Raw genomic sequence first — 115,343 nt, forward strand, 5'->3', positions numbered from 1 at the left:
CGCCCACATCCCGCTGCGGGCGGGCGTCGTCGGCTTCGGGGACCGCGCGGCCGGCGGGGCCGAGCTGGACCGCATGTGCGGCCTGCTCGGCGAGGCCCTGGACGCGGGCGCCGCCGGCGCCTCCACCGGGCTCGTGTACGCGCCGCTCACCTTCGCGCGCGAGGAGGAGCTGACCGCGCTGGCACGGACGATCGCCGCGCGGGACCGGCTGTTCTCCTGGCACATCCGCGACTACGGCGACCACCTGCTGGACTCGGTACGCCAGGTCCTGCGCGTCGCCGAGACCACCGGCGCCCGTACCCAGATCTCCCACCTGATCGCCGTCGGACGCCGCAACTGGGGCAAGGTCGCGCGGGCGCTGGAGCTGATCGACGCCGCGCGCGCACGGGGCGCCGACGTCGCCGCGGACGTCTACCCCTACCTCGCCGGCAACGCGCCGCTGTCCCAGCTGCTGCCCGGCTGGGCCCAGACCGGCGGCGAGGCGGCCATGCGGACCCGGCTCGCCGAGGAGCCCGTACGCCGCCGGGTACGCGAAGAGTGGAGCGACCTGCCGACGTCATGGGCGGAGGTCACGGTCAGCCGGATCCCGGCGGACCGTCCCGGCGTCACCGGCCGGACCGTCGCCGCGCTGGCCGAGGCCGCCGGAGCCCATGGTGACCAAGTGGTGCTGGAGCTGGTCACCGAGTTCGGGAACGCCGCGATGATGGTGGCGGGCGGGCGCAGCGAGGAGGATCTGCTCGCCGCGCTACGGCATCCGGCCACGGTGATCGGCTCCGACGGCCAGTCGCTCGACCCGGACGGGCCGACCGGCCTCGGCACGCCGCACCCGCGCTCGTACGGCTGCTATCCACGCCTGTTCGGCGACTACGTACGGACCGGACGGCTTCCGCTGGCCGAGGCGGTCCGCAAGTGCACGGGTGCGGCGGCGGCGCGTGCCGGGCTGCGCGACCGGGGAGAACTGCGTCCGGGCAAGGCCGCGGACGTCGTCGTCTTCGCCCCCGGCCGGATCGCCGACCTGGCCACCTACGCCGAGCCCCAGCGCTACCCGGACGGCATCCGCGCCGTACTCGTCAACGGACAGGTCGTGGTCGAGGACGGATCCCACCTCGGCGAGCGCCCCGGCGAGGTCCTGCGCGCCGGCTGAGGAGTCCGCGCACGACCGCCTGTCCGGGGTGTACGTTCCGGTTGATCGTTCGAAGTCTCGTGCAGGGCCGGGGTCGTGGTGCCGGCCGGAAGGGCGCGCTCGCATGCTGGTCTCCGACCCGGCAGACTCCCCGGCCCCGGCCCCGACGCCGACGGCCGCCGAGGCGGACGTATGACCCGGCCGGCCGGCGGGGCACTGCACCACGTCGAGATCTGGGTTCCCGACCTCGGCCGGGCCGTGGCCTCGTTCGGGTGGCTGCTGGACGCTCTCGGCTACACGCTGTTCCAGAGCTGGGACAACGGGCGTGGCTGGCAGCTCGGGGACACCTATCTGGTCTTCGAACAGTCCCCGGCGCTCACCGCGGACCGCCACGAGCGGTGCCGTCCCGGGCTGAACCACCTGGCGTTCCACGTCGCGGACCGCGACACCGTCGAGTCGCTGGCCGCCGAGGCCGCAGAGCACGGCTGGCGCCTGATGTTCCCCGACCGTCATCCGCACGCGGGCGGCGAGCAGCACTATGCCGCCTACCTGGAGAACACCGACGGCTTCGAGGTCGAGCTCGTCGCCATCGAGGGCGAACCCGTTGAAAATTAGCCGCCACGCGGCTGTGACGCGAGGGGCCGCTCGTGAACGATGACACGGACTGGACGAGACCGGGGCCGTCGGCGATGCCGCGCGGCCGAGGTCTCCATCGACGGCGGCATGGCCCCTATCTAAGGCCGAAATACGGCCAGGGCTCACTTTCACCTGCACGTATACAATTCGGGCATGAGTTTCCGGCAGATGGAGTATCTGCTGGCAGTTGTCGAGGAAGGCTCGTTCACCCGCGCGGCGCAACGACTCTCCGTCTCCCAGCCCGCGCTCTCCCACCAGATACGCGCGCTGGAACGGACCGTCGGGCATCCCCTCCTCGAACGCCTGCCGGACGCCGTACGGCTGACGCCGATGGGACGCGCGTACCTGCCGCACGCGGTCGCCGCCCTGCACAGCGTCGAGGAGGCCAGGCACGTCGGCCGTCCCCGCAGTGACCTGGAGCGGATCGGCCTGCGGATCGCCGCCCTGTACTCCGTCGCGCTCGGCATCATCCCGCCGGCGGTGCTGGCCTGGCGGCGGCTCTACCCGGATGCGAACGTCGAGCTGCTGGAGTACGGCAACAGCGGAGACCTGGCCAACCTGATGGCGCTCGGCGGGGCCGACGTCGCCGTCAGCGCCGCGCCGCTGCACTGGGACGGCCCGGTACGGGTGCTGGGCAGCGAGGACCTCGTCGTCGTGCTGGCCGCGGACGATCCCGTGGCGGCCGGCGGACGGCAGAAGATCTCGCTGACCGAGCTCGCCGGCCGCCCGTGGGTGCTGTACGCGCCGGACAACGGCCTCGCGGCGGTCGTCGCCCAGGCGTGCTCGTCGGCCGGGTTCATCGCGCGGCCCGCGGTCCGCACCCACCACACCTCGACGGCGGTCCATCTCGCCGCCGCCGGGCTCGGCCCGGCGCTGGTGCCCAGGAACATGATCGAGACCGACTTCGGCGGCGTCCTGCTCGACCCGGACCCTCCCGTACGGCGCAAGCTCGTCGCCTTCACCACGACGGCCGAGGTCCCGCACATCTCGGCGTTCATCGACATCCTGGCCGAGAACGGCGCGGTCCGCTCACGCCGCCGCGGAGCCGCCGGACCCGCCGGAGCCGCGGAGGCGGCCCCTCAGTGAAGCCGGTAGAGGATCTCCCCGGCGTCGTGCACGACAAGGGTGCCGGGGTCCCGTGACCACTCGTCGATGTCGATCGAGGCCGGGTCGAGGTAGGACAGCGACAGGGCACGCGTGGTCTCGGCGTCGATGCCCGTGGCCAGCGTGACCTCGACGCGGCAGTGCTCCCCCTCGGCCTCGTCGTAGGTGCCGGCGCCGCGCAGGTGGGTGGAGTGGGCCAGCACGCCCCACGGCAGGTCCTTGTACCGGTCCCACTGCTTCACGAAGTAGTCGCGGCAGTGGTAGCCGACCTTGCGAATAACCTCTCCGTGGGTGCGGCTGACCTCGGTGACGTGCGGCGCGTACAGCACGACCTGGCCGCCGTCGGCGACGACCGGCTCGACCTTGTACATGCCCTTGGCCGCGGTCCAGATCTCGTCGTAGCGCCGCGAGACCAGGGAGAGCACGCGTTCGACCGGTGCGGACAGGTACTTGATGTCGACCTCCGCGGCGATGTCGGCGGCCGCCGCCCAGGCGTCCTCGGTGCCGCCGTAGGTGATCGCGTGCAGGTTCGTCGTGCCGGACTCCACCACGAGCGCGAGGCACCGCAGCTCGCTGGGCACCTTGGATGCGGCCTCGTTGATCATCGCGCGTACGGGCGTGATGCCGCGGGTGCCGATGATCTCCGAGCTGGTGATCAGTGCGCCGAGCCAGTGCGAGACGTCGATGACCTCCTGCCCCGACACCCCGGGGAACAGGTACTTGTTCCCGCCGGAGAAGCCCACCACCTCGTGCGGGAAGACCGGCCCGACCACGAGCGTGACGTCGCTGTCCACGACCGCGCGGTTGAGCCGCACGTCGACGGGCTCGGTCAGCCGTCCATCGGAAAGGGCGGCAAGCGCCGTCCCCTCGATCATGCCGACCGAGGTGAGCATGGCCGGGTCCCACCACTCGTGGTTGCGTACGGTGACGCCCGGATAGCGTTCCTCGCTGTGGCCGGGCCGGTAGCCGAGCAGGGCCCCGAGCTGTTCCTCGCTCATCGCCGGATGGGTGCCCAGCGCCACCATGAAGGTCAGCTCGGCGACCCGCCCGTGCAGCGCCGCGTGCACGCTGTCCAGGAGCGCCGGGAGCGGGCAGCTGCGGGTCGCGTCGGGCACCAGCACGCACACCTTCTTGCCGGTGTAGTCCGCGCCGTCCAGCGAGGCATGGATGAACCGCTCGATGTCGGCCGCGGCCAGGACCTCCCGCGGCGAACCGAGGACACGGGCCATGAGGGGCTCACTTCCTTCGGCGGGTGGGGCACCATCCAGTATGTCCCGGTCGGGGGGCGTCAGGTCTCCAGGACGGCCTGCCCGGCGGCGATCACCGTGCGGACGTCCAGCGTGCGGTCGCCCGGTCGCCACGCGAAGGTGATCAGGTCCGCGGGTGCCCCGGCCCGCAGGACGCCGCGGCCGCCCGTGAACCGTCCGGGGTTCGCCGAGGCCAGGCGCAGCCCGGTGGACAAGGTCAGGTCGGCCATCGAGATCGCGGTCGCCACCCCGTCCGCGAGCGAACGGGACGCGCCCGCCAGGAACGGGGTGCCGACGTGGGACAGGCGGCCCGTCGCCGACAGCTCCACCTCTCCCCCGACCGGCGTGCGGTAGCGTCCCGGCGGCATGCCTGCCAGCGACGTGGCGTCCGACACCAGGTGCGCGCGCTCGACGCCCTTGGCGCGGAGCATGGCGCGGAACGTCTCGGCGGGCAGATGATGCCCGTCCGCGATGAACCCGGCGTGCAGCCGGTCGTCGGCGAGCTGGCTCCACAGGTGGTTGGGGTGCCGGGGCAGCAGGGCGTACGTCGCGTTGCCCAGGTGGGTGGACAGGACGGCGCCGGCGTCGGCGGCGCGGGTGATCTGCTCGGGCGTGGCGTGGGTGTGGCCGATCGCGCAGCGCAGGCCCATGCGGGTCGCCTGCCCGATGAGGTCGATCGCCGCCTCGTCGTGCGGCGAGACGGTCACCATGCCGGCGAGGTCGCCCCAGCGGCGCAGCTCGCCGAGGTCGGCCGGCCGGACGTGGCGCCGGTCGTGGGCTCCGCGCGGACCGTCCTCCGCGGACAGGAACGGCCCCTCCAGATGGGCGTACGGGATGGCGTGGGCGACGAGCGGGTCCGCGGCGCGCGCCCGCGCGATCACCGACAGCGCCGCGACGATGCGCTCCTCGGGCGCGCTGATCACCGTCGGGACGACCGTGGTCACTCCGGCCCGGTGCAGCGAGCGCACCAGCGCCGTCACCGTCGCCTCGTCGACGTCGGGCGCGTTGACGTCGTGCCCGGCGAACCCGTTGACCTGGAGGTCGACCAGTCCCGGCGCGAGCCACAGCTCCGAGGGCTCATCCGTCGCGCGTATCTCGCCGATCCGCCCGTCCTCGACGGTGACCCGCAGCGTACGCCCGCTCGCCGGGTCGCGGCCGGTGAGCCTCACCGGTGGTCAGGGGACATCGGGCGCGGACTCCTCGTCGACGTAGACCGTGCAGTGCGGGTGGGTACGCAGCGCGCTGGCCGGCAGGAGGCCATCGACCGGACCGTGCAGCGCGGCCGTCACCGCCGCACGCTTGCGGGCGCCGGGCACCATGCAGAAGATCTCCTCCGCCGACAGCAGCGCCGGGATCGTGAGCGTGATCGCCCGGTAGGGCACGGCGGCCAGGGAGTCGAAGCAGCCGTCGTCCACCTGCTGCCTGCGGCTGACCTCGTCCAGCTCCACGATCTTCACCCGCGATGGGTCGTCCAGGTCGGCCGGCGGGTCGTTGAACGCCAGGTGCCCGTTGACCCCGATGCCCAGGCAGGTGATGTCGATCGGCGCGGTGGCCAGCAGCCGGGCGTACGTCTCGGCGGTCGCCCGTGGATCACCGCCGGGATCGATCAGGTGCGCCGTGCCGATGGGGACGCGGTCCAGCAGCACCTCACGCAGCCAGTTGCCGAACCGCTGGGGCGCGCCGGCGTCCAGGCCGAGATACTCGTCCATGTGGAAGGCGGTCACTCGCGGCCAGTCGATGCCCGGATGCGCGGCCAGCCGCCGGAGGGTCGCCTCCTGGCTGGGCGCCGACGCGAAGATCATCCGAACCTCCGGCCGGTCCTCCAGCCGACGCACCAGCGCGGCGGCGATGTCGTGCGCCGCGGCCTCCCCCAGCGATTCGGGGTCGGGCAGCCGGCGCAGCCGGACCTGCTGATGGGGCTCAGGCATGGTTCTCCCCGCTCGACCAGCGACGACACGGACAGATGCACCCTAGGGCCATCGTGTCCCGCGTGTGGTGGCGGGGGTGTGGAGGCGTATCCGGCTGTCCGGGCCGCGGCGGCGGGGGAGCCCGCCGCGGCCCGTACAACCACTTCGACCGTGGGGGGACGGCCAGCCGGATCATGAACCGGGGGGCCACCGGTGGAAAGCCTGGGGGACGGCTCTCGCTTGTTCCTCCGACTACGACAACCACCTTCGCCGTTTCGAGAGCCGAAGTCAGCGGCGCCAGCCCCCATCTTCGACGTCATGCCAGCCGTAGCCCTCTCTACCGGCTGGCCATGATGCGCGACCGGTTCCGCGCCCCCACGCGACACCACTCCGGTACCAGAACCCGTCCGTCGTCACACGCGTCACGGTGCCGTCAGCACCCGGTCACCCTCGGTGAGTACGGCCCAGGTTCGCCGCGGCCCAGCCGGCGAGGGCGCGTGAGCACTCCGCGATCGTCTCGCGCCAGGCCCGTGCGGCGCCGTCTCCCGCGTCGTCGCTGACGTGCTTGACGATGCGCAGCGGGACACCGGCCTGCTCGGCGGCCGCCGCCAGCGCATAGCCCTCCATGTCGACGAGGGGCGCGCGTGCGGCCAGGAGTTCGCGCGCGGCCTCGTCTGCGACGAAGGCGTCACCGGTCGCCAGAGTCGGCCCGTCCCCGTCGGACAGGGTCAGCGGTGATCCGTAGGTCTCACCCGTGAGGCTGCGCAGTACGTCGCTGTCCAGGTCGTGCTGGATGACCGTGCCGATGACGTGCGTGCCCGTCCATCCCGGGCGCAGCGCCCCGGCGGTGCCCAGGTTGACCACGCCGGAGGGGCGGGGGTGCCGGGCGAGGACGGTGGCCAGCGCGGTCGCGGCGTTGACCTTGCCCATGCCCGTGAGGAGTATCGGCAGGTCGTTCCCGAAGAACTGCGCCTCCTCCTGGACGGCCATCACGAGCAGGGGTCGGCCGGCGGAGATCTGCCCTAGGAGTTCCATCCGGCGCACGTTATAGCCCGTCCCCCGCGCGAGTCGCCGGGGGGTCCGCCGGACCGGCGCGCGATCCGGTGCGGCGGCCGGAGAATCCTCCCGTCGCCCGCACCGGCCGTCCTCCGGTCCACGGCCGGGCCGGTGCCGGTCAGGCCCGCGCGACGAGCCGCTTCAGCACGGCCTCGGCCGCGGCGACGCCCGAGGCGGGGTTCTGGCCCGTGACGAGGTTGCCGTCCACGACCACGAACGGCTCCCACGCCGGGCCCGACGTGAACTCCGCGCCCGCACCGCGCAGCCGCTCCTCGAGCAGCCACGGCGCGTTGGCGGCGAGGCCGACCTGCCGCTCCTCGTCGTCGGTGAAGGCGGTCACCTTGCGGCCCTTGAAAAGCCAGCCGCCGTCGGGGTCGCCGGCGGACATGAAGCCGGCCGGTCCGTGGCACAGGGACGCCACGACCTTGCTCTGGTCGGGCAGCATGGCCTGCAGGATCCGCGCGAGGTCCGGGTCGACCGCGAGGTCCTGCATGGGCCCGTGGCCGCCCGGGATCAGGACCCCGTCGAAGCCGGCCGGGTCGACGTCCTCAAGGCGCTGGGGCGACTCCAGCAACGGCGCGGCCTTCTCCAGGTAGTCACGCAGGTGCGCCACCTTGCCGGCGGCTGCACCCTCGTGCCGTCACAGACGGGAGTGCTCGGCGCGTTCGGCTCACTTCTGGCCGCGGTGGCGGACCTGGCCTCCCGCGGCGCGTGGCTACGGCTGAAGATGTGCAAGAACGACTCGTGCCACGCCGGATTCTTCGACAAGACCCGCAACTCCTCGGGGCTGTACTGCGGCACCGCCTGCGGCACGCAGATGTCCCAGCGGGCCTACCGCAGCCGCCTCAAGAACGCCTGATCCGCAGGGGTCAGTCCTCGACCCACTCATGCGTCGCGGCGAGCCTGATGATCCGCTCGCGGAGCGAGACGATCTGCGCGCCGGTCAGCTCCGGAGCCGCCTGGATGAACGCCTCGGTGAGCTCCTGGCGGAAGTCGGCCGTGGACAGGATCTCGCACGTGGGGTCCTCGTCGGACGGGCGGCCCTGCGTGGCGGGCTCGGCCTGCCGGGGAGCGGCGTCCTTACGTGCCTCGGGCAGCAACCGGACGTCGTACCCCTTGAGTCCCCGCCCGCTCTCCATGACCTGGAACTCCACGTTGACGCCCGGAGAGAAGACCCACTTGTCATCGAGGAGGTCGTTCACGTGGACGAACACGTCCTCGCCACCATCGTCAGGAGCGACGAAGCCGTACCCGCGCACCTCGTCGAACCTCACAACCCGTCCCCTGGCCACTGCGCGAATCCCCTCGGCTGTCAGTCGTGCGATCGACAAAGCATAATCAGGCCTTCGCTCTGGCCGCGTACACCTTGGTCTGGTCATGCCAGTACAGGGTGTCCCGGGACGCGACGAGGTCGTGCGCCAGCTCCGCAGGACGCCGGCGCAGCACCCGGCCGGTCCCGGGGTCGAGCGACACGACCGCCGACAGGCTCGCGAAATGCACCGCTCCGGCGGCGAGGACCGGCAGCTCGTACACCGTGTCGAGGTCACCCACCTGCCATCGCAGGGCGCCCGTCGCGCGGTCGAGCGCGTAGAGGACGTCATCGTTGAAGCAGAAGGCCGTCCCGCCGCCGATGACGGGGATCAGCGATGCCGCGTGGTGGTCCTTGCTGCTGAAGACGTGCTTCCAGCGGAGCTTCCCGTCGCTCGTGCCGAGCGCGTACAGACCGCCGACGTCGTCGGTCAGGAAGACCAGGTCCCCGGACACGGCCAGGGCCGGGCCACCGCCACCACCGGTGGTGTCCGCCGACGACTTCCATCGCCGGCGCCCGCTCGCCGCGTCGAGGGCGTACAGCGTCTTGTCCTGGGTGCCGACGAACAGCGTGTCTCCGCTAACGAACGGCGGGCTGTCCACCTGGACGGGGAAGCTCGACGACGGGTCGAGCTCGTGCCGCCACCGGGCCTGCCCGGTGGCCGTGTCGACCGCGAACACGGTGCCCTCACTGCTGGCGACGTAGACGGTCGTCCCGGCGACACAGGGGGCGGCCTGCACGGACCGCCCGGTGTTGAAGGCCCAGCGCCGCTGCCCGGTCAGGCCGTCGTAGGCGCACAGCCCCTCTTCGGACTGGGTTCCGGCGCTGAAGAGGAGGCCGCCGCCGACCACCGGGACCGGGTCGATGGTGATCAGGTCGGCCGGCACGGTCCACAGCGACGCGCCGGTCGCCTGGTTGATCGCCTTGAACGACTTGAAGCCGCCGTTGGTGTAGACGACCCGGCCGGTGGCGATGACGTGCAGCGGGTCGGCGGCGGTCGGCATCTGCACGTCGACCGTGCTCCACCGCGGCTTGCCCGTACGCGGGTCGAGCGCGACCAGTCCCTTGGCGTCGTAGTCCTCGGTGACGAACAGGAGGCCGCCGGAGAGGGCCGGGCCGCCGGTGAGCTCGCCGCTCTTCGGGACGAAGGTCCAGGTGCCCTCCTCGGGACGGTTCAACCGGTCGCGCACGAGCAGCCCGCCGCCGCCGAGGAGCGCCACGCCCGCCACGCCCGCGGCGCCGAAGAGGATCCCGCGCCGGCCCACGCCCGGCCGGGTGGGCGCGGGCAGCGGGATCGGAGCGGTGATGTGCGCCGCGAGGGGCGGCGGCAGCCAGGCGACGCCGTACGGGGCCACGGGGGCCTGGGCCGCGAGCCGCCGCAGCACCTCGTCGACGGGTGGCCGGCGCGCCGGGTCCTTGTTCAGGCAGGCCGTGATGAGCTCGCCCAGGTCCGGGTCGCCGATGCCGGCCAGCCAGGGCGGCTGGTGCACGACGCGGTAGAGCAGTTCGTGCATCGCGCCGTGCCCGAACGGTCCGTGGCCGGTGGCGGCGAAGGTCAGCACGGCGCCGAGTGAGAAGACGTCACCGGCCGGGCCGCTCTCGGCGCCGGTCGCCTGCTCGGGCGACAGGTAGCCGGGTGAGCCGACCGGAGTCCCGGTACGGGTCACCGTGCCGCCCTCGGCCGCACGTGCGATACCGAAATCGATCACCCGGGGCCCGTCGGGGGTGAGCAGGACGTTGGAGGGCTTGAGGTCGCGGTGCACGACTCCGGCCCGGTGGATGCTGGTCAGCGCCTCGGCCAGACCGGCGCCGAGCGCGGACACGGACCAGGCGGGCAGCGGGCCGCCGCCTTCCACGACCTGTTGCAGCGAGTATCCCGGCAGGTAGGCGGTGACCAGCCACGGGCTGGGCGCTTCCGTGTCGGCGTCGATCACGGGCGCGGTGAACGCCCCGCTGACGGCCCGCGCGGTCGCGACCTCGCGGGCGAACCTCGAGCGGAAGTCCGCGTCACCGGCGAGCGCGCTGTTGACGACCTTGATCGCGACGGAACGCCCGCCGGCCGAGCGCCCCAGGAAGACCTGCCCCATGCCACCGGACCCGAGCCGGGCCAGGACCTGGTAGCCGCCGACGTGCCTAGGATCCGCAGGACGCAACGGTTCCACTCATGCCCCTTTCACCGCGTAGGCGTAGACCCGCCCGTTGTCACATCCGACATAGGCGGCGCCGTTCGCGACGACCATGTCACCGCGGACCTCGCCCCCCACGGTCCCGCGCCACCGGACCCGCCCGGTGGCCGCCTCCAGGCCGATGACGTCCGACTTCGCGGTGAAGCACACCATGCCGTCACCGACCGCCGCCCGGCCCACGGCCTGCTCCCCCGTCTCGAACCGCCAGCGCACCGTTCCGGACGCGGCGTCCAGGGCGTTCATGTTCCCGCTGCCGTCGGCGACGTACACGACGCCGCCGCTCGCCCACGGCCTGCCGACGCTGGTGCCGCCGGTGAACTTCCACCGCTGCGTTCCGTCTTTCGCGCCGAACGCGAACAGCTCGCCCTGGGCATCGGAGCAGAACACCACGCCACCGGCGGCCATCGGCCCGACCGCGCCGCCCGGCATGGCGTGATGCCAGCGGGTCCGCCCGGTCGCCGCGTCGAGGGCGTACAGGTCGTTGGTGGTGTCGACGTACACGATGCCGCCCGCCGCGTACGGCTGGGAGTTGAACACCTTGCCGACAGAGCGCCGCCAGCGCACCGCACCGGTCGCCGTGTCCACGGCGTGCAGGACGTCATCCCCGTCGCCGACGCAGACCAGGCCGCCGGACACCGCCGGCGTACGCGCGTCCGAGGCGACCCGGTACCGCCAGCGCTCCTGCCCGGTCACGACGTCGTAGGAGTACAGGACGCCGTTCGTGTCGGGCCAGCCGACGTACAGGTCGCGGCCCGAGACCACCGGGGTGCGCCAGGTCGCGGCGCCCACGCCGCGGTCCCCCACCGTGTGCCGCCAGCGTTGCTTCCCGTTGGCCGCGTTCAGGCCGAAGAGCCTGCCCTGGTCGCCGCTGACACACAGCACGCCGTTCGCCACGGCGAGGCCGCCGTACGGGTCGGTACCCAGGTCACGGCTCCAGCGTTGCTTGGCCGGGGCGGGTGTGGGCGTCGGCGTGGGGCTCGGGATCGGCGGGAGAGAGGGCGCCGGCGCGCCCTCGGCACCGCCGCCGCGGGCGAGCGTGGTGATCACGACGGCGCCGGTCGCCACCGCCGCCACCGCGCCGCCGCCGATGAGAAGGAACCGGCGACGGTCCGGCGGCGGTGCCTGCGGCGGGCGCTCGGCCTCGGCGATGCCGCCGGCGACGGTGTCCGGCAGCCAGTCCGTGCCGTGCAGCACGTCCGCGCCGGGCGCGCGTACCGCCAGCCGCTGGAGCAGGTGTACGGGCGCGGGCCGGTTGCGCGGGTTCTTGTCCAGGCAGGCGGCGATCAGGGCGCGCAGCTCGGGATCGGCGACCCCGTCGAGCCGCGGGGCGTTGTGCACGACCCGGTAGATGAGCGCGGGTGCGCCGCCCCGCCCGAACGGGCTGTCGCCGGTCGCGGCGAAGGTGAGGACCGCGCCGAACGCGAAGACGTCACTGGCCGGGCCGGTCGCGCCTCCGACGGCCTGCTCGGGCGCGAGGAACCCCGGCGAGCCGATGAGGGACCCGGTACGGGTGAGCACCGCCGCGTCCGCCGCGTGCGCGATGCCGAAGTCGATCAGGCGGGGGCCGTCCGGGGCGAGCATCACGTTCGCGGGCTTGAGGTCACGGTGGACGACGCCGGCGCGGTGCACCGAGATGAGGGCCTCGGCCAGGCTCGCGCCGAGCGCGTACACCGCCGGCACGGGGAACGGCCCGTGCCTGGTGACGGCGTCGTGCAGTGTCATGCCGGGCAGGAACGCGGTGACGAGCCAGGGGCTGGGCGCGCCCGGGTCGGCGTCGATCACCGGCGCGGTGAACGCGCCGCTGACCGCCCGCGCCGCCGTCACCTCACGGGCGAACCTCCCGCGGAACGACGGGTCGTCGGCGAGCTCGGCGTGCACGACCTTGATCGCCACCGGGAGCCCGGCGGGCGAGCGTCCGATGTAGACGGTGCCCATGCCGCCGGCCCCGAGCCGCCCCAGCAGGTGGTAGGCGCCGATCCGCCGAGGATCTTCCGCCCGCAGCGGATCCATCGCGTTCCCTTTCCGGGCGCGTTCCCCACGCGTCGCGCCGTCAGAGAACCGAACCATGCCGGGGCGGGCAATAGGTCCGATTTGCGACGCTGCGTGGAAACTTTTTTCGCGGGGCTGTCGATTCCGGCCATCGCCGCTTGTCGTCCTTGTGAGCGACGATCTATGGAGGATGACGACATGGCCAGAGAGTTCGAGGTCACGTGGGAGGGCGAACTGCCCGCGAGCCCGCAGGAGGTCTGGGAGGCGTTCACGAAGCACACCCGCGGCTGGCTCTGGGAGATCGCGTACGAGCCCCGGGTGGGCGGGGCCGAGCGGGGGCTGACAGGTGGCGGCGGCAAGGTGACGGTCTGGGACCCGTACCGCCGCTTCGTCACCCGCGCCGAGGCCGGTACGGACTTCAACCAGCTCGACTACTCGCTCGAGCCGTCCTCACAGGGCACGCACCTGCGTTTCGCGCACCGCGGCATGATGGCCGGCGACTACGACCTCGAGCTGGACGCCTGCCGGCGGCACACGGCGTTCTACTACCACTCGCTCGGCGAGTACCTGCGCCACTTCTCCGGGCGTGACGCCGTCTACCTCAGCGTCGACGCGCCGGCCGAGTCCCGGCACGGCGGGTTCGCCCGGGTACGGGAGGCGCTGGGCGCCGGGAAGCCCGCCGTGGGCGACACCGTACGGTGGGAGCCCGCCGGTCTGCCGCCGATCGAGGGGGTCGTGGACTACGCGACGGACACGTTCCTCGGCGTTCGCGGCGCGGACACGCTTTACCGCTTCTATGGCCGCGACCGGTGGGAGTGGCCGGTCGGCGTGGCGCTCCACGTCTTCGAGGGCGACGCCGACGCGACCGCGTGGAGCGGATGGCTGAACGAGATCTTCCCGAGCGAGGTGGAGGCGTGATGGCGCAGTACGCGGTGCTCATCTTCGAACAGGAGACGCCCGGCGGTCCGTCGCCTGAGCTCCTGGAGGCGCACGGGCGGCTGCCCGAGCGGATCGCGGAGCAGGGCGGCCGGGTGCTCGCCGGGCTCGCGCTGGAGCCGAGCGGCACGGCGACGGCGATCCGCGGGGACCTGATCACCGACGGCCCGTTCGTCGAGACCAAGGAGGCGATGGCCGGGATCTTCGTGCTGGAGGCACGCGACCTCGACCACGCGCTGGCGCTGGCCGCGCTGACGCCGATCGCGAACGGCGGCGTCGAGGTCAGGCCGCTGACCGGCTTCGGGGTGATGTGAGCGCGGTCGAGGAGGCCATCGCCTCGGCGCACCGTCGCGAGTGGGCCTACGTGCTCGCCGCGACGGTACGGGTGACGCGCGACATCGACGCCGCCGAGGAGGCGGTGCAGGACGCGTACGTCCAGGCACTGAGCACGTGGGCGTCCACCGGCGTACCCGACCGGCCGGGCGCATGGCTGACGACGGTCGCGCGGCGGGTCGCGCTGAACGCGATGCGGCGCGGCCGGACGCTGGCGACCAGGCTTCCGCTGCTGCTGGGCCCGGAGGAGGCCGAGATGTCCGAAGCCGCTGAGCCGATCCCCGACGACCGGCTACGACTGATCTTCACCTGCTGCCATCCCGCCCTGGCACGTGAGGCGCAGATCGCGCTCACGCTGCGGCTGGTGTGCGGGGTGGCGACGCCGGACATCGCGCAGGCGTTCCTCGTCACGGAGCCGACGATGGCCGCGCGCGTCACGCGGGCGAAGAAGAAGATCGCCGCCGCGCGCATCCCGTACGCGGTGCCGGACGCGGCCGCCCTGCCCGCACGTCTGGACGCGGTGCTGACCGTGATCCACCTGCTCTACGCGACGGGCCACACCGCACACTCGGGCGCCTCTCTCGTCCGCGACGAACTGACCACCCGTGCCATGGACCTGGCCCGCATGCTGCGTCTTCTGCTGCCGGCCGACCGTGAGGTCGCGGGCCTCCTGGCCCTGCTCCTGGCCCACCACGCACGCCGCGCGACCCGCACGGACGACACGGGCCGCCTGCTGCGTCTGGAGGAGCAGGACCGCTCGGTGTGGGACCGCGCGATGATCGCCGAGGCCGACCGGCTGGTGGTGGCGGCGCTGAGCGCCGGGCCGCCGGGGCGGTTCTCCCTCCAGGCGGCGATCGCGGCCCTGCACGCCGAGGCGGCGACGTACGAGGCGACGGACTGGCCCCAGATCCTGACGCTGTACGACGCCCTGCTGCGCGTGTGGCCCTCACCGGTCGTGGCGCTGAACCGCGCGGTGGCCGTGTCGATGGTCGCGGGCCCGGAGGCGGCGCTGGCCGAGGTGAAGCGCCTTGAGGATGAGGGACGGCTGGCAGGCTACCGCTACCTGTACGCCACGAAGGCGGACCTGCTGAGCCGCCTGGACCGCGACGCGGAGGCCGCCGAGGCGTACCGCGCGGCGCTGGCCTTGAGCGACAACGTGGCCGAACAGGACTTCCTGACCGACCGTCTCAGGTCGTCCCGGCCCGCGTCCTGATGACCGGAGCGGCCGTATCTCCGCGTGGCACCTCCGCGGCTTCGGCCGCGGTGGACGGAGACCGTTGCTGATCCGCGTCCGTTCTCTCGGTGACCTTGGGACGGCTCGGGATCCGGTAGTGACCCCGTGATCCTCTTTCAACTGCCCGAACGTCGACGGGTTCCAGAACTGGAACCGATCATCATGCCCCCGCCTTTCCGGCGAGGTGCGGCCTTAGCCTGAAGATGCGATATGGCCTTATTCGGGTCAGGCGAAATGTACGCCCTGGTATCTCGATAAAAGCCGCGGACACGGCAGCGAGACGAAGGACGTGGCGAGCGGCAGACTCGCCCCGACCCCAACCCCGTGGGGGGCGGGTGCCCTCCCACATCGGGGGCTCCGGGGGTCGCCCCCCGGGCTAGCACAGCCTGGACGCGACCTCGGAAGGCTCGGTGCGGCGTCGCAGCAGGTCAAGGACGTCACGCTTGCGTGCCGCCAGTCGGCGGTGGGCCGCCACCCGCCGGTAGCGGCCGTGGTCGCCGCGGTCGAGCCTGGTGCCGCCGGAGACCTCGTAGCCATGCTCGCGCAGCAGATCCCCGGCGACCGTCTCGCACAGCGCGATCTCCGCGGCGGTCAGGCGCGTGCGCCAGGTGCCCGAGCGCGCCGTGGTGACCTCGTCGTGGGTGCGCAGGTGCCAGGTCTTCCGGCCGGGGACGGCGACGGCCGCGACCTCGCCGGGCTCGCACATGGCCGGGTCGAATTCCTCGCCGAGGAACGTACAGAGCCCGGAGAGCTCCTTCTCCGGATCGCTGATCAGTCGTTCGTAGTACATGCGGTGGTAGGAGTCCGGGCCGAGTGTCCGCGCCGCGCGCTCCCCAAGTTCGGTCGACTCCACCCAGGTGGACAGCGCGTGGAGGGAGTCCTGTTTGTACCAGTCCATCTCCTTCAGCGATGCCACGCAGTCGCGCCCGTCGCGGATGAGTTGCACCACCTGGGCGTCGGGGAACATGCGCAGGAGGGCCGGGATCCGCTGGAAGTAGCCCGGCCGCTTGTCGCCCCACCGCGGCTTGCCGAACCGGGCCGCGTACGCCCGCAGCACGATGCCCAGGGCCGAGCCGAGGGTCGGCGGGCCGGCGACGATCTCGTCGACCACCTGCTGCCCGTCCAGACCCAGGTCGGCGAAGCGCGTCTTCTTCCGGTCGACGATCCAGCGTGCCAGGGCGAGGCGGTTGGCCTCCTGGGCGAGGTCGCCGAAGTCGGACCGCGCGTCGTAGGCCGCCATGAGGAACCGCGTCTCGGGCGGGATCGCGATCCTCGGATGAGCGTGCAGCATCAGCTGCAGCATGGTCGTACCAGATCGCGGGCAACCGACGACAAAAATGGGGCGCTCCGGCTCCTTCATTTGCCCTACGTTAAAGAAGCCGCCTGAAAATTGGATGAGAATTTACAAAGAGTCTCTTGTTTTTGTGTTTCGACCTACGGAACAAGCCGACGAAATACCGAATTCCAGACTTGATATACCGGAAATGGCGCCTTCAGGGAATTCACGGCTTGAACAACCATCCGAGCCGGGGCTCCACCGCCCACCGGAACGCCACGCGTACCGGTCCGGTCATCAGCACCACGGCGAGCGCGACACAGCCGAGCGTCAGCGCCGGCACCTCCCACCCGGACACGCGGTAGTACCAGTCCTGGTAGGACAGGAAGAGCGTGACGAACCCGTGCAGCAGATAGGCGTACATCGACGCCGCGCCGAGATCGCTGAACCACGTACGCCGGGCGGGCACCACCGCGAGGAACGCCGTCGTCAGCACGGCCGCGGCGGCGAGCGCGAGGACACGGAAGCCGATCCCCGACGGCGTGCCCACACCTAGCTGGGCGAAGCTGCGCCGCCAGTGCACCCATTCGGGATCGACGCTGGTCTCGAGCACGTACGCGGCCGCTCCCCCGGCCGCGAGCACGACCACCCCGGCGACACGCGCGCCCCGGCGCCGCAGGTACGCGAAGTGCTGCGGGCTCAGGAGCAGACCGACCACGAAGAAGGGCAGGAACGACAGCACCTGCACGGCGTCCAGCATGCTCGGCAGGGTGATCAGCCCCGCGAACAGCCAGACGGCCACCGCCACGCCCACCGCCGCGGGGAACCGCAGTTGCTGCCACAGCGGTACGGACAGCCGCCAGGCGAGCAGGGCCGGCAGGAACCAGGTCAGGTAGTAGGGCTCCAGCGGGTCCCAGCGCATGTGCCGTCCCGCGAGGAATTCGGTGTACACGACGTACGCGAGGCTGAAGACCACGTACGGGACCACGATCGCGGCCACCAGTTTCCGCGTGCGGTTCCGCGATCGGCTGAAGCCGCGGGAGAAGTACCCGCACATGACGATGAACACCGGCAGGTGGAAGGCGTAGATGAACGACTGGCCCGCCCCCAGCAGCCGCCCGCCCACCGCCGCGCTCCGCAGGGGTTCCCACGCGTGACCGATCACCACCAGCGCGACGGCCAGGAACTTGGCGTTGTCGAAGTACGGGTCACGCTCCGTGGCGTCCGGGCGTTCTTCCGTGGAGTCCGAAGCGCCGGGTTCTCCCGCCGAGTCCGGGGCGGGCCGTCCGTTCGCGGGCGCCGGACCGTGTACGGGGGCGTGCCCGAAGCCCGATGCGGGAGCAGGACCGGGCCCGGACACTGATTCGTGTCCGGGCCCGGGTCGCGCGTCGCGGTCCGGACCGGGCTCGGGGCTCCGGTCGGGACCGCTCAGCTCATCTTCTGCCATAGAGCCCGGCGGCGATCGACACACCCACTCCGGCCACGACGACCTGGATCAGAATCTCGATCCAGTCGATTCCCTTGGTGTCGGACACGTCGAGCGCACCGGCGATGGCGGTGCCGATCAAGGCTGCCACGATACCGATGACGATGGTCAGCCAGATGGGGATGGACTGGCGACCCGGTACGACCAGGCGTCCGAGGACACCGATCACCAGACCGATGATGATCGCCATGACGATTCCGGTTACGTGCATATCGGGGGCTCTCCTTCGTTTCTCAAGATCCGCCCCCTTCGTGCCCTCGATCGCCGCATCTATGCAGACGAGCACGGCCGAATCCGGCGGCCGTGGCATTCTCGCCCTGATCAGCCGGAATCCCGGAGGGCTCCTCGTTTCCCCCACCAGGGCCGACCTCGGTCGCGGGATCTCGCGGCGATCATTGGTCACACGGGCACGGTGAGGACGGCCTTGCCGCGGATCTCGCGACGGGCCATCGCGGTGAAGGCGTCGGCGGTCCGCGTCCACTCGCCGGCCCAGCCGATACCGGGCCGCAGCCGGCCGTCGGCGACCAGGCCCGCGAGGATGGCCAGATCCTCGCCCTTGGTCTCCTCGGGGACGGTGCTGACGAAGCCCACCACCTTGGCGTTGTACGCGCCGGAACGGTAGAAGTCGCTGAGGGTGAGCTCGGTCGCTCCGGCCGCGCTGCTGTAGACGACGGCGGTCGCTCCGGGCGCCAGCAGGCCGATCGCCTGCCGCAGCGCCGGTCCCCCGACCCCGTCGAGCACCAGGTGGAAGGGGCCGGTCGCGTCATCGAGCGACGTGACGGCCCGGTACACCCCCAGCTCTCTCGCCTCGGCCTCGCGTTCGGGCCGGCTGACCTGGGCGGTGACCCTGGCCCCGGCCGCGACCGCCAGTTGCACGGCGAGCCGGCCGACGCCGCCCGTGGCACCCGTGACGAGAACGTCACGGCCGAGCACCGAGCCCCCGAGGCGCAGCGCCCGCAGGGCCGTGAGCCCCGAGACGGGAAGCGCCGCGGCCTCCTCGAAGGACACGCGATCATCGAGAACGGCCGTCCAGCGGGTCGGCACGGGGATGCGCTCCGCCCATCCCTCCCACTCGGGATAGGCCACGACGCGGGCTCCCACGGGCGGGCCGCCGCCGTCCGCCGCGGCACGCAGGACCACGCCGGCCACGTCCTGCCCGGGCCGCCAGCCGTCGGGCCGCTCCTCGATCAGCCTGACCTCACCGGGGTTGATGCCGAACGCCCGTACCTCCAGCACGCACTCGCCGGCGGCAGGTTCGGGCTCGGGCAGATCGTCGGCCAGGCGCAGTCCGCCCGGCGCCCGGGAGTCGGTGATGACACCACGCAAGGACGCTCTCCTCGTTCGACCGAAGTGATCAACGCCGATCCAGCCCACTGCGTTTCCAGCGGCGATCGCCGGACGGCCCGATCCGGCATTCGCCGCATCACGGCTGCCGGACCTGCTGCGCTCGCCGGGGCGCCGCTCACCGGAGTTCGATGAGGAGATCGCCGCCTTCGACCTGCTGGACCCGGCCGATGGCGAGGCGGCCGACCGTCCCGTCGCGCTGGGCGGTGATGGAGGCCTCCATCTTCATCGCCTCGATCGTGGCCACCGTCTGGCCCGCGGACACCTTCGCGTCCTCCTCCACCTGGAGCGTCACGACGCCCGCGAACGGTGCCGCGACGTGGCGGTCGTTGCCGCGTTCGGCCTTCTCCGCCGCCTTGACGTCCGTGACGATCGACTCGTCGCGGACGCGTACGGGGCGGAGCTGGCCGTTCAGCGTGGTCACCACGGACCGGAAGCCGCGTTCGTCGGCCTCGGAGATGGCCTCCAGCTCGATCAGCAGCGACACCCCGTGCTCCAGGGTGACCGTGTGCTCGGTGTCGGGCTCCAGACCGTAGAAGAAGTCCTTCGAGGAGAGCACCGACGTGTCGCCGTACGACTCGCGCCGGGCGGCGAACTCCTTGGCCGGGCCGGGGAACAGCAGGCGGTTCAACGTGGCGCGGCGGTCCTCGCGCAGGCCGCGCCGGTCCTCGTCGGTCAGTGACGGCGGCTCGGCCTGCGGCGAGCGGCCCTCCAGCGCGCGCGTACGGAACGGTTCCGGCCAGCCGCCCGGCGGGACGCCCAGCTCGCCGCGCAGGAAGCCGATGACGGAGTCGGGCACGTCGAACCTGCCCGGGTCGGACTCGAAGTCGGCGGCCGAGACGCCGGCGCCGACCAGATGCAGGGCCAGGTCCCCGACCACCTTGGAGGACGGGGTGACCTTCACCAGGCGGCCCAGCATGCGGTCCGCCGCCGCGTAGCAGTCCTCGATCAGTTCGAACCGGTCCCCCAGCCCGAGCGCGATGGCCTGCTGGCGCAGGTTCGAGAGCTGGCCGCCGGGGATCTCGTGGTGGTAGACGCGGCCGGTCGGCGATGCCAGGCCGGACTCGAACGGCGCGTAGACCTTCCGCACGGCCTCCCAGTACGGCTCCAGGTCACCGACCGACGTGAGCGAAAGGCCCGTCGCGCGTTCGGTGTGGTCCGTGGCGGCGACCAGCGCCGACAGGGAGGGCTGCGAGGTCGTCCCGGCCATCGACGCGACCGCGGCGTCCACGGCGTCCACCCCGGCGTCGATCGCGGCGGTCAGCGTGGCGAGCTGGCCGCCCGCGGTGTCGTGCGTGTGCAGGTGCACCGGCAGGTCGAAGCGCTCGCGCAGCGCGGTGACGAGCCTGCGGGCGGCCGGCGGGCGCAGCAGGCCGGCCATGTCCTTGATGGCGAGTACGTGGGCACCGGCCTCGACGATCTGCTCGGCGAGCCGCAGGTAGTAGTCGAGCGTGTAGAGCGTCTCGGACGGGTCGGACAGCTCCGCGGTGTAGCAGAGCGCGACCTCGGCGACCGCCGTGCCGGTCGCGCGTACGGCCTCGATCGCGGGCCGCATCTGCGAGACGTCGTTGAGCGCGTCGAAGATCCGGAAGATGTCCATCCCGGTCGCCGCCGCCTCCGCCACGAACGCGTCGGTGACCTCGGTCGGGTACGGCGTGTAGCCCACGGTGTTGCGGCCCCGCAGCAGCATCTGCGTGCAGATGTTGGGCACCGCCTCGCGCAGTGCCGCGAGGCGCTCCCACGGGTCCTCGGCCAGGAACCGCAGCGCCACGTCGTACGTCGCGCCGCCCCAGCACTCCAGGCTGAACAGCTCCGGCGCCGTACGGGCGACGTACGGGGCGACCGCGAGCAGGTCACGCGTGCGTACCCGGGTCGCCAGCAGGGACTGGTGCGCGTCGCGGAAGGTGGTGTCGGTGACCGCGACCGACGTACGTGCGCGGAGCTCGGCCGCGAACGCCTCCGGGCCGAGCGCGGCGAGGCGCTGCCGCGACCCCTCCGGCGGCGCGTCATCGAGGAGCACCGCCGGGAGCTTTTCGACCGGCTCGACGACGACCGGACGCGGGCCGTGCGGCCGGTTGACGGTCGTCTCGGCCAGGTAGCGCAGGACCCGGCTGCCCCGGTCCGCCGACGGCCGGGCGTGCACCAGCTCCGGGCGCTGGTCGATGAAGCCGGTCGTGATCCGGCCGGCGCGGAAGTCGGGGTCGTCGAGGACGGCGCCGAGGAAGGGCAGATTCGTGGCGACGCCGCGGATGCGGAACTCGGCGATCGCGCGGCGCGCACGCCGGGCGGCGTTGGCGAAGTCGTGCCCGTGGCAGGTGAGTTTGACCAGCATCGAGTCGAAGTGCGCCGAGACCTCGGCGCCGGTGTGCACGGTGCCGCCGTCGAGCCGTACGCCGGGCCCGCCGGGCGAGCGGTACGCGGAGATCGTGCCCTTGTCGGGCCGGAACCCGTTGGCCGGGTCCTCGGTGGTGATGCGGCACTGCAGGGCGGCGCCGGTCAGGGTGATGACGTCCTGGGTCAGGTGGAGCTCCGGCAGGGTCATCCCGGCCGCGATCCGCAGCTGCGCGATCACCAGGTCCCGGTCGGTGACCTGCTCGGTCACCGTGTGCTCCACCTGGATGCGGGGGTTCATCTCGATGAACACGTGGTTGCCGCGGCCGTCGACGAGGAACTCCACCGTGCCCGCGTTGACGTAGCCGATGTGGCGGGCGAACGCGACGGCGTCGGCGCAGATGCGCTCCCGCAGGTCCGGGTCCAGGTTCGGGGCCGGCGCGATCTCGATGACCTTCTGGTGCCGCCGCTGCATCGAGCAGTCCCGTTCGTACAGGTGGACGACGTTGCCCTCGGCGTCGGCGAGGATCTGCACCTCGATATGGCGGGGGTCGAGCACGGCCTGCTCGAGGAAGACGGTGGCGTCCCCGAACGCCGACTCCGCCTCCCGCATGGCCGCGTCGATCGACTCGCGCAGGTCGGCCGGCTTGGCCACCCGGCGCATGCCGCGTCCGCCGCCGCCGGCGACGGCCTTGACGAACACCGGGAAATCGATGTCCTCGGCGGCGGCGAGGAGCGTGTCCACGTCCGCCGACGGTTCGCAGGACTTCAGCACCGGAATGCCGGCCTCGCGGGCCGCCGCGACCGCCCGCGCCTTGTTCCCCGTCAGGTGCAGCACCTCGGCGGGCGGGCCGATGAAGGTGATCCCCGCCTCGGCGCAGGCGGCGGCCAGCCCGGGATTCTCCGACAGGAAGCCGTAGCCGGGGTAGATCGCGTCGGCGCCCGCCGTACGCGCGGCCTTGATCACCTCGTCGACGGACAGGTAGGCGCGTACGGGGCGGCCCGGCTCGCCGATCTGGTAGGACTCGTCCGCCTTGGCGCGGTGCAGCGAGTTGCGATCCTCATACGGGTAGACGGCGACGGTGGAGATTCCGAGCTCGAACGCGGCGCGAAAGGCGCGGATCGCGATCTCGCCGCGGTTGGCGACCAGGACCTTGCCGAACATCGAGCTCCTCAGGTGGTCGGATCCGCATGACGTCATGGCAGCGAGCCACCACGATTATCCACGGCCGCGAACCCCCACCACGAGGCGGACGAGGCCTGCGGTCCACCCCCGGCCCGTCCGCGTGGGCCGGCGGTGACACGGCGACAAGAAGCGCGCCCGTGGGGCGAGGTGATGCGCGGTTGGGTTCCGTTCCTGGGCGGCAGGCGGATCCCGGTCATGGCGGCGGTCGTCCCAGCCGCACTGGGAGCGTTCGCGGTCACCGCCGTCTGGACGTTCGCCGCGGTGAACTTCCCGAATCTGGCGGACGGGCCGGCCGGGCTCGGCGGGCTGAGCCTGTGGGCGGTCTACGTCTGCTACGCGCCGCTTCTCGCCTGGGGTCCGTTGCTCGCCGGAGTCACCGTCGCCTACCATCGCCGCCGCACCAGGCGCATTAGTAGCTTTTCGTGATGGTTCGCTCCAGGATGAGACGCTGTGACGGCGGATGAGCGGACCGAGGCGGAAAGTCTTCTCTGGCGGGTGTTCCCGTCGGGAGAATGGGCGGACCTGCGTACCGGCTCACCGGACGAGGACGACGTCGGCGGCGGAGACGCGTGGGGGCCGGAGCGTACGGTCCGCGCGGAGACGATCCAGGCGCTGCTGCTCGGAGCGGGTGACGCCGAGCCGGGGCGGTATCCGGCGGTCCGGCTCCGCGGAGCGCGGGTCACGGGGCGCCTGGACCTGATGGGGGCGACGGTCCGGTACGCCCTGGTGTGCGAGGAGTGCTGCTTCGACCGGCCGCCGCGCTTCGTCGAGTCGACCACCAAGACGGTACGGATCGTGGGCAGCCGGCTCCCGGGCTTCAACGGCGCGCGGATGCGGACGGACGGCATCCTCAACTTCCACAAGAGCCGGTTCGAGGGCGGCATCTGGCTCGAACGGGCGAAGGTCATCGGTGAGGTGACGCTTCGCGGAGCGGTCGTCGGAGGCGACCGCGACGGCGTTGCCGTGGCGGCCGACGGGCTCACCGTCGACGGCAACCTCGAGTGCAACCAGGGCTTCACCGCCGACGGTGTGGTCCGTATCCGCGGTGCGCGGATCACCGGCTCGATGAACCTGGACGACGCGCGCCTGAGCTGCTCGGCGGACCAGGCTCTGGACGCGAGGAACGTGACCGTCGACGGCTGGTTCATCGCGCGCCGCGCGATCGTGGACGGGGAGTTCGGCCTGACCAACGCAGTGATCTCGGGCTGGCTCGACGTGTCGGGCTCGCTGCTCCGCAACCCGGGCCGCACCGCGTTCGGCGGGGGCGGCCTGACGGTCGGCGGCGGCCTGTGGTGCCACCTGGGCTATGCGGTCGAGGGCGAGATGCGACTGGTCGGCGCCCGCCTGGGCGGCAATCTGACGCTGACGGACGCCGGCCTGACCAATCCCGGCGGAACGGCGCTGAACCTGGACCGCGCGACGCTCGGCGAACTCGACGCCGGCGGACTCACGGTGACCGGCGGCCAGGTCAGCCTGGTCGGCACCGAGGTCGCCGGCCGCCTGAGCCTCGCGCGCGCCCATCTCAACGACGGCGTGGACGGCATGGCCCTCACGGCCGACGGGCTGATCGTCGGCACGCTCCTGATGAACGACCTGCGGTCCCACGGCACTCTGATGATCCGCACCGCACGCGTCGCGGGGCGGGTCTCACTCGTGGGGGCGGAGCTGAACTCCTCCGGCACCGCCCTGCGGCTGTCACGCATCGAGGTCGGGGCCGATGTGTTCTGCGCGAACATGACGGCCACGGGCCAGGTGAAGCTGAGCGGCGCCCGGATCGACCGCCAGCTGAACCTCCGCGGAGCCCGCCTGTCCAACCCCGGCGGCGTGGGCCTGGACGCCCGCTCCCTCCGTGCCGGTGAGCTGATCCTGCACTGCGAGATCGACGGCTCGGTCGAACTCCACCACGCCCGCATCGGCGTCCTGCGCGACGACCCGGACCGGTGGCCGTCACCGCTCTGTCTGGACGGCCTGACCTACGAGACGCTGGAACCCCCGCTGTCCGCCAAGCGCCGCCTGACCTGGCTCTCCCGCGACCCGGACGGATGCCCGCCCCAGCCGTACGAGCAACTGGCCGCGTTCTACGCACAGATCGGCCAGCCGTCCGAGGCCCGCCAGGTGCTGTACGCCAGGGAACTCCACCGCCGCGACGCCAAGACGACGGTCGGCCGGATCTGGAGCGGCCTGCAGGACGTGACGGTGGGTTACGGCTACCGGTCCTGGCGCGCCATGCTGTGGCTGGCGCTCCTGCTGGTGCTGGGCAGCGTCCTGTACGGGTTCGCGCCCCCGGCGGCGCTGAAGGCCGGCGAGGCTCCGCACTTCAACCCGGTCATGTACACGCTCGACCTGCTGCTGCCGATCGTCGACCTGGGCCAGCAGAACGCCTTCAATCCGGCCGGCGCGGAGCAGTGGATCTCCTACCTCCTCGTGGCCGCCGGCTGGATCCTGGCCACCACGATCGCCGCCGGAATCGCCCGCGTCATCACCCGCCGGTAGCCGATCCGGCCCGGCAGGGCTCTTGGGTCACGCCGGACATCGTCACCGGTTACGGGATATTCTTTCGCCTGCGCCATCTTGTGCGGTTTCAGATGGGCTGTCACGATCTGTCGGTTCCGCTTGCCTGTGCGCCGGGTGATCGTGCGTACTCCGCTCCGAAGGGGATTGCACGTGCGCCGCTGGTTGACGCGTCCTGGCCTGGTGGTTCTTCTGCTGATCGCCGTTGTCGCCGTGGTCACCTCCGGATCCCACGCCGCCAACCGCCACGAGGCCACCTACTCCTACGGGACCCAGGTACGCCAGGGCATCGACGCCTACTGGTACGACGCGGACACGCCCCACCCCGCGCTCCTCATCCTGCACGGTGGCTACTACGACTCCGGCAGCAAGAGCGACTGGACTTCCACCGCCCGCTACTTCGCCGACCACGGCTTCGCCGTCTTCGCCGCCGACTACCGGTACGACACCGACGCCGAGTGGCCCGGCCCCCGTGACGACGCCATCGCCGCCGCCGGCTGGATCAAGGACCACGCGGAACAGTTCGACGCCGACCCCACCCACCTCGCCGTCCTCGGCTCCCAGGCCGGCGGCCAGCTCGCCACCGCCCTGGCCACCTACGGCGCCGGCCGTACCCGCGTCGACGCCGCGGTCGGCCTGTCCCCCATCAACTCGCCCTACCGCGCCTGGACCCAGGCACCCACCGGCAGCGCCACCGCCGCGCAACGCAAGATCCGCGATGAGACCGTCGTCCTGAACCGCTGCTACCCCGACAAGACGGACACCACCTGCTGGCGCCGCTGGACCGACTCCATCGCCGGGCAACACGCCTCCGGCGCCGACGACGCGCCCATGTACCTCATCCACTCCACCGGCGACACCATCCCGGCCGTCCACTCCACCGATCTGCGCGCCGCCGAACTCGCCAGGGGCATGGACCCCGCCGACATCACCGTCCAGACCCTCGGCGGCAGCGGATCCGGCGGACCCCTGCTGACGGCCGCCGTCAAGGCCCGGATCCTGATCTGGCTCAGGGACCGCGCCCAGGGCATCGCGCCTCCGGCTCCCCGTACGCCCCGCCGCGCACTCGGGACGGCGGCCCAGGCACCCGTCCACCACGACGACCACGTCCCGGTGCCCCCCGCCACCGAAGGACTGCGCGCCCTCACCGCCGGCACCCTCACCGCCGACACCTTTCCGTACGGCACCGACCCGAAGCAGCAGCTCGACGCCTACTACGCGCCCACGACCGCCCGGCGGCCGGCGCTCGTGATCATTCACGGCGGCTACTGGTACGAGGACGACAAGTCCAGCTGGGCCTCCACGGCCCTGTGGTACGCCGAACGCGGCTACGCCGTCTTCTCCATCAACTACCGCCTGAACACCACGGCCGTCTGGCCCGCGCAGCGCGACGACGCGCTCAGCGCCATCTCCTGGATCAAGGGTCACGCCACCACGTTCGACATCGACCCCGACCGCGTCATGCTCCTCGGATCCTCGGCCGGCGGCCAGATCGCCGCCTCGGTCGGCACCTACGGCACCGGCACCAGCCGCGTACGCGGCGTCGTCGCCCTCTCCCCCGTCGCCTCGCCCTATCGCTCCTACAAGGACGGCGACAAGGCGGGCGCGACCGCCTCGGAGCGCAAACTCCGCGACAACTCGACCCTGCTCGCCGGCTGCCACCCCACGACGGCCGACGCCGCCTGCTGGAGCCGCTGGACCGACAGCGTCGTCAAGAACCACGTCAGCCGCGGTGACGCACCCATGTTCCTGCTCCACTCGAAGGGCGACTTCGTCCCCTCGACGCACTCCGCCGACCTGTGCGCCGCGCTCAAGGACAAGAAGGTCGGCTGCACCCTCGACGTCGTCGGCGGCGACGGGCACGCGGGCGCCCTGCTCAAGACCGCCGGCGTTCACGCCAAGATCCTGACCTGGCTCCAGACCCACGACCGATGACACCGGCACGCTTCCTCGGCATCGACCTCGCCTGGCGCGAGGACGCTCCGGGGCGGCCTGCCAACGAGAGCGGCGTCGCCGCGATCGACGCGACCGGCCGGATCCTGGACGCCGGGTGGACTCGCGGGCTGGACGAGACCGTGGCGTGGGTCGGCGCGGCCTCGGGAGCGGGCCCGGCGCTGCTGTTCGTCGACGCGCCCCTGGTCGTCACCAACGAGCGGGGACAGCGGGAGTGTGAGACGCAGGTCGGCCGGAGGTACGGCCGGTGGAAGGTCAGCGCCAACACCACGAACGTCCACACCCCCCGCCTGGCGGGCGTCGGCCTGCGCCGCAGGCTCGAGGCGCGCGGGTGGGGGTACTCCGACGGCATCGACGGACCTCCGGAGCGAGGCCGCGCGATGTCGGAGTGCTATCCGTACACGACGCTGGTCGGTGCCTTCGAGCTCGGTTACGCGACCGAGCGCCCGCGCTACAAGCGCCGGCCCCCAAAGCTGACGGTGGCGCAGTGGCGGCCCGAACGCGCCACCAACTGCGACCGGCTCATCGGCCGGATCGAGCGGCTCGCCACCGCCGACCCGCCCCTCCTCCTCGACTCCCACCCGGTCTCCCGGCGGCTGGCCGACGAGCCGTCACCGCTCGCCGACGTCGCCTACAAACACCGGGAAGACCTCATCGACGCGCTGCTGTGCGCGTGGACCGCGGCGCTGTGGTCACGCCACGGGCACGCTCGCTGCCAGGTGCTCGGCCCGTCCGTACGGAGCGGTGACGACCCCCCGGCGACGATCATCGCTCCCGCGCGCGCCGAGCAGCGGTAGCCTCAGCGGCTCGCAGCCTGGAATTTGGTCTGCGGAACCTTCCCACCCGGGTTCTTCGCCCTGCTGGGGTCCTTTGACTCGTACGCCTGGACGATTTCCGCGGGAATACGGCCACGGTCGTTGATCGTGATCCCGTGCTGTTTCGCCCAGCCCCGGATGTCCGCGGCGCGTTCGCGGTTGTGCGCGGTACGGCCACCGCGTGCGGCGCCACGACCGGCGCGGCGTGCACCGGCCTTACGCGCCTTCTCAACATACGGAGCGAACACCTTGCGAAGCTTGTCCGCGTTTTTCGTTCTGAGATCGATTTCGTACGTGATCCCGTCAATCGAGAAACTCACCGTCTCGTCGGCCGGCTTGCCGTCGATGTCATCGAGTAGCCGAACGATCGTTTCTTGTGCCATGTCATTATCTCCTGCAGTGTCCAAGGAGCCAGTCAGTCATCAGGGTTCGCGTCCGGATGAGCGGCGATGAACTTCTCATAGACCTCATCACCGATCTTCCCACGGGAGCTGACCTCGATGCCTTCTTGCCTGGCCCATTCGCGCACGTCGCTGTTAGAGTATCCGCGCAGGCGAGGCGCGGTGTCGGATGTCGCCTTACGTGCCCGGCCCGCCTGCTTCACCCGTTTGGCCTTCTCGAGGTACGGAGTGAGCACCTCAATCGCCTCTTGCAGTTTCTTGAAGTTCTCATCACCGAGATCGATGGTGTATGTGGCATCGCCGATCTCGAAATCGCGCTTCTCGACGTCCACTCCATCATGACCGTCGAAATCATCCACCATGATGACCTTGGTTGCCACTAAGTGTTCCTTTCTCGGTGACGTTGCCTGAGCAAGGATAGTATGACGCCGCCTCGGGGCAGGAGCAGGCATCGGCCGCTGGCGTGCCCGCGGATGCTGATACGGGTGTTGCCACCCGAGTAAGACGTTTCAGCATTGCCGTTTCGCACTCGTAGCAGAATGCCTGATATAGGACTCCGAGTAGACCTCAGCTCGCGTTCGGCGGGTCGAGCACCGCCGGCAGCTCGAACGCCGTGAACGCCTCAGCATCCTGGAACACCACATTATGCGATATCGCGCCGCGCGTTACGGCGAACACCCGCACGGCGCGCCGTTCGCCGCCGCCGCCGTCGCCCCGGCGGTGCGCCGCGACGGACGGCTGTCCGTTCGCGAAAACCGGCACCATCCGTCAGTCGTCTCCGCGCGTGGCGCGGAGGTGGCCGGCCTTACGCGGCCTCTGCCCGGCGGGCGACCGCGCGCAGGAGCTCGAGCCGGATGAGGCCGGCCCCTCCTGCCTGGATGAGAAACCAGTAGGGGGCGAACGCGCGCCGGCCGGCCGGGTCGGTGGCCTGCACCCGAGTCTCGGCGGCCAGCAGGGTGCCGTCCGCGATCGGGGTGAGCTGGAAGCTCATGGCGCCCTTGGCCCAGCCGGGCTCGGCGAAGGCGGTGAAGGCGGCGGGGTCGTTCGTCTCTACCGGACCGGGCGTCGCGCGGAACCGCCAGTACTTGGCCACCTGGCCTTTCACGGCTTCGCGGCCTTCGTCACGGCCGAGCTCCGGCATGGACACGAGGTCCGCGAGCCGGCCGGACATCCGGCTCCGTCCGGCCGTCCGGATGCCCATGAGCAGCCGGGTGATCGGGATCTCCGCGGCCGTGACGGCGTGAAGCGCGTCCCACACGGCGTCCGGGGGCGCGGCGATCCGGCGCGTGTAGCGGGTGCGGAAGTCGTAGGTGGGGAGAAGCCGGTCCAGGATCCAGTCCATGAGACGCTCCGAGCATTCTGGACGGTGCCGTACAGAATGGTACTGTACGGCACCGTACAGAACCGGCCTCGACAGGGGTGCCGCATGCCGCGTACCGCCCGTCTCACCCGCGACGACTGGGCCGCCGCCGCGCTCGCCGCCCTGGCCGAAGGGGGGCCCGAGGCGGTCGCCGTCGAACCGGTCGCGGCACGTCTGGGCGCTTCCAAGTCGAGCTTCTACTGGCTGTTCGCCAACCGGCGGGCGCTGCTGGAGGCGGCTCTCGAACGCTGGGAACGCGTGCAGACCGACGAGGTCCTCCCCCGGCTCGCGGAGATCGCCGACCCGGCCGAGCGCCTGCGTCGCCTGGTGCACCACGCCTTCGCCGCCGCCGAGGGGAGCGACCTCACTCTGCGCCTGCTCACCGAGTCGGCAGACCCGGTCGTGCGGCCGGTGGCCGAACGGGTCACCCGCCGGCGGCTCGCCGTGATCGAGGCGGCCTTCTCCGAACTCGGCCACCCGCCGCGACTCGCCCGCCACTACGCGACGGCGAGCTACTCCGCGTACCTCGGCACGGCCGCGCTTCGGCAGGTCGGCGCCGCTCCGGGCGATCCGGCGGCCTACGTCGACGCCCTGCTCGCCGCCTTCGGCATCCCGCAGGCGGACTGATCGCCCGCCGCGATCCGTTCCCGGCCCACCGGGCCGCCTCCACCCGCTCTCACGTGGCGGGCGGCCCGGGGAGCCAGGATCTGGGGGCGGCCTCGTGCACCGGCTCGCGGAGTGTCTCGTACGCCGCGTCGAGGCTGGTCGTGTTGGGTATGCGCCGGGCCAGGCCGGTGACCGCGGCGATCCGGCAGACCGTGCCACTGGCCGGCAGGACGAGACAGACCCGTACGCCCAGGGAGCGGGCCCGCCGCCCGGCACTGACGATGGCGCCCACGCCCGTGCAGTCGCAGAACCGTGTCGCCGTCAGGTCGATGACCAACGGGTCGGCGCCGCGGTCGAGCAGATGTATCAACTGGTCGCGTATGACGTACGCGTTGCACACGTCGACTTCGGGGGGAAAAGCACTAACCGTTATTCCGGCCCTGTCAGTGACGGAGAGTGGGAACCGGATGATCGAGGGCATACCGCCGCCATCCCGCGGTGTCGAGAAGTGAGGGGGCCGCGTTACTGGACCCGTCCGCCCGATCCGGCGAGCAGACTCATTACAGGTTCTAACGGCTGACAATTCTCGTCAAGTCGATCAACACAACACGCGTCGCCCCGGGCATAGAACCCATGGATATACAGCGAAATTTACATTTACATGTCGAGTTAGCGCGGATCATGCGCGCCGAGCCCCGCCGCCACCGACGACGAGCGCGTCGAAGTGCGTGGGTCGCGTGGGAGTCCTCCCGGTCTCAGGCCGGTTCGAGGTCGGCCAGGCCGGTACGGGGGCTCGTGACGTCCTCCCCCGCCGCCGCCACCGCCTCGCGCAGGCTCACCCCGGACCGCACCCGTGCTCCGGGTAGCACGACCGAGCGCTCCACCTCCGCGCCGGGCTCCACGACGCAGCCGGGGAACAGCAGGCTGGACCGTACCGTCGCGCCGTCCGGCACGTCGACGTCGCCGCCGACCAGGCTGCCGAGCCGGGGGACGTACGTCGGCGGCGCACCGGTCAGCGTGCGGGGCAGGTGCCCGGCCGGCATCGGGCCCGGCCGGTCGAGCAGCTTCATCTGCTCCAGGTGGTAGCGCTCCACCGTGCCGATGTCGGCCCAGTAGCCGGAGATCGGGTACGCCAGCACGTGCCGCCCCTCCGCGATCATCCGGGGCAGCACGTCGCGGCTGATGTCGTGCCGCCAGCCGTCCTCCCCCAGCGCGGCGAGCTCGGTGAGCACCTCTTCCAGCACCTCGGTGCGGAACAGGCAGAACGCGGTGAACACCAGGTCCGACGTCGGGTCGGCCGGCTTCTCGACCAGCCGGCGCACCTTCAGGTCCGCGTCCACCTCCACCATGCCGAACAGGTGCACGAACCGCCGCTCGATGCGCTGCACGCCGATCGTCACGTCGGCGCCGGCCCGGCGGTGCGCCTCCACCATCGGCCCGTAGTCGAAGGTGTAGACGTGGTCGGCGTGCTGCACCAGCACGTCGCGCGCGCCCGGCGCGAACAGGTACTCGGCGTTGTTGAGCAACGCGTCGGCGGTGCCCGACTCGGGCGGCCGGGGCGGGAGAGGCGCACCCGGCGGGGCGCCGGCCGAGCGCACGAGGCCGTCGTGGGGGCCGAAGTTCACCCGGATGCCCGCGCCGTCCCAGTGCGCTGTGAGGTAGTCCACCAGGTCCCGCTCGCGGTGCATCGACAGCAGCACCACCTCCGGGATCCCGGAACGGACCGCGTTGGCCATGCTGAAGTCCAGGAGCCGGCAGGACGCCGCGTACGGCACGAGCGGCTTGCACGTGTCGTCGGTCAGCCGGCCCATCCGCTCGCCGAGGCCACCGGCGAGCAGTGCCGCGCGTACGTCCGCTGAGGTCATGTGCTCTCTCCCGACGAGATCACCAGGTACGTCCTTGCGGGTCGCCCTGCGGCAGAAGCTCGCGCAGGAGCCGTACGGAGGCGGCCACGCTCTGCTCCCGCGGCAGCAGCGCGTCCTCGTGCTCGACGTAGAGCACGCCGTGGAAGTCCTCGTCGAGCAGTGCCGAGACGATCGCCGGCCACGGAAGCTCGCCGGCGCCCAGGGCACGGAACCGGATCGGCGGCCCGGGACCGTACCGTGACCAGCCGGCGCCGGACGGTGGTTGCGGGGCGTTCCAGCGCTGCAGGTCCTTGGCGTGCGCCGCGCCCAGGCCGTCGCCCCAGCCGCGTACCGCGTCCACCGGATCGTGCCCGGTGGCGGCGAGGTTGGCCGGGTCCACGCACAACCGGACCGAGGCGGACGTGGACGTGCCCGCCACCGCGTCGAGCAGTTGCCGGGCGCTGGCCCGGTCGTAGACCACCTGCTTGGGGTGCGGCTCGACCAGCAGCGTCACGCCGTGCTCGGCGGCCAGGGACAGCACCGGCCGCGCCTCCTCACACCACGCGGCGATGTTGTCCGCCCAGCTCACCGAGCTGTGCCACCACGAGAGCCAGCGCGCCACGTCCGGCACGCCGAACATCAGCCGTACGCACGGGGCGCCCAGGTCGGCGGCCAGCCGCACCGTGTCCAGCGCACAGCGCAGCGCGTGGTCGCGCTTGGCCGCCGCCGGGCCGCCGAGCACCGGATCGGTGTGCGGACCGTGCGGGCCGAGCAGCAGCTGGGTGTCCCTGCTGTTGCTCACGCAGTCCACCGCGACGTCCCCGGCCGCCGCGCGCAGGTCCGCGCGGTAGTCCGCCTCCCGCGCCCAGCGCGTCAGGTCCACCAGGCCCGAGGTGGTGTCGGTGGGCAGGTCGACCGCGTCGGCCCCGACCTGTGCGGCGTACTCGAGAGCGGCCGGCAGCCCCGAGCCGCCCCAGGCCGCCAGGCAGAGCCCGACCGCCACCTGCCGGTCGTCCGCGCGGTGCCGCACGGGGGGCCGTGACCGGACCGGCGGCGGATCCAGGTCGAGCAGCCACGCGGCACTCGGCGCCCGTACCTCTCCGTCGTGCACGCGGCTCTCGAGCGCCGCGTGCACGGTCGCCACCGGTTCGTCCACCGCGACCACCTCGGTGACGGACAGTTCGGCGCCTAGCCGCCGTTCGAGCTCGGCGAACAGCGGCGGGCAGCCGCGCAGCACACCGCCCCCGGCGGCGACCGACCAGTCTCCGGTGAGCCCGGCCCGGTCGCTCGCGGCGCGCACGCCCAGTACGAGCTCGCCGACCGCCGCCGACACCAGCTCCGCCGCCGGGCCGTCGCCATCGAGCCAGGCATCGCAGACCACCGGCGCCAGCGCGGCCACCGCGGCCTTGGGGAACGCCTCCGCGGCCAGCTCACGCGCCAGCTCCGCCGGGGACCGGCCCGCGGCGAGAGAGGTCAGGCGTGCGCCGATCGCGGTCGCCGGTCCCCGGCCGTCCCCGGCACGGACCGCGGCGCGCAACCCGGCCAGCCCCAGGTCGAAGGCGCTGCCCTCGTCGCTGCCGAGGTATTCACAACCCCCCACCCGGCACACCTCGCCCCCGTCGCCGGCCGCGACGAACCCCGAACCGGTGCCGCAGACGACCACCACGCCGCGGCCCGCGAGCGGCGGGGCGGCCAGCCACGGCACGGAGTCGTTGGAGACGAGCAGCCGTCCGCGTACGCCCGCGGCGAGCGCCAGGTCGCGTAAGCGGGCCGCCTCTCCGTCGTCGCCGGTGAGGTCGACGGCGGCGGTGGCGACCCATCCCGCGCCCGGCCGTCCGCCTAGCGCGGCGGCGACGTCGCCGAAGACGGCGCGCAGGGTGCGCGTCGCCGGGCCGGTGCCGACCGAGGCGGGGTTGACCGAGCCGTAGGTCTTGCGGGCGGTGGAGCCGGCCGCGATCACGGTCGTCGTGCTGCCGCCCGCGTCCACCGCCCACAGTGGGATCATCGGCCGCCCACCGGGACGTCATCGGCGACGTTGCGCAGGAGCGCGGCCCGCACCTCGTCCTCGGTGACGTCATCGGCGATCAGTGTCGTGCCGAGCTCGACCGGGAGCACGAAGCGGAGACTGCCGTCCCGTATCTCCCGGATCTTGGACATCGCGGCCAGCACGTCATCCACCGCGGGTACGGAACGTAGCCGATCCAGGCGTACCGGCAGGCCCAGGTCGGTGATCAACCGGACGATCCGCCGCGCCAGGCCGGGATCGAGCAGGCCGCGTGCGCGAGAGATGTCCACCGCGATGGCCATGCCGACGGCGACGGCCTCGCCGTGCAGCACGGGGCCGTACCCGGTGGTCGTCTCGACGGCGTGGCCGACGGTGTGGCCGAAGTTCAGCGGACGGCGCAGGTCCACCTCATAGGGGTCGCGGCCGACGAGTTCGGTCTTGATCGCACTGGCCGCGCGCACGAGCGGCCCGACCGCCGACGAATGGCAGTGGACGAGTTCGTCGGTGTGCTGCTCGATATATTCGAAGAGTTCAGGAGAGGCTATTATCGCTTTTTTCAATGCCTCGGCGAGACCGGCACGCGCCTGCCGAACGTCGAGGGTCTGAAGGAACTCCAGGCACGAAATTACGGCCCGTGGCTGGTAGAACGCGCCGACGAGGTTCTTGGCGGCATTGTGGTCGACCGCCACTTTTCCGCCGATGCCGGCGTCGACCTGCGCGAGCAGGGTCGTGGGGACGTTGACGTAGGGCACGCCGCGCATGAAGGCGCTGGCGACCCAGCCGACCGTATCCATGATCATTCCGCCGCCGAGCGCCACGATCACGTCGCGGCGCGCCAGGCCGAGCTGGGCCAGCCAGTCGATGAGCCGGTAGGCGGTGTCCATGCTCTTGCTCTGTTCACCTGCGTCGACGACCATGCTGCCCAGCAGCAGCCCGCGTTCGCGGAGCGTCTCGGTGATCCCGTACGCCGGCAGTCCGGCGACGGTCCGCTCGGTGATCACGGCGGCGCACCGCCCGTCCAGCTCGGCGAGCAGCACCTCGGTCGCCGCCGACATATCCGGCACCACGTGGATGCGATAGGTGTCCTGTCGTTCGAGGCTGACCTCGATGGCCGACGAGGTCACTGACAACGGGATCCGATCGCGAACGACATAGCTTTCCTCGGCCATCCGTCTCCCTTACCAAGATCAACTGATCGGGTCAGGCCGCCACCCATACGGATGCGAGACTTATCTTCTCTGATAAATGTTTATCAAACACAATATTTGGCCAGAGATCGTGATGATGCATGCCACGGAAGGCGCGGATCGCGGCGCCGAACGGATGATCTCAGCGACTCCCGGAACATTCACCCTGCCAGGTCAATACAGATGTCGATCTAGGAATGACGGCCGTACGCCGGCCCGTCCCGAGGGCGGGACATGCTGACGATGGTGGTCGGCAGCGGCTACCTCGGCGGCCGTATCGGCGCCCGGATGACCGCGCTCGGCGGCCGGGCGGTGCTCTGCTCCCGGCGGCGGCCGGCCACCCGCTCCCCGGCCGGCACCGAATGGCGGGAGCTGGACGTCCGCGACCCCCGGTCGTGCGCGAACGCGGTCCGTAGCGTCGGGCCGGACGCCGTGGTGGTCGTGCACGGGCCCTCCGACATCACCTGGTGTGAGCGGCACGCCGAGGAGACGATGGCGGTGCACGGCACCGGGGCCGCGAACCTCGCGGCGGCCGCCGCCGGGCTGCCCATCCTGCTGGTCTCGACGGACAACGTCTTCGCCGGATCCCGGCACAGCTACGGCGAGTCCGACGAGGTCGCACCGGCCAACGCGTACGGCCGGGCGAAACTGGCGGGCGAGCGGACCCTGCTCGAGACCGGCACGGCGCTGGTGCTGCGGGTCAGCCTCGTCTACGGCTGGGATCCCGACGGGCACCGGCCCAACTACTTCACCACCTGCGTGCGCGGGCTGCGCGACGGGCGGCCGGTCGACGCACCCGTCGACCACTGGAACACCCCCGTTCTGGTGGACGACGTCGCCGCCTGGTCCGGCGCGCTGCTGCGAGCCGGGCGGACGGGCGTGCTCCACCTGGGCGGGCCCGACCGCCTGTCCCGGCACGAGTGGGCCGGCCGCATCGCCAAGGGACTCGGGCTGGGCGACGGTCCCCTCCGCGCCGTCTCCAAGGCGGGCACGGCCTACGCCTGCCGCCCCGACAACGCCTGCCTGCACAGCGAGCGGGCGGGGAGTCTCCCCGAACTCGACGGACTGCGCCCGGTGGACGTCGACGAGGGCACCCGCCGCCTGGCGACCGCGGCACTTCCGGCCGCCCCCCGATCTTTGGAGGATCGACAGTGAGCAAGCGCGTCTTCCTCGCCAGCAAGCGCGCCGTGGTCAGCTACGCGCCCGAGCCGGATACGGGACAGCTGCGCGCGTGGCTGGCCCCCGGCGGCACCGGCAACGTGGTCGCCGAGCAGGCCGGATACCTGGACGTGGCGTGGATCGTCAGCGCGGACAGCGACGACGACCACCGCGCGGCCCTGGAGAATCCGGACGGCATGCGGATCGAGCTGCCCTCGGGGCGCGGAGTGCGGCTCCACCAGCTGCGCCACGACCGCGAGACGTTCCGCGTCGTGCAGAACTTCCTGACCGCCGAGCTCATGTGGGCCGGGAACAACTACGGCTGGGACCGCTGGACACAGCCGTCCTTCGGTGCGGAGACCCGTGCGGCGTGGGAGCGGTTCGGTGAGTTCACCGAGGACTTCGCCGCCGAGATGCTGCGGCGCTCCGAGGGCGAGCCCGACCCGGTCTTCCTGGTGCACGACTACCAGCTCGTCTGCGTGCCGGCGCGGTTGCGGGCCCAACGGCCCAACGCGCCGATCCTGCTGTTCGTGCACATCCCCTGGCCGTCGGCGGACTACTGGCGCATCCTGCCGCGCGCGATCCGTACGGGCGTGATCGAGGGCATGCTCGCCGCCGACACGATCGGATTCTTCGCCGCCCGCTGGACCACGAACTTCCTGGCGTGCGTGGCCGACCTGCTGCCCGGCGCCGAGGTCGACGTCGTGGCCGGCACGGTACGGCGCGACGGCCACGTGACGCGGGTGCGCACCCAGCCGCTCGGCTACAGCCCCGAGACGCTGCACCGCCGCGACGCACGGCTGCCCGAGGGCATCGCCGAGTGGGCCGGCGACCGGCCGCTCGTGGTGCACTCCGGGCGTACCGACCCGATCAAGAACGGGGAGCGTGCCGTACGGGCCTTCGTCCTCGCGGTCCAGGGCGACGAACGGCTGCGCGAGGCCCGGATGCTGGTGCGGATGAACCCCAACCGGCTCTACGTCGAGGCCAACGCGGCCTACCGGCGCCGGGTCGAGTCGGCGGTCGCCGAGGCCAACGCCGAACTGGGGCCGGACACCGTGCGCACGCACTGCGACAACGAGGTCGGGCACACGTTCGGCTGTTTCGAACGCGCCGACCTGCTGGTGTTCAACTCCACGGTGGACGGCCAGAATCTCAGCGTCTTCGAGGCACCGCTGGTGAACGAGCGCGGCGCAGACGTGGTGCTGTCGGAGATGGCAGGCGCGGCCGAGATCCTCGGCCCGGTGTGCCGTACGGTCAACCCCTACGACCTCCTCGAACAGGCCGAGGCGATCGCCGCCGGGCTGCTGGCCGCCCCTGCGGAGCGCGCCGAGTCGGCCCGCGCACGGCGCGAGGCCGCGCGGCCGTGGACGCTGGAGTCCTGGGTCACCGCGCAGCTCGCGAGCCTGGAAGTGGGCTGATGGAGGCGACGGACGCACGGGCCTTCGCGTACTACGAGCTCGGCGACGCGGAGCTGGTGCACGGCGAGGGGGTGCGGGTCTGGGACACCGAGGGCCGGGAGTACCTCGATTGCGTGTCCGGCACGTTCAACCTCGTGCTCGGCCACAACCACCCCGCCGTGATCGGGGCGGTCCGCGACCAGCTCGACGACCTGGTGTTCGCCAGCTCCTCGTTCCGCACGACGGCCACGGACCGGGTGATGGAGTTGCTCGTCGAGATGAGCCCGCCCGCACTCACACGGGTGAACCTGCGCAGCTCGGGCGGCTCGACCGCCAACGAGGGCGCCATCAAGATCGCCCAGTGGCTCACGGGCAAGCGGGACGTCATCGTGCCCTTCCGCGGTCATGTCGGCCAGAGCATCGCCGCCACCAGCTACAACGGCACGTCCCGCATGCGCGAGCCGTTCCCGTACCACCTGCCCGGCGCCGTGCACGTGCCCGAGCCGTACTGCTTCCGCTGCTTCTACCGGCAGACCCCGGACACGTGCGGGATGTGGTGCGTCGACCGCATCGAGGACTTCATCGCCTACGCCAGCTCCGGCAGCGTGGCGGCCATGATCATCGAACCGATCAGCGGCGTGGGCGGCAACGTCGTGCCGCCCCCGGGCTACCTCCAGCGGCTCAAGGAGTTCTGCGAGGAGCGCGAGATCATCCTGATCTTCGACGAGAACCAGACCGGGCTGGGCCGTACCGGCCGGCTGTTCGCCGCCGACCACTTCGGCGTGACGCCGCACGTCATGACGCTGTCCAAGGGGCTGACCGGGAGCGGTTTCCCGCTCGCGGCGATCCTCACCGAGGAGCGGCTGGTCGGCATGCCGCGCTCGATGCACGGCTTCACCTACGGCGGCCACACCCTGTCGGCGGCGGCCGCGGTCGCGACGCTCAATGAGGTACGCCGTCCGGAGTTCCTCGCCGGGGTGCGCGCGACCGGCGACGTGCTGCTGCGGCGGCTGCGCGCGCTGCGGGCCGGCTTCCCGTGCGTGGGCGACGTACGCGGTGTCGGGCTGATGCTGGGGGTCGAGCTGGTCGAGCCGGACGGCTCCCGCTCGAACCGGCTGGCGACCGCACTCAACAACGCCCTTGCGGGTCTGCGGGTGCTCACCCGGGTGTCCGAGCACGGTCAGGGCAACGTGATCGAGCTGCGCCCGCCGCTGGTCCTGTCCATCGAGGACGCGAACCTGGTCGCGGACCGGTTCGGCGAGGCGCTGGAGACGCTTTGACCCCGGAGACGCGGGAGGCGGCGGCGATGTGCGTCGAGCTGACGCCGGCGGGGCCGCGGCTGTCCCACGCACCGCCCCGGCGCCCGGACACCTCCGACGCCGTACTGGTGTCGCCGTCGCTGGTGGGGATCTGCCGCTCGGACCTGAAGGAGATCGGGGGACGGCGGCCGGGGCCCAGCCAGTTCGGTCACGAGCTGGTCGGCGTGGTGACGAGGAGTTCGACGCCGATGCTGCCGGCCGGCTCGCGCGTCTGCCTCGACCCGAACGTGCCGCTGCGCCGTGGCACCGGTTTCGCCCGCCGCATGTGGGCGGGCGGCGAGGCCGGCGCGCTGGTCCGCGCCCTGCCACCGGCCCCGGACGGGATCGGCGAGCGGCGCCTGGTCTTCGCCGAACCCCTCGCGTGCGCCGCGCACTGCCTGACCATGACCCGGCGGCACCGGGGCTCACCGGACCTGCGCGGCGTCTCGGTGTGCGTGCTGGGTGCCGGGATCGCGGGCGTGCTGATCGCCCGGCTGGCCGAGACGGCCGGCGCCCGCGCACTCATCGTGAACCGCGACACCGACCGCCTGGACTTCCTCGCCGCCCGGCGCCTGCTGCCGGGATCCGGCGGCGCACGGCTGTCGTCGGCGCCCGGCGGCCACGACGTCGTGGTCGTGGCGACCAGCTTCGTGCTGCCGCCGCTGCTCGAACGCGCGCTGAGCCTCGTACGCCGCGACGGGCTGGTCATGCTGTACGGCGGGACCGCGGCCGGGGACCGGCTGCCCGGCCTCGACTGCGACCTGGACCGGGTACGGCGGGCCGAGCAGGTGAGGTCCACCTCGTGGCGGGACTCACCGGTGCTGGTCGGCGGCAGTTACGGGACCACGCGCGATGACTTCGAACACGCGCTGCGCACCCTGTCCGGCGCGCCGGACGGACTGGGCGTCGAGCGGCTGATCACCGAGGAGGTGTCGCTGCCCGAACTGCCCGCCACCCTGCACCGCCTGACGACCGAGCGCTCCTTCGGGAAGGTGCTGATGCGCCCTTAGCCATCGGGCCGAGCCTGGAGCCGATGAGTCAGCGGCCGGTGAACTCGCGGACCAGGCCGAAGACGGCTTGGGGTTCCTCGACGTGGGAGAAGGAGCCGCTCCTCTCCAGGAACTCCAGCCGGATCTGCGGTGCGTACTCGGTGAACTGCCGCTGCAGTGCCGGATACAGCGCCCGGTCGTAGCGGCCGGCGAGCACCATGACCGGGACGGTGATCTCCTTCAGCCGTGGCCGGAAGTCGGGAATTCGCGCGACCTGACCGCCGATGATGAAATCGACATCGGCCCCGGCGAACAGCGGGTACAGCTCGAGATTGCGTGCGCCCGGCTCGCTCGCCAGCAGCCGCGCGTTGTCGGGGTTGTAGAAGCGCACCAGCCGCGCGGCGACCGCGAACTCCGTGGCCATCTCCGGGTCTGTGGCCTTCAGGCCCTGGGAGCGCAGAGTGGTGATCCTGTCCCACACCTGCGGGTGCTGCCTGGCCAGCTCGGCGTTGATGTTGGCGTGGTTGGCCTGCCACATCTCCGGGCCGTGCAGGCTGTTGGCGATGGTCAGCGACAGCAGCGACTCCGGGTGGTCCAGGGCGAGCGCCTGGCCGAGGAGCCCACCGTAGGAGAACCCGTAGACGTGCACCGGTCCCAGTCCCAGCTCGTCGATGAGTGCCGCGATGTCCGCCACGTCCTCGGCGAAGGTGATGTCGGCGAGGTCGGCGGGATGTTCCGAGCGTCCCCGCCCGTGCAGGTCGACGTAGATCAGCCGGTGGGTGCCGGCGAGCCCGGTGAAGAACGGATGGAAAATCACATGGGACCCGGCCGGGCCGAGCCCGGCGAGCAGCAACAGCGGGCTCCCGTCTCCCTCGGTCTCCACCCACAGCCGGTGCCCTCGTACGTCGTAGTGACGGCCGGGCGGGTGGCCGACCTGCGTGGCGTTCTCCTGGGACATTCGTCCTGCCTTTCTTTTGGTGGGGGGATCACGTGCTCACCGTCGACCGTCACCTTGCGGACGGCCAGGTAGGCCATGAGGGCGGCGGCGACCGCGGTGCCGGCAAGCGCGAGGGCGACCGTGGCGAATCCGGTGACCGCGGCGGACCGGCCCGGTCCGGGTGCCATGGCCAGGTAGGCCGTGCCGAACACGGCCACCCCGATCACCCCGCCGATCCGCGACGTCGTGTTGAACAGCCCGCTGATGTCCGCGGCATGGCGGGAGGACGCGACGCCGGTGAGGTGGTCGAGTGTGCCGCTGAACGTGGCGCCCAGTCCGAACCCGCCGAGCCCCAGGAAGGTCATCAGCACGGCACCGGCGGTCCTCCCGGAGAGCAGGCCGGCCGCGATGCCCGCGAAGGCGACGGCCATGATGGCCGCTCCGGCGGGTGCGGCCAGGCGTTTACGTGATCCGGACAGCCGGCCGAGGATCGGGCCGGCCACGCCGAAGGCCGCGACCCAGAACACCAGCGCCAGACCCGAGTACGCCGCGCTGGCGCCGAGTCCCCGCTGCAGGTAAAGGGCGAGGACGAACAGGATCGCGAAGTAGGCGGCGGTGGCCACCGCCTGGGAGCTCAGGGCCCAGAAGATCGCCGGCCTCGCCAGCAGGTGCAGGTCGACCATCGGGTGACCACCTCGTGCGGTCGACCGCCGCTGCACCAGCACGAAAGCCGCGAACGCGAGGGGGCTCGCGGCAAGGCTCGCCCACGTCCACCCTGGCCAGCCGAGATCACGCCCGAGGATGAGCGGCAGCACGAGCAGCAGGATCGCGGCGGACAGGGCGATGACACCGCCCAGGTCAAGACGTCGCGACCGGCGCATCGGGTCGGCGGGCAGCGCCCGCCGGCCGACGGCGAGAAGCAGGACACCCAGCGGCACGTTGATCAGAAACACCGGCCGCCACGTCGCACCGAACAGGTTCGCCGAGACCAGCACGCCGCCGAGGATCTGCCCCGCCACGGCGCTGCCGGACAGCACCGCCGCGTACAGCCCGAGGGCCCGCCCACGTGCCCCGCCGTCGAAGCCGAGCTGGATGCTGGTCAGGACCTGCGCGACCATCAGCGCCGCCGCACCGCCCTGGATGATTCGCGCCAGCACGAGCACGACCGCGCTCGGCGCGAGACCGCAGACCAGCGAGCTCAGCGTGAACACTCCCATGCCGAGCAGGAACACCCGCCGGTAGCCGCACATCTCGCCGAGCCGGGCGCTGATGATCAGCAGCATGGCGTAGGCGAGGGTGTAACCGGAGACGACGAGTTCGAGCGCACTGCCGGAGGCGTGCAGACCGGCCCCGATCGAGGGAGCGGCGACGTTGGCGATGGCCGTGTCCACGTTGCCCAGGCACATCCCGCCGAGCAGCGCGGCCAGTGACCAGTACGGCCGCGGTCGTGGTGAAGGCATGAGCCGTCGAACTCCCGATGAATGGATGGCCCTGATTCCCGGTGGGCGGGCAGGAAGTCAGCCAACTCGATGCGCCGGACCGGCGCTGGCGAGTTCTCGCCATCACGTTGCACACGTCAGGACCTGCGGGACAGTCGGTCCGAGTCCCGGGAGACGGCCCGTTTCTTCAGCGGACCAGGCGCAGGACCGCCGCGAGCCCGCGGGGCATGCGGACGTTCCGGTCGCTGGGCAGGAGGTAGACCGGGAGTCCGGCGCGTACCGCCGCGCCGTCCTTGACCGGGTCGTCGCCCACGTAGAGCACCTGCCCGGGGTCGGTGCCCAGCCGCTCGCAGGCGAGGGCGAACAGGGCCGGGTCGGGCTTGGCCAGGCCGTGCTCGCACGAGAGCACGACGGAGTGCAGCGACTCCAGCACCCCCACGCGGTCGAAGGCCGGGCGGATGTCCCAGCCGATGTTGCTGAGCACGCCGAGGCGTACGCCCCTGTCGCGCAGTGTCGTCAGGACCGGCACGGTGTCGGGGTACGGATGCCAGGCGCCGGGGTCGGTCAGGCATTCGTAGAGGGCCTCGGTCAGGTCGGGGCCGAACGGCCCGGCCTCGGCGATCAGCGTGGTCCAGGTCGAACGGTGCGCCTCACGTGACAGGTCGCAGCCTTCGCGCGCCTTGAGGCCCTCGGGCGAGTCGACGTGGCGCAGGGTCCGCCGGATGATGCCGGCGGCCTCGCGTTCGCCGAGTGGTACGTGGTGACGCTCGGCCGCGGCGACCAGCGCCGGCGGGTCGAGCACCCCGGTGTCGTCGAACAGCGTCCCGGAGAAGTCGAACAGGACCGCTTCTACGCGTGCGTCAGCCGGTTCGTCCACGGCCGACAGCATAGATCCCTCGGTCTCCGGTTCGACTGACCAGACGGAACAAGCCGAACCTTTGGCCGAGGCGTAAACGGCTTTGTCCGGGGTATCTTGAGGGATTCGAGTTTTATCGAATGGCCTTTTTTCGGGTCGACCGAACTGGTTTGAAAGGTTCACTCAAAACGGTCTATATTGTCACTATGAGTGCCTCACCGGATGACGGTCTGCCATCAGCCCCGCCTATCGCCACCTCCACCGAACCCAAAGCCAAGCCGCCCGGCTCGATCACCGCATCGTTCTGGCTGTACATCATCAGTGCCCTGGTCGGGATCGTCGGCGGCATCCTCGTGTTCTCCGACAAGCAGCGGGTCATCGACGCCGTGCACAAGTCCAATCCCAAGCTCACGGACACCCAGCTCCACAATACGGCGAACGTCGCGGTCGCGATCGCACTGGGCTTCTCCGTCGTCGCCTTCCTGCTTTATCTGCTGTTCGCGGCCAAACTGCGGGCCGGCCGCAACTGGGCACGCATCGTGCTGACGGTCCTGGTCATTCTCAACGCGCTTTCCCTGGTGACCAACAAGGGCACGCTGGGAGTGGAGTACGTGGGAACGGCTCTCCTGGTCATCGCCACCGTCCTCGCCTACCTGCCCGCGTCCAACGCCTACATCAAGGCGACCAGGGCGCGCACCTGACAGCCGCCCGGAGAAGCGGCCCCGGCACGGGAGACCAGGCATCACTTGACGCCGCTCACGCGCCGGGCCGCCTTCGGTCCCGCCGCCGCCGCTGCGGCGGCTCGGCTCAGCCGGCCGTGATGGTGGTACCGGCGTTGATCACGGGTCCCATGGCCGTACCGGAGAAGTAGTACGGATAGACCGGCTCCGGAAGGCTGACCTCCTCGATGCGTTCCGCCATCCCGGCGGGGATCTCGAAGTCGAGGGCGCGGAGGTCGTCGTCGAGCTGCGCCAGGCGTGTCACGCTGATCAGCGTCGAAACGACGCCGGGCCGCCGGGCCACCCAGTTGAGGGCCACTTGTGCCGGAGTACGGCCGAGTTCGCGTGCGCACTCGCGCAGGACCGCCACGATGGCCTCGTTCCGTTCGGTGAGCAGCTTGGATATCGCCGGGTTGCCGGTGGCGTCCAGCGCGTCGAGGGTGCCGTCGGCCGCCATCCGGGTCAGGCGTCCATCGCCCTGGAGCTCTCCCTGTTGTCCCCGGGTGTACTTCCCGGCCAGCAGCCCGTTCGCCAGTGGTGACCACGGGACGATGCCGATGCCCAGGTCGAGGGCGGCCGGGACGTGCTCGCGCTCGATGGCACGTTCGGCGACGGAGTACTCCAGTTGCAGGGCGGCGACCGGCTCCCAGTGGCGGGAACGGGCGATCATCTGAGCCTTGGCGGCGTACCAGGCGGGGACGTTGCTCAGCCCGATGGCGCGGACCTTGCCGCTGCGCACCAGCGCGTCGAGCGTCGACATGACCTCCTCGACGGGCGTCATCGCGTCCCACATGTGCAGCCAGTACAGGTCGACGTAGTCGGTCTGGAGACGCCGCAGAGAGGTGTCGAGCGAGGCCAGGATGTTCTTGCGGCCGTTGCCCCCGGAGTTGGGGTCTCCGGGCCGTGTGGCGACGGCGAACTTGGTCGCGACCACGAGGCCTTCCCGCACCCCGGTCTCCTTGATGAACGTTCCCAGCATCTCCTCGCTGCGGCCGCCCGCGTAGTTGATCGCGGTGTCGACGAAGTTGCCGCCCGCCTCCACGTAGCGGACGAAGACGGAGCGTGCGGTGTCCTCGCCCGTGTGCCAGCCGCCCTCACCGAACGTCAGGGCGCCCAGCGCGATCGGTGAGACCCGCAGTCCCGTACTCCCGAGCAACCGATAGTGCGTTGTCATGGCGCCACCTTGCGGTCTGGAGCGCGCTCCAGGTCAAATCCGGGCCTTGACCTGGAGCCCACTCCAGGTGTGATGCTCGGCGCATGGACTTCTACTCGCCCGGCGAGGTCGCCGAGCGGACGGGTTTCAGCCTGGACACGCTCCGGTACTACGAGCGGATCGGCCTGCTCCACGAGATCGACCGCACACCGGGCGGGCAGCGCCGCTTCACGGAACACGACGTGCTGTGGCTGCTGATGTTCCGCTGCCTGCGTGAGTCCGGCATGCCGATCGCACAGATGCTCCGCTTCGCCGAACTGGCCCGCGGCAGCGACGACACCGTGCCCGAACGCCTCGCCCTGCTCGAAGCACACGACCAGAGAATCGAGGAGCGGATCGCCGGGCTCCGCGCACACCAGAGACAGATCCGGCGCAAGATCCTCATCTACCGGACGAAGCCCCGCCCGCCCGGGCGGCCCAGCGCGGAACCGGGAAAGAACCTCCGTCCGACGGGTGATGCCCGGGGCTAGGCGTGGGCGGTGGCTCGGTGGCGGTCGCAGCGGCGGCGGCCGGCCTCGTCGCCGATGCGGGCCCACAGCTCGCCCGCGGCCTGCCACTCGCGGAGGGCGGCCTGGGTCCTCTGCTGCCGGGCCAGTACGACGCCGATCATCTCGCGTGCGTGGGCCTGTCCGCTGATCTCGCCGATGTCCTCGGCCAGGTCGAGGGCCTGGATGAAATGGCGGTACGCGCGTTCGAGACTCTCCGCGCGGTGCTTCTCCGGCTCGGACGGCTCGACGCCGTACGCGCCCTCGCCCTCACGTGTGGCCACGACGCCCAGGTTGATCTCGTCCCCGATGCGGCCGCGCGCGTCGCCGGGCGGGCGGGCCGCGATGCACCGCTCGATGTCGTCGCGGGCGGCGGGCAGATCGTCGCGGTGGAGGCTCTGCAACGCCGCCTCGGTGTGCCACTGCGGCAGGCCACGCGGGGGCATGAGGGCCGTCGCCTGGTGCAGGTGACCGGCGGCCGTGTCCGCGTCGCCGCGCGTACGTGCCATGGCGGCCAGCCGGAGGTGGCCGACGGATGCGGCGGGTTCGGTCTCCAGCTCGACGAGTGTCCGTGCGACGGCCTCGCGCTCGGGATTACGCCCCTCCTGGGCGTACCAGACCTCCAGCGCGTCGGCGATCGCGACGATCTCGTCCGTCGGATCGTCCTCGCGGGTGAGCCGCTTCAGCACGGCGTCGGAGGCGGCGAACCAGGTACGCGCCTCCGCGTAGCGTTCGGTGCCGAGCCGGTCGGCGTGTTCGGCGGCCAGCTCCGCGTAGTAGGTGAACAGCCGGCGCCGCGCACGCGCCCGGCTCCGGCGGCCGGTGTCCAGGCCCAGTGCCCCGGCCTGTTCGGACAGCCGTACGCCGCCCGGGCCGCGGTGCACCAGGGTGCGCGCGGCGAGGTCGGACAGGCACGCGTCGGCACGCGCGACCGGCCACCCGGCCAGGGCCGCGAGCGCGGTGACCTCGTAGGCGGCGTACGGCACGATCGTCATCAGCGCGAGCAGCCGGCGCCCCTCCTTCGGCACCCCGGCCAGCAGCGACCGGAACACGTCGCGGAACCGGTCCGACAGCTCCGATGGCGCGCTCTGCCGCAGGAGGCCGAGGAGTTCGGAGACCGGCAGGTCCGGATTCGCGTCGAAGACCCGGCCCGCCTCCTTCACGACGCGCGGGAGCAGCAGGTAGTTACGCGCCAGCTCGGCGGCCGGGCCGGGCTCGGCGGCGACCCGCTCCTCGATCGTGTTGGGCGGCGGCGGCCGGCGGTGCGGCCGGCGCAGCCGTCGCCATCGCCGCCGGAACCCCGGCACCGGCACCAGTCCGTACGGATTGCAGAACAGCTCGAGCCCCTCGCCGGGTGTCAGGCCGCCGACGGACGCCTCGGCGACGCCGCGCAGGTCGTCCGGTCCCAGGTCACCGGCGACGATGACGTACGCCTTGGAGATCGGGCGTGCGAGCCACCGCACCTGCCCGGGGTCGGTGACGTTGTCGATGAGCAGCGCCTCGCCGCTGTTGTGCAGCCGGTTGGCGATGAGGTCGGCGGAGCCGTCGCCGGCGTGCGCCACCGGCAGGCCGAGCGTGCGCAGCACGCTGAGCCGTATCTCCCGCTCGTCCTGGCCGAACGCGTCGACCCAGTGCCGCTGCCCCGGCGCGGGCACCAGGCTCAGCAGTGCCTCGATCGCGACCGCCGAGGTGCCGATGCCGCGCGGGCCGCGCACCAGCACGCACCGGTGCGCCCTCGCCTTGCGCACCGTCTCGTCGATGGCGTCCTCGCGGCCGACCAGCGGGCTGCGATCGGTGAGGCTGCGCCGTTCGACGATCTCCGGCATCGGAGGCTCGCGGTGTGCGAGCGCCCACATGGCCACGGCCCCTGCGGTGCAGAGCACCGTGAACGTCCAGGACACGCGCTGACCCAGCGCGCCGATCTGGTTGGCGGTCACGTCCAGGACGAACGCCGTCGCGCCACCGGCGAGGGCGACGCTGCCGGTGAGGCGGGACCCGATCCGCAGGGGCCGCCGCGCTCCGCTCCCGCCGATCATTCCGCCTCCCCGGTACGGCGGACGCGTGCCGGTCGCCGGGTCTCCGCGGGGGGCACCCGGCGTACGCCGGAGGTGAAGCCCCGCACCAGCCAGTTGCCGGTGGCGATGACGAGGCCCAGCGGGATGATCGTCGCGACGATCGCGCCGGCGGCCATCACGCTCTCCGACGTGACGAACTGCCGCGCCTGGTCGGACAGCACGAAGGTGACCTGGCCGGCCTCCGGGCCACCCAGCAGCAGCCCGACCACGTAGTCGTTCCACACGAGGACGAACTCCAGCACCGCCACGGTGACCAGCGCGGGGAGGCTTTCGCGCACGACCGCGAACAGCGGCGACCCCGGCTCGGCGTCGTAGCGGCGGGCGTGCACGACCTCGCGCGGCACCGACGCGAACGCCGCGCGCAACAGCAGCACCGCGAGCGGTACGCCGAACGCCGTGTGCACCACCGTCAGCGCGGTCGGCGCGCCCAGGAGATGCATCCGGTCGAACACCCTGCCCAGCTCGACGATCACGGTCTGCGGCGGCACCACCGCCACCACCGTGGTGACCGCGATCAGCGCGCGGTTCGCCCCGCGCGGCAGCCCGCCCCAGGCCAGCGCGTACGCCGCCGGCACCGCGACGACCAGCAGCAACACAGCCGCGAACACCGAACGCGCGCCGGTGTTGACCAGCGCCGCGGTCAGCTCCCCGCCCTCGAACGCCCGCCGGTAGGACTCGAACCCGAACCCGCGCGACCACCAGCCGCCGGCCGCGGCGGCGCGCGGTGTGTGCAGGGACGTCATCAGCAGGACGAACAGCGGCAGCACCCAGACGGCGCCGGCCACCACCACGGCGACCCGGCCGAGCCTGCGCTTGCGCGGCGGCGCCGGCGGCTCCGAGCGCGTCGGCCACTCGCGGCTCAGCCCCCACAGGCCGGCCAGCGCCGCGATGGCGGCGATCGCGAACTGCATCACGGTCAGCGCCGCGGACTCACCGGCCCCCAGGTCTTCGCGGAACCGCCACCAGTGCAGCCCGATCACGTCGACCTCGGCCTGGTCCGAGCCGGGCGCGGCGATCAGGATCAGGTCGAAGACGCGGGCGGCGGCCACCAGCACGATGATCAGGACCAGCGCGCCGGCCGGGAACAGCGCCGGGCCGATGACGGTGCGCAGCCTCCGTCGGCGGCTCACCCCGAACGCCGTCGCCATCCGCACGAGGCCGGCCGGGATCGCGTTCAGGCCGCTGCGGAAGACCACGACCGCGAGCCCCGCCCACTGCCAGGCGAACGCCAGGCCGAGCACCAGCCAGATCCCCGTCGGGCCGAGCAGGAAGTCACCGGGCTGCGCGATCAGCCGGAACGCCAGCCCGGTCACCAGTGCCGACACGGCGATCGGCGCGGCGAGCACGCCGACCCTGCGGTGCGCCCCGACCGTCCACGCCATCAGCAGGCCGAAGACACAGACCACCGGGGCCAGGACCAGCCAGAACAGGCTGTTGCGCAGCGCGTGCCGCACCTGCCCGTCGCGGAGCACCTCGGCGTAGTTGCCCAGCCCGCCGTGCAGGCTGTCGACCACCGCCCATGTCAGCGGGAGGACCAGCACCGCCCCGACGAGCAGTCCGGCGGGCGTCAGGTACAGGAGGGGCCGCCACGGCCGGGGCCGGTGCCCGCGTACCGGCGCGCGCGTGTCCTCACGTGGGATCAGTCCCGCATCGTTCACGACGCCCCCCGTGAGGCAATGTCGAGTGCGGTGACCGCGCGGCCTACGGCGGCGGTGACGGCGGACGGGTGCCCGGCGACCGCGGTGAAGAACTCCTGGAAGATCCTCCACGTGCCGCGCCCGTCACTGCCCGCGAGCCTGCCGCCGAGCTGGTCGGACAGGTCGAACGTGACGCCCCCGGCCGTCTCCTCACGGAGCTGCGCCGCCAGCGGCCCCAGGTCGCGCGGGTAGTCGTTCACGCTCGGGTCCAGCGAGAGCAGCCCGCCCGTCGACGCCCAGGGCCGTACGGCCTCCGGGGAGGCGAGCCAGTCGACGAGGGCGCGCCCGGCCGCGCTGGCGGGCCGCAGCAGCACGGCGGCATCGCCCCCCGTGAGCAGTGGCGGGCGCTCGCCGCGCCGGCTCGGGAAACGGAACCAGCGGGCGGGTGCGGAGCCGTTCTGCCGGATGATCGGGTAGTAGAAGTCGGCGCCGGGCACCATCACGGCCGAGCCGTGCTCGAACACGTCGACCAGGGCCTCGTCGAACTGGGTCAGCAGCGCCCGCCGTGACCCGCCCGCGAACACCCCCGGGATGCTCCACATCTCGCCGATCCGTGCCAGTGCGGCCGCCACGCTGGGGTGCCGCCACAGCGCGGCCCCGCTCGCCAGCCGCCCGTACGTCCCCGGGTCGATGCTGAGCAGCGCGTTCTCGAACCAGTCGGTGAGCACCCAGCCGTCGGCGGCGCCGAGCGCCAGCGGCGGCCGCCCGCGGCCCGCCAGGTCCCGGCAGATCGCCACCCAGTCGTCCCAGTCCCTCGGCTCGCGTAAGAGCAGGTCGGGCCGGTACCAGACGATCGACTTGTGCGCGACCTTGAACCACGAGCCGTAGACGCGGCCGTCGAAGGTGAGCAGCCGCGTCCAGCCGGCCGGGACGCCCGGCGGGGCCTCCTGCGGCACGAGCCTCCGCCGGGCGGCGGCCACCAGTTGCGGCCGCTGCACGAGCGCGACGTCGGGTACGGCGGTCCTGGCCACCCGGTTGCCGACCAGCGCACCGACGTCGTTGCCGGCCGAGAGCAGGCTGACCTTCCACGGGCCACGCCGCGAGAACGCGCTCAGCACGTCGTGGAACCGCGTCAGCTCCCAGCCGTTCCAGACCGCCACGACCCGCAGGTCGTCGCGCCCGGCGCCGCAGCCGGCGTCGGCGAGCGTGAACAGCGCGAGCGTCGCCAGCGCCTCCCTACGACGCATGGGACGCCTCCCTCTGCCCCGCTGAGACCAGCCGGACTCCGCCGAGCGCGACGCCGCGCGCCTCCGAGTCGGTGATCACCAGCACCGCGGCGTGCCCGCGGGCCTCGGCGACCGCCGTACGGCAGGGCACGTGGCCGTCGCGGTCCTCGAAGACGACCGCGGCGGGTTCGGTGGACAGCGCGCGGGCCAGCGCAACCTGGAGGCGCTGCACCGGGGAGAGCTCGTGCGGGCGGAACCGGCCGATGCCCTCCAGCCGCAGCCGCCGCATCCACCGGGGCGCGTCGCCGCCGGCGTACTCGACGTTGCGCTCGACCGTGAGGTGCGGCAGCAGCCCGCCACCGGCCGGGACCAGCGCGATGCCGCGCCGTCCGGGCGGCAGGCCCGTCACGTCACGGTCGCCGGCGCGGACCGTGCCGTCCTCGGCCGGCGCGAGGCCGAGCAGCACGTCGGCCAGTGACGCGGCGGCTCGCCGGTGGGTGAGGACGACCGCGACGTCCCCGGACTCGACGGTCAGGTCCAGAACGAATAACGCACCCGCGACCTTCCAGCCAAGACCGTCCAGTCTCAGGCTCGCCACGTCTCTCCCTCGGCTGCGGGGGCGGCTCCGGGGCGGTCGCTCCGTGTTCGGGACACGGGGCGTGAAAGGCCCGTGCTCATTCGTAAAAGGGCTTCTCACCCTATCCCGCGGCCTCGCTCATTTGCCGGGCACGCGGCCCTGCCAGCGCATATCCGCGTGGCCGTGACCGGCCATTCCGCGCTCAGCCGCCGGGACGTCGCATGGTGCGGCGGTACGCGGACGGGGTCGTGGCGTAGTGGTCGTTGAAGGCCTGCCGCAGGGTCTCCTCGGTGCCGAACCCGCACCGTCGTGCGATCGCGCCGAGCGGCAGCCGGGTGGAGGTCAGCAGGTGGGCGGCGGTCTCGGTCCGTACCGCGCGCACGTGCCTGGCCGGCGTGGTCCCGAGGTGGGTACGGAACAGCCGGGTGAGGTGCCGCGGGCTGACTCCGGCGACGCGGGCGAGCGCGGCGGCGTCCAGGCGGGTGCCGAGGTGGGCGGTGACGTGGTCGCAGACCGCGCGTACGGTCCGGTGGTCCGGCGTGGGCGCGGCGATGTGCACGCTGACCTGTGCCTGGTTGCCGGGCCGCTGCAGATAGGTGACCAGGGTCCGCGCGACACGGCGCGCGAGAGCGGGTCCGTGGTCGTCCTCGACGAGTGCGAGCGCGAGGTCGAGCGCGCTGGTGACGCCGGCCGAGGTGTGCACGTTGCCGTCCGCGACGAACAGCGGGGCCGGGTCCACGGTCACGGCCGGATATGCCGCGGACAGCTCCTCGGCCCACATCCAGTGCGTGGTGACCCGGCGGCCGTCGAGCAGGCCCGCGGCGGCGAGCAGGGTCGCGCCGGTGCACACCGAGGCGATCCGGCGGCTCTGCCCGGCGAGCCTGCGCAGGTGGGTGAGCAGGCGCGCGTCCTCGGCGGCGCGCCGGTGCCCGAGGCCGCCGGAGACGATGACGGTGTCCAGCGGCCCCGCGACGCGCTCGACGGCGCCGGCGGCGAGCGTGATGCCGCTCGTGGTGACGATGGGGCGGCCGCCGAGTGAGGTGAGCTCCACCCGGTACGGCGGGTCCGCGCCCCAGCGCGTGGCGCTGTCGAACACGTCGGCCGGGCAGGCGATGTCCAGAAGCTCGGCGTCGGCGAACCCGACGACCACCACACGGCGCATCAGGGTCTCCCGTGTCCTGGAGGACAGGCTTCCCAGGATTCCGGACGCGTCCGGCGTCGTCCACCCACGGCCGGGCGAAGCTGGCGGCATGACGGACAAGAAGACCATCGCGTTCGTGCTCTACCCGGGCCTCACCGCCCTGGACTTCGTCGGCCCGCTACAGGTGCTGGCCGTGCTGGAGTCCTTCGGCCTGCCCTATGAGGCGGTGACGGTGGCCGCCGGCCGTGACGCGTTCCGTGCCGACTCATCGGTGTGGTTCACCGCGTCGCACACCTTCGCGGAGGTCACCGAACCGTACGGGCTGATCGTCCCCGGCGGCGGGGGCCCGACGTTCACCGCGATGACCGACGAGACACTGCTCGGGTACGTGCGCGACGCCGCCCGTACGGCGGCGGTCGTCGGGTCGGTCTGCACGGGGTCGCTGATCCTGGGGGCCGCGGGGCTGCTGACCGGCAGGCGGGCGACGACCCATTGGGCGGCGATGCCGATGCTGGCCGCGTTCGGCGCGGAACCCGTCACGCGCCGGTGGGTCAGGGACGGACCCGTCCTGACCGCGGCGGGCGTGTCCGCGGGCATCGACATGGCGCTGCACCTGGTCGGCGAGCTGGCCGGGGAGGATGCCGCGCGGCAGGTCCAGCTCGCCATCGAGTACGACCCGCGGCCGCCCTTCGGCCCCATCGACTGGGACACCACGGACCGTGCGCTCGTGGAGGCGTGGATGACCCAGGAGGCGACGGCCGCCCTGGAGGCCCATCCGGACCTGCGGTCCCGTCTGCTCACGGGTGGACGAGCGCCTCGGTGACCACCTTGGCGGCCTCCGCCGGGCCGAACGTCGGCGGCCTGGGGCGCGGCTCGGGGGTGCCCAGCCGTACCACGACCGTCCCGGACCCGGGGTCGACCTGGACGAGCTGGTTGCCGAGGCCAAGGGCCCAGAACATGTTCTGCGGAGCGCCGTGGACGAGCGGTCCCTTGACCGTCGTGGGATGACCGGCCGCGCCGAGGTCGGTCGCCGAGAGCGGCCCGGCTACGGTGCCGGGGCGGTTCAGCCACCACAGATACCCGTACGCCGCGTTGAGCCGGGTCGAGGAGTGCCCGGTCGCCTGCTCGACCCAGCCCGCGGACACGATCCGCCGACCGTTCCACGTGCCGTGGTCGAGCATCAGCGAACCCAGGCGGGCCATGTCGCGGCAGGTCGACCGCACACCCATGAACATCTGCGCGTTGCCGGCGCGGTCCGTGGTCATCGCGGTCCGCGCCATTCCCAGCGGCTCGAACAGGCGTTCTCGCGCGTACTCGGCGACGTCCTGGCCGGTCGCCTTCTGGAGCACGCGCTGGAGTGTCTGGACCGCGGAGTTGTTGTAGGCCCAGACCTGCCCCGGTGGACGCTGCTGCTTCAGCCCGACCGCGAACGCCGTACGGTCCCTGGCGCGCAGGAGTTGTGCGTAGTCGACGCGTACGCTCCATTCGCGGCCCGAGTCCATGCTGAGCAGGTCGCGGACCGTCACCGCCTGGGCCGGCGTCCCCTTCCATTCGGGGATCCATTTCGAGGCGCTGTCGCCGACGTGCAGGACTCCGTCGTCCTGGGCGATGCCGACCAGAACACTCGTGACGGACTTCGTGGCCGAGTAGATGTTCTGGGTGGAGTCCGGGCCGGTCCCGCGGAAATACCATTCGCGGGCCAGTTTCCCGTTCCGTACGACGGCGAGGCAGTTCGACTTGCCCTTCCCGGCCTGGGCGGCGATCGCGTCGAGTCTTTTAACGTCCAGGCCGGCCGCGGCGGGTGACACGCTCGGCCATTCCGGCCCTCCGGTGGGCCGCGCGTCGTGACCGGCCCGGCCGCCGCCGCGTACGCACGCGGCGGTGAGCAGGAGTGCGCAGCAGATACCGACGATGCGTTCATGGCCCATGGGGCGATCCTGGCGAGTCACGATCTCCCATGTAAGTAGGGATCCCCCTACAAACCGGCGCAGTACGGTGACGCAATGGTCGACCGCGAAGGGACGCTGATTCCGGACCTGCCCGGTACGGGCCGCTGGTTCAGGGTGGCGGCGCTGGGGCGCGCCGCGGGCCTGGCGTGGCTCCGGGGCGACGCCGCCGGCTGCCGTGCGGCGCTCGACCGTCAGCAGAGTCTGGCCGGCGGTCATCCGCCGTCGGAGGTCACCGCCTTCACGTCGTCCGCCCTCCTCACGGCGGCCTCGGGAAACCCGGGCCCGGCACGCCACCACCTGGCGGAGGCCGGGTCACGGTTGCACGCGGCGGGGATCGCCGCGCTGGCTCCCCAGTGGGAACAGGCCGCGCTCGTGTGCGACTGGGTGGCCGGAGACCGGAGCGCGGCCCAGGCCCGTACGGCACGGCTGGAGGCGATGCCGCCGCCGGTGCCGGCCGCCGTCACGCTCAGCCTCAGGGTCGAACTGCTGCGCGGGACCGGACGGACCGACGCCGCGCGGCTGGTCGCCGTCCGTCTCACCGCCGCCGCCCCGAAGGCGCTGGCCGCCTGGGCGCTGGCCGGGCTGGACGCCGAACCCGCCGTGGCCCTGGCCCGGCTGCGGACCGCGACCGACGCGGCATGGCGGGACGGCCACCAGGGCCTGATCCCGCTGCTGCTGCACCGGATGGCCAGGATCGCCGTCGACGCGGGCGAGCCGGAGACCGCGGCCGAGGCGCACGCGGGGTTCGCACGGCTGGAGGACCAGGGCCCGCTGGCGCGTGTCCTCGCCGGGCTGACCGAGGCCCGCGCCACCGGGTCCGTCGAGCCCGCGCGTCTCGCCCACCGCCTGGCCGGGTCGGCGGGACTGTCCGCGCTGGCCGCCGACGCGCTGGACCTCCGTGACCGTCTCGGCGGCGTCGCCGCTCCGCCACCGGCCGGCGCGGGAGAACGGCGGGCGCCCGCCCTCACTCCACGGGAGCGCGAACTCGCCGGGCTCGTCCGTACCGGCCGCACCAACCGCCAGATCGCCGAGGTCATGCACCTCAGCGTGAAGTCGGTGGAGGCCTACCTGACTCGCGTGTACGCCAAGACGGGCTGCGCGACGCGTCTGGAGCTCGCCCTCGCCGTGTCCGAGGGACGCGTCGAGTAACCGCCTACGTCACGGAGCGCACGGCGGGAGCCGCCGTGGACACTACGGCCGTCGCCACGCCGGCGCCGATGATGATGCGAATCATCCGGCACCGGAGGGAACCAGCATGATCAGCCAGCACCTCACGTCGTCCACCGTCCGCCGGGTCACCGGCACCGGACTGGTGCTCGCGGCCGCGAGCATTCCGGTCCAGATCGCCGGTGGCGTGAACTATCCCGTCGTGCCGCCCGGACTGGTGATCCTGGCGGCAGCGGCGGCACTGGTCCTGTTCGCGCCCTGGCGGTGGACCCTCATCCCGGCCGCGCTGGCGACGTTGTTCATCGGCATCGGCGGCACCGTCGCCCCGAACTTCCGGCACCAGCTCGGCACCCCGGGTGACACCGTGGCGTTCACCGGCAGCGTCGTACAGGCGATCGGTCTCGTCATCGCGCTGGTCTTCCTCGTACCCGTGCTCATCGAGGCGTTCCGCGGCACCGCCGGGAGGGCACCCGCCTCCCCGGCCGGGCAGCGGAATCCGTAGCCTGATGCCGGCCGTACGGTCGCCGGATCGGCGGCACATAGACCGGATTATTGACATTTCTCCTAATGTTCCACTGCGCGCTCTACCCAAGTAAACCGCGACCTCTAAGTTCTCCTCTTGGCTGACGATCAAGCTGAGGGAGACCGACATGCAGAGGAGCCCCGCGGTCCGGGGTCGCGGGATCACCAAGTCCTTCGGTGAGGTGATCGCGCTCGACGGCGTCGACCTCGACGTGGCGAGCGGGCAGGTCCACGGCCTGGTCGGCCCGAACGGCGCGGGCAAGACGACGCTCCTCGGTCTGCTGCTGGGCCTGGCGGTCGCGGACGGTGGCCGCCTCGAGATCCTGGGTACGCCGGTCGGGCGGACGCTCGCCGTCCCCGACGGCGTCGCGGGCTTCGTGGACGGCCCCGGGCTCTATCCGTCGCTCACCGCCCGGCAGAACCTCTCGGCCCTGGCCTCACTGCGCGGGTACGACACCGGTCGCACCGCCGGCGTCGACGACGCACTGGAGCAGGTCGGGCTCACCGACGTCGCCGACGACCGCATACGGGGATTCTCGCTGGGCATGCGCCAGCGGCTCGGGCTGGCCGCCGCGCTGCTCACCACGCCGCGGCTGCTCGTCCTCGATGAACCGGCCAACGGCCTGGACCCGGCCGGCAAGCACCACGTGCACCGCGTCATCGCCGGGCTCGCCGCGGAGGGCACCGCGGTGGTGCTCTCCAGCCACCGGATGGACGACCTCGCCGCGCTGTGCTCCGAGGTCACCCTCCTCGCCACCGGGCGGGTCGTCTTCTCCGGGCCGGTGAGCAAGCTCGCCGCCGAGAGCGGCGAGCTCGACTACCGGCTGCGCACCTCCGACCCGGCGGCCGCGCACCAGGTGGCGCTGGACACGTCGGGGCTCCGTGTCGTGCCCGGTCGCGACCGCGTCGAGCCGGACGCCGACGTCCTCGTGGTCCACGGGCCCGTCACCGCCCTCGACGAACTGGTGAGACGGCTGGTACGGGCCGACGTGGCGGTACGAGAGCTGGCTCCCGTCGTGCCACCGCTCGAGGCGGCGTACCTGGCCCTGACCGGAGCCGCGCAGGAGGACCTCGTGGCCGAGCAGAGCGACAGCACCCTGGTCGTCAGCCCGACGCAGGAGGTCCCGTGACGGAGCGGAGCGAGGGAAGCGGCGAGCACGGCACCTTGGCCACCACTCCGACGAAGGAGGTCCCCATGACCACGACCGAAGCACCGCCGGAGGTCGCGGCCCGGCCGACGCCGGTGATGCGTGGCTACCGGTTCGAGCTGGTCAAGCTGGTCTCCCAGTGGCGGATCCGCGTACTGCTGGTCGCCTGCTGGATCGCCCCCGCGGCCTTCGTGGCCCTGGTGAGCCTGCAGAGCCAACTGCCCACCGACACGGTCTTCGGCCGCTCGATGCACGCGACGGGCTGGGCGGGGTCGCTGGTCGTGCTGGTCTTCTCGTGCACCTGGGCGCTCCCGCTGCTGACCTCGCTCGTCGCCGGCGACGTCTTCGCGGCCGAGGACCGGCTGGGCACCTGGCGCCACCTCCTCGTCGCGGTCCGCTCACCGAGGCGGATCTTCGTGGCGAAGGGCCTCGCCAGCCTCACCGTGCTCCTGCTGCTGCTCGCCGGGCTGACCGTGTCGGGCATCGCCGGCGGCCTGGCCGCGGCCGGTAACCGGCCGCTCGTCGGCCTGGACGGCCATCTCCTCACGCCGGGGGACGCGGCCGGCACGGTCCTGCTGGCGTGGGCCTGTGTAGTGGCGCCGACGCTGGCGTTCGCCGCGGTCGGCCTCCTCGGCTCGGTCGCGCTGGGCCGCTCCCCCATGGGGCTGCTGGTGCCCGCACTCCTCGCCTTCGCGCTGCAGCTCGCGCAGTTGCTTCCTCTGCCGGTGGCCGTGCAGCTGGCGCTGCCGAGCCACGCCTTCATCGCCTGGCGCGGGCTCTTCACCAGCCCGGCGCAGACGGGTCCCCTCCTCATCGGCCTCGTCGTGAGCCTGGCGTGGGCGGTCGTCGCCACCGCGCTGGCGTACCGCCTGTTCCTGCGCCGCGACTTCACCGACCTCGCGTACGAGGGGTCGGGCCGGCGCGTCCTCGTGGCGGGAGCGCTGCCGCTGGCCGGCCTGGTCGCCCTCACCTTCGTCGTGGTCATCGGCGCGACCCCGGCCAAGGGTTCCGGGATCGAGCAGGCCAAGGTGCAGAACTCGCTCGCCACGGCGTACGCCCATCTCTACCGCCAGCAGACGCGAGAGCTCCACCGCCCCGACGTCACCGAGGCACGGCTGCGGGCCACCGCGTCCTGCGACAAGGGCGGCTCCCGGGTCGCCGACCACGGACCGGGCAACGACTGGCGGTGCGTCGTGTACTGGCACCTCCCCGGCACGAGCGCCGTTGGGAACGCCATCTACCAGCTCGACGTCACCGCGGACGGGCGGTACGTCGCCGACGGAGACGGGCCGAAGGAGGTGAACGGCTACTTCCAGGTGCACACCTCGATGGGGGACGCACCTAACCCTCTGTGGCAGTTCGACGGGAACGTCGACCTGCTCGCGAGAAATCCGAAGGAATAGTTCATGCATGTCACCCGCCAGCGCGTCGCGAAGCCCCGGTCCGGGCTCTTCGGTAGACGTAACGGCCGCCGGATCCGCCTGGTAGCGGGCGGTACGGCGACCCTCGCCCTTGCCAGTGGAGGCATCGCTTACGCCTCGACACAGGAGTTCGGCAAGGACCAGGTCGGCCAGACCACCCACAAGGGCCAGGTCGTGTCCAGCGACCAGTACATCAACCCGATCGGCAAGCGCCTCGTCATCAACAACGGCAAGATCATGTCGTCCTCGGTCAGCCCGGACGGCACCCACATGGCGGCCTCGATCACCGATGGTGGAGAGGCGCTCGCCATCGTGGACCTGAAGAACTGGAAGGTCCAGCAGCTCGTCGGCAACAACGCGGCGGCGAACCTGAGGATCAGCGGCAACGACGTGGGCCAGGAGGGCCCCACGTACTCGCCCGACGGTTCGCAGCTCTGGCTGGGCCAGACCGACGGCTACACCAAGTTCACCGTGAACGCGGACGGCACCCTCGCCGCCCCGGCGTCCATCAAGATCCCGGCGGACGGGCCCAAGCACGCGCTGGTGGCCCAGCCGGTGTTCTCTCCCGACGGCAAGACCGTGTACGTCGCCGTCAACGGCCAGAACCGCGTGGTCTCCATGGACGCGGCGACCGGGACCATCCAGCAGAGCTGGGCCGTGGGCAACGCCCCACGCGGCATGGTCGTGGTCGGGAACAGGCTCTACGTCAGCAACGAGGGCGGGCGTCCGGCCAAGCCCGGCGACACGACGATCAACTCCTACAACACCCAGGTGCCGGCCGACCCGAAGACCGGTGCCACCACCACCGGCACGGTCAGCGTCATCGACCTGGCGAACCCGGGGGCGGCTCCCGCGAGCATCGACGTCGGCCTGCACCCGACCGCCCTGTACGCCAAGAACGGGGCGGTGTTCGTCACCAACACCGCCACCAACAACGTGTCGGTCATCGACACCGCTCGCGACAAGGTCGTCCAGACCATCGCCACCCAGCCGTGGCCGGAGGCGTCGGTGGGCTACGAGCCCAACGCGGTGACGCTCACCAACGACGGTCACCTGCTGGTGACGCTCGGCCGCGCCAACGCCGTCGCCGTCTACCGGTACACGAGGCCGCTGGAGCCGGTCAGCTACGTCGGCCTGCTTCCGACGGACTACTTCCCCGCGGAGATCACCACCGTCGGCAAGGACGTACTGGTCTCCAACACCCGAGGTATCGACGCCCGCCGCCTCGCCGACAGCGCGCCCCACGGCACCCACGACACGACGTCGAGCCTGCAGCGGTTCACGCTGCCGAACGACCGTGTCATCAAGTCGTACACGGCCAAGGTCTTCCAGCAGAACGGCTGGACCAAGAACTCGGTCCAGCTGGCCAAGGGCAGGGGCGACAAGAACCCGGTGCCGGTCCCCCAGCGGCTCGGCGACCCCTCGACGATCAAGCACGTCTTCCTGCTCGTCAAGGAGAACCGGACCTACGACCAGCTCTACGGTGACATCCCGAAGGGCAACGGCGACCCGACGCTGGCGGAGTTCGGCGAGAACGTGACGCCGAACCAGCACGCGCTGGCCGACCAGTTCGGGCTGTACGACAACACCTACGACATCGGCACGAACTCCGCCGAGGGTCACAACTGGCTGATGCAGGCCGACGACCCGGAGTACACCGAGTCCTCGGCCGGGGAGTACCTGCGCAGCTACGACACCGAGGACGACGCCCTCGGCCACCAGCGGACCGGTTTCATCTGGACCGGTGCGCAGGCGGCGGGCAAGACCGTACGTGACTTCGGTGAGTTCCAGCAGTTCCTTACCAAGCCGGCCGGTGCGACCTGGCAGAACCTGTACTGCGACACCAAGACCATGGTGTCGACGGGGCAGGACACCGCCTATCCCCTGGACTCGTCCTCGCCGATCCCGTCACTGAACAACGTGTCGGTGCACGGCTTCCCGAAGTTCGACACCAGCGTCCCGGACATCTACCGGTCCGAGATCTGGAAGCGTGACTTCGAGAAGAACGGGCCGGCGAACCTCAACATGTTCTGGCTGTCCAGCGACCACACCGGTGGCCCGCCGAACGCGGCCGCCCAGGTCGCCGACAACGATCTGGCCGTCGGCCAGATCGTGGACGAGATCTCGCACAGCAAGTACTGGAAGGACTCGGCGATCTTCGTTGCCGAGGACGACTCCCAGGCCGGCCTCGACCACGTCGACGGGCACCGTGCCCCGATCCAGATCATCAGCCCCTGGGCCGATCACGGCACCGTCGACAGCCACTACTACTCACAGATCACGATGATCCGCACCATCGAGCAGATCCTCGGGATCCACCCGATGAACCAGAAGGACAGCGCCGCCACCCCGATGGCCACGGCGTTCGCCAAGAGGCCTAACTACGCGCCGTTCACCGTCGTACCGAACCGCACCTCGCTGACCCTGGGGCTGCCGACCCAGCCGACCTGTGGCGCGGACACGGTCCCGCCGCAGTTCGCCAAGGCCCAGCCGTCCACCACGGTGCCGGCGGACCGGCAGCAGGTCGCGGCGCAGTGGCAGCAGTGGAAGGCACACCAGCGCCTGACCGGACCGAACGCCACGGCCGACTACGCCAACCCCGCGCAGATGAACCACTTCACGTGGTACCAGACACACGCGTGGAACAAGCCCTACCCGGGTGAGACCAAGGTCTACACACCGGACCAGGTGCCGGGCGCCTACATCCCGCCCGCGGGATCCGACGACTGACACCGAGGGGCCCGGCCCCTGGCCCCTGGCCGGCATCACCGCCGGCCAGGGGCCCTCTGCGCTGTTCACCCATCCCCTGCCCTCGCGAGGAGGCGCAGGGCCCGCTCAGAGGGAGACCCGGGTGCGGCGCTGTGCAGTCCGAGGAACTGCTCCGGATCGGCGGTGTGGGCGAGTGCCTCGTAGTCGAGAGTCATCTCGCCGCCGATGGGGTGGCGGAAACGGTAGGCACCATGGCTGTGCCGGTGCACGTCGTGGTCGGCCCACCAGCGGCGGAAGTCCCTGTCACGTACGGACAACTCGTCGACCAGCTCGGTGAGCCGGGCGTCGTGCGGATTGCGCCCGGCGTAGAGATGCAGTCCGGCGACGGCACTGCGGGCCGCGTCCGGCCAGTCGAGATAGAGCTCTCGCGCCGCGTCCTCGAGGAAGAGGAAACGGACGATATTGCGCTCGCGGCGGGGCAGAGCGTCGAAGTCGGTGTAAATGGCACGGGCGAGCGCGTTGGTGGCCAGTACGTCACAGCGGCGGCCGATCACCAGCGCCGGCACGTCGGTGAGTGCGTTCAGGGCGTGCAGCAGGCCCGGGCGCACGCGCTGTTCCGGCATCGGCCGGTGGCCCGACGGGGACCGCCCGAGTCGTGCCAGCGTGAGGAGGTGGGTGCGCTCGGTGTCGTTCAGCCGCAGTGCCCGTGCCAGTGCCTTCAGCACCGACTCGGAGACGTTCAGGTTCCGGCCGCGCTCCAGCAGGATGTAGTAGTCGGTGCTCACCCCGGCGAGCCGTGCGACTTCCTCGCGGCGCAGCCCCGGCACGCGGCGGATGCCCGGCTGAGCGGGCAGGCCGACCTGCTCCGGCGCCAGCCGCGCCCGTCGCGTCCGCAGGAATGCCCGGAGCTCCGCGTTCCCCTCGCTCATGACCGCCAGACTATTCGCTCGGATACGTCCCCCACCTGGCGTAATCCCCCCGTGAGGGGATCTATTGGTACCCCCCGGACCCCAGGATGTCGGTTCGATCCGGTGCTTAGCTGGACCGAGGCAGTCACACCAGTGGAGAACACACCATGAAACGCAGAATCCTCGGTGGTACGGGCATGTCGGTGAGCGAGTTCGCGCTGGGCACCATGATGCTCGGCGCGATGGGCAACACCGATCACGACGAAGCCGTGGGCATGATCCACACCGCGCTGGACGCGGGCGTCGACTTCATCGACACCGCGGACGTCTACTCCGCCGGCGAGAGCGAGGAGATCGTCGGCAAGGCGCTGAAGGGACGGCGCGACGAGGTCGTCCTCGCCACCAAGTTCGCGCTGCCGATGGGGTCGGACGCCAACCAGCGGGGCGGATCCCGCAAGTGGATCACGCGGGCGGTGGAGGCGAGCCTGCGCCGTCTCGGCACCGACCACATCGACCTCTACCAGATGCACCGCTGGGATCCGGTCACGGACCTCGACGAGACGCTCTCGGCGCTCTCGGACCTGGTCCGGGCCGGCAAGGTGAACGCGATCGGCTCGTCACTGTTCCACCCGGAGCAGATGGTCGAAGCACAGTGGGTCGCCGAGCGGCGCAACCACCAGCGCTTCCGGTCCGAGCAGCCGCCGTACAACATCCTGCTGCGCGGCGTCGAGGCCACGACACTGCCGACCGCCCAGAGGTACGGCATGGGCGTGCTGACCTTCGGCCCGCTCGGCTCCGGCTGGCTCTCCGGCCGTGCCGACCCGACGGCGGGTCACCGTAACGCGGGAGCCGCCACGCCGCTCTTCGACCAGACGGAACCGGGAAACCAGGCGAAGGCGAAGGCCGTCGGAGAGCTCACCGAGCTGGCGAACGAAGCGGGCCTGAAGATGTCCCATCTGGCCATCGCCTTCGTCCTGACCCATCCGGCGATCACCTCGGTCCTCATCGGCCCACGCACCCCCGCACAGCTCACCGACCTCCTGGCCGGCGCCGACGTCGAACTCGACACCGACGTGCTGGACCGGATCGACGAGATCGTTCCGCCGGGGGTCAACCTCAACCAGAAGGACATCCTCTTCCTGCCCTCCACCCTCGGAGACAAGCAGACCCGCCGCCGTCCTCGCTGACACCACACGCCGGCCTCGGCGCAAATCGCGCTCCTCGCCGTATATCGCTGTCGACCCTGTTATGCCGGTTCTCGCACGGCGTCGCTGCGCGTGAGGTGCTGGTAATCCCTGGGTGAGATGCCGTAGGCGGTACGGAAGACCCGGCTGAAGTGCGCGTTGTTGGTGAATCCCCAGCGCGCCGCGATGGCGTGGATCGGGACGCGGCTCAGTTCGGGTCTGGTGAGGTCGTGACGGCAGCGTTCTAGCCGGCGTTGGCGTATCCAGGCGGCGACGGTCAGTCCTTGGCCTTGGAAGATCTTGTACAGGGACCGGGTGGAGATCCGGTGGGCTGCGGCGATGCATTCCGGCGTGAGATCGGGGTCGCCGAGCCGCTGCTGGATGAAGTCGTGGATCTGCGCGCACAGTGCCTGTTGACGGGTCTCCAACGGCAGCAGGGTGTCGGCCTCGAGGTGGTGGGCGTACAGGGCGGCCAGTAGATCCAGGGTGATGCCGGACAGGCGGGCGGTGTCGGCCGGTCGATAGTGGGCCGCCTCTGCGGCGAGTCCGGTGAGGTGGCGGGAGAGCAGGGCGCCCAGCCCCTCGCCTGCCGGCAGACGGACCACGGCGAGTTCACGGAGGGCGTCGGGATTGATGGGCATCAGTACGCGGGGAAACTCCAGCACGATGCCTGCTACCGCGTCCGTCCGGCCGTTGTAGGGCCGCCAGGTGTCGAAGAGCACCAGGTCCTGCGGGCCGAGTTCGGCGCTACGGCCTCCCTGGTTGATGACGATCGTTCCCTTGAGGTTGAGCCATAACTGGAACCTCTCGGGATCGAACTGGCGGATGAGCTTGGGGGTTCGGCTCACCTGTATCGGCGGATAGGTCAGCGCGGACACCTGGACGGCACCGAGGTGCAGATTCCGCACCGTGGCCCGAAAATCCGCCTCGTGATCACTGCGTATCATCGTCGGCGTATGCGCACGGGTTGCCATCTCCTGCCAATAGGCGAACCGCTCCGCCGGAGGCACGTCCTCACTCCGGAACACGGTCTCGATCATGCCGATACCTTTCATATTCAACCCACGGTCAATCCACTTGTCACGATGATCCGGATCGACTCGTCCACCGCGATGTCTCCACATATTCCAGATGGATTGAGATCCACTGTGCGCACCTTTATGTGCGAGAATCTTGGGCGAACCTTGAATCAGCTGCTCAAGCCCGCTACGTCTGGTTCAAGGCGCGGGGGGACACGGTGGTGGTGGAGTTCGGCTTGCTCGGCGATATCCGGGCGCGGGTCGATGGCCGGTCGCTGGATCTGGGGCATGCGCGACAGCGGTGCGTGCTAGCGGTCCTGCTCGTCGAGGCGAATCGCGTGGTGCCGGTCGACCAGCTCGTTGAACGAGTGTGGGGTGAGCGTTCTCCGCAACGGGCTCAGGAGACGCTGTACAGCTACCTGTCCCGTATTCGCCAGGCGTTATCCATTGCCGGCGATGAGGTGGAAATAGCGCGGCGGTCCGGTGGTTACGCCCTTGCGGTTGATAAGAACGCCGTCGACCTGCACCGTTTTCGCCGAATGATCGCCCAGACCCGTACCGCCTGGGATGACGATCACGCTGCGCCCCTGTTCGAGCAGGCGCTCGAGCTCTGGCAGGGGGAACCGTTCGCCGGCGTGGACACGCCGTGGTTCAACTCGGTGCGGGAAGCTCTCCTGTGGGAGAAGCTCGCCGCCGAGCTGGCCTTGGGCGACCTCCAGCTGCGGCTAGGCCGACATTCCGAGCTGATGGCCGAGCTGTCCATCCGCATCCAGGCGCATCCGCTGGACGAACGCCTGGCCGGCCAGCTGATGCTGGCCTTGTACCGCAGCGGGCGTGCCGGCGAGGCCCTGGCCCAGTATCGACACATCCGGAAGCGCCTGGCCGAGGAGGTGGGCGCTGACCCCGGCCCGCCGCTTCAGCACCTGCACCAGCAGATCCTCACCGCCGACCCGGCGCTTACCGTACCCATCCGGTCCAGGGCAAGGACGGCACCGGCTTTCGCTCCGGCACCGCGACAGCTTCCTGCTCCGCCGCCCCTCTTCGTCGGCCGGAATCGCGAACTCGCCCACCTTGACCGCCTGCTGGGGCCACGGGCCGAGCGGGGCGACACGATGACGATCTCAACGATCGGTGGTGCCGGCGGTAGCGGTAAGACCTGGCTGGCGCTGCACTGGGCCCACACTCAACAGCAACATTTTCCCGATGGGCAGCTGTACGCCGACCTGCGAGGTTTCTCCGCCTCAGCGGAACCGATACCACCGACGGTGGCGGTGCGCACTTTTCTCGATGCCCTCGACGTGGCCCCTGCGGAGATCCCCGCAGACCCGGACGCCCAGGCCGCGCTCTACCGGAGCCTTACCGCGGGCAAGCGCCTGCTCATCATCCTCGACAACGCCCGTGACTCCACTCAGGTCCTGCCCCTGCTCCCGGGCAGCCCCAGATGCATCGTCCTGGTCACCAGTCGCCACCAACTCACCGGTTTGATCACCGGCCACGGCGGAATCCCCCTCACGTTGGACGTGCTGACCGAGTCCGAGTCACAGGAATTGCTCAGCCTGCGCCTCGGCCCCGACAGGATCGCCGCTCAACCCGACGCCGCCGCCACACTCCTCAGGCACTGTGCGGGCCTGCCCCTGGCCATCAGCATCCTGGCGGCCCGCGCCACCATGAACCGCGCACTCTCCCTCACCGCACTGGCCACAGAACTGCGCGAGGCCACGACCCGGCTCGACGTCCTGGACGCCGGGGAGACGACCGCCGATCTACGTGCGGTCTTCGCCACGTCCTACCGCGCCCTCGACGCCCAGACCGCCAAGGTCTTCCGGCAGCTCGCCCTGGCACCAGGCCCGGACGTCGGCCTGCCCGCGGCCGCCAGCCTCACCGCGCTCCCCCTTCCCCGCCTCCGCACTCACGTGCGCAAGCTGCAGGCCGCACATCTGATCCAGGAACACACGCCCGGCCGCCACACCTGCCACGACCTGCTGCGCACGTACGCCACCGAACTCGCCCACACCCTCGATTCCGACGCCGAACGGCACACAGCGCTCGGGCGGATACTCGACCATTACCTGCACACCGCGCGCACTGCCGAGAGACTGATCCAACCTCACCGGGACCCCATCACCCTGGCGCCGGCGGCCGATGGTGTTTCGCCCGAGCGGCTCACCACCCATGACCAGGCCATGGAATGGCTCACACGCGAAAGCGCACCCCTGCTCACGGCCGTCGAACACGCCGCCCGCACCGGCCTCGACACTCACGCCTGGCAACTGGCGTGGACGGCCACCACCTACCTCTGCCGACGCGGACGATGGCATGACGTCGAGGCCCTGCAGCGCACGGCACTCGCCGCCGCCACCCGGCTCGGTGACCGCTCGGCACAGACCGAGTGCCACCGGCCATTGGCGTACGCCCTCATCGAAACGCATCGCTTCCCCGAGGCGCGCCACGAACTCGTGAGGGCACTCGAGCTATCCACAGATCTCGGCGACAGCCGGGGCCAAGCACACACCCACCTCGCCTTGGGCTGGATGTACGAGCGCCAAGGCGACCAGCAGACGGCTCTCCACCACGACCTCAAGGCCCTCGATCTCTTCACCTCGCTCGGCCACCGGTCAGGACGCGCCAGAGCCCTCAACGCGGTCGGATGGGACCACACCAAACTCGGCCTCTACCAGCAGGCCATCGCCCACTGCCGCGAGGCCCTGACCCTGCAACAAGAACTCGAGGACGAACGCGGTCAAGCCAGCACATGGGACAGCCTCGGCTACGCATACCAGCAGATCAGTGATTACCGGTACGCGATCGACTGCTACCGGCGCAGCCTGGAACTCAACCGGGCACTGGGCCACCGTTTTAACGAGGCAGAGACCCTCGTCCACCTCGGAGAAGCCCGTCGCGCGACGGGCGATGACCACGCCGCCCAAGACGCCTGGCGCAAAGCCATCAACATCCTCGTCGACATAGGTCACGACGCCGAGCTGGACCGGATCCACGCCCTGCTCAACGACCTCGGCCAAACGCCGACATAGGTCAACTCAACAGATGATCTTGATATCCGGCGGTGTGGTTTCGACATTGTGCAGGAATCTGCAACAACAGTGCACATAACGTCAATGACTTCCCTAGGGGCTCGCGGCATTCTGGGCGAAGAACGGCCGTCACATACCGGGTGGACGGCAAAAACGCTCGAAGGAGAGTCCATGCGTATCCGGCTCCAGGTGATCTCCGAACGTGTTCTCGAGAAGGTCGCGCCAAAGGCGACCGCTTCGGCCATCAACTGTTGGCAGCGCGAGTGCCAGGTACGGAGTTGCCTCGGCCAGAAGACCACAATGATGGATCTCGACCCGTGCAACGACCGGCAGAGGGTTCTCTGGTGCGGCTGCTGACGAATTAGTGCAGCACGTGATCCGTGTCCAGTACGGCGACGACCGGGCTGGACACGGATCAGAACACGCTTCCCAGCTTCGCCCCGGTGGGCTCCGGGCCGGGGCGAAGCCTGGGCATCCCCTGCGTACGGACATCGCGCCGTCTGGGAGGTTCAGGTTCGGTGATTTACGTTATCGATAGCGGCCGAATATTCCTCGGCCTTGTCTTTTTGTGTTCTGTGGTCAGCAAGCTGAGGGGCGCCTCGGCGTTCACGTCCTTTCACGACGCGATAGGGCAACTCGCCCCGTTATTGCGGGGCAGGTCGATGACCACCGCTGTCCTGGTGGTCACGGCCGAGACCGTGGTGGTCGTCGCACTCGCAGTCCCCGGGGCCGTGACCATGGGCTTCGCACTGGCCGCGATGTTGCTTCTGGCGTTCACCGGCGGACTCGTCGGGGTCCTGCGCAGAAAGGCGAGCACGTTGTGCCACTGCTTCGGTGGAGGCAGTGATCCGGTCGCGCCCCGGCACGTCGTACGCAATGTGGCCTTGCTGACCGTGGCCCTGGTCGGGCTGGCCGCCCGGCTCGGCACCGCGGACGGCGGTACTGCCTCACCCCCCGGGCTGCTGCTGGCCGCGGGTGTTGCGGTGATCCTCACCTTGTTCACCGTGACTCTCGACGACCTGGCGGGTCTGTTCCCACCGGCCGGCGCGAAGGGATCTCAATGGTGATCTACATGCTGTTGGGCGCCATGCCGCCTGCGCTGGCCTGCCTCGTGATCATCACCTTGGCCCGCCGCCGGTACCTCGTCGTGACGGTCGAGGGTGCCAGCATGACGCCTGCTCTCACCGATGGCGACCGAGTGCTGGTCCGCCGGACCGATCTTGCCGGGATCGGCGTCGGCCGACTCGTCGTGGCCGCACCGCCGGAAGGCGGGCACTGGGACGCCATGAGCCTCCCAACCTGGCTGATCAAGCGTGCGGCCGCGGTACCGGGAGACCCAGTGCCCCGCGATCGCGGGCCGGCGCTGCGGGACATCCTCGGGAACCAGGTGCCGGACGGCCGGATCGTGCTACTCGGCGACAACCCGGAAGAGAGCCTGGACTCGCGGTTCTGCGGCTACTTCCACGAGGAGCAGATCCTCGGTGTCGTCGTCCGCGAGCTGCCACGTGCCGTTCCGCGTCCTGCCGGCTCTCATCAGTTCGCGACCACCGGATCGCTCCAGAAAGAGACATGACATGGCGTATCTGACCGCCGGCCTTCTCCTTGTAGGGCTGGTTTGCATCTTCGATCTGCTGCTGACGTTCGGGCTCATCCGGCGGCTGCGTCAACGCCCCGTCGACCCGAGCGCCGGCGAGCCGATCCCCGAGTCGGTTCTCGCCACCGGCGCGGTCGTCGGCCGCTTCACCACGACCGATACGGAGGGCAGGGAACTCACTCAAGACGGCCTGGCCGAGGGACTCATAGTGACGTTCCTGTCCCCTGGGTGCCCGGCATGTGGAGAGATCCTCCCGTTGGTCGTCGAGCGGGCTCGCGAGCACGGTCCGGGCCGCGTCCTGGCGGTCGTCGTACGGGACGACGAGAAGGACACCGATCCGGGCGAGTACATCGATCGGTTGTCGCCGGTGGCCAGGGTGGTCGTCACGTCCCTCGGCCATGAGGTGACGCAGGCGTTCGCCGTCCGTGGCCTTCCTGCCTACGTCGAGATGGGCGCCGAGGGACGCGTCGTGAGCAGCGGCCGTGCTCTGCCTCGCGGGATGAAGACGGCAGAGGTGGGTGCATGACCGGTTCGGGCGACAGACTGACCTGGAGGGCCGCGCTCGCCGCCGTACGCGGAGCCACCGCCCTCGCCTGGCGGGGAGCGCCCGGGAGTACGGTCGCAGTGATCACCATCGCAGTGGTCACAGCGGGCGTACCTGTCGCACTGGCCTGGCTGACGAGGCTCGTCCTGGACCGTCTCGCCGGGGCAAACGGCGCCGCACTGCTCGGGCTCGCCGTGGGCCTGGCGGCCCTCGGCCTGGGAGCAGCCCTCCTGCCGCACCTCAACCAGTACTTCAGCAGCCGTCTGAACAGGGCGGCGGGAGCACTCGCCGTGGACCGGCTCTACACGGTGGTCAATTCCTTCAGCGGGCTGGCCCGGTTCGAAGACCCAGTTTTCCAGGACCGATTGCAGATGGCACAGACCGCCGGCAGCCGGACCATCGGACGTGTCGTCGACGGCGGAATGCGGATCGCCGGTGGTGCGCTCACGAGCATCGGCTTCAGCGTCGCCCTCTTCGTGGTGAGCCCGGCGATGACCGTGCTCGTCCTGGTCTCGGCCACGCCGGCGCTCGTGGCGGAGCTGAAGCTGTCGCACCGGAGGGCCGCGAGCGCTTGGCGCATCAGCTCGGCGCAACGGCGGGAGTACTTCTACCAGATGCTGGTCTCCAGCCTGGACGCGGCCAAGGAGATCCGACTGTTCGCTGCCGGTGGTTTTCTGAAAGAACGGATGCTTGCCGAGCGGCGCGACGCCGATGCCGAGCGCCAAAAGGTGGATCGGCGCGAGGTCGTGAGTCAGGGCGTCCTCGCGCTGCTCAGCGCACTCCTCTCCGGCGCGGGCCTGGTCTGGGCCGCGCTCGCGGCGCGGCGTGGCGCGCTGACGATCGGTGACGTGTCAATGTTCGTGGCCGCCGTCGTCGGCGTCCAGGGCGCGTTGTCCGGTCTGGTTCAATCCATAGCCGAAGGCCACCAAGAGCTACTGATGATGCGGCATTATCTGGCGATAATGCATGAAGGACCCGACCTGACGCCTCCAGCAGAGGACAGTCGACTCACCGCCCTTCCCGATCTGCGTAAAGGCATCGAGTTCCGGGACGTATGGTTCCGCTATGACCACGACCATTCCTGGGTATTGTGCGGTGTGAACCTGTACGTCCCGCACGGAGAGACCGTCGCCCTCATCGGGCGCAATGGGGCGGGCAAGAGCACTCTCGTCAAGCTGCTCTGCCGATTCTATGACCCGACCAGAGGCTCGATTCTGTGGGACGGCATCGACATACGCCGGGTCCCCGTGGAAGAGGTACGCCGCCGACTCGGTGCCGTTTTCCAGGATTACATGCATTACGACCTTACCGCGGCAGAGAACATCGCCATCGGCGATATACAGGCACTTGGAGACCGGCCACGACTGGGGGCCGCGGCCCGGGAAGCAGGCATCGACCACGTACTGTCAGGCCTGCCGCGGGGTTACGACACCATGCTGAGCAGGATCTTCCCCAGCCGGACCCAGGGCGACTCCCCGACTGGCGCTCTGCTCTCGGGCGGACAGTGGCAGCGCCTGGCCCTGGCGAGGGCATTCCTGCGTACGGAGCCTGACCTGCTGATCCTCGATGAGCCCAGCTCGGGGTTGGACGCCGAAGCCGAACATGACCTCCACACGCGACTCAAGCGTTACCGGGCGGGCCGGACCAGCCTGCTGATTTCCCATCGGCTCAACGCCGTCAATGACGCGGACCGGATCATCGTGCTGGCGGAGGGCCGTATTACCGAGGAAGGTACCCACGAGACCCTCCTTGGCAAAAGCGGCATATACGCCCGCCTGTTCACCCTCCAGGCCAGCGGCTACCAGGAGAGTCGCCATACGTAGGTGACGCACCCGCAGGCGGTCGGCGGCACGCGAGCTCTCCGGAGACGCCGTCCGACTCGCCAATCGTCGATGTCATCCCGTGGTACGCCGATTGGACACAGTACGATCAGCAGGCTCCATGAGCTCTTGACCAGGGGAGATGTTCCGGCAAAGGAGACGTCCGGAAATGGCGGCCAATGTCGTTCGAGCCTTCCGCGGATCGGCCGGATCCGCATTACTCGCGGTCGGGATGACGCTGGCGTTCATACCCGCCTTCGCCGTCCCGCCGTCGAGCGCGGCGACGGCTCCGGTGGCACTCGGAACGGCCGCCGACTTCTCGGTTCTGGGCGCCTCGACGGTCACCAACACCGGGCCCACCGTCATCTCCACGAACCTCGGCCTGAGCCCGGGCACCTCGGTGACCGGGTTCCCCCCCGGCGCGGTGGGCGGCACGATCCACGCCGCCGACGCCACAGCCGCCCAGGCCCAAGCGGACCAGATCGCCGCCTACAACGACGCCGCCGGGCGTACCCCCACCACCACCCTCGCAGGGGACATCGGCGGGACGACACTCACACCCGGCGTGTACGGCTCCACCTCGTCCCTGGGAATCACCGGGACGCTCACCCTCAACGGCCAGGGCGATCCCAACGCCGTGTTCATCATCCAGATGGGCTCCACCCTCACCACGGCGACCGCCAGCACGGTGAACCTCACCAACGGCGCCCAGGCATGCAACGTGTTCTGGCAGGTGGGCAGCTCCGCGACATTGGGTACCGGCTCCACCTTCAAGGGCACCATCCTGGCCCTGACCTCGATCACCGTCACCACCGGCGTGAGCATCACCGGCCGTACGCTGGCCCACAACGGAGCGGTCACCCTCGACACCAACGCCATCGACGGCACCACCTGCGAGCCCGGGTCCCTGTCGATCTCGACACCGAGCGCGAGAAGCCTCGGCTCCGGCACGGCCGACACCACGATCACCAACACGCTTGGCGAGGTGACCGTGGACGACACACGCGGCACCGGCCCGTCCGACTGGATCGCCACCGTTACCTCCACGGACTTCACCGAACCGGGAGCACCCCACATCCCGCCCAGCGCCATGACCTACAGGCCCGGAGCACCGATCAGCGGCACCGGCGACGGGCTGTTCACCCCGGGAACAACCGGCACCCTGAGCTCGACCCCGAGAACCGCCTACTCCCACACGGCCGGGACCGGCACCAACCACCTCACCTGGAACCCGACCCTGAGCATCGCGATCCCCTTCACCGCGCCGGGAGGCACCTACACCGGGACCGTCACACATTCCGTGGCGTGACCATGGCGGCTGAGTTACACGCCGCAGGCGGGGAGAGCTACCTCCCTCCTCTCAACCCACCAATGACGTCGAGATCCCGATGTTCGGCTCATCCCCGGCCGGTCCGGTTCGCGCCATTCGGACGACACCGCCGTGACCGAACGGACGGCGTCCTCGCCGACCGGGCCAGCCGACGAGGACGCCCTATGTTGAGAAGTCAGCAAGCGACGCACTCTGTACGGCCGCCCTCGACAAGGACGCGAAGGTCATGGTGACCGCCAAAGACGTGCTCATCGCGGGTACGGTCCTCACCGGCGTCGCGGCACTGGCCGGCAGGCTGCTCCCGCGACGCGAACCTCCGGCCGGCCGGCCCGTCTCCGAGAGATCCCCGGACGCGGCCGATGGCGACCACCGTTACGTGCGAACGATGACCGAGCTCAACCACACCTTCGCCCTGCTCGGCGTGGCCTCCACCCCCTTCATCAACTTCGCGCTGTTCGACTCCTACCATCCCCACCCGCTGCGCAGCTTCTTCTCGCTCTGGTGGCAGGGCCGTACGAGACGGCACGGGCGCGGCTGGATCGTCACTGGCCGGACGAGGTCACGGCGGGTTCGGCCTGCGCCGGCGGCGGGTCCTCCTCGGACGACGCCTCGGCCCGACCGCCGGCGACCAGACGCTCGGTCGGCAGGAAGCAGAAGATCAGGCAGAGCACATGCGGCCAGAACATGATGGTGATCATGGCGAACACGGACAGGTGGAAGAGGACGAAGGCGGCCACCAGCAGGTGCCGATACCGGGGCTTCACGAAAAGAATCACCGGCGAGGAGAATTCCATCGCCATGATGCCCCACTGCGCCCAGTGCAGCAGCTCGGCATGGTGGAGCAGCGGATCCGCGATGAACGTGCCACGTCGTAGCACCGCGCGGACGAGCGTGGCACTGTTCACCCACCCCCAGCCGCCGAACCGGACCTTGGCCCACGCGGCGAGGAAGTACGTGGCGACCACCGCGAGCTGTACGCAGCGCATGGCCCAGCCCGCGGACTCCGACGGCGTTCGATCGCGGAACGCCGCCCTGCCGACCGTGGGCAGGACGGCCAGGGCGACCAGGTAGGCGAAGCGGTCGTGATCGACCTTGCCGAACGAGAAGGCGATGACGATCCACTCGAAATAGAGCACCGCGATCGTCCCGCCGAGCAGACGTGGCAGCCGGCCGGTCGCCGCCACCGGCGACAGGATGAGCAGCGACCAGCGCACCACCTCGATCAGCGCGGCGGCCGGATGCGGCAGGTGCAGCAGCTTGCCGACGATCAGCGGCTGGTACAGCGACGCGGCACTGGCGTGTTCGCTGCTCACCGGGTGCAGTAGCAGCACGTCGAGCGGGACGAAGAGGTATGCCGCCGCGCGGAAGACCGCGATCCGCGCCTTCGGCACAGGGGCGAACCACCACGACGCGAACGCCACGCCGGGTTTCACGAGCGCGTCCACTGAGCGATCGTGAACTCCCGGGTTCCGACGTACAAGCGGTGCCGGAGCATGTAGTACTGCTGGATCAGCCTGACGCCCGTCCAGCGCGGCTCCCGGGGTTTCAGCCGGTCGTGTGCTTCGACCAGCCGTTCCAGCAGCCCGGGATCGACCTTGAACCGGGTCCCTTGCCCCTCCGCCTCGGCACGGGTGATGCCCACCTCGCCGGCGTCCAGCCTCACCCGCTTCCAGGTCCCGTCCGGCATGCGTGCGTCGAGAGCCATGACGTTGACATTGCCGTTCGGTGGCGTGCTCGTCGAGTACATCCGGAAGGGTCCGAAGGGGAACGCGTCATCGTCACCGAATGCCGTACCGGCCAGCAGCAGTGTCAGGCAGACCGCCGTCACCAGTATCCGGATCGCGCGTGCCCTGGGGCGCAGCCGCTGGATGCTCATCAGAGCCCATTTGATCATGTGGACGCCGATGAGGAACATGACGGGGCCGAACAACCCGGCCTCAAGAGGACAGGAGCCGCGTGGTCAGCAACCGGGATCGGTGATGACCTCCACCCAGAGCGCATCGGGATCATCGGCATCGATCGCCGGGTCGATCGCCGCCACCTCCGCCAGTACGACCCGCTCACACGCCTTGATCCGGGCGAAGTGGGCATGCTGCTCTTCCTCCGGCCGTGAGTGATGGGGCTCCTGGAGGTGAAGATCCCTGAAGATCGCGACCGCGGATCGCCACCGCCACGCCAGTTCGACGAGTTGCGCCATCGAGGAGTTGAGGAACATGACCGCCGGCTGGTACAGGTCCGCGTAGACCTCGCGCAGATCGGGATGGAGGTCGGCGGCCGTCACCGGGGCGTCTCGGATGCCCAGCACCCGCCCGTCGCCGGCGACCGCCCCCATCTTCGGGGTCAGATCGTGACTCCCCCACCACCCGAGGTGGTACAACCGCTGATCGGCGGCGATCAGGCGGCGCTCCTGCTCCGCTGCCACGTTCGGAACCAGGAGCGGCTCGGTCGCGTGCTGAAACTCCGGCTTCATGATCAGGTCCGTCGGCAGGCCCCATTCCGCGAGGGCGAGCCGGTCCTTTTCCGGTATCTCCCAGCGTTCCACCGCCGCGGCGGGAGGCCGTTTCCGCTGATCGGGTGCGACGATGCGCTCCAACGGCGCCACCATCACCGCCTGTAGACGTTCTTCAATCGACATTCGCGCCCAATCGCTGGTTCTCGGAGGAAGTTCCACACACGAATACCGCACTCTCGCGACCTGGCGGCGGATTGTCGTATCGCGCGGATTTTCCGGACGCCAGGCCATTAGATTGGGTCGCTCGTGGTGACACGCGAGAGGACCGCCGTGACCGACAGGGAGCGGGCGCTGCAGGGCGTCGATACGAACGTGCCCAGCGTGGCTCGCGTTTATGACTATCTGCTCGGCGGCAAGGACAACTTCGCCGTCGACCGGCAGGTGGCCGAGCTGATTCTGGAGATCTCCCCGGACGCGCCGGCAACGGGCCGCGCCAACCGGGAGTTCCTCGAGCGCGTCGTGCGCTACCTCGCCGGCGAGGCCGGCGTCCGGCAGTTCATCGACCTGGGGTCGGGCCTGCCCACGCAAGGCAACGTGCACCAGATCGCCCAGGGCGTCGATCCGGCGGCGCGCGTGGTGTACGTCGACAACGACCCGATCGTCCTTACGCATGGCCAGGCCCTGCTCGCCGAAGACGGGGCCACGACCATCGTGCAGGGCGACATCCGCGAACCGAAAGCGCTCCTCGACCACGCCGGGCTCCGGCAGTTCATCGATTTCAGCCGGCCGGTCGGCCTGCTGCTCTTCGCGATCCTGCATCATCTGAAAGACGAGGAGGATCCGCGCGGCATCGCCACCCGGCTCCTGGCCGGGCTCCCCGCCGGCAGCTACATCGCCATCTCCCACTTTCACAATCCCGGCCCCGCGCTGCCGGCGGTCGCCGAGCAGGTCACCGCGGGCGAGAAGCTGTTCAACGAGCGGCTCGGCACCGGGCGCTGGCGGACACGCGAGGAGATCCTCGCCTACTTCGGCGGCCTGGAGCCGATCGAACCCGGCCTGGTGCCGCTCCTGCAGTGGCGCCCGTCCCCGTCGGCGGCGCCGCATGTGCGGACCGCTGCCGAGCTCGCACCCCTCCACTACGCGTTCCTGGGTGGAGTCGCCCGCAAGCCCTGACCGGCGGGCATACCGGGGCCCGGCGCCGGCCGACCTCCCGGGGCCGGCATTCAGATCACCAGACGGTCCCCGGCAGACCGCCCTGGCGTGGCGCGGCTTCGTACCGCAGCGCGCGGCCGGTCACCGAAGTCGGCCGGCCAGCCAGTGGGCGACGGCGGTGAGCAGATCGTCGTCCACGGGGTCGCGGAGCAGCCGGCGGTAGGAGAGCACGGATGCCCGGCCGCCGGTGCGACGCAGGACGTGGGTCAGGCCGGGAATCCGCTGGGTCTCGGCCCCACCCGGCACCAGGCGCGCGATCACGTCCAGGTCGCCCGGGTCGACTTGGACGTCCTTGTCGCCGGTGATCGCCAGGACGGGAACCGCGATGCGGGCCAGGTCCGGCCGGGGGTCATAGGCCAGTTGCTCGCGCCACCACCGGGCGTTGACCCGTATGGCGCCGAAGCGGGCGCTGTCGGTGGTGGTGGCGGCCAGCCGGGTCAGCTGCCGGTTGCCGACGCGGCGCAGGAAGGGCAGGAGGGGGCGGATCGGACGTGGCAGCGTGTCGGCGAGCCGGGCGCCCTGCCAGCGTACGGCCTGGTCACCGGGGCGGGCGTAACCGGCGAGCAGGACCGCGGCGGCCGGCTGGGCGTGGGCGGCCAGCCACATCGCGTGCACCGCGCCTTCGCTGTGACCAAGCACGCCGACGGCACGCGGGTGGATCTCCGGATGGTCGCGCAGGGCACGCAGAGCGGCCGCGGCGTCGGCCCGGTTGTCCAGGAAGCCGACGGCGTGCCAGTCGCCCGGGGTGGCACCGACGCCGCGGCGGTCGTAGCGGAGCGAGGCGATGCCGTGCCGGGCCAGGGCGGTGGCCAGCGGGCGGCCGAGGTCCATGCGTACGTGCCTGGCGTTGGACTCGCGGTCGATCTTTCCGGAGCCGGGCAGGCAGAGCACGGCCGGGTGCGGGCCGGGGCCGGCGGGCAAAGTGAGCGTGCTCGCGAGGGCGAGGCCGTCGGCGGCCGGGACTGCCAGCTGGATCTCTCGCGCCAGGCCTGTTGCCGCCGTCGTGCCGGGGTTCGTCATGTCCACCTCTATTGTTATCAGTTTTGATATTAATACCATAAGGGGTAATGATGGGTCCATGGCCACTCTCGACCTGCTGCTGCACCCCGTCCGGCTGCGCATCCTGCGGACGCTCCTGGACGGTCGCCCGGCCACGACCGCGCAGCTGCGCGAGCGGCTGCCCGACATCCCACCCGCGACCATGTACCGGCACGTCGCGGCGCTCGCGGCCGCAGGCGTGCTCGACGTACTCGGCGAGAAGCGGATACGCGGCACGGTCGAGCGCACCTACCGGGTCTGCTGGGACCGCGCCGAGATCGACCCGGCCGACCGGGCCACCATGACCACCGACGATCACCGCAGGACGTTCACCGCGTTCATCGGCGGGCTACTGGCCGACTTCGATCAGTACCTCGCCTGCGAACCGGCCGACCCCACTGCCGACGGCGTGACCTACCAGCAGGTCGCGCTGTGGCTGACCGACACCGAGATGGCCGAACTACTGGTCGAGATACGCGCGGCCGTCACCGCCCGGATGGGCCGCGATCCCGGCCCGAACACCACCCGCCGCATGATCAGCCTGGTGGCCATGCCCGCGGAGTGACTCCGTTCGGGCAGGTCAGAGCAGGATTGTGAGCATCCCCTGGCCCCAGCCCGCGACCAGACGGCAGGACCAGGTACCCCTTTAGGTAGTTCTCCGGATTCGCGGTGGCGGCTCCGCGTGCAAAGTGATGAGTGGAAGGACTCCTCGCACAACGGAAGAGGGGGCGAGAGTCCGATGTGCAAGCATCAGCCACCATGCCCGGCGGCCGAGGCTGCTGATCATGGCGCGTCTCGTATGATCGCCTACCACCCAGAACAGGGGTGGGGGCTGCTGTGCAACGGTGTGATCATCTTCGACGACACCGGCGAGTTGCTCCCCAACGGGTGCAGCATCCCCATCCACAAGGCCATGTTCGAGCCGGCGGCCGCATAAGGCACGGTTCGGCGCTCGGTACGGGGCCGCCCCGACGGCCACACCGCACTCCGCACCGAGCGTTCATAACGGAGGGCTTCGCCTCACGGCCCCCAACCACGAGGCACACACCCTGACCCCCAGGGCCCTTCCGTACTCCCCCGCCCAACCCGGCGCCGGGGCCGGGGCATTGATCCCGGTCCCGACGCCGGGTTGCGACGAGCAGAACAGACGGGGGCGCGCGGCCACCTCGGGCTGGTCGATCGGGGTACGGGCCGTGCGCGCTCCGGCAGCGACCTCTCGTCATCGGGGCGCCGGCGGGCGCGAAACTCCCCGGCCCACCGCGGCTGAAGGCGGCAGATGACCTCTCACCAGGGACGTTACCCTTGGACCGGAGGCTCATGAAGACGACGATGGACGAGCGCGATCGCGAAATCGGACGGCTGCCGGAGGATCTGACCACCTTCGTGGGGCGTCGGCAGGCGGCTGCCGAAGCGCGGCGCTTGCTGACGGAGTCGCGGCTGGTGACGCTGACGGGTGTGGGGGGCGTCGGCAAGACCCGCCTGGCCCTCCACGTGGCGCGGCAGGTCCGGCGTTCGTTCCGTAACGGCGTCTGGCTGGTCGAACTGGCCGACCTGGAGGACCCGTCGCTGGTGCCCGCGGCGGTGGCCGCGACGATTCGGCTGCCGGACGCGTCCGGCCGTACGCCGACTGCCGTACTCGTCGACTACCTGGCCGACAAACAGTTCCTGCTCGTGCTCGACAACTGCGAGCATCTGCTCCCGTCCTGCGCGCGCATGGCACGGGAGATCCTTGCGGCGGCCCCCGGTCTGCGAATCCTCGCGACCAGCCGTGAGCCGCTGACGGTTCGCGGCGGGCAGACACTCTCGGTCGCGCCGCTGACGGTGCCGAACGACAAGGCCGCCGTCGCGACAGGCGCCAGGGAGGAGTACGCGTCCCTGCGGCTCTTCCAGGATCGCGCCTCGGCGGTCGCGCCGGGCTTCGTCGTGAACAGCGCGAACGCGTCGATCGTCTCGGCCGTGTGCCGGAGGCTCGACGGGCTGCCGCTCGCGATCGAACTCGCGGCCGCGTGGATGCGCGTGCTCTCACCGGAGCAGTTGCTGGCACGGCTGGAGGACCGGTTCCGCCTGTTGCGCCGCACCGAGTACGGCAGGCCGGAGCGGCACCATACTCTGCGCGCCACGGTGGAGTGGAGCTTCGGGCTGTGCTCTGAAGCCGAACGCCTGCTGTGGTCGCGGCTCTCGGTGTTCGCCGGGGAGTTCGACCTGGAGGCGGCCGAGGCGGTCGGCGCCGGCGGCGAACTGGATGTGATCAATGGGCTGGGCAGCCTGGTGGACCGGTCGATCCTGGTCCGTTCCGAGGACGGCCCGCGGGCGCGGTACCGCATGCTGGAGATCATCCGGCAGTTCGGATCCGAGCGGCTGGCCGCCACCGGTGAGGCCCCGCGCGTACGGCGCGCGCACCGTGACCACTATCTCCGTGAGGCCGTACGGGCGGAGGCGGACTGGTCAGGGCCTCGTCAGGGTGAGTGGGGCCGGCGGCTGGCGGCCGAACGGGGCAATCTGTGGGCGGCGCTGGACTACAGCCTCGGCCAGGCCTCCGAAGTCCGCACCGGGCTGCGAATGGCCGGGACCCTGTGGCCGTACTGGGTCGGCTGCGGGCTCGTCCGCGACGGCGCGCACTGGCTGGGGCGGGCGCTCGCGCTGGACACCGAGCCCAGCCGGGAGCGCGTACGCGCGCTGTGGGTCAACGGCTGGATCGCCTCCCTTCGCGGAGAGGCCGCCGCCAGCCTCGCGATGCTGCGCGAGGCCCGTGACCAGGCGACCACGCTCGGCGAGGAGATCGAGCTGACGTATGCGCTGCAGTTCCTCGCCACGGCGGAGATGTTCGCGGGGAATCTCGCCCTGGCGGTCCCGATGCTGGACGAGGCGCTGGCCCGGCATCGGACCTCCCCGCGGTGGACGGTACCGGCGCTGGCGGTCTTCAGTCTGCGAGCCCGCCCGGCCGTGCTGATGGGCGACAACGACACCGCGTTCGCGCTGCTCACCGAGTGCCTGTCGATCTGCGAGGCCCTGGACGAACGCTGGATACGGTCGTGGGCGGAGTGGAACCTCGGCGGCGCGTACTGGATGACCGGCGAGATGGACGCGTCGGCGGCCCACCTACGGGCGTCTCTGCGTCTCAGGCAGGATGTCGGCGACCGGCTCGGCATCCCTTGCTGTGTCGAGATGCTGGGCTGGGTGGCGCATGCCACCGGCCGGTCCCGCCGGGCCGCCGTGCTGCTCGGCGCGGCCGACGCGGGCTGGGAGCTGATCGGCCGGCCGCTGTTCAGCTTCGAGAGCCTCCTGGCTCCGCACGAGCGCTGCCGTGCCGAGTGCCGTGAAGTGCTCGGCGACGCGGAGTATCGGGCAGCGCGTGAGGAGGGCGTCCGGATGTCTCAGCGCGAGTTGGTCGCCTACGCGCTGGGTGAGGAGCCGCCAAGGCCGGAGCCTGGCGTGCTGTCGACCGAGATCGCCGCCCAGGCGTTGACGAAGCGCGAACGCGAGGTCGCCGCGATGGTCGCGCGGGGCATGACCGACCGGGAGATCGCTGCCGGCCTGGTGATCGCCCAGCGCACCGCCGAGGGCCACGTCGCACACATTCTGACCAAGCTCGGTTTCACCTCGCGTACCCAGATCGCGGCCTGGATGGCCCGCCGCCCGAGGCGGTGAGGTTCTCGCCCATGCGACCGCGAACATCCAGGTCACTGCATTTCGTCGGCAGCATCCCCGCGGACGGCGCCGAAGAGGCGATGCGGTCCATGCTCAGCTGGGGCGGCCCGTACGTGCGGTCCGTCACCGACGGCGAGGTCGGTGACCAGGGCCGCTGGATCGCCGACCTGGTGAACGGCTTCGCCGAGCACCCGGACCTCACGCTCGTGAGCAAGGGCGAATGGTCAAACTACCGGGACATCCCCCGCTTCCGGGTTCGCCGCGGGCACCGGCTGGACGCCGGCCACCTGGACTTCCGGCGCGATACGGACGCGCTCGCGGCGCTCCCCGTGTTCCGCGCGCTGCGTGCCGAGTCGCGAAGGGATGACCTGTCCTTCCAGGTCGGCATCCCCGGCGACCTGGACCTGGCCCTGTTCACCTTCGGCCCGCTCGGAGCGCTCCGGCACCGCGCGGTCTTCCGCCAGGTGCTCGCCCGCGAGATACGACACGTCCACGCCGAAGCCGGCGACGACGTCATCTTCCAGATCGAGATGCCCGCCGAGCTGATCGTCATGTGCCGAACCCCCAGGCCGCTGTGCGGCATCATGGCCGTCCTGCTGGCACGCGGCGTGACGAAACTGATCCGGCAAACCCTCACCGGCACCCGCTTCGGCCTGCACCTGTGCCTCGGCGACCTCAACCACGAAAGCCTCGGAAAACCGCGAACCACACGCCCCCTCGTACAGATCGCCAACGCACTGGCCCGCCAGTGGCCCCCCGGCCGGCCGCTGGAATACCTGCACGCTCCCCTCACCGGCGGTGCCGACCCCGTCCCTGCCGAACCCGCCTACTACACCCCCCTCCGCGACCTCCACCTCCACCCGCGAACCCGCTTCATCGCCGGCCTCGTGCAGGAGACCAGCACCACAGCCCGGCTACGACACGCCCTCGAACTCACCGAGACCGCCTACGGCGAACCCGTCGACATCGCCGCCGGCTGCGGCCTTGCCAGGCGCACGCCCGAAGCCGCGGCGGCCAACGCCGAACTGTCCCGGATGCTCTGCGAAGACGCTCCGTGAGCACCCCGGCAGGCCGGTTTCGTAGCCGTACGGGCGCCGTACCGCGGCGCGCCTCAGCCCTGGCCGGCGTGCATGCCTTTCCAGAGCAGGTCGGTGAGGTTCTCCGTCTGGTTCTGCCAGTCTTCGCTGGGGCTGAGTTGCAGCAGGCCGCTCAGCGCGCGCAAGACGGTCCGAGGTTCCACGCCGGCGCGGACCGATCCGGCGCGGACATTGGCCTCGATCAGTGTGGAGACCGCGCCGACCATGGACTCGTACGCCTTGGCGAAGAGTTCCTCCTGGGAGGTCGTGGCGGTGCGGAGGGCGTCGGCCAGGCCTCGCTTGGTCATCATGTAGCGCGCCAGGTGGACGGTCCACAGGCGGAAGGCCTGTTCGGGGGTGTTCGCCTCGAGCAAGGTCGGCACGACGTCGACGATGTGCTCGACCTCGCGCCGGTAGACGGCCAGGATCAGCCCCTCCGGCGTGGAGAAGTGCCGGTACACGGTGCCGACACCCACCTCGGCCCGTTTCGCGATGGCGTTGAAGGAGAGCTCGCCCGACGTGGTCAGCGACTCCAGCGCCGCCGCGAGAATGCGCTCGTGATTGTGCCGTGTGTCGGCGCGCCGGGGATTGACCGCTCCCGTCGTCATCGCCGTCCCTCCCCTGACACGTCCGGCATTCGTCCGGCGAATGTACTGCACCCTGCGGGCTCGGCCCGGTCGGCGGGGACGCGGTGTGAGCCCGTCGTTGCCAAGCGGATAAGAATCCGATAGCGTCGACAGCATATACCGGATAGATATCCGGTTCAGCTCGGTGACGAGCCCCTGACGTGGACGCCGCCGCATCTCAGCCGGTGATCACACTCACCGTCAGAGCGGCGGACCAACATCCAAGGGCGGTTCGCGGGAAAGAGATTTGGTGGATATCTCCCTCGAGATCAATGGCAGTACCGAACAGCTGAGTATCGATCCCGGCGTGACACTACTGGACGCCTTGCGCGAGCGCCTCGGGATCATCGGCCCGAAGAAGGGCTGCGATCGCGGTCAGTGCGGCGCCTGTACCGTGCACGTCGACGGCAGACCCGTGCTCTCGTGTCTCACCTTGGCCGCGACGGTGAGGGCGCCGGTGACGACGGTGGACGGACTCGCCTCGGAAGACGGGTTGCACCCCGTCCAGCAGGCGTTCGTCGACCAGGACGCCCTGCAGTGCGGGTTCTGCACGTCCGGCCAGATCATGTCGGCGGTCGCGGCGGTCGAGCAGGACGTCGAGGACGTCCGGGAGTTCATGTCCGGCAACATCTGCCGCTGCTCGGCGTACCCGAACATCGTGGCCGCCATCGACCAGGCGAGGCGGGCCGATGCGACCGTTTGAGCTGACCGCGCCCGCGACCGTACAGGACGCCCTCGCCTCTCCTGGGACCTTCCTCGCCGGCGGCACCACGCTCGTCGACCTGATGAAGCTCAACGTCATGACACCGCGGCACGTCATGGACATCAACGCGTTGCCGTTGCGGGGCATCGACACCAGTGACGGCCTGCGGATCGGGGCGCTGGAGCGGATGAGCGACGTCGCCCGGCATCCCGGGGTGTACCCGGCCATCTCCCGCGCGCTGCTGCTGAGCGCCTCCCAGCAGCTGCGCAACATGGCCAGCATCGGAGGCAACCTGCTTCAGCGCACCCGTTGCGGCTACTTCCGCGACGTCAACACGCCCTGCAACAAACGCGAGCCTGGCAGCGGCTGTTCGGCCCTCACCGGGTCCAACCGGACGCATGCCCTGCTCGGCACGAGCGACGCGTGCGTGGCGACGCACGCCAGTGACCTGGCCGTCGCCCTCGTCGCCCTGGACGCGGAGGTCCGGCTGGCCGACTCCTCCGGCTCCCGTACGGTCCGGCTCGCCGACTTCTACCGCCTGCCGGGCGACACGCCGGAGGTGGAGAACGACCTGCGGCCCGGGGAACTGATCACCGAGATCGTGGTTCCGCGGCTGGACTGGGCCGCGCGCTCCACCTACGTGAAGGTACGCGACCGGCAGTCGTACGAGTTCGCGCTCTGCTCCGCGGCGGTCGCCCTGGACATCCGGGACTCGCGCGTCGTCGACGCACGGGTGGCCGTCGGCGGCGTGGCGACCATGCCGTGGCGGCTGGCCGCGGTCGAGGCGGCCCTGCGCGGCGCGCCCGCGACGGAGGCGGCCTTCGAGGACGCGGCGTCCGTCGCCACCGAGGGAGCCAGGCCGCTGTCCGGTAACGACTTCAAGATGTCACTGCTGAAGCGAACCGTCGTACGCGCACTGATCGAGGGGAGTCGCTGATGACCAGTCGGCTGGACGGCCCGCTGAAAGTCACCGGCCAGGCCAAGTACGGGGCGGACAACAACTTCCCCGGCATGGCGTACGGCTACGTGCTGGTCAGCACGATCGCCCACGGCGAGATCCAGGGCATCGACGTGACGGCGGTCAGGAGCGCGCCGGGGGTGATCGACGTGTACTCGCCGTTCGACCCGCCGGTCCTGCGAACGCCGAACACCCAGTTCGGTGAGACGTGGGTCCCCCTGCAGGACAAGGAGATCACGTACTACGGCCAGCCCATCGGCCTCGTCGTGGCGGAGACGTACGAGCAGGCCCGCGACGCGGCGATGACCGTCGAGGTCACCTACCACGAACGCCCGGCCCTGACCTCGCTGGAGGACGGCCTCGCGACCGCCGAGGACGCACCGCCCGGATTCGACGGATCACCCCAGACCTTCGACATCCTCGCGCCCGGCGTCTCCTCGATCGAGGAAGCCCTGCGGGCCAGCCCGGTGATGGTCGAGGCCACGTACTCCACCGCGACCCAGAACCACGCCGCGATGGAGCCGCACTCGGCCGTCGCGGTGTGGGACTCGGGCGGCCTGACGGTCTACAGCGGAAACCAGGGGGCCCACCTCCAGGCGGCGGAGCTGGCCCAGGCGCTGGACACCGATCCGTCCTCGGTGCGGTCGGTCAACCCGTTCGTGGGCGGGGCGTTCGGCGGCAAGGCCCGTACGTCCGCCGCCGCGTTCCTGGCAGCGGCGGCGGCGCGGACGCTCGACCGGCCGGTCAAGGTCGTACTCAGCCGGGAACAGGTCTTCACGGCCACCGCGGGCCGCGCCGCGACCGTTCAGAAGGTGGCTCTCGGCGCGGCCGCGGACGGCTCGCTGGTCGCGATCCGCCACGACGCGTGGTCCAGTACGCCGATGGACCGGTCGTTCGTCGAACCGGCCGCGCACAGCACCAGGGAGTACTACGCCACCCAGAACCTGGCCATCAGCCAGAAGATGGTGCCGCTGCACCTCCCGCCGGTCACGTTCATGCGAGCACCGGGCGAGGCCACCGGATCGTTCGCGCTGGAGAGCGCGATGGACGAGCTGGCGGTCGCGCTGAACATGGACCCGATCGAGCTGCGCATGAAGAACGACTCGACCGCTCCGGTGGGCAAGGATCTGTCCTGGTCGGGCAAGCATCTCGACGAGTGCTTTCGCATCGGCGCGGAGCGGTTCGGCTGGGCGGACCGCACACCCCATGGTCGCGCGGACGGCGACTGGCTCGTCGGCCTCGGTACGGCCAGCGCGATGTTCCCCGCTCTGCGCTTCCCGGCCTCGGTAAGGATCACCCTGCGGGACGACGACACGGCCGAGGTCGCGACCAGCGGCGCGGATCCGGGCACCGGCCTGCTGACCGTGCTCTCCCTGGTGGGGGCCGAGTCGCTGGACATCCCGCAGGACCGGATCACACCGCGGCTGGGCGACTCCGCCTTGCCGCCGGGCGGGATGTCCGGCGGTTCGACCGGCACCGCCAGCGCGGGCTCGGCGATCATGCTCGCCGCCTCGCAGGTGATCGACGATCTGGTGGCCCTGGCGTCGTCCCCGGGCGCGCCGTTCGAGGGCAGGGATGTCGCGTACGCCGACGGCCGCGTACAGGCGGACGGCCAGACGATGACCTTCGGCGAGCTCCTCCGCGCGGTGAACCGCCCGTCGGTCGACGCGATCGGCTCGTCGGCCCCCGGCGAGGAGATGACGAAGCACTCGTTCAGCTCCTTCGGCGCCCAGTTCTGCGAGGTCCGGGTGCACAGGTTGACGCGCGAGGCCCGCGTCTCCCGCATGCTCAGCGTCTTCGACGCCGGCCGGATCATCAACGCCAAGACGGCTCGCAGCCAGATCATCGGCGGCATGATCTGGGGTGTGTCCGCCGCGCTGCACGAGGGCCTGGAGGTCGAGGAGAACGGCCGGTTCGCCAACGCCGACCTCGCGGGCTACCTGCTCCCGGTCAACGCGGACATCTCCGACGTCGACGTTCACTTCGTGGAGCACCCGGACACCCTGCACAACTCCGTCGGAGCCAGAGGCGTCGGCGAGATCGGCATGGTGGGCATGGCGGCGGCGGTCGCCAACGCCATCTACAACGCCACCGGCACCCGGGTCCGGCACATCCCCATCATGATCGAGGATCTCCTGGACTAGCGGGCAGGCCGCCCGGGCTCAGCTCGGCCGTCGCGCCAGGGTGCAGGACCAGCGGCCGTCGTGCCAGCCGCAGGTCTGCTCGTAGCCGGAGCGGAACGATCCGAGCCAGGAGATGTCGTCCTCGTAGCGCGTGGGCGGCGGTGCCGGCGCGAAGTTCGCCGCGTCGTCGGTGCTGCCGCTCCCGCCGTAGCGTGCGACGGTCGGATAGGGGTAGACCGGCCGGGTCCGAACGACGGTGTCGTCCTGGCGCTTCGTGGCGACGAGCCGGTCGGGTGCGACGCCGTTCTCGACCCAGGCGAGCGTGGGGGTGAGCGCGTCGATCGCGTCCGGTCCCTGACCGTCACCGCAGTGGGAGACGCCCGGCAGCATGAACAGGCGGGCGAACCGCTGTGTGGCGTCCGTCCCGCCCATGCGCTCGGTGAGGGCGTGGTAGTAGGCGATCGTCCCGTACGGCGAGATCGCCGGGTCGGCCCAGCCGTGCCAGAGGAGGAGCTTCCCGCCCGCGGCGCGGAAGGCCGTCAGGTCGGGGTCGGTCGCGTCGTAGATACCGGCCCGCCGGTAGATCTCGCGGAAGGTCGCCGAGTCGTAGCGCAGGTCGTGCAGCGTGGCCGACGGCCGGGCGGACGGGTAGGCGAGGTACTTCAGCGCGTTCGTCGCGTTGCCCTCGGTCGCGGACGGGGCGCCGGCCGCGGTCGGGGTGACCCAGCGTTCCCAGTTCGCCTCCGAGCCCACGGGCTCACCCCCCGGGTACATCAGCCGGCCCTTCTCGTCGCGTGGCCCGGCGTACAGCTTGCGTACGGCACCGATCTGCGCGTCGGTGAGGCAGTTCGCGCTGTCGGTTCCCGCCGCGCAGCGCAGGCTCTTCGGATCGAACGCGCAGGCACGCGGGTCGTCGATCTGGCCGTCGGCCAGGCCGTCCTTCGCGTCGCACTCGCGCAGGACGGCGGCGTGCAGCGCGGGAAGCTTGGCGGCGGTCAGGATGGGCCGGCCCCGCGCGTCGGTGTTGGCCGTGGCGTGCCAGCCCGCGGACCACACGATGAGCGACGTGAGCGACGACGCCGGGGCGCCGGCGACGATGCCGTCGAAGTCATGCGGGTAGCGCTGCGCCTCGGTCAGCCCCTCGTGGCCGCCCTGGGAGCAGCCGTCGAAGTAGGAGTAACGCGGGCCCTGTCCGTAGTAGAGCGCGATGAGCCGCTTGGCGACGAGCGCGACGACGTGGTCGGACCGGTAGCCGAAGTCGACCCGGAGCTGCGGGTCGGCGCCGAACGTGGCGTCGAAGCCGGAGACGCCGACGTGCCCCTCGTTGTCGGTGGCCAGGACGAAGTCGCCGCGGTTCAGCGGCACGCACCCGTCCGTCGCGTCGGCGTAGAAGTCGATGTTCCCGCAGAACGACGCGCACCCGATCTGCAGATACCGCTGCCGCCAGGTCTTGGTGGGGAGGAACACGTCGAACTGGATCTGCGGCGCCACGGTTCCCTTGACCTCGCAGGCCGCCGAGCCGTCCGGCGAGGTCGTCGCGGCCGCGGACCCGATGACCGCCGGAGCGCCGGGCGTACCCGACAGGTCCTGCCCGGCGAGGGCCGCGCAGTCGGTCCTCGGCAGCACCACGGGAGGGCCGGCGGACGAACCGCGCGCCTCGGCGGACGCCCCGGCCACGGCCGTACGGGGCGCGGCCTGACCGCCGCCGGCCATCACGAGCACGGCGAGGACGGCGAGCACGACCGGTAGCGCCCGGACTCCAGCGATGCGGCCGGTGCGTCCCGGCGTCCGGCCCCGTACACGATCACGCATGCGTGTCCTCCCCGTTTCGCGACGTACGCGTGAACGCGGGATCCCGGCGACGCCTGCGACCTCACGACACGAGCACCCGGAAGCTAAATGCGCCGCGAGTACGTGTCAATACCGAACCGGGTGCCGGAGACTCGGCCACTGTGCGATCGAGATGGAGGCCGGTCAGTAGACCTCCATCTCATAGAGCGAGTAGCCCCACTGGCCGGACAGCTGCTGGCCCTGCATTCGGACATAGCGAGCCGACCCGCTGACCGGGATCTTCTCGTTGCCGCCGGACGAGTTCGTCCGGGTGTACAGATCGTGCCAGCTGGCACCGTCGGTGGAGGCCTGGAGCTTGTACGCCTTGGCGAACGAGGCCTCCCAGTGAAGGTCGACCTCGGACAGGTCGTACGTGTTGCCGAGGTCCACCTGGATCCAGTTGTTCGGGTCCTGGTCGGCGCTCCAGCGGGTGCCCAGGTCACCGTCGAACGCCTTCGAGGCGACCTGGTCGCCGTTGGACGACGACGAGGCGGCCGCCGTCCTGCCGAGGGCCAGGTTGGACCGGGGCGCGCTGAACGTCAGGTTGACGGTGACCGCCTTGCCCTTGGTCAGCGGCAGCACGCGGGCGATGTTGCCCAGTGGCGAGTTCTGGATCGTGACGTCACCGCTGGTGATCGACGAGATGCCGGCGCGCTGGATGAGCGTCAGGTTCTGGTCGATGCTCGAGGTGAGCGTCACCTTGGCGGTGTGCGCGTCCAGGTCCCAGGTGAGGTTGTCGATGGTGAACCGGCTCTTGCCGAGCAGGCCGGAGACGGCACCCTTCTTGAGCCCGGGGGGAAGTGCGGGCAGCAGTTCGAGGGTGCCCGGCTTGGTGGCGGCCAGCATCTCCATCATCACCGTGGGCACGCCGTTGGCCACGTCGGTGGCGAACACGTTGTGGTTGTTGTAGTGCGACGTGCCCATGCCGGTGTAGTAGTAGTCCTCCTTGGCGAAGCGCAGCAGCTTCGCGTTCACCGAACCGGCGTCGCCCAGATCGGCCGCGATCAGCGCGCCGTGCAGCAGACCGTGGCCGGCGTTCTCGTAGTTGCCGGTGTCCTTCTTCTGCAGGAAGACCTTGGCCGCGTTGTACTGCGCGAGGTTGGTCTCCGGCGTGATCTCCCGGTACGGCCAGACCGGCATCAGGCCACTGCTGTGCCGGTGCTGGTAGTTGTTCTTGTTTGCCAGGCCGGGCCAGGCCCACTCGGCGAGGGCACCGTCGTTGTTGATGATGTACGGCGGCAGGTGATCCAGCCGGTCCTGCCAAACCGGGATCTTGTCCGCGTCGCGGCCGAGCGTCTTGCTCGTCTGAATCAACGTCGACAGGGCGAACCGCGCACCGGAGATGTCGTACACCGAGTTGACGGCCAGTGGCACCCCGCCGGGCGGCGTGTTCTCCGGTGAGATCGAGCCGGCGAAGATGTAGTTGCCGTTGGCGTCCTTCTTCTTGAGGAAGTCCTCGTAGAAGTCGCCCATGTCGCGGATCAGCGGGTAGTACTTGTTCGCCAGGAACGTCGTGTCGCCGGAGATCTCGTAGTACTCCCAGAACGGGTACAGCAACCATGACTCCCCACCGGTGACGTACTGGTAGGGGTAGTCGAAGTTGATGTTCGAGATCAGGCCTTCCTCATTGGGCGTGTTGCCACCGGTGAGCATGCCCCGCGTGCCGAGGAGTTTGCCGGCGTTGGTGCGGAAGTCTTTTTGCCACTGTTGGTTCAGGTAGAAGTAGCCGGCCATCGCCTCCGGCATGTTGCCGATGTTCCCACTGGAGATCTGCAGGTTGAGGTTGGCGTCCAGGTGGTAGTAGCCGTCCCATCCGACGTTGCTGTCGCCGGTCCAGTTGCCCAGCAGATCGGGTGCCGACGTCTCGTCACTCGAGGCCAGCAGGTGGTACCGGCCGGCGTAGAACATCCGCTCGTACAGCGCCGGGACCGGCACCGAGGACGCCTTCTGCTCGGCGAAGAGCTGCTCGGTGGACTTGGCGCGGTCGGTGGCGCTCGCGCCGAAGTCGATGGACACCCGGCCGAAGATCTCGCGGTGCTCAGCGGTGTGCCGGCTGAGCAGTGTCGCGTAGTCCGACGTGATGCCCGACAGCTTGGACTGCAGCGGCTGCTTGTTCCACTCGGTCTCGGCGGTGACCCCGCCGTTGTACGTGCCGTTGTAGCGCTGGGTCAGCGACAGCAGCGTCACATAGCTCGCGTTGGACACCGCGACGTTGGTGCCGTCCATGGTCTTGGTGCCGTCGGTGACGATCCGCGTGACGCCCTCGTAGCCGGCGTTGTAGCTGCCGTTCGGGTACTTGGCCCGCAGGTCGAGGAAGTTGACGTTCGACGTGTTCGTGTACGTGATGCCTTTGCTGGTGAGGTTCATGCCCGGGTCGATGGACAGCCCGAGCGTGACGTTCAGCTTCTGTCCCGACGGCGCGGGCATGTACTGCACGGCGACGCCGTCGGTTCGGGAGACGAATGAGTCGCGCTTCCAGGTGCCCTTGTTGTCGGCCCAGTTCACCGACACCACGCCGCTTGCATAGTCGGTGGAGCGGGAGTAGTTGGTGACCGTACCGGCGTCCGGCATCGTCATGGTCATCTTGAAGCCGGGGTGCTTGCTGCCTTCGCCGCCGCCCTGGTAGCCCTGCACGTCGGCGGCGAGCTGGTTGGCCTGCTGGTACTGCCCGGCGACCAGCTCGTTCTGGATCGTCTGCAGGTTGGCCGCGCTTACCGTGTTGAACGTTCGGTGCGGGTGGGCCTCGGTCCGGGCCATGAAGAACCGCTTGTCGTTGAAGACGACCGTTTCGTTGCGAGGGTTGCCGAAGACGATGATGCCCTGCTTGCCGTTGCCGGCCAGCAGGCCGTTGGCCCAGTCGGCGTAGGACTGCGGATAAGTGGTGGAGATGGCGGTGGTGGGTGAGCCGGCGGCCGCGGCGGCGGCGTGATCCGCCGCCGCGCCCGCGGGCTGGATCATCCAGGTCAGCAGGAGGACGGCGGCGACGCCGGCCAGCCTTCGAGGGAACATGAGCGCTCCTAAGCGGTACCGGCGCTGATCGGGGTGCCGTACACCTCGAACTCATAAAGCGAATAACCCCACTGCGTCGCCGGCGTCACGCCCTGCATGCGGACGTAGCGCGCCGCCCGGCCGACCGAGAGCGACTCGACGGCCCCCTTGCCCGCCGTGACCGACGTGACGTCCGTCCAGCTGGCCGCGTTGTCCGAGACCTGGAGCTTGTACGCCGAGGCGAACGCCGCTTCCCAGGACAGGCTCACCGAGGAGACGTTGTAGCGTGCGCCCAGGTCGACGTAGATCCACGCGTTCGGGTCGTTGCTGTGGTCGCTCGACCAGCGGGTGGCCGAGTTGCCGTCGATCGCGTTGCTCGCCAGGTACGTCCCGTCCTGATAGGACGCGACCGCCTTGGCCGAGGAGTTGAGCGACAGGTTCACCGGCACGTCCGCGGGGGGCGCGGGCGGGACCGGCACGGTCTGGCCGGCCGGCGGCCACAGGTTGAACGTGTTGGTGCCGTTCTTCGCGGCGGCGAACGGCCCGGCCATCATGTGCGAGGTGTTGATCGCGCCACCGAAGAAGTCGGTCGTCACGTCGGCGGCGATGCTCTGGTTCGCCTTCGGCATGACGCCCACACGAGCCTGGGTCACCGGGGTGAGCCCGGAGATCCCGGTGGCGCCCAGGTCGAAGGTCAGCGACATCGTGGTGCCGGTCGCCGTGGTGCGGACGTTGGAGACGACGTTGGTGAAGTCGCCCTCCTTCACCTGCGTGTGGTCGGTCGTACTGTCCGGCAGGGTCGAGCCCTGGACCAGGTTGTTGTACCAGAAGAACTTCTCCGGCGCGGTGAGCGCGGTCGTCTCGTTCATCGTGCCGGGCTGGAAGTAGTACGCGTCCCGGCCGGTGCCGTCGGTGTGGATCTGTCCGTCGTCGATGAACAGGTTGTTCGCGTACACGATGCCGGTGGCGTCCAGCGTACGGATGTCGCCGTCGCCGATGAAGACGTTGTTGTCCACCAGGATCGGCCCGAACACGGCCTCCGCGTAGTAGCCCCAGGGCGTGTTCAGCACGATGTTGCCGGTGACCCGGACGTTCTGGTTGCCCCAGTCGGTCCAGATGCCCGCCGAGTTGGTGCCCTTCGAGTTCTTGAGGTAGTTGCCCTTGATCAGGCCCTCGTTCATGTAGTGCACCTTGATCGGGGCCGTCTCCGCGCCGCTGAACTCGTTGCGGTAGTTGGTGTCCTCGATCCTGTTGTACATAATCTCTGAGTTCCACGAGAACACCCCGGCGATGCCGGACTGGCCGGCCTTGCCGATGTAGTTGTCGCGCACGATGTGCGAGCCGTACTTGGCGGTGTCGTGGAAGTTCGTCCGGGTGGTGCCGGGGCGGTTGCCGGCCCACTCGTCGCAGCCGAGCCCGATGTCGACGGCGATCGTACGGGCGTTGAGGATGATGTTGTTCTCGATGATCCAGCGCAGGCCGCCGTTCACGGAGACCGCGCCGGCCTGGCGCCGCGACGGGCTGCTGGGAAAGTCGGAGTACGTGCCGGCCGCCTGGTTCATCGTGAAGCCGCGCACGGTGATGTATCCGAGGCCCCACGCGTCCGGCGCGAAGATCTGGCGGCGCACGTTGATCTCGGCGAGCTTGGCGTTGGGGTCGGCGCCGTTGAAGTTCGCCCAGATCGTGGTGCTGCTCCCGGACACCTGGGAGAACCAGGTGTTCGGCCCCGCCTGCACGTCGGTCAGCGACGACTTCTCGTAGTACGCCTGCTCGCTCAGGTAGACGTCGCCCGCGGTGTACCCGGGAAAGAACCCGCCCTCGCCGCCCTGCGGCTGGCCGGTGGCATAGGGGTTGTAGTCACCGAAGAAGGTGCCCGGCAGCGTGACGCTCCAGACGTTGCCGCTGGATCGGACCCAGGTGTTGATCTCTTCGGAGCCCTTGATGGTCACTTCGCCGTCACCGGCGTTGGTGTAGGTGATGCGGGTGGACTCGCTCGTGCCGCCGCGCGCGGGCTTGACCGTCTCGCGGTAGAGCCCGGAGTGCACGACCACGGTGTCACCGGGCTCCGCGACCTGGGCCGCCTTGTTGATGGTCAGGTAGGGCGCGGACTGGGTGCCGGCATTGGCGTCGTTGCCGTTCTTCGCCACATGGATGGTGCGTGTGGCGAGGGCCGAACCGAGCGCCGGCACGCCGGCGAGGACGAGGAGCGGGATGATCGCCAACGTGATCAGTCTGAGGGCGGGCTTCATGGTGGCGAGACCTCCAGGAGGCAGCCGACCGGACAGCGCCGATCCGTCCAGGTCAAGCCTGAGCCGTGGATTCGCTGAGTTAAATTATTAATCTATGCTGGACTGTGTGGCCGTCAATGTAAGCTCCTCGCTCCCGGGCGTCAACCCTGGCGGGCCTGGGCCGGCGTGCCCCTGCGCACCGCCGGTCGTTCTACGACCGGGCGGGTACTTGCGGGCCATGACCAGGTGCGACGGAGCCCTGCAGCACCAGGGCGGCGCCGCCGATCGCGGCCGAGTCGCGCGGGTTGCTGGACAGGTCGACCTGGATGCCGTGCACGTCCCGGCCGAATGCGCACTCGGCCAGGCGACGGCGAATCTCGGTGACGTAGATCGAGCCCGCGATGGCGAACCCGGGCCCGGCCAGCACCAGCGTGTCCAGGTCCCACAGGTTGGCCAGCACCATCGCGCCCTCGGCGAGCAGCTCGGCCGACTCGTCGACCAGCGCGCGAGCCTGCTCGTCGCCGTACAGCGCCGCGCGGGCGAGCACGTCGAACGCCCGCGCGTCGGGGTCGTCGGCGCGGATCCGCAGCCGCTCGATCATTTTCTCGTCGGCGCGGGCCCGGCCGACCAGCACACCCGACGCCGCGTACCGCTCCAGGCAGCCCCGGTTGCCGCAGGCGCACGGCGCGCCGTCGCGCACCACCGCGATGTGCCCGATCTTCCCCGCGTTCGAGCTGGCGCCGCGATGCAGCGCACCGTCGAGCACCACGCCGGAGCCGATGCCGGAGTTCATGTACAGGCAGCCGAATGTGCGGTCGCGGGAGACCTGCCGGCCCCAGAACTCCCCGACCGTGGCCGCCGCCGCGTCGCCGTCCACCAGCACCGGCACCCCGAGCTCTGCGGTCAGCGCGGCGGCGAGGTCGAGCTCGGCCGACCCGGTGAGGCCGGGAAGCGTCAGGAACCGGCCGCGCGCGACGTCGACCGGTCCGGGACCCACCACCGCCATACCGGCCACGCTCCGCGGCGGCAGCCCGAGGCCGCCGGTCACGTCGCGGTACAGCGCGGCGAGCCGTTCGACCACGTCGCCGGGCTTACCGCCGGTCGGTGCCGCGACGAGCTGGCGGCCCACGGTGCCGCCCCGGGTGTCGGTGACCACGCAGGTCAGCGTGTCCGCACCGACATGGATCCCCACTCCGTACGCGGCCCGAGAGTTGATCACCAGCATGGTGCGCGGCTTGCCCCGGGTGGCGATGGTGTCGCCGGTCTCGCGGACGACGCCGTCCTCGATCAGCCGGCGGACGATGTTGGAGATGGTCGGCTGGGTCAGCCGGGTGGCCTTGACCAGCTCGACCCGGCTGATCGGCCCGGACGAGCGGATCAGGTCCACGATGAGCGCGCGGCTGCCGGGTCCCGCGGCCGCGGACTCGTGTCGCGCCACGCCCAACCGCCTCTCATCTCGCCGTACGCCGTCGCACCATCACGTTACGGGGACGCATGACTACGGTATGGGGACGAAGGCTAGCCGACGAGGAGGACGTCATGCCGACACGGACCGGCCCGGCACAGCGCCACCGGAACGGCACGCCGGTCGGCCTCGCCCTGGTCCGCGACGCCGAGGTGCTCGGCGCCGAGCCGTTCTTCCACGAGTTCATCGCGGGCATGGAGCGCGTGCTGGCGCCGCTGGACGTGCCGGTGCTGCTGCAGGTGGTGGCCACGGTGGCGAAGGCGGGTGAGCGGATGCGCACCTGGGCGCGGCACGGTCAGGTGCAGGGGCTGATCCTCATCGACCTGCTGCCCGGGGACGAGCGGGTGGCCCTGGTGCGGGAGCTCGGACTGCCGGCCGTGGTGATCGGCGATCCGGTGACCGCGGGCGGGCTGCCGGCGGTGTGGACGCAGGACGAGGTGGCCATGCGCGACGTGGTGACAGCCCTGGTCGCCGCGGGGCACACGCACCTCGGGCACGTCTGCGGCCCGGCCCAGATGGCTCACACGATCATCCGCCGGCGCAGGTTCGAGGCGGTCGCGGCCGAGCACGGGGCCCGCACGACGACGTTCGACGGCGACTACTCCCAGGCGGCCGGTGTCCGCGCGGTGGGCGACCTCGCCGCGCTGGAGACCGAGCACGACCGGCCCACCGCGCTCGTGTTCGACAACGACGTGATGGCGCTCGGCGCGCTGATCGAGGCCGGCCGTCTCGGCCTGGCCGTCCCGGCCGACCTGTCGCTCGTGGCCTGGGACGACTCCGCACTGTGCCAGTTGGCCGAGCCGCCGCTGAGTGCGGTCAGCCACGACGTGCAGGAACTCGGCGAACTCGTCGGCCAGGTTCTGGCCGGCCAGCTCGGCGGCACGGAGTACCCGCCCGGGGAAAGCGTTGTCACCGCCGCCCCGGCACGATTGATCGCGCGCGGGTCGAGTATCTAGTAGATCGAATAGCCCATCTCGGCAGCCCCAAATCGATCACAGCGGCACCTCAGACGCCTGGTCTGTATTTCTCAAAAGGCGCGCAAGTTCGATCATCGCGCCTGGATGGCCTTGCTGCGCCGCTTCACGCAACCAAGATTCCGCTTCCGTGGACTCTTCCTGCTCGAAGAGAAGACGACCCAAGCTGTACGAGGCATCAGCATCACCGCCGCTGGCCGCTTGCAAATACCAGGACTTCGCTTCGTTGTCACGACCTGACCTCTGAAGCAAACCACCAAGATTATATGCGGCTATGATATTTCCTTCTGAAGCCGCCCGTCGCCACCAATTTTCAGCTTCTTCGGTACGGCCTGACTCATCGAGAATTATTGCCAGATCATTCATTGCCGATGTGTCACCGACATCGGCAGCGCGACGAAACCACGTCTCGGCCTCGCCCACGTTTCCCATCCATTTGAGGTCGCTGGCCAGAGCCAGCATGGCTTGCAGATGACCCAACTCCGCCGCTTTCCGATACCATTCGTCGGATTCTTCCCATTGGTCCTTATCGCCTAGCCAGCGGCCGAGCTCATACATCGCTTCAAGATGCCCTGCTCGAGCAGCTGACTCGTACCACCGGCCAGCCTCGGCGTCTCGCTCAAAAACAATTTCGAGCAGAAGCCCGAGGTGGAGCATGGCCGAGAGATTTCCCGCGCCAGCAGCTTTCAGATACCAGGCCTCAGCCTCAGAATGCCCTCCTTCGTCGTCAAGGAGTAAACCCAGCTCGAACATCGCCGCGGCGGCGCCATCTTCCATGAGCACCTGAGATATCTTGCTCGTTTCCTCGCGCCGGCCCTGCTCTCTGAGTTTCTCTACCGCTCGCAATATTTCGTCGTCATCCACGTGCTCGTAAGTTTCGTCCATTCTCCGTGATCCGACCGTGTGCCGCGCGAATACTAAGTTACGCGGTCTGAGTTGAGGTTAAGCGGCGTGACGATATCCGCTGCTCACTCCCGTGACGACGGGTTTTCGGCGGACGGCTCACGGGTTGGCCGCGTCCCGGACGGGCTGCGTCTCGAGGTCCGTGGCGAGATTCCGGGCCTGCCGCACCGCCGTCAGAAGGGCATCCAGGGCGGGGGAAAGGGTCTGTCCGGCATTCGGTTACCTCCCTGATCCCCACGGCTTGATACAGAGAGGTGCCGAACGTCTTACAGACCCGTCTCAGGCAGCCAGGAACGCCTGGATGTCCAGGGCGATGTCGATCTTGTCGGCGACGACGATCTTGGTGCCATCGGCGACCAGGCCGAGGGTGATTCCGAAGTCGCGGCGGCTGATGGTCGTCTGGGCCGAAAAACCGATTCGCGGCTCGCCCTGGAGCCCGGTCGGGTCGGAGCCGAGGAACTCGACCTCAAGGTCCACCGGCCGGGTGACGTCGCGGATCGTCAGCTCGCCCGACAGCACCCAGGAGCCGGCCTCCGGGCGCAGTGTCCGGCTGACGAACCTCATCTGCGGGTACCGCTCGGCGTCGAAGAAATCAGCCGACCGCAGATGGTCATCGCGCATCGGGGTGCCGGTGTTGACCGAGGTGGTCGCCATCACGGCAGTGACGGTCGAGCGAGCAGGGTCGAGGTCGGTGACGATCTGCCCGCTGACATCGGTGAGTGTTCCGCGTACCCGGCTCATCAGGTGGCGCGCCGAGAAGCTCACCATGGTGTGGGCGGGATCGATGGTCCAGCTGCCCGCGGCCCAGCCGTCGGGCGTCCGCGGGCTGACGGTGGTGGTGTCGGTGGTGGTGGTCATCGGGTTCTCCTGTTCGTTGCCGGTGTTGGTGTGGAGGTGTTCGCCGTCATGTCGACGATGCGTTTTCGGTCGATCGGTTCATCGGCGTACCTTGAACCGCAGGTGAAGCACGCGGTCGCTCCGGATGACCACGTCGGGATCCTCAAGCAGATGCTGCCGGTCGATGCTGCCGAAGTAGCGCTTGCCCGACCCGAACACCACCGGCACCACATCCATGGCCACTTCGTCGACGAGGCCGGCCGCGAGGATCTGGCCGCCCACTTCACCGGCGTTCACGGCGACGGTTCGCTCCCCCGCGAGTTCCTGGGCCTTGGCGATCCCCGCCGCCACGCCGTCGACGAAGTGGTACGACGCCTCGGGGTGCCAACCCTCGGGCTTGGGCCGGTGGGACACCACGACCACGTGGTCGCCCGCGGGCGGATGACCTTCCCACCCGTTGACCAGGTCGAACAGTCTGCGGCCCATGACGATCGTGCCGAGTGAGTCCCACGTCGACCGGACATACTCCGACGATGCGCTGGGGACCTTGAAACGGCTTCCGGCACCGGAATGGTCGAACCCCTCACCGTCGCCGACACCGATCGGGGTGTCCCCGCTGAAGTACCACTCGTGGAGGGGGCCGGGATCGTCGTTCTCATCGGCGATGAAGCCGTCCACCGACACCACGTTGTGCATGACTACGGCGCCCATCAGATTCTCCTCATCTCGTCGCGCGGGTCGGCCGTATGACTCGGTGCCGGGTGCTCTGGTGGCCCGTCACGACCTCGCCGCCCTTGACGTGAGGCGGTCAGGGCCGTGGCTGGTCCTCCCGGGTTCGATGGCGCAGGGCCCGAAACGGGCAAAGGCCACGAGGGCCGCGAAAATGCCGAGAAGGACGGTGGGAACGGCGGTCGCGGGCTCACCGATGGCGATGTTGGTGATCGTTGCGCCGATCATGGTCACAACGAGGCCGATCGCCGCGATGGGCGTCAGAACCGGCATGATCCGCGTTGCCGCAGGCATCACCAGACCGATGGCGCCCAGTACCTCAGCGGCGCCGGCGAGTTTCAGCAGGGCGACAGGGACTCCCTCGGCCATCTGCTGCAGCTCGCCTGCCGGCGTCAACAATTTGCTTCCACCAATGACGAGGAATGTGAACGCCAACAACGACGATGCGATCCATACCGCGATTTTCATGGTGCTGTCCTATCCGGTTCGATTCGACAGTTCAGACGGTCTGAGCTGTCGTGAATGACGACCTCACTCTCCGCCGGCACCGAGGGCGCCTGGTAGTGCGTGACGGCACGAAGGTTCCGGCGGTTCTGCATGCGGCGATCGTGCATTTTGCATGACTGCGGCCCGCCCGATCCTCGGTGGGGTCGTGGACACTTAGAGTCGAGCTGTGCAATCAATCGCCCAGCACGTCGCGCTCGGCGGGGACCCGTCGTCCGGTGGTGGACGACGCCCCGATCGCCGCGTTGCGGGTCTTGGCGTGGCGACGAGAACGCTGGTGTTCGCCTATCTCGGTTGCGTGCTGGTCAGCAAGCTCGCCGATGGCAACGAACATCCCGACTTCAGGTACGTCCCGTTCGTTGTCGTGTGCTTCGTGCTGCCGTTCTGGTATGTGAGCGGACGTGCGCGAGGGCCGTGGCTGCGGTGGCCCTGGCTGCTGCTGCTCGCGCAGTGCGCTGTGACGTATCTCGGGTTCGCCGTCTTCCAGGATCGCTGGGTGGGCGGCGTTTCCGGGTTGCTCGGCGGGCTGGTGCTGCTGGTGGTGCGGTCGCCCTGGTCCTGGTGGCTGTTCGGCCTTCTCGCCGGTGCCGAGATCTCGGTGTGGCTGGTGGTCGGGCTGCCGTATCAGCCGCCGGTCAACGCGGCGTACTGGGTGCTGAACGTGTTCGGTAACGTGAGCGTGGGTCTGTTCGGCCTCACCCGGCTCGCGTCCCTGGTCGAACGGCTCGAGTCCACGCAGGACGTCCTCGCGGGTGCGGCCGTCATGGCGCAGCGGCTCGCCACGGCGAACGACGTCCGAACCACGATCATGCGACGTCTCGAACAGCTGGGCGAGCACGTCCGCAACGCCCTCACCCATGGGCCGGTCGCCGAACTGACCGAGCTGCGGCTGGCCGGCGAGGCGGCACGCGCCGCCGCCGCCTCGGCACGCCACATCGTCACCGAGATGCCCGCCCCGCCGGAACTCGGCAGCACGGACGGCATAGAACGGGTCACGCCCGCGCTGGTACGCCGGATCGTCGCCGCTGTCGTCGTCCTGTACGGCGTCCAGTACCTGCTGAACCTGACCGCCCCCTCCGCCGGTGGAACAACGGCGAGCGTCGCGACGACGGCGCCGGCCGTACTGGTCGCGGTGACGATGATCCTCCTGCAACTGCGGCACGCCCGCTTCCGCCCCGGAGGCGAACTCCCACCCGGATGGCCATGGACGCTCGGGGCGCAGGCCGTGCTCAGTTTCGTCGCATACCCGGTGTTCGGGGTGGCGAGCACGGGGTTCCTCGCGTTCCTCGGCGGCAGCATCCTGCTGCTGATCGAACGTCCGCTCCGCTGGGTGCTCTTCGGCGCGGTCCTCGCCAGTCTGCCGATGCTGACCTTGCTCAACCCGGCCGATCTGGCCGGCCTGCCGTTCCGGTTCCAGCTCCAGTGGTCGGTCTACGCCGCCTCCACCCTCGGCGGAGCGGGACTGTTGGTCTACGGGCTGTCGCGGTTCAACCGGACCGCCGGAGAGCTCGACATCGCGCGGCGACAGCTGGCCCTCGTCGCCGTCACAAGCGAGCGGCTCCGGATCGCGCAGGACGCCCACGACACCCTCGGCCTCGGCCTGTCGACCATCGCCCTCAAAAGCGATCTTGCCCGGACGCTCCTCGAGCGCGGCGACCCTCGCGCGCACCGTGAGATGGTGCACATGCTGCACCTCGCTAGGACGGTGGCCTCCGACGCGGAGTCCATCGTGCAGAGCGCGCCCGCGCTGGACTTGGACGCGGAGATCGCCACCGCGCGCGACGTGCTCACGACCGCCGGCGTGACGACCACGATCACACGTACGGACATCCCGCTGGACGCGACCACCGAATCCGAACTCGCCGCGGTCCTCCGCGAGGCGATCACCAACATCCTCCGGCACAGCGCCGCACGCGAATGCCGCATCGAGCTCGTCCGCGGCGACAGCCAGGTCTCCCTCGTCATCGACAACGACGGCGCCCCGTCCGGCCGCGGGGCAGCGCGAGGACACGGGCTGGCCAACATCGCCGCACGCGCCGCCCGGATGGGCGGCTCGATGAGCACCGAAGCCGACGGGAACCGGTTCATACTCGCCACTTACGTGCCCGCCGAACCAGGGGCGACGACATGATCCGCATCCTGATCGCCGAGGACTCCGCCATCCTCCGCGACACCCTCGTCTCGGTGCTCGACCTCGAAGACGACCTGACCGTGGTCGCCGATGTCGCGACAGGCATGGAGATCGTGCCCGCGGCCCGCCTGCACGCCCCGGATGTCGCCGTGCTCGACATCGACCTTCCCGGTATCGACGGATTGACCGCGGCCGGGCAGATGTCCGCAGAGCTCCCCGCCTGCAGCGTCCTGATCCTGACCGCTCACGCCCGGCCCGCCAACCTCCGAGCCGCCCTGAACGCACACGTCGCGGGGTTCCTCGCCAAAGACACCTCGGCGCGCGACCTCATCACCGCCATCCGCACCATTGCCGCAGGCGGCCGCGTCGTCGACCCCGAAGTGGCGATCGCCGCGATCGAAACCCGGCCCAGCCCGCTCACCGCACGCGAGACCGACGTACTCCGCCTCCACGCCCAAGGAGCCGGTCCCCGCGACATCGCGAACACGCTGTACCTGTCCTATGGCACGGTCCGCAACTACCTCGCCTCCGCGACCGACAAGCTCGGCGCACGCAACCGGACCGACGCAGCCATCATCGCAAGTCAACAAGGGTGGCTTTAGCGATAAACCCGGGTCTGCCGCCATGACATCTCGGTCGTCTGGTCCACCTCGCCGTGACCATTCCAGTGATGGGAACGGGACTTTGATATCCGAGCTGGGACGGCGGAACCGGCGATCCCGAATTGCAGAAAGGTTCGAACTTTCTTGAATGGATGAACTCAAAGTCACCCGACATGATAGCTTCAGCGAATTAATCCATGAGTACGCGCGCGCGCGCACGCATTCCCGCATATCGCATTCTCAGGTGAACGAGGAATTATGCATTTCCGGTCTTTGGTCGCCAGCGGGCTCGCCGGAGTGGTGGTCATATGTGCCACGGCGTGCGGAGGCACGTCGCGGACGGCGGATGTTAAGGCCGCGGAGCTGCCACGCGCGATGAGCCGGTCGGTGTCTTCCGACGGCTGCCGCGGGGTCTCCGTTGGGCCGGCTCGGGCGATGGTCGACACCGCCACGGCGAAGCGGCTCGGACTCGACATCTGGCCCGACACCGCGCTCGGCGTGATCCGTGACGGCGACGACCGGTATCGCTTCCTCTCCACCGGCACGCCCGGTGGACGCCCTCCCCAGCAGGTGATCGTCACCTCGGGGACGTTGTCCGACCCGGTGGCGGGAGGAGTCGTCAGCGAGCGTCCGGTGACGAACGTGCCGGCCGGCTATGACTACGCCGGCGGTGGCCCGATCTACCGGGACCCGGCGAGCGGCCTCGTCCTGGAGATGCTGCACCTCGAACGCCCGTACGCGGACGATCCCGGCCAGTTCTACACCGAGCTCCATCTCGGCCGGTTCGATCCCGCGACGGGGTCCGTGACCCGGCTAGGAGCGATCGTGAGCCCGCACGCGAGTTTCGAGCTCGCCGGCAGGTCGAAGACCACGATCGACATCGGTGTCTCGTCGCTCAGCGTGGTGACCGCAGGCTCGACGAAGTATCTGTACGTCTACTTCCCGGACGCGTCGGCGGATGCCTCCGGGAAGATCGCGTTCAGCGGGCTCTCGGTGGCACGCGCGCCGCTGGACGATGTGCTCAGCGCCGCGAAGAACGGCCAGGTGACGGGGTGGAGCAAGTACGCCAACGGCGGATGGGAACAGCCCGGACTCGGCGGCGCGTCCTCCGACCTCACCCCGGGCCAGCCGATGGCCTGGCATCCGGACGTGGCCCGGGATGAATCGGTCAGCATCATGGTGGCCGGCGTTTCACCGCGCGAGATGGTGCTGGCGGACTCCGCCGACGGAGTGACGGGCTGGTCCGCGCAACACCCCTTGTTCCGCGACACGGCGTACTACGACGCGTACCCGACGGTCGTCGGCAGCGGCTCGGACCCCGCGCATCCGGGGAGCGCGTTCTTCGTCTACTACACGCAGTGGCAGAGTTCGTCGCCCGACTGGTCCAAGGCAAGGCTGATGCGCCGGTCGGTGACCTGCACGGAAGGCCTGACGGCCGCGAAGGTGCCCTTCGTCCGCTACAGCGACGGCACCCGCCACCAGGTCACCACGGGACCTGTGGCCGGCGCGGGCTATCACGAAGAAGCCCGATGGAACCTCCTGACCGCGCAGACACCAGGCACCATCCCGCTGTACGGCTGCCTCAACGGGGCCGCCGACTACTACGTCTCGACCGACGCCGGCTGCGGAGGCACGCAGTACTCGATCCTGCAGACCGAGGGCTGGATCTACACCGATCCGCCGGAGGCACCGTCGACGGCGCTGTACCGCTGCTACATCCGCAGCCTGGGCGACCACTTCGTCTCGACCCGATCCGACTGCGAGGCCCCGGGCAACCCGGACGTCGCCCCCGAAGGACGCCTCGGCTACGCGCTCACATGACCCGGTGGCCGATGCTTTCAGCACGGCGAGCACGGTCGGTGCGCACGGCGTGCCGGAGCAGAAGTGCGGCGGTGGCCAGGCAGGTCAGGATGCCCGCCAGGCCTGCTTCGGGGCCGAACGTGCCACCGGTCAGCGCGGTGGGCCCGGACAGCCTGGTCTGGATCAGGCCGCCGAACTCGCTCGACTTGCCGGACACGGCGGTGCCGAACCCCGCTTCGGCGACGTTCCAGGCGAAGTGGATGCCGATCGGTAGCCACAGGGCGCGGGTAGCCATGTAGGCGGCGCCCAGCATGAGACCGCCCTGCAGGATGCCGACGTCAGTGCGGACCGGCTACCGGGACGGGTGTTTCGAGGTGGAGGTGACCAACGTGGCCGCACCGGTGCCGATCTCGGTGGGCGCCAGGCGTGCCCTTTCCGGCAGCCGCGGCGTGGCCGGGTTACGGGAGCGGCTCGCGACGCTCGGCGGCGAGCTGACCGCGGGCGAGCAACCCGGACGGCCGGTTCCGGCTGCACGCCGTGATCCCGATCGCGAGGGACGAGTGAGCACACGCCTGCTGATCTGCGAAGATCAGGAGCTCGTCCGGGTCGGCTACGTCACGGTCTTCGACGCGCAGCCGGACATCGAGGTCGTCGGCGAGGCCGCGAACGGCCCCGCCGCGGTCGACGCCGCCGAACGTCTGGCACCCGACGTCGTCGTCATGGACATCCGCATGCCGGGGCTGGACGGGATCGAGTGCACGCGACGGATCGTACGGGCCGATGCGGAGCGGTCGCCGAAAGTGCTGGTCGTGACCACGTTCAACACCGACAAGTATGTGTACGAGGCGCTGCGAGCCGGCGCGAGCGGGTTCCTGCTGAAGGACTCCCCGCTGGCCGAACTGGTGAACGGCGTCCGCACGGGCATGCGGGGCGAGTCCCTGCTGGCACCCGCCGTGACGCGAACGCTCATCGGGCGGTTCGCCGACCGGGTCCGCCCCGCCGCGGCCGAGCCGGACACCGGCCGGATCGAGGTACTGGAGCCCCGCGAACGTGAGGTGCTGCGGCTGATGGCGCACGGCCTGTCGAACGCCGAGATCGCCGCGGCGATGGCACTCGGGTTCGAGACCGTGAAGACCTACGTGTCGCGGATCCTGACCAAACTGGGGCTGCGTGATCGGGTACAGGCCGAGGTGTTCGCCCTACCGCAACGGGATGGTCAGCCCCGAGGAATAGCGGCACGACTTCACCGAACGCCTGTCGAAGTGGGGGAGATGAATGACCCGCCCTGTGGACGCCGAGTTGGCAAGCGCCGCGCAAGGCGGTGACGAGGGCGCGTTCGCCGCGCTGATCGAGCGCAATCTGGCCGCCATGCGGGCGGTCGCGGTCGCCATGCTGGGATGGGTGGACGAGGCCGAGGACGTGGTGCAGGACGCGGTGCTGATCGCGTTGCGTGACCTCCCGAAGCTGCGTGACCCGGAGGCGGCTGGGGCATGGTTGCGGGCCATAGTGCGCAACAACTGCCGCATGCTGCTGCGCGCACGGCGGGCCGTGCCGATCGCCGAGCCCGCGCTGCTGATGCCGGCCGACGGTGAGCTGGATCCCGGCACGGTGCTCGAGCGGGCGGTGACTCGTGACTGGGTGCGGTCCGCAGTGGCGGCGCTGCCGGAACCGATCCGTGAGGTCATGGTGCTGCGCTACTTCACTGATTGGTCCTCGTACCGGCAGATCGCCGAGATATGCGCGGTGCCGGAGCACACCGTGCGCAGCCGGCTGCGCGATGGGCGGCGCGCCTTCAGCCGGACGCTACAGGAGGTGGCGGCGATGACGCACGCCGACTCCGCTGCCATGGCACGAGCGACCCGGCACGAAGCCCAGGCTCTCGTCCAAGCCGGCTTGCACGGCGACCTCCGCGGGGTTCTCCGGGATCGATTCCACCCGGACGCCCTGGTCACGCGGGCCGGCCTGCCGGCAGGTGGAATCTCCGAGCTGGCGCCGATGATGACCGAGACGCTGAACGCCGGGGTGAGTCTGCGGTTGCTGGACGCCGAGGCCAGCGCGGACATCGTGGTGTGGGACATCGAGTTCCTCAACCCACCCGATGACCCGTGGCAACAGCGCGGGTTTCGGCGTTCACGGTGATGTCGTCGACGCCGACCCCGGCCGGCTGCACGACCAGTGCCAGCTCAACGTCACCGCGCTGGTCGACCTGACCCGGGCCTACCTGCCCGGCATGACGGGCCGGGGCCGAGGTGTGATCATCAACCTCGCCTCCCTGTCCGCCTTCCTGCCCTTGCCGCACATGGCCGCCTACGCCGCGACCAAGGCGTTCGTCCTGTCTTTCACCGACGCGCTCTGGGTGGAGACCCGCCACAGCGGTGTACGTGTCCTGGCCTTGTGCCCCGGTCCGACCGACACCGCGTTCCACGCGGCGACCGGCTCCGACGACGGGAGCTTCGGCAGGCACCGCTCCCCCGAGCAGGTCGTCGACACGGCCTTCCGCGCCATGGAACGCGACGTCTCCCGCGTTGTCGACGGACGCCTCAACACGGTCAGCAGTCTTCTCGCGAGGCTTCTGCCGCACCGCGTCACCCTCGCCCTCGGCGAACGCTCCATGCGTCCCACCGGCTCCGCGAGGGCCGCCGAACCGCCTCGTCGACCGCTGAGCCAATGACATCCGGCCGGTCGCAGCCCGCCGCGGCGGGCCGGTTCTGCGGCGGGTTCCCGGTGGTGCTCGACCCGGAGTGGACCACCTCGAAGCCGGGCTCTACGGGCACGGCATGGGCCGACCTCCCGCCGTCACATGGGGCCTGGAGTCCCTGGCCAAAGCCGGTCTCCGCCTGCTCCCCGGCGAAACGCCGGGGAGCAGGCGGAGGCCGACTCGTACCCCTCCAAGGTCATGCGGCGGTGCACACAGGGGTGACGGCCGGGTTGGCGCCCGAGTAGGTCGCCTGGAAGCCGAATGTCGTCGAGGCGCCGGGCGCGAGGGCACCGTTGTGGGAGGCGTTCACCGCCGTGACGGCCGCGCCGGACTGGGTGGCGGTGGCGCTCCAGGCGTTGGTCACGGCCTGGTCGCCGCCGAAGGACCAGGTCACCTTCCAGCTTCGTGTGGCGGTGGTGCCGGAACCGCTCACGGTCACGGTGGCGGTGAAGCCGGAGCCCCAGTCGTTGTCGACGTGGTAGGAGGCGGTGCAGGCCGCGGTGCCTCCGCCGCCTCCTCCCCCGCCTCCGCCGCCTCCGCCCGAGCCGCTCCCGACCGGGTCGAAAGAGGTCGACTTGATCGAGCTGAGATAGGCGTCCTTCGTGGTGTTGACGGTCGTCCAGTCGTCGTTGAGGATGCCGCCGGTGTCGCCGGAGTTCGGGTTCAGGCTCCAGAACGTCCACTGGAACGAGTCCGCGCCCTGCTGCGAGGTGGAGCCCAGGTACTTCACGAGCGTGGCGAGCCACTGCTGGTCGATGGGCGACTGCAGCGTCGTGCCGAACTCACCGATCCAGACCGGTGCGACGTTCTGCTTGAACAGGTAACCCCAGAACCGGTCCCAGACACCGGGCAGGTTGGCGGGGAAGGAAGAGTCGTGGAACCAGGTCTGGTCGGCCACGCTGGTGGCGTAGTCGTGCGCGGAGTAGACGAGCCGGTTCGCCACCGAAAGGCGCACCGGGTACGTGCCCGCGCCCTCGAGGTTGCCGCCCCACCAGCCGGAGTCGCCGTTGTAGGTCTGGATGCCCTCGACGAAGATCAGCAGGTTGGGGTTGACCGACAGCACCGCGTTCCCGCCCCGCTCGGCGGCGAGCCGCCAGTCGGTCGAGGTGTCCCCACAGCCCCAGCAGGCCGGGTCGTGCGGTTCGTTGTGCAGGTCGATGCCCACGACCGCCGGGTTGTTCGCGTACCGGGTCGCGAGCGCCTTCAGGTCGGCGATCCAGGTGGCCTCGCTGACGCTGGAGGTGTACCAGAGGGCGGACTGAGCGGAGGAGTCGGGGCGGTGTCGGTCCAGGATGACCCGCAGCCCGACGGACCCCGCGTAGCCGACGATGTGGTCCATCACCTGGAGGGACGTGAGGCCCTGCAGGTCGGCGTTCTTGCCGCTGGAGAAGTCGATGCTGTTGGGTACCGTTCCCGGCTTGAAGATGTCGTCGGAGTACGGCAGCCGTAGCGTGTTGTAGCCGAGCGACTTCACCTGGTTCAGCATGTCTTTGTAGTCCCGGCTCCAGAGCCCGTGCACCACGTAGTTCGCCGTTTCGAAGCCGAACCAGTTGATGCCCGCGATGCGCACCGGATGGCCGCTCGCGTCGAGGATCTGCCGGCCGCTGGTGTGCCAGTAGCCACCGCCCACGGCCCGGGCCTGAGGAGCGAGGGAGACACCGCCGGTGAGGGCGGCGAGGAGAGCAAGGAGAAAGACCACCACCGACAAGGACCTGGTCCTCGGGTGTGTTGCGGGGACGAGCATGACACCACCTCATGTCGCGTCGTGCGGTTCGGGCCTCCGGCGCGTACGGCGCCGGCCGCCGAAGGCCCTCCATGTGGGCACCGTCTCGCCGTCACGCCGGGTCCGGCGTGACGGCAAGACGGTGAGGGCGGGGACGCCGTGGACGTCCCCGCCTCGCCGGGTGCCTCAGGACACCGCCGGATAGGCGTTCTGCAGCAACTGGTGGAACTGGGCGGAGAACCAGTGCCCGGACAGCGGGGCGTTCGCCAGCGCGCCCGACGGGCTGTTGCCGTTGAGAGCGTTGCCACCGTAGGTCGGGTCGCACATCCGGTCGAAGCCCTTGCCCTCGTCGTTGGAGATCGCCGAGCTGGAGCCGTCGGACTCACCCGGCGGTTTCACCCAGGCGTACGCGTCGAAGCCGGTGGCCGGAGCCGCGGCCGGGCGTGCGCCCAGTCCGGCGCCGGACTGGTTGCACCAGTCGCCGACGTGCGGCCGGCGGTCGACGCGCTCCGCGTTGACCTGCGTGTTGATGTCACTGGCCGTGCTCGGGCCGGTCGGGCGGCTCGAGCCGCCCCAGCCGTTGCGGGAGGTGTCGATGACCATGCCGATGCCAGAGGAGAAGCCGTCGGCGATCAGCTGCTGGCGGAAGGCCGCGCCGAAGCTCGACTCGTCGACGTAGTAGTTCCAGTCCACCCACTTGGACTGCCGGGTCTGGTCGTTGACCGGCAGGTACGGCTCGGTCGTGGGCGAGTAGTTGGCGGTGTTGACGACGAAGCCGTCGACACTGTTCACGCCCGCGGTCGTGCCCTTGGCCACGGTGGCGAACAGCTGCGCGGCTGGGTTGAAGTTGCTGTCCCAGCCGAGCCAGCCGTGGTGTGCCGCGTCGATGTAGGTGTAGACGTTGCTGATCGCGTGCAGCTTGTTCAGCGCGTACTGGACGCCCTTCACGTAGTTGCCGTTCTGCTGCATGGTCTGGCACGCGGCGGTGGCGGTGTTGCCGCTCACGTTGGTGACCAGGTTGGGCAGCGAGTCCGGCTCGATGTAGGTGATGATCTTCAGGTTGGCGTACTTGGAGTCGGCCATGATCGACGCGATCGGGTCGATGTACTCGCTCTGGTAGCGGCCGATGTCGGTCGCACCGAGCTCGCCGTTGGAGGCCAGCGCCGCGCAGTCACGGCCGGGCAGATCGTAGATGACGAACTGCGCGTAGCCGGCGCCCTGCGACACGGCTGCGTCGAGGTGGGCGCGCAGGCCCATCCCGCCGTTCACTCCGTTGATCGCCGCGATCCGGTCGAGCCACACGGCCGTCGGCTGGTTCGCCACGGCCGTACCGCCGTCGCCCTTGGCCTCGGCGGACCACTCGGGGTTCACATATCCCTTGCCGCCGGCGAACGGGTTGGCGGCGTGGCTGCCGCCGTCACCGGGGTCGGTGGGAGTCGGCGTCGGCGTCGGCGTCGGGGTCGAACCGGCCGTGCCGTCACACGTCGTGCCGTTGAGCTTGAACGTCGTGGGCGCGGTGTTCGTGCCGCTGTAGGAGCCGTTGAAGCCCAGCGACGTCGAGGCGTTCGTGGCCAGGGCGCCGTTGTAGGACAGGCTCTTGACCGTGACGTGCTTGGAGGACTGGGTGAAGGTGCCGCTCCAGCCCTGGCCGACCTGCTGGTTACCGGCGAAGTCCCACTCCAGCGTCCAGGACGTGACCGGGTCGCCGAGGTTGGTGATGCCCAGGTTGGCGGTGAAGCCGCCGCCCCAGTCGTTGGTGCCGTAGGTGACCTTGCAGCCGGCCGCCGCGTGCGCCGAGCCGATGGTGATGAGCGTCGCGACCAGGCCTAGCAGCAGGGCGGACAGCGCCGTCACCACCGACCGGCTGGCGCGTGGGCGATGGACGTTGACTTTCATACGGATTGGTCCTCCTCAAGGACTCTGGCGGAAGCATTTCCCGGAGCTCCCCGGGAAGAGGCCGGTCCATTGACCAGCCGGTCAGCGGCCCGGGGCCGGTGCCCGTCACGACCAGCTCGCGCTCGTCGCCGACCGCCCGTGGAGGGCGTCGTGGTGTCCGTCCGGGTCACGGCGAGAACTCCCTTCAAGCACGGGGCTCGGCTGGCGGGTGGGAGCGCTCCCACACCATCCAAGGCGTGCTAACTCTTGTCAAGAGCGAGATGTCGGACTTGTTAAGTAGAGGTAACCGTCCGTGAGATACGCCTGGCAGCAGCGCCATGACGTGTCCCGCTCTGGTGACGCCGGCGTGAAAACCGATGAAAGCGAACCCGCGGCCTGGAGCCCGGCGTGACCGGGGCGGCGGCCCCCGGGCCGGCAGGCGGGCGGACGTGACGTGGCATCGGTGTCCGTCCGCCTGCCGGTGAATGGGGTGTCCGGTTCACGCCCCTCGGGGCCGGTCGTCAGCGGGGGGTGAAGTCCTGGTTGGTGCCGGCCGCGTTCTTGCACGGCCACTGGTCCAGTTGCTGACCCGCGCTGTTCCCCGCGCCGTAGACGTCCAGGCAGAGGCCGCTGTTCTGGTTCTGGAACGCCCATGACCCGTCGGACTGCCCCACGGGCCGCCACATCGAACTCGCCGCACCGTTCCGCGCCTGCTGCACGATGTCCGGGACGCCCTGCGATGTCGATCCGCCCGCCACGGCCACGACCTGCCCGGAGTTCTGCGCCTGCAGCTCTCCGTAGCCGTTCGAGCCGGGCACGAACTGGAACTGCTGGTTCGACTGCCCGTTACAGGACCACTGCTCGATCGCCGCACCCGCGGTACCCGAGTTGCCGTACACATCCACGCACAGTCCGTTGTTGCCGACGACCAGCTGGTGATAGCCGCTCGGGTACGAACCACCACTGCTGCCGCCCGACCCGTACCCGGCGGCCGTGATGCTGGCCTGTACGGCGTTCTCGGTGGAGTCGGAGGGGTAGCCGGAGGTCATCACGCCTTCGTAGAAGGTGCCGGCCGAGCCCTTGCTGTTGTCGCCGCCGATGCCCAGGATGATGGCGCCCTCCTTGTGCATGGGGTTGTAGCCGGAGACATTGGGCCGGGCGCCGTCGTAGAACGTGGACAGGCCGCCGGACTGGGCGTTGCCTCCGCGGATGGCCCAGTGGTTCGGCTGGCCCTTGATGATGGCGGTCGTGTACCGGTAGTTCACCGTCGGGTCGTTCGCGTTGTAACCCGCGTTGACGCCGGAGAACAGGCCGTTCTCCAGGTCGGCCATGATCCAGGGGCCGTTGCCGGTGCCGTAGCCCCAGACCTTGATGTTGCCGAAGTAGATGGCCTCCATGTGACCGTTGCCGGTGTCGTTGTTACTCGTCTCGGCGTTGCCGTAGTCGAAGCAGCACCCGCCGTTGTAGTGGGTGCCGTCGAAGATCGCGTACTCCCCTTCGGCCGCGTCCCCGGTCGCGATGCCGCTGGTGTGGTCGTTGCGGTATCCGGTGCCGGCCGCGACGTACACGCCGTACGCCTTCTGTCCGCCCAGCGTGGTCGGGGCGGCGGTGGCGTTGGCGAGGTTGTCCGGGCCGCCGGCGGCACCGCCACCCGGTGCCTGGGTCAGGTTGTTCCCGCGGCCCGACTGGTCGTAGATGATCGTGATGACGCAGCTCGTGCCGGAGCAGAACGCGTCCTGCGTCGCCGCGTTGGCGACTCCCCCGGCACTCAGCACGCCGACGTCACGCGTGGCGTTGTCCGACGAGCGCCGGACCTGGTACAGCGCTCCGCTGTACGAGGCGTACAGCGCGCGGGTGGTGCTGTGCGCCGCCACGCACGGCGTACCGCCGGACGCGTAGATGTCGCAGGGCAGTGAGGCCGCCGACGCGGTGCCGGACAGGGCCGACGCGCCGAGGGCGAGTACGCCCGCCGCCGTGCCCATCAAGGACATGGCGACGGGTCGCACACGGATCGGAAGCAGGGACATACGGGACCTCCATCAAATGATCAGCCTGCGGAGCAGGCGGTGCCGTTGAGCGTGAAGTTCGCGGGCACCGGGTTGCTGCCGTTCTGAGAACCGTTGAACCCGAAGCTCGTGCTGCCGCCCGTGCCCAGGGAGCCGTTGTAGGAGACGCTCTTGGCGGTCACGTCCGCCCCGCTCTGGGTCACCGCGACGTTCCAGGCCTGGGTGACCTGCTGGCCGGCGCCGAAGGACCAGGTGAGCGTCCAGCTCGACACCGGGTCACCCAGATTCGTCACGTTCACGTTCGCGCCGAACCCGCCTGACCACTGCGAACTGACCGTGTACGTCACCGAGCAACCGCCGTCACCCGGCGTGGGCGTCGGGGTCGGTGTCGGGGTGGTCGAGCCTCCGTCGCCGTACGGGACGCCGCCACCGAGCGCGGACAGCACCGCGTCGTAGGCGGATTTCTTGTTGCCGTTGCCGTCGAACAGCAACGGGTTGTCGCCGCTGCGCCAGGAGTCACTGTCGCGGATGCCCCACACGGTGATGCCGGCGCAGCGGGAGACGTTCACGCAGGCCTTGACCGTGTTGGAGTAGCCGGTCGTCGGCGCCTGGGCGATGTCGAGCTCGGTGAGCTGGACGTCGACGCCGAGCGCGGCGAAGTTGCTCAGCGTGGTCGGGAAGCTCGACGGCGGGCCGCCCGAGCCGAAGTGGCTCTGGAAGCCGACGCAGTCGATGGGCACGCCGCGGGACTTGAAGTCCTTGACCATGGCGTAGACGCCCTGGGTCTTGGCGTCGGACCAGTTCTCGATGTTGTAGTCGTTGTAGCAGAGCTTGGCCGACGAGTCGGCGGCCCGTGCCGTGCGGAACGCCTCCTCGATGAAGCCGTTGCCCAGGACGTTCTGGAAGACCGAACTGCGGTGCTGGGTGCTGCCGTCGGCGAACGCCTCGTTCACCACGTCCCAGGCGTAGATCTTGCCCTTGAAGTGGGTCATCTCGCTGGTGATGTGGTTGTCCATCACGCTGCGCAGCGTGTTCGCGTCACCGATGGAGCTGACCCAGCCCGGTAGCTGGGAGTGCCACACGAGTGTGTGGCCGCGCATGCGCTGCCCGTGCGCCACCGCGTGGCTGACGATCTGGTCTGCGGGGCCGAAGTTGAACGAGCCGCGGGAGGGCTCTGTGGTGTCCCACTTCATCTCGTTCTCCGGGGTGATCATGTTGAATTCCCGGTCGAGAATCGTGGAGTAGGTCGAGTTGCCGAGCTTGCCGGCGGCCACGGCGGTGCCGAAGTAGCGCCCGGACGCCGCGGCCTGTGCGCCCAGCGTGGAGGCGGCCTGCGCCGGCCCAGGGACGAGCACGGCGGCCCCGGCGACCGTGGCAGCGGCCGACAGCACCGAGACGAGTGCCCAGGCCCGCTGGAGTCGGATCAGCGGTCTCATGGTCGAGGTCCTCTCATCGGCTGCCGACCACCCTTCTGATGTTCGGTATCTCGAACGAGATGCGAGATACTGGAATGGCTTTCAGCCGCGAGTATCCAGGCGTACGCGGTGAAGTCAAGGAATTCACCATTGCTCGCACCGAGCGGCCATCCGGGCACTGGCAACGGCCACGGCACGCATGAAAGAAAATGAAAATGACGTGCCAATGCACACCTATTGCGGGCCCCACCACGGCGACGTATGTTGTCGGCACTCCGGGCGAAGACAAAGCCGATCGGAGCGAATGGTCGAAGCGCTGTGCCGATCATCGGACGAAAGCGCAGACCGGGGTCCCCACGACAGGAGTGCCTGTGCGACGACTCAGATCCCCATGCCCGTCCCCGCCATCCCTCCGCCGGCTCGCCGGAGCCGTGGGACTGGCCGCGGCCGGCCTCGTCCCGGTCATCGCGACGCCCGCCTCGGCCGCCACGTCCGTCGACGTGTCGGTCGACGCGAGCCGGTCGCTGGCCTCGATACCGTCCACCGCGGTCGGTATGAACGTGGCGGTGTACGACGGCTACATGAACGACTCCCCCGTGCCCGGCCTGCTGAAGGCCGCCGGCATCGGCGCGGTGCGCTACCCGGGCGGCTCGTACGCCGACATCTACCACTGGAAGACCAACACCACCGACGGCGGGTACGTGGCGCCGAACACCGACTTCGACGCGTACATGGGCACGGTCCGCGCCGCCGGCGCGCAGCCGATCGTCATCGCGAACTACGGGTCCGGTACGCCACAGGAGGCCGCGGACTGGGTGCGCTACGCCAACGTGACCAAGGGATACAACGCCAGGTACTGGGAGATCGGCAACGAGGTCTACGGCAACGGCGAGTACGGCGCCTCGTGGGAGAACGACACCCACTCCAGCAAGAGCGCGACCACGTACGCCCAGAACCTGCTGGAGTACGCCACGGCGATGAAGGCGGCCGACCCCACCGTGAAGATCGGTGCGGTGCTGACCACTCCCGGAAGCTGGCCGGACGGCATCACCGGGCCGGGTGACGGCGCCGACTGGAACCACACCGTCATGTCGATCGCCGGTTCGAAGATCGACTTCGTGGTCGTGCACTGGTACCCGGGCGGCGACAACGCCGCCGACCTGCTCACCAAGCCGCAGTCCCAGATCGCCACGATCACCGCGACGCTGCGCTCGCTGATCGACCAGTACGCCGGAGCCAACGCCCCGAACGTCGGGATCGCCGTCACCGAGACGAACTCCACGATCGACAAGGACACGCACCCGGCCGCGCTGTTCGCGCCGGACGCCTACCTGACCTGGCTGGAGAACGGCGCGTTCAACGTCGACTGGTGGAATCTCCACAACGGCGCGAGCGGCACCACCACCGTGAACGGCGCCACCGACTACGGCGACGAGGGCGTACTCTCCAACGCCTCGGGCGACGAGCCTCCCGCGGAGACGCCGTTCGCGCCCTACTACGGCATCCAGATGATGACCAGGCTCGGCGCGCCCGGCGACACGCTCGTACCCGCGACCAGCGGCCGGTCGCTGCTGACCGTGCACGCGGTCAAACGGAGTAATGGAGACGTCGACCTGCTGTTCGTCAACAAGGACCCGTCCAACGCGTACACGGCGAACCTGTCCTACAGCGGCTTCACCCCGTCGCCGGCCGCGCCCACCGTCTACACGTACGCGCAGAACGCCACGTCCATCACCTCCGCCACCGCCGGCAGCGCCACCAGCCAGACGATCCCGGCGTACTCCCTCGTCGTCGTCCAGCTCCACCCGGGCGGCGGAGGTGGCGGCGGCAGCACCTGCAAGGTCGGTTACACCAAGAACGAGTGGGCGGGCGGACTCACCGCCGGCGTCGCCGTCACCAACACCGGGACCAGCGCCGTCAACGGCTGGACCCTGGCGTTC

At 70.3% G+C, this 115,343-nt stretch carries 97 protein-coding genes and 1 pseudogene (2 of these 98 only partly in view); 47 read left to right on the forward strand and 51 right to left on the reverse strand.

The genetic code is table 11. The features are described from left to right. The 3 genes from FB559_RS37810 to FB559_RS37820 all read left to right on the forward strand — a co-directional run. Positions 1-1,144: the 3' portion of an N-acyl-D-amino-acid deacylase family protein gene (locus FB559_RS37810; RefSeq protein WP_141962419.1), read on the forward strand. 440 nt of this gene lie to the left of the window's left edge; only the last 1,144 of its 1,584 coding nucleotides appear in the window; the start codon falls outside the window, past its left edge; the stop codon is at positions 1,142-1,144. Positions 1,145-1,315: 171 nt separating this feature from the next. Continuing rightward, the gene (locus FB559_RS37815; RefSeq protein ID WP_141962420.1) at positions 1,316-1,738 is read left to right on the forward strand and encodes a VOC family protein; all 423 of its coding nucleotides are present in this window, start codon (positions 1,316-1,318) and stop codon (positions 1,736-1,738) included. A gap of 174 nt (positions 1,739-1,912) precedes the next feature. After that, positions 1,913-2,845 (forward strand): LysR family transcriptional regulator, encoded by a 933-nt coding sequence (locus tag FB559_RS37820; protein WP_141962421.1) that lies wholly within the window; start codon positions 1,913-1,915, stop codon positions 2,843-2,845. Here the strand turns inward: FB559_RS37820 and FB559_RS37825 are convergent. The 5 genes from FB559_RS37825 to FB559_RS37845 all read right to left on the reverse strand — a co-directional run bounded on the left by FB559_RS37825 (position 2,839) and on the right by FB559_RS37845 (position 7,686). Further along, complete coding sequence (locus FB559_RS37825) at positions 2,839-4,092, reverse strand: lactate racemase domain-containing protein (RefSeq protein WP_141962422.1); 1,254 nt, start codon at positions 4,090-4,092, stop codon at positions 2,839-2,841. The genes FB559_RS37820 and FB559_RS37825 overlap by 7 nt on opposite strands. A gap of 59 nt (positions 4,093-4,151) precedes the next feature. Further along, positions 4,152-5,279, reverse strand: coding sequence for an N-acetylglucosamine-6-phosphate deacetylase (locus tag FB559_RS37830; protein ID WP_141962423.1), 1,128 nt, complete (start codon positions 5,277-5,279; stop codon positions 4,152-4,154). A 6-nt stretch (positions 5,280-5,285) separates the two neighbouring features. Further along, a complete protein-coding gene (locus FB559_RS37835; RefSeq protein WP_221640630.1) occupies positions 5,286-6,038 on the reverse strand; it encodes a glucosamine-6-phosphate deaminase in 753 nt (250 codons plus the stop codon). Positions 6,039-6,461: 423 nt separating this feature from the next. Next, positions 6,462-7,052 carry a nucleosidase gene (locus FB559_RS37840; protein ID WP_185792663.1) on the reverse strand — a complete coding sequence of 197 codons (591 nt, stop codon included), beginning with the start codon at positions 7,050-7,052 and terminating at the stop codon, positions 6,462-6,464. A 139-nt stretch (positions 7,053-7,191) separates the two neighbouring features. Next, positions 7,192-7,686 carry a type 1 glutamine amidotransferase domain-containing protein gene (locus FB559_RS37845; protein WP_141962425.1) on the reverse strand — a complete coding sequence of 165 codons (495 nt, stop codon included), beginning with the start codon at positions 7,684-7,686 and terminating at the stop codon, positions 7,192-7,194. Between FB559_RS37845 and FB559_RS37850 the strand changes: the two genes are divergently transcribed. Beyond that, positions 7,678-7,932: a CGNR zinc finger domain-containing protein gene (locus FB559_RS37850; protein WP_141962426.1), complete on the forward strand. Its 255-nt coding sequence runs from the start codon at positions 7,678-7,680 to the stop codon at positions 7,930-7,932. The genes FB559_RS37845 and FB559_RS37850 overlap by 9 nt on opposite strands. A 10-nt stretch (positions 7,933-7,942) precedes the next feature. Here FB559_RS37850 and FB559_RS37855 read toward each other — a convergent pair whose 3' ends face one another. The 3 genes from FB559_RS37855 to FB559_RS37865 form a co-directional block, all read right to left on the reverse strand. Then, positions 7,943-8,347, reverse strand: coding sequence for a cold shock domain-containing protein (locus FB559_RS37855; RefSeq protein WP_246122763.1), 405 nt, complete (start codon positions 8,345-8,347; stop codon positions 7,943-7,945). Positions 8,348-8,411: 64 nt separating this feature from the next. Next, complete coding sequence (locus tag FB559_RS37860) at positions 8,412-10,544, reverse strand: serine/threonine-protein kinase (protein WP_141962428.1); 2,133 nt, start codon at positions 10,542-10,544, stop codon at positions 8,412-8,414. Continuing rightward, positions 10,545-12,578, reverse strand: coding sequence for an outer membrane protein assembly factor BamB family protein (locus tag FB559_RS37865; RefSeq protein WP_185792664.1), 2,034 nt, complete (start codon positions 12,576-12,578; stop codon positions 10,545-10,547). A gap of 177 nt (positions 12,579-12,755) precedes the next feature. Between FB559_RS37865 and FB559_RS37870 the strand changes: the two genes are divergently transcribed. From FB559_RS37870 to FB559_RS37880, 3 genes are read left to right on the forward strand one after another with little or no spacing between them, the layout of a single operon-like run. Next, complete coding sequence (locus FB559_RS37870) at positions 12,756-13,475, forward strand: SRPBCC family protein (RefSeq protein WP_141962430.1); 720 nt, start codon at positions 12,756-12,758, stop codon at positions 13,473-13,475. Beyond that, the gene (locus tag FB559_RS37875) at positions 13,475-13,807 is read left to right on the forward strand and encodes a YciI family protein (RefSeq protein WP_141962431.1); all 333 of its coding nucleotides are present in this window, start codon (positions 13,475-13,477) and stop codon (positions 13,805-13,807) included. Before FB559_RS37870 ends, FB559_RS37875 begins: the two co-directional genes overlap by 1 nt. Then, positions 13,804-15,039 (forward strand): RNA polymerase sigma factor, encoded by a 1,236-nt coding sequence (locus FB559_RS37880; protein ID WP_221640632.1) that lies wholly within the window; start codon positions 13,804-13,806, stop codon positions 15,037-15,039. The genes FB559_RS37875 and FB559_RS37880 overlap by 4 nt, the downstream gene beginning before the upstream one ends. 397 nt (positions 15,040-15,436) lie before the next feature. Here the strand turns inward: FB559_RS37880 and FB559_RS37885 are convergent, their stop codons facing one another. The 5 genes from FB559_RS37885 to FB559_RS37905 form a co-directional block, all read right to left on the reverse strand. Then, positions 15,437-16,420: a sulfotransferase family protein gene (locus FB559_RS37885; RefSeq protein ID WP_141962432.1), complete on the reverse strand. Its 984-nt coding sequence runs from the start codon at positions 16,418-16,420 to the stop codon at positions 15,437-15,439. A 142-nt stretch (positions 16,421-16,562) separates the two neighbouring features. Further along, positions 16,563-17,783 carry an acyltransferase family protein gene (locus tag FB559_RS37890; protein ID WP_141962433.1) on the reverse strand — a complete coding sequence of 407 codons (1,221 nt, stop codon included), beginning with the start codon at positions 17,781-17,783 and terminating at the stop codon, positions 16,563-16,565. Then, entirely contained in the window at positions 17,770-18,033 is a 264-nt protein-coding gene (locus tag FB559_RS37895) for a GlsB/YeaQ/YmgE family stress response membrane protein (protein WP_141963177.1), read from the reverse strand. The genes FB559_RS37890 and FB559_RS37895 overlap by 14 nt, the downstream gene beginning before the upstream one ends. Positions 18,034-18,221: 188 nt before the next feature. Next, positions 18,222-19,148 (reverse strand): zinc-binding dehydrogenase, encoded by a 927-nt coding sequence (locus FB559_RS37900; RefSeq protein WP_246122767.1) that lies wholly within the window; start codon positions 19,146-19,148, stop codon positions 18,222-18,224. A 136-nt stretch (positions 19,149-19,284) separates the two neighbouring features. Continuing rightward, positions 19,285-22,662 carry a pyruvate carboxylase gene (locus FB559_RS37905; RefSeq protein ID WP_141962434.1) on the reverse strand — a complete coding sequence of 1,126 codons (3,378 nt, stop codon included), beginning with the start codon at positions 22,660-22,662 and terminating at the stop codon, positions 19,285-19,287. A gap of 171 nt (positions 22,663-22,833) precedes the next feature. On the opposite strand from FB559_RS37905, the gene FB559_RS37910 reads away from it, so the two are divergent. From FB559_RS37910 to FB559_RS37925, 4 genes are all read left to right on the forward strand, one after another. Next, complete coding sequence (locus FB559_RS37910) at positions 22,834-23,109, forward strand: hypothetical protein (protein ID WP_141962435.1); 276 nt, start codon at positions 22,834-22,836, stop codon at positions 23,107-23,109. A 24-nt stretch (positions 23,110-23,133) separates the two neighbouring features. After that, positions 23,134-25,176: a hypothetical protein gene (locus FB559_RS45940; RefSeq protein ID WP_141962436.1), complete on the forward strand. Its 2,043-nt coding sequence runs from the start codon at positions 23,134-23,136 to the stop codon at positions 25,174-25,176. A 201-nt stretch (positions 25,177-25,377) separates the two neighbouring features. Beyond that, the gene (locus tag FB559_RS37920) at positions 25,378-27,129 is read left to right on the forward strand and encodes an alpha/beta hydrolase (RefSeq protein ID WP_141962437.1); all 1,752 of its coding nucleotides are present in this window, start codon (positions 25,378-25,380) and stop codon (positions 27,127-27,129) included. Next, positions 27,126-27,944 carry a DUF429 domain-containing protein gene (locus FB559_RS37925; RefSeq protein ID WP_141962438.1) on the forward strand — a complete coding sequence of 273 codons (819 nt, stop codon included), beginning with the start codon at positions 27,126-27,128 and terminating at the stop codon, positions 27,942-27,944. The genes FB559_RS37920 and FB559_RS37925 overlap by 4 nt, the downstream gene beginning before the upstream one ends. Before the next feature lie 2 nt (positions 27,945-27,946). Here FB559_RS37925 and FB559_RS37930 read toward each other — a convergent pair whose 3' ends face one another. From FB559_RS37930 to FB559_RS37945, 4 genes are all read right to left on the reverse strand, one after another. Beyond that, positions 27,947-28,345 carry a histone-like nucleoid-structuring protein Lsr2 gene (locus FB559_RS37930; protein WP_141962439.1) on the reverse strand — a complete coding sequence of 133 codons (399 nt, stop codon included), beginning with the start codon at positions 28,343-28,345 and terminating at the stop codon, positions 27,947-27,949. Positions 28,346-28,377: 32 nt separating this feature from the next. Continuing rightward, positions 28,378-28,743, reverse strand: coding sequence for a histone-like nucleoid-structuring protein Lsr2 (locus tag FB559_RS37935; RefSeq protein WP_141962440.1), 366 nt, complete (start codon positions 28,741-28,743; stop codon positions 28,378-28,380). A 187-nt stretch (positions 28,744-28,930) separates the two neighbouring features. Next, positions 28,931-29,128, reverse strand: coding sequence for a hypothetical protein (locus FB559_RS37940; RefSeq protein WP_141962441.1), 198 nt, complete (start codon positions 29,126-29,128; stop codon positions 28,931-28,933). Positions 29,129-29,168: 40 nt separating this feature from the next. Next, positions 29,169-29,705, reverse strand: coding sequence for a hypothetical protein (locus FB559_RS37945; RefSeq protein WP_141962442.1), 537 nt, complete (start codon positions 29,703-29,705; stop codon positions 29,169-29,171). An 84-nt stretch (positions 29,706-29,789) separates the two neighbouring features. On the opposite strand from FB559_RS37945, the gene FB559_RS37950 reads away from it, so the two are divergent. Then, a complete protein-coding gene (locus FB559_RS37950) occupies positions 29,790-30,350 on the forward strand; it encodes a TetR/AcrR family transcriptional regulator (protein WP_141962443.1) in 561 nt (186 codons plus the stop codon). Positions 30,351-30,399: 49 nt separating this feature from the next. On the opposite strand, the gene FB559_RS37955 is transcribed toward FB559_RS37950, so the two are convergent. The 4 genes from FB559_RS37955 to aroB form a co-directional block, all read right to left on the reverse strand. Continuing rightward, the gene (locus FB559_RS37955; protein WP_141962444.1) at positions 30,400-30,810 is read right to left on the reverse strand and encodes an STAS domain-containing protein; all 411 of its coding nucleotides are present in this window, start codon (positions 30,808-30,810) and stop codon (positions 30,400-30,402) included. A 274-nt stretch (positions 30,811-31,084) separates the two neighbouring features. Next, complete coding sequence (locus FB559_RS37960; protein WP_141962445.1) at positions 31,085-32,194, reverse strand: sugar phosphate nucleotidyltransferase; 1,110 nt, start codon at positions 32,192-32,194, stop codon at positions 31,085-31,087. Between the two features lie 19 nt (positions 32,195-32,213). Beyond that, the gene (locus FB559_RS37965) at positions 32,214-34,178 is read right to left on the reverse strand and encodes a TIM barrel protein (RefSeq protein WP_141962446.1); all 1,965 of its coding nucleotides are present in this window, start codon (positions 34,176-34,178) and stop codon (positions 32,214-32,216) included. Then, on the reverse strand, positions 34,175-35,347 hold the full coding sequence (aroB, locus tag FB559_RS37970) for a 3-dehydroquinate synthase (RefSeq protein WP_141962447.1): 1,173 nt from the start codon (positions 35,345-35,347) through the stop codon (positions 34,175-34,177). The genes FB559_RS37965 and aroB overlap by 4 nt, the downstream gene beginning before the upstream one ends. A 252-nt stretch (positions 35,348-35,599) precedes the next feature. Here aroB and FB559_RS37975 point away from each other — a divergent pair, with 252 nt between their 5' ends. Genes FB559_RS37975 through FB559_RS37990 form a run of 4 tightly spaced genes read left to right on the forward strand, consistent with a single transcriptional unit; the run spans position 35,600 to position 40,228 of the window. Then, the gene (locus tag FB559_RS37975) at positions 35,600-36,520 is read left to right on the forward strand and encodes an SDR family oxidoreductase (RefSeq protein WP_141962448.1); all 921 of its coding nucleotides are present in this window, start codon (positions 35,600-35,602) and stop codon (positions 36,518-36,520) included. Next, the gene (locus FB559_RS37980) at positions 36,517-37,941 is read left to right on the forward strand and encodes a trehalose-6-phosphate synthase (protein WP_141962449.1); all 1,425 of its coding nucleotides are present in this window, start codon (positions 36,517-36,519) and stop codon (positions 37,939-37,941) included. The genes FB559_RS37975 and FB559_RS37980 overlap by 4 nt, the downstream gene beginning before the upstream one ends. Next, on the forward strand, positions 37,941-39,200 hold the full coding sequence (locus FB559_RS37985) for an aspartate aminotransferase family protein (RefSeq protein ID WP_141962450.1): 1,260 nt from the start codon (positions 37,941-37,943) through the stop codon (positions 39,198-39,200). The genes FB559_RS37980 and FB559_RS37985 overlap by 1 nt, the downstream gene beginning before the upstream one ends. After that, positions 39,197-40,228 (forward strand): alcohol dehydrogenase catalytic domain-containing protein, encoded by a 1,032-nt coding sequence (locus FB559_RS37990; protein WP_141962451.1) that lies wholly within the window; start codon positions 39,197-39,199, stop codon positions 40,226-40,228. Before FB559_RS37985 ends, FB559_RS37990 begins: the two co-directional genes overlap by 4 nt. A gap of 28 nt (positions 40,229-40,256) precedes the next feature. Here the strand turns inward: FB559_RS37990 and FB559_RS37995 are convergent, their stop codons facing one another. The 3 genes from FB559_RS37995 to FB559_RS38005 form a co-directional block, all read right to left on the reverse strand. Continuing rightward, complete coding sequence (locus FB559_RS37995; RefSeq protein ID WP_221640633.1) at positions 40,257-41,090, reverse strand: alpha/beta fold hydrolase; 834 nt, start codon at positions 41,088-41,090, stop codon at positions 40,257-40,259. After that, complete coding sequence (locus FB559_RS38000; RefSeq protein WP_141962452.1) at positions 41,021-42,604, reverse strand: MFS transporter; 1,584 nt, start codon at positions 42,602-42,604, stop codon at positions 41,021-41,023. Before FB559_RS38000 ends, FB559_RS37995 begins: the two co-directional genes overlap by 70 nt. Before the next feature lie 166 nt (positions 42,605-42,770). After that, entirely contained in the window at positions 42,771-43,460 is a 690-nt protein-coding gene (locus FB559_RS38005) for an HAD family hydrolase (RefSeq protein WP_185792665.1), read from the reverse strand. 185 nt (positions 43,461-43,645) lie between these two features. Here FB559_RS38005 and FB559_RS38010 point away from each other — a divergent pair, with 185 nt between their 5' ends. After that, positions 43,646-44,140, forward strand: coding sequence for a hypothetical protein (locus FB559_RS38010; protein WP_141962454.1), 495 nt, complete (start codon positions 43,646-43,648; stop codon positions 44,138-44,140). Between the two features lie 106 nt (positions 44,141-44,246). Here the strand turns inward: FB559_RS38010 and FB559_RS38015 are convergent, their stop codons facing one another. Continuing rightward, on the reverse strand, positions 44,247-45,332 hold the full coding sequence (locus tag FB559_RS38015; protein ID WP_141962455.1) for an aldo/keto reductase: 1,086 nt from the start codon (positions 45,330-45,332) through the stop codon (positions 44,247-44,249). Positions 45,333-45,415: 83 nt separating this feature from the next. On the opposite strand from FB559_RS38015, the gene FB559_RS38020 reads away from it, so the two are divergent. Then, entirely contained in the window at positions 45,416-45,841 is a 426-nt protein-coding gene (locus FB559_RS38020; protein ID WP_141962456.1) for a MerR family transcriptional regulator, read from the forward strand. Here the strand turns inward: FB559_RS38020 and FB559_RS38025 are convergent. The 5 genes from FB559_RS38025 to FB559_RS38045 form a co-directional block, all read right to left on the reverse strand. Beyond that, the gene (locus FB559_RS38025) at positions 45,838-47,892 is read right to left on the reverse strand and encodes a hypothetical protein (protein ID WP_141962457.1); all 2,055 of its coding nucleotides are present in this window, start codon (positions 47,890-47,892) and stop codon (positions 45,838-45,840) included. The genes FB559_RS38020 and FB559_RS38025 overlap by 4 nt on opposite strands. Beyond that, positions 47,889-49,589 (reverse strand): ABC transporter permease, encoded by a 1,701-nt coding sequence (locus tag FB559_RS38030; RefSeq protein ID WP_185792666.1) that lies wholly within the window; start codon positions 49,587-49,589, stop codon positions 47,889-47,891. The genes FB559_RS38025 and FB559_RS38030 overlap by 4 nt, the downstream gene beginning before the upstream one ends. Next, positions 49,586-50,815 carry an ABC transporter substrate-binding protein gene (locus tag FB559_RS38035; RefSeq protein WP_141962459.1) on the reverse strand — a complete coding sequence of 410 codons (1,230 nt, stop codon included), beginning with the start codon at positions 50,813-50,815 and terminating at the stop codon, positions 49,586-49,588. The genes FB559_RS38030 and FB559_RS38035 overlap by 4 nt, the downstream gene beginning before the upstream one ends. Beyond that, positions 50,805-51,392, reverse strand: coding sequence for an ATP-binding cassette domain-containing protein (locus FB559_RS38040; protein WP_141962460.1), 588 nt, complete (start codon positions 51,390-51,392; stop codon positions 50,805-50,807). Before FB559_RS38040 ends, FB559_RS38035 begins: the two co-directional genes overlap by 11 nt. Positions 51,393-51,573: 181 nt before the next feature. Next, entirely contained in the window at positions 51,574-52,533 is a 960-nt protein-coding gene (locus FB559_RS38045; protein ID WP_141962461.1) for a GlxA family transcriptional regulator, read from the reverse strand. A gap of 88 nt (positions 52,534-52,621) precedes the next feature. Here FB559_RS38045 and FB559_RS38050 point away from each other — a divergent pair, with 88 nt between their 5' ends. Continuing rightward, a complete protein-coding gene (locus tag FB559_RS38050; protein ID WP_141962462.1) occupies positions 52,622-53,335 on the forward strand; it encodes a DJ-1/PfpI family protein in 714 nt (237 codons plus the stop codon). Here FB559_RS38050 and FB559_RS38055 read toward each other — a convergent pair. Next, on the reverse strand, positions 53,310-54,440 hold the full coding sequence (locus tag FB559_RS38055; RefSeq protein ID WP_141962463.1) for a serine hydrolase domain-containing protein: 1,131 nt from the start codon (positions 54,438-54,440) through the stop codon (positions 53,310-53,312). The two genes, FB559_RS38050 and FB559_RS38055, sit on opposite strands and share 26 nt — an antisense overlap. 75 nt (positions 54,441-54,515) lie before the next feature. Here FB559_RS38055 and FB559_RS38060 point away from each other — a divergent pair, with 75 nt between their 5' ends. The 5 genes from FB559_RS38060 (at position 54,516) to FB559_RS38080 (ending at position 61,449) form a co-directional block, all read left to right on the forward strand. After that, positions 54,516-55,610 (forward strand): helix-turn-helix domain-containing protein, encoded by a 1,095-nt coding sequence (locus FB559_RS38060; RefSeq protein WP_141962464.1) that lies wholly within the window; start codon positions 54,516-54,518, stop codon positions 55,608-55,610. Positions 55,611-55,716: 106 nt separating this feature from the next. Then, positions 55,717-56,130 carry a hypothetical protein gene (locus tag FB559_RS38065; protein WP_141962465.1) on the forward strand — a complete coding sequence of 138 codons (414 nt, stop codon included), beginning with the start codon at positions 55,717-55,719 and terminating at the stop codon, positions 56,128-56,130. A 148-nt stretch (positions 56,131-56,278) separates the two neighbouring features. Further along, entirely contained in the window at positions 56,279-57,280 is a 1,002-nt protein-coding gene (locus tag FB559_RS38070; RefSeq protein ID WP_141962466.1) for an ABC transporter ATP-binding protein, read from the forward strand. Between the two features lie 65 nt (positions 57,281-57,345). Next, on the forward strand, positions 57,346-58,701 hold the full coding sequence (locus FB559_RS38075; protein ID WP_141962467.1) for an ABC transporter permease: 1,356 nt from the start codon (positions 57,346-57,348) through the stop codon (positions 58,699-58,701). A 3-nt stretch (positions 58,702-58,704) separates the two neighbouring features. Next, a complete protein-coding gene (locus tag FB559_RS38080) occupies positions 58,705-61,449 on the forward strand; it encodes an alkaline phosphatase family protein (RefSeq protein ID WP_141962468.1) in 2,745 nt (914 codons plus the stop codon). Positions 61,450-61,514: 65 nt separating this feature from the next. Here the strand turns inward: FB559_RS38080 and FB559_RS38085 are convergent, their stop codons facing one another. Beyond that, positions 61,515-62,357: a helix-turn-helix domain-containing protein gene (locus FB559_RS38085; protein WP_141962469.1), complete on the reverse strand. Its 843-nt coding sequence runs from the start codon at positions 62,355-62,357 to the stop codon at positions 61,515-61,517. Between the two features lie 146 nt (positions 62,358-62,503). Between FB559_RS38085 and FB559_RS38090 the strand changes: the two genes are divergently transcribed. Next, a complete protein-coding gene (locus tag FB559_RS38090; RefSeq protein WP_141962470.1) occupies positions 62,504-63,523 on the forward strand; it encodes an aldo/keto reductase in 1,020 nt (339 codons plus the stop codon). A gap of 59 nt (positions 63,524-63,582) precedes the next feature. Here FB559_RS38090 and FB559_RS38095 read toward each other — a convergent pair whose 3' ends face one another. Next, positions 63,583-64,644: an AraC-like ligand-binding domain-containing protein gene (locus tag FB559_RS38095; protein WP_246122771.1), complete on the reverse strand. Its 1,062-nt coding sequence runs from the start codon at positions 64,642-64,644 to the stop codon at positions 63,583-63,585. Between the two features lie 113 nt (positions 64,645-64,757). Between FB559_RS38095 and FB559_RS38100 the strand changes: the two genes are divergently transcribed. From FB559_RS38100 to FB559_RS45050, 6 genes are all read left to right on the forward strand, one after another. Then, positions 64,758-67,571 (forward strand): AfsR/SARP family transcriptional regulator, encoded by a 2,814-nt coding sequence (locus tag FB559_RS38100; RefSeq protein WP_185792667.1) that lies wholly within the window; start codon positions 64,758-64,760, stop codon positions 67,569-67,571. 518 nt (positions 67,572-68,089) lie between these two features. Then, the gene (locus FB559_RS38105) at positions 68,090-68,638 is read left to right on the forward strand and encodes a MauE/DoxX family redox-associated membrane protein (RefSeq protein ID WP_185792668.1); all 549 of its coding nucleotides are present in this window, start codon (positions 68,090-68,092) and stop codon (positions 68,636-68,638) included. Continuing rightward, positions 68,632-69,144, forward strand: coding sequence for a S26 family signal peptidase (locus FB559_RS38110; RefSeq protein ID WP_221640634.1), 513 nt, complete (start codon positions 68,632-68,634; stop codon positions 69,142-69,144). The genes FB559_RS38105 and FB559_RS38110 overlap by 7 nt, the downstream gene beginning before the upstream one ends. A 1-nt stretch (position 69,145) precedes the next feature. Next, the gene (locus FB559_RS38115; RefSeq protein WP_141962474.1) at positions 69,146-69,691 is read left to right on the forward strand and encodes a thioredoxin domain-containing protein; all 546 of its coding nucleotides are present in this window, start codon (positions 69,146-69,148) and stop codon (positions 69,689-69,691) included. A 98-nt stretch (positions 69,692-69,789) separates the two neighbouring features. After that, a complete protein-coding gene (locus tag FB559_RS38120) occupies positions 69,790-71,532 on the forward strand; it encodes an ABC transporter ATP-binding protein (protein ID WP_246122773.1) in 1,743 nt (580 codons plus the stop codon). A 166-nt stretch (positions 71,533-71,698) separates the two neighbouring features. Continuing rightward, positions 71,699-72,838, forward strand: coding sequence for an ice-binding family protein (locus tag FB559_RS45050; protein ID WP_221640635.1), 1,140 nt, complete (start codon positions 71,699-71,701; stop codon positions 72,836-72,838). Positions 72,839-73,401: 563 nt separating this feature from the next. On the opposite strand, the gene FB559_RS38130 is transcribed toward FB559_RS45050, so the two are convergent. The 3 genes from FB559_RS38130 to FB559_RS38140 form a co-directional block, all read right to left on the reverse strand. Continuing rightward, complete coding sequence (locus tag FB559_RS38130) at positions 73,402-74,304, reverse strand: MFS transporter permease (RefSeq protein ID WP_141962476.1); 903 nt, start codon at positions 74,302-74,304, stop codon at positions 73,402-73,404. Next, complete coding sequence (locus FB559_RS38135) at positions 74,289-74,753, reverse strand: hypothetical protein (protein WP_141962477.1); 465 nt, start codon at positions 74,751-74,753, stop codon at positions 74,289-74,291. Before FB559_RS38135 ends, FB559_RS38130 begins: the two co-directional genes overlap by 16 nt. Positions 74,754-74,819: 66 nt before the next feature. Then, positions 74,820-75,602 carry an SUKH-4 family immunity protein gene (locus FB559_RS38140; RefSeq protein WP_141962478.1) on the reverse strand — a complete coding sequence of 261 codons (783 nt, stop codon included), beginning with the start codon at positions 75,600-75,602 and terminating at the stop codon, positions 74,820-74,822. A gap of 39 nt (positions 75,603-75,641) precedes the next feature. Between FB559_RS38140 and FB559_RS38145 the strand changes: the two genes are divergently transcribed. Then, entirely contained in the window at positions 75,642-76,484 is an 843-nt protein-coding gene (locus tag FB559_RS38145; RefSeq protein ID WP_141962479.1) for an SAM-dependent methyltransferase, read from the forward strand. 120 nt (positions 76,485-76,604) lie between these two features. Here the strand turns inward: FB559_RS38145 and FB559_RS38150 are convergent, their stop codons facing one another. Further along, a complete protein-coding gene (locus FB559_RS38150) occupies positions 76,605-77,543 on the reverse strand; it encodes an alpha/beta hydrolase family protein (RefSeq protein ID WP_141962480.1) in 939 nt (312 codons plus the stop codon). A gap of 58 nt (positions 77,544-77,601) precedes the next feature. Between FB559_RS38150 and FB559_RS38155 the strand changes: the two genes are divergently transcribed. The 4 genes from FB559_RS38155 (at position 77,602) to FB559_RS38170 (ending at position 82,267) form a co-directional block, all read left to right on the forward strand. Next, a complete protein-coding gene (locus FB559_RS38155; RefSeq protein WP_141962481.1) occupies positions 77,602-78,126 on the forward strand; it encodes a helix-turn-helix domain-containing protein in 525 nt (174 codons plus the stop codon). Positions 78,127-78,300: 174 nt separating this feature from the next. Continuing rightward, on the forward strand, positions 78,301-78,498 hold the full coding sequence (locus FB559_RS38160) for a DUF5999 family protein (RefSeq protein WP_141962482.1): 198 nt from the start codon (positions 78,301-78,303) through the stop codon (positions 78,496-78,498). A gap of 380 nt (positions 78,499-78,878) precedes the next feature. Then, complete coding sequence (locus FB559_RS38165; protein ID WP_221640636.1) at positions 78,879-81,209, forward strand: ATP-binding protein; 2,331 nt, start codon at positions 78,879-78,881, stop codon at positions 81,207-81,209. Positions 81,210-81,220: 11 nt separating this feature from the next. Then, a complete protein-coding gene (locus FB559_RS38170; protein ID WP_141962483.1) occupies positions 81,221-82,267 on the forward strand; it encodes a hypothetical protein in 1,047 nt (348 codons plus the stop codon). 53 nt (positions 82,268-82,320) lie between these two features. Here the strand turns inward: FB559_RS38170 and FB559_RS38175 are convergent, their stop codons facing one another. Next, positions 82,321-82,893 (reverse strand): TetR/AcrR family transcriptional regulator, encoded by a 573-nt coding sequence (locus tag FB559_RS38175; RefSeq protein WP_141962484.1) that lies wholly within the window; start codon positions 82,891-82,893, stop codon positions 82,321-82,323. 265 nt (positions 82,894-83,158) lie between these two features. Here FB559_RS38175 and FB559_RS38180 point away from each other — a divergent pair, with 265 nt between their 5' ends. Genes FB559_RS38180 through FB559_RS38190 form a run of 3 tightly spaced genes read left to right on the forward strand, consistent with a single transcriptional unit; the run spans position 83,159 to position 86,716 of the window. Further along, positions 83,159-83,614 (forward strand): (2Fe-2S)-binding protein, encoded by a 456-nt coding sequence (locus tag FB559_RS38180; protein ID WP_221640637.1) that lies wholly within the window; start codon positions 83,159-83,161, stop codon positions 83,612-83,614. Then, positions 83,601-84,551, forward strand: a complete 951-nt coding sequence (locus FB559_RS38185; RefSeq protein ID WP_141962486.1) for an FAD binding domain-containing protein — start codon at positions 83,601-83,603, stop codon at positions 84,549-84,551. The genes FB559_RS38180 and FB559_RS38185 overlap by 14 nt, the downstream gene beginning before the upstream one ends. Next, entirely contained in the window at positions 84,551-86,716 is a 2,166-nt protein-coding gene (locus FB559_RS38190; protein WP_141962487.1) for a xanthine dehydrogenase family protein molybdopterin-binding subunit, read from the forward strand. The genes FB559_RS38185 and FB559_RS38190 overlap by 1 nt, the downstream gene beginning before the upstream one ends. Before the next feature lie 18 nt (positions 86,717-86,734). On the opposite strand, the gene FB559_RS38195 is transcribed toward FB559_RS38190, so the two are convergent. The 4 genes from FB559_RS38195 to FB559_RS38210 form a co-directional block, all read right to left on the reverse strand. Further along, positions 86,735-88,507, reverse strand: a complete 1,773-nt coding sequence (locus FB559_RS38195; protein WP_141962488.1) for a tannase/feruloyl esterase family alpha/beta hydrolase — start codon at positions 88,505-88,507, stop codon at positions 86,735-86,737. 162 nt (positions 88,508-88,669) lie between these two features. Continuing rightward, complete coding sequence (locus FB559_RS38200) at positions 88,670-91,534, reverse strand: glycosyl hydrolase family 95 catalytic domain-containing protein (RefSeq protein ID WP_141962489.1); 2,865 nt, start codon at positions 91,532-91,534, stop codon at positions 88,670-88,672. 8 nt (positions 91,535-91,542) lie between these two features. Beyond that, positions 91,543-93,735, reverse strand: a complete 2,193-nt coding sequence (locus FB559_RS38205) for a discoidin domain-containing protein (RefSeq protein ID WP_221640638.1) — start codon at positions 93,733-93,735, stop codon at positions 91,543-91,545. 217 nt (positions 93,736-93,952) lie between these two features. Continuing rightward, a complete protein-coding gene (locus tag FB559_RS38210) occupies positions 93,953-95,179 on the reverse strand; it encodes an ROK family transcriptional regulator (RefSeq protein ID WP_221640639.1) in 1,227 nt (408 codons plus the stop codon). Between the two features lie 101 nt (positions 95,180-95,280). Here FB559_RS38210 and FB559_RS38215 point away from each other — a divergent pair, with 101 nt between their 5' ends. Further along, complete coding sequence (locus FB559_RS38215) at positions 95,281-96,162, forward strand: LacI family DNA-binding transcriptional regulator (RefSeq protein ID WP_141962491.1); 882 nt, start codon at positions 95,281-95,283, stop codon at positions 96,160-96,162. A 36-nt stretch (positions 96,163-96,198) separates the two neighbouring features. Here the strand turns inward: FB559_RS38215 and FB559_RS38220 are convergent, their stop codons facing one another. The 4 genes from FB559_RS38220 to FB559_RS38235 all read right to left on the reverse strand — a co-directional run bounded on the left by FB559_RS38220 (position 96,199) and on the right by FB559_RS38235 (position 99,117). After that, positions 96,199-97,065: a tetratricopeptide repeat protein gene (locus FB559_RS38220; RefSeq protein ID WP_141962492.1), complete on the reverse strand. Its 867-nt coding sequence runs from the start codon at positions 97,063-97,065 to the stop codon at positions 96,199-96,201. Between the two features lie 297 nt (positions 97,066-97,362). Then, positions 97,363-97,941 carry a YceI family protein gene (locus FB559_RS38225; protein WP_141962493.1) on the reverse strand — a complete coding sequence of 193 codons (579 nt, stop codon included), beginning with the start codon at positions 97,939-97,941 and terminating at the stop codon, positions 97,363-97,365. Positions 97,942-98,019: 78 nt separating this feature from the next. Further along, positions 98,020-98,631, reverse strand: a complete 612-nt coding sequence (locus tag FB559_RS38230; protein WP_141962494.1) for a dihydrofolate reductase family protein — start codon at positions 98,629-98,631, stop codon at positions 98,020-98,022. 66 nt (positions 98,632-98,697) lie between these two features. Next, positions 98,698-99,117: a DoxX family protein gene (locus FB559_RS38235; protein ID WP_141962495.1), complete on the reverse strand. Its 420-nt coding sequence runs from the start codon at positions 99,115-99,117 to the stop codon at positions 98,698-98,700. 295 nt (positions 99,118-99,412) lie between these two features. Here FB559_RS38235 and FB559_RS38240 point away from each other — a divergent pair, with 295 nt between their 5' ends. From FB559_RS38240 to FB559_RS38250, 3 genes are all read left to right on the forward strand, one after another. Then, complete coding sequence (locus FB559_RS38240; protein ID WP_221640640.1) at positions 99,413-101,284, forward strand: sensor histidine kinase; 1,872 nt, start codon at positions 99,413-99,415, stop codon at positions 101,282-101,284. Next, complete coding sequence (locus FB559_RS38245; protein WP_141962496.1) at positions 101,281-101,886, forward strand: response regulator transcription factor; 606 nt, start codon at positions 101,281-101,283, stop codon at positions 101,884-101,886. The genes FB559_RS38240 and FB559_RS38245 overlap by 4 nt, the downstream gene beginning before the upstream one ends. 435 nt (positions 101,887-102,321) lie before the next feature. After that, positions 102,322-103,707 (forward strand): hypothetical protein, encoded by a 1,386-nt coding sequence (locus FB559_RS38250; RefSeq protein ID WP_141962497.1) that lies wholly within the window; start codon positions 102,322-102,324, stop codon positions 103,705-103,707. Here FB559_RS38250 and FB559_RS38255 read toward each other — a convergent pair. Next, a complete protein-coding gene (locus FB559_RS38255) occupies positions 103,700-103,981 on the reverse strand; it encodes a hypothetical protein (RefSeq protein ID WP_221640641.1) in 282 nt (93 codons plus the stop codon). The genes FB559_RS38250 and FB559_RS38255 overlap by 8 nt on opposite strands. Before the next feature lie 265 nt (positions 103,982-104,246). Between FB559_RS38255 and FB559_RS38260 the strand changes: the two are divergent. The 3 genes and pseudogenes from FB559_RS38260 to FB559_RS38270 all read left to right on the forward strand — a co-directional run bounded on the left by FB559_RS38260 (position 104,247) and on the right by FB559_RS38270 (position 106,357). Continuing rightward, positions 104,247-104,919 (forward strand): annotated as a pseudogene (locus FB559_RS38260) (response regulator transcription factor). Between the two features lie 42 nt (positions 104,920-104,961). Continuing rightward, a complete protein-coding gene (locus FB559_RS38265) occupies positions 104,962-105,825 on the forward strand; it encodes an RNA polymerase sigma factor (RefSeq protein WP_141962499.1) in 864 nt (287 codons plus the stop codon). After that, the gene (locus FB559_RS38270; RefSeq protein ID WP_141962500.1) at positions 105,785-106,357 is read left to right on the forward strand and encodes an SDR family NAD(P)-dependent oxidoreductase; all 573 of its coding nucleotides are present in this window, start codon (positions 105,785-105,787) and stop codon (positions 106,355-106,357) included. The genes FB559_RS38265 and FB559_RS38270 overlap by 41 nt, the downstream gene beginning before the upstream one ends. Positions 106,358-106,580: 223 nt before the next feature. Here the strand turns inward: FB559_RS38270 and FB559_RS38275 are convergent, their stop codons facing one another. From FB559_RS38275 to FB559_RS38290, 4 genes are all read right to left on the reverse strand, one after another. Further along, a complete protein-coding gene (locus FB559_RS38275) occupies positions 106,581-108,128 on the reverse strand; it encodes a cellulase family glycosylhydrolase (protein WP_141962501.1) in 1,548 nt (515 codons plus the stop codon). Between the two features lie 165 nt (positions 108,129-108,293). Further along, positions 108,294-110,003, reverse strand: coding sequence for a glycoside hydrolase family 6 protein (locus FB559_RS38280; protein ID WP_141962502.1), 1,710 nt, complete (start codon positions 110,001-110,003; stop codon positions 108,294-108,296). A 500-nt stretch (positions 110,004-110,503) separates the two neighbouring features. Continuing rightward, positions 110,504-112,009 (reverse strand): arabinofuranosidase catalytic domain-containing protein, encoded by a 1,506-nt coding sequence (locus FB559_RS38285; protein WP_141962503.1) that lies wholly within the window; start codon positions 112,007-112,009, stop codon positions 110,504-110,506. 20 nt (positions 112,010-112,029) lie between these two features. Continuing rightward, entirely contained in the window at positions 112,030-113,424 is a 1,395-nt protein-coding gene (locus FB559_RS38290; protein WP_141962504.1) for a glycoside hydrolase family 10 protein, read from the reverse strand. Between the two features lie 350 nt (positions 113,425-113,774). Here FB559_RS38290 and FB559_RS38295 point away from each other — a divergent pair, with 350 nt between their 5' ends. Beyond that, positions 113,775-115,343, forward strand: partial view of a cellulose binding domain-containing protein gene (locus FB559_RS38295; RefSeq protein WP_221640642.1) — the 5' portion only. 207 nt of this gene lie beyond the right edge of the window; only the first 1,569 of its 1,776 coding nucleotides appear in the window; its start codon is at positions 113,775-113,777; the stop codon falls past the right edge of the window.

The organism is Actinoallomurus bryophytorum, assembly GCF_006716425.1.
In the GTDB taxonomy this organism is placed as follows: Bacteria; Actinomycetota; Actinomycetes; order Streptosporangiales; family Streptosporangiaceae; genus Actinoallomurus; species Actinoallomurus bryophytorum.

Excerpts from the sequence above, each read along its gene's own strand:
- FB559_RS37815 (WP_141962420.1), top strand. The coding sequence starts at position 1,316 with ATGACCCGGCCGGCCGGCGGGGCACTGCACCACGTCGAGATCTGGGTT.
- FB559_RS37820 (WP_141962421.1), top strand. The coding sequence starts at position 1,913 with ATGAGTTTCCGGCAGATGGAGTATCTGCTGGCAGTTGTCGAGGAAGGC.
- FB559_RS37825 (WP_141962422.1), bottom strand. The coding sequence starts at position 4,092 with ATGGCCCGTGTCCTCGGTTCGCCGCGGGAGGTCCTGGCCGCGGCCGAC.
- FB559_RS37835 (WP_221640630.1), bottom strand. The coding sequence starts at position 6,038 with ATGCCTGAGCCCCATCAGCAGGTCCGGCTGCGCCGGCTGCCCGACCCC.
- FB559_RS37840 (WP_185792663.1), bottom strand. The coding sequence starts at position 7,052 with ATGGAACTCCTAGGGCAGATCTCCGCCGGCCGACCCCTGCTCGTGATG.
- FB559_RS37865 (WP_185792664.1), bottom strand. The coding sequence starts at position 12,578 with ATGGATCCGCTGCGGGCGGAAGATCCTCGGCGGATCGGCGCCTACCAC.
- FB559_RS37870 (WP_141962430.1), top strand. The coding sequence starts at position 12,756 with ATGGCCAGAGAGTTCGAGGTCACGTGGGAGGGCGAACTGCCCGCGAGC.
- FB559_RS37875 (WP_141962431.1), top strand. The coding sequence starts at position 13,475 with ATGGCGCAGTACGCGGTGCTCATCTTCGAACAGGAGACGCCCGGCGGT.
- FB559_RS37885 (WP_141962432.1), bottom strand. The coding sequence starts at position 16,420 with ATGAAGGAGCCGGAGCGCCCCATTTTTGTCGTCGGTTGCCCGCGATCT.
- FB559_RS37890 (WP_141962433.1), bottom strand. The coding sequence starts at position 17,783 with ATGGCAGAAGATGAGCTGAGCGGTCCCGACCGGAGCCCCGAGCCCGGT.
- FB559_RS37895 (WP_141963177.1), bottom strand. The coding sequence starts at position 18,033 with ATGCACGTAACCGGAATCGTCATGGCGATCATCATCGGTCTGGTGATC.
- FB559_RS37905 (WP_141962434.1), bottom strand. The coding sequence starts at position 22,662 with ATGTTCGGCAAGGTCCTGGTCGCCAACCGCGGCGAGATCGCGATCCGC.
- FB559_RS37910 (WP_141962435.1), top strand. The coding sequence starts at position 22,834 with ATGCGCGGTTGGGTTCCGTTCCTGGGCGGCAGGCGGATCCCGGTCATG.
- FB559_RS37925 (WP_141962438.1), top strand. The coding sequence starts at position 27,126 with ATGACACCGGCACGCTTCCTCGGCATCGACCTCGCCTGGCGCGAGGAC.
- FB559_RS37930 (WP_141962439.1), bottom strand. The coding sequence starts at position 28,345 with ATGGCACAAGAAACGATCGTTCGGCTACTCGATGACATCGACGGCAAG.
- FB559_RS37940 (WP_141962441.1), bottom strand. The coding sequence starts at position 29,128 with ATGGTGCCGGTTTTCGCGAACGGACAGCCGTCCGTCGCGGCGCACCGC.
- FB559_RS37945 (WP_141962442.1), bottom strand. The coding sequence starts at position 29,705 with ATGGACTGGATCCTGGACCGGCTTCTCCCCACCTACGACTTCCGCACC.
- FB559_RS37950 (WP_141962443.1), top strand. The coding sequence starts at position 29,790 with ATGCCGCGTACCGCCCGTCTCACCCGCGACGACTGGGCCGCCGCCGCG.
- FB559_RS37955 (WP_141962444.1), bottom strand. The coding sequence starts at position 30,810 with ATGCCCTCGATCATCCGGTTCCCACTCTCCGTCACTGACAGGGCCGGA.
- FB559_RS37960 (WP_141962445.1), bottom strand. The coding sequence starts at position 32,194 with ATGACCTCAGCGGACGTACGCGCGGCACTGCTCGCCGGTGGCCTCGGC.
- FB559_RS37965 (WP_141962446.1), bottom strand. The coding sequence starts at position 34,178 with ATGATCCCACTGTGGGCGGTGGACGCGGGCGGCAGCACGACGACCGTG.
- aroB (WP_141962447.1), bottom strand. The coding sequence starts at position 35,347 with ATGGCCGAGGAAAGCTATGTCGTTCGCGATCGGATCCCGTTGTCAGTG.
- FB559_RS37975 (WP_141962448.1), top strand. The coding sequence starts at position 35,600 with ATGCTGACGATGGTGGTCGGCAGCGGCTACCTCGGCGGCCGTATCGGC.
- FB559_RS37985 (WP_141962450.1), top strand. The coding sequence starts at position 37,941 with ATGGAGGCGACGGACGCACGGGCCTTCGCGTACTACGAGCTCGGCGAC.
- FB559_RS38000 (WP_141962452.1), bottom strand. The coding sequence starts at position 42,604 with ATGCCTTCACCACGACCGCGGCCGTACTGGTCACTGGCCGCGCTGCTC.
- FB559_RS38010 (WP_141962454.1), top strand. The coding sequence starts at position 43,646 with ATGAGTGCCTCACCGGATGACGGTCTGCCATCAGCCCCGCCTATCGCC.
- FB559_RS38015 (WP_141962455.1), bottom strand. The coding sequence starts at position 45,332 with ATGACAACGCACTATCGGTTGCTCGGGAGTACGGGACTGCGGGTCTCA.
- FB559_RS38020 (WP_141962456.1), top strand. The coding sequence starts at position 45,416 with ATGGACTTCTACTCGCCCGGCGAGGTCGCCGAGCGGACGGGTTTCAGC.
- FB559_RS38025 (WP_141962457.1), bottom strand. The coding sequence starts at position 47,892 with ATGATCGGCGGGAGCGGAGCGCGGCGGCCCCTGCGGATCGGGTCCCGC.
- FB559_RS38035 (WP_141962459.1), bottom strand. The coding sequence starts at position 50,815 with ATGCGTCGTAGGGAGGCGCTGGCGACGCTCGCGCTGTTCACGCTCGCC.
- FB559_RS38045 (WP_141962461.1), bottom strand. The coding sequence starts at position 52,533 with ATGCGCCGTGTGGTGGTCGTCGGGTTCGCCGACGCCGAGCTTCTGGAC.
- FB559_RS38050 (WP_141962462.1), top strand. The coding sequence starts at position 52,622 with ATGACGGACAAGAAGACCATCGCGTTCGTGCTCTACCCGGGCCTCACC.
- FB559_RS38055 (WP_141962463.1), bottom strand. The coding sequence starts at position 54,440 with ATGGGCCATGAACGCATCGTCGGTATCTGCTGCGCACTCCTGCTCACC.
- FB559_RS38060 (WP_141962464.1), top strand. The coding sequence starts at position 54,516 with ATGGTCGACCGCGAAGGGACGCTGATTCCGGACCTGCCCGGTACGGGC.
- FB559_RS38065 (WP_141962465.1), top strand. The coding sequence starts at position 55,717 with ATGATCAGCCAGCACCTCACGTCGTCCACCGTCCGCCGGGTCACCGGC.
- FB559_RS38070 (WP_141962466.1), top strand. The coding sequence starts at position 56,279 with ATGCAGAGGAGCCCCGCGGTCCGGGGTCGCGGGATCACCAAGTCCTTC.
- FB559_RS38075 (WP_141962467.1), top strand. The coding sequence starts at position 57,346 with ATGACCACGACCGAAGCACCGCCGGAGGTCGCGGCCCGGCCGACGCCG.
- FB559_RS38080 (WP_141962468.1), top strand. The coding sequence starts at position 58,705 with ATGCATGTCACCCGCCAGCGCGTCGCGAAGCCCCGGTCCGGGCTCTTC.
- FB559_RS38085 (WP_141962469.1), bottom strand. The coding sequence starts at position 62,357 with ATGAGCGAGGGGAACGCGGAGCTCCGGGCATTCCTGCGGACGCGACGG.
- FB559_RS38090 (WP_141962470.1), top strand. The coding sequence starts at position 62,504 with ATGAAACGCAGAATCCTCGGTGGTACGGGCATGTCGGTGAGCGAGTTC.
- FB559_RS38095 (WP_246122771.1), bottom strand. The coding sequence starts at position 64,644 with ATGTGGAGACATCGCGGTGGACGAGTCGATCCGGATCATCGTGACAAG.
- FB559_RS38110 (WP_221640634.1), top strand. The coding sequence starts at position 68,632 with ATGGTGATCTACATGCTGTTGGGCGCCATGCCGCCTGCGCTGGCCTGC.
- FB559_RS38115 (WP_141962474.1), top strand. The coding sequence starts at position 69,146 with ATGGCGTATCTGACCGCCGGCCTTCTCCTTGTAGGGCTGGTTTGCATC.
- FB559_RS45050 (WP_221640635.1), top strand. The coding sequence starts at position 71,699 with ATGGCGGCCAATGTCGTTCGAGCCTTCCGCGGATCGGCCGGATCCGCA.
- FB559_RS38135 (WP_141962477.1), bottom strand. The coding sequence starts at position 74,753 with ATGATCAAATGGGCTCTGATGAGCATCCAGCGGCTGCGCCCCAGGGCA.
- FB559_RS38140 (WP_141962478.1), bottom strand. The coding sequence starts at position 75,602 with ATGGCCTGGCGTCCGGAAAATCCGCGCGATACGACAATCCGCCGCCAG.
- FB559_RS38150 (WP_141962480.1), bottom strand. The coding sequence starts at position 77,543 with ATGACGAACCCCGGCACGACGGCGGCAACAGGCCTGGCGCGAGAGATC.
- FB559_RS38155 (WP_141962481.1), top strand. The coding sequence starts at position 77,602 with ATGGCCACTCTCGACCTGCTGCTGCACCCCGTCCGGCTGCGCATCCTG.
- FB559_RS38160 (WP_141962482.1), top strand. The coding sequence starts at position 78,301 with ATGTGCAAGCATCAGCCACCATGCCCGGCGGCCGAGGCTGCTGATCAT.
- FB559_RS38165 (WP_221640636.1), top strand. The coding sequence starts at position 78,879 with ATGAAGACGACGATGGACGAGCGCGATCGCGAAATCGGACGGCTGCCG.
- FB559_RS38170 (WP_141962483.1), top strand. The coding sequence starts at position 81,221 with ATGCGACCGCGAACATCCAGGTCACTGCATTTCGTCGGCAGCATCCCC.
- FB559_RS38175 (WP_141962484.1), bottom strand. The coding sequence starts at position 82,893 with ATGACGACGGGAGCGGTCAATCCCCGGCGCGCCGACACACGGCACAAT.
- FB559_RS38185 (WP_141962486.1), top strand. The coding sequence starts at position 83,601 with ATGCGACCGTTTGAGCTGACCGCGCCCGCGACCGTACAGGACGCCCTC.
- FB559_RS38190 (WP_141962487.1), top strand. The coding sequence starts at position 84,551 with ATGACCAGTCGGCTGGACGGCCCGCTGAAAGTCACCGGCCAGGCCAAG.
- FB559_RS38195 (WP_141962488.1), bottom strand. The coding sequence starts at position 88,507 with ATGCGTGATCGTGTACGGGGCCGGACGCCGGGACGCACCGGCCGCATC.
- FB559_RS38200 (WP_141962489.1), bottom strand. The coding sequence starts at position 91,534 with ATGTTCCCTCGAAGGCTGGCCGGCGTCGCCGCCGTCCTCCTGCTGACC.
- FB559_RS38215 (WP_141962491.1), top strand. The coding sequence starts at position 95,281 with ATGCCGACACGGACCGGCCCGGCACAGCGCCACCGGAACGGCACGCCG.
- FB559_RS38220 (WP_141962492.1), bottom strand. The coding sequence starts at position 97,065 with ATGGACGAAACTTACGAGCACGTGGATGACGACGAAATATTGCGAGCG.
- FB559_RS38225 (WP_141962493.1), bottom strand. The coding sequence starts at position 97,941 with ATGACCACCACCACCGACACCACCACCGTCAGCCCGCGGACGCCCGAC.
- FB559_RS38230 (WP_141962494.1), bottom strand. The coding sequence starts at position 98,631 with ATGGGCGCCGTAGTCATGCACAACGTGGTGTCGGTGGACGGCTTCATC.
- FB559_RS38235 (WP_141962495.1), bottom strand. The coding sequence starts at position 99,117 with ATGAAAATCGCGGTATGGATCGCATCGTCGTTGTTGGCGTTCACATTC.
- FB559_RS38245 (WP_141962496.1), top strand. The coding sequence starts at position 101,281 with ATGATCCGCATCCTGATCGCCGAGGACTCCGCCATCCTCCGCGACACC.
- FB559_RS38250 (WP_141962497.1), top strand. The coding sequence starts at position 102,322 with ATGGTCGACACCGCCACGGCGAAGCGGCTCGGACTCGACATCTGGCCC.
- FB559_RS38255 (WP_221640641.1), bottom strand. The coding sequence starts at position 103,981 with ATGGCTACCCGCGCCCTGTGGCTACCGATCGGCATCCACTTCGCCTGG.
- FB559_RS38265 (WP_141962499.1), top strand. The coding sequence starts at position 104,962 with ATGACCCGCCCTGTGGACGCCGAGTTGGCAAGCGCCGCGCAAGGCGGT.
- FB559_RS38270 (WP_141962500.1), top strand. The coding sequence starts at position 105,785 with ATGACCCGTGGCAACAGCGCGGGTTTCGGCGTTCACGGTGATGTCGTC.
- FB559_RS38275 (WP_141962501.1), bottom strand. The coding sequence starts at position 108,128 with ATGCTCGTCCCCGCAACACACCCGAGGACCAGGTCCTTGTCGGTGGTG.
- FB559_RS38280 (WP_141962502.1), bottom strand. The coding sequence starts at position 110,003 with ATGAAAGTCAACGTCCATCGCCCACGCGCCAGCCGGTCGGTGGTGACG.
- FB559_RS38285 (WP_141962503.1), bottom strand. The coding sequence starts at position 112,009 with ATGTCCCTGCTTCCGATCCGTGTGCGACCCGTCGCCATGTCCTTGATG.
- FB559_RS38290 (WP_141962504.1), bottom strand. The coding sequence starts at position 113,424 with ATGAGACCGCTGATCCGACTCCAGCGGGCCTGGGCACTCGTCTCGGTG.